Raw genomic sequence first — 115,343 nt, forward strand, 5'->3', positions numbered from 1 at the left:
GGTAAAGGCGTGCTGCAATTCTTTAATCGCCGCTTCGCGCTCTTGTGCATTATTAACGCGGATCATCGCTCGCTTTGCGTCGACCTTGCCGTTTTCATCGGTCACTTCATAGGTAGGTACATGCAATGGTGTCGAGGCCATTTCATTGTCCGAGACCCAAGAGACACTACCATCATCGTGTACGGTAAAAGGTTGCTTACCATTGGCTAAATTTTCAAAGTGTTGAATAACCACCACTTCTTTTTCTTGTTTATGATTTAAGGTTGGAGCGTTGTTACACCATCGTCCGTCTGGGGCGCAGAGACTTTGGCTGGTGGAGACCACACTTTGACCGCCAATAGAGACACCAGCGGCGTCCGCAAGACGTCCAATGGGCTCAGGGTTAGCGCTTTCAATGCCATCCATAAACAGCACATTACCTCCAGCATTGATATAGGTAATTAGCGCGGTAATATCTTCTTGAGAGAGATGCGGTTCATCTAAGTTGGCCGAGTTATTAGAAGGGTTAAGCTTATAGGCTTGCAAAATGAGTATCGGCGTTTCTACGGGATCAAGGGCGTGGTATTCGCCAGAAGCAATAGAATTAACAGCTTCTAAACCGTAACTGTCATGGATAAAGAAGTCATAACGCATCCCTGCGCTGACGTTTGCTTGAGAAAACGCAGCCTGTTTAATATTGCTAGCAACGGTTTTGTTTTCTGCATCAGAGAACCAGTCAAATAAGTTGCTAAAATATTGCTGCATAGCGCCTTGATCTGAACGAGGATCATCGGAGGTGGCCACTGAGGTACAAATCCTTTGGCGACTGTCAATTTTCACTTCGTTAAAACTGTTCGCCCAAAATAGCTCAGGACAAGACAATATGGTGGGATAGACCGAGTTCCCCATAAAAACGACTTTACCTTCGCCAATGAGTCCCGCAACAACAAAAGGCAAGCCATAGGTGACATTACTATCGGCCACTTTAGGGATCGCTTGCATTGCAATGGTGGGATGTTGAGCAATATAAGGTTTGCCGTCTCGTGTCCATGCTTGCGCTTCTCCAAAACGAAGTAAGCGATTATTATCGCTTCTAGGCATCATCACCGGAAAAGCTTGGTTAGAGAGGTTAATTGAGAGGTTGCCTCGAGCGTGACCGGTAGCACCATAGCCCCCTTGATTGTCATGAAAGACATGGAAGCTATCGACGTTTTTAAAGATGGCGTTTAGTGATTGCGTAACATATTGACCGTTATCTAGCGCATGTACTGAAGGGGGGCGGGGGCTAAATAGGGACGTATCTTGCTTTAATTGGGCGTCAATTAATGCGGTTATGCCTAATTCAAATTGACCTTCAAATTCGTCAGGCACTGTCATGCCATCACTGCCGTCAATAAAGCCACCATTGGGTAAGCGAAGATTGATCAGCTCATTAATCACATTTGGGTATTGAGAGAAGACTTTGCTGACCCTGCTATCAATGGCCAGCCCTTGGCTCGTTATTGAACCATAGCGCTCTAGAAGTGATTGAATGTTATCTTTTTCGACACTGCTGTGTGTAACATCAGTGATCTTGAAGCTCAGTTGATTGCCTTTAATAGAGCCTAACTCAAAAGTATCAATACCAAAAGTCAGCTCATCGCCCCATAGAAACTCAAATTCACCGGCAGAGTTGGTGATCCCGGTAGCGTGGGTTGAAAAGTAACTGATCCCTGCAAGGGGGCGTCCTTGCGCATCACTGAGAGTACTTGAGGTTAATACCTGTGCATCACTACTTGGTGTATAGCTGTAGCTTTGCTCGGCATTGGCTGCGACAAAATCCGCATCTAAATTGTTATTCGAACCTGGGGTAACTTCAGGAGCGATTTCAGGATCTACATGAGAGCTAGGGGTTTTGCCCACCTCATCGGTAATGGTTTCTTTTATTGCTGCCAGATAGGCATCAACAGCATTCTGATCATGTAACTGTTGATAAACGTCAGCGATTTCATAAGAGTCGATAGAGTTTAAGCAGATGCTCGTGTCATTTCCACAACGGTCAATACTTTGTAATATCAAGGTTGCATTAGTACCGTGTTGTTGTAAAACATCAAAAGAAACAGGCACTTTTTCACTAGGGTTAGCCACGCTTTCTGCATTAGGGAATGGAGCCGTAAACTGGCCTAACTCGACAGCCTCTAAGGTGCAATTAAATGACACCCCTTGCATGACCTCAAATGATCCATGAATGAGCGATTGGCCATTACAATGCACATCTCCAGAAATGGCTTGTCCAGAGGTTAATAGCGAACCGATATACGTGGTCTGGGGAATAATTTCCACTGGTGGCGTGGAAATAGGCGGTTCAGTTGGAGACTCAGGTTGTGTCGGTGGCGCAGGATCACTAGGGGTGATCGGTTGCGGGTTATCGTCATTACAACCCAGTAATGCCAATGACACTATTGTTGCTAACAATAGTTTATTATTCATTTTATATTGTTCCTTTATGGTTATTAACTGACCGTTATTATCAAAAATTAAAGCTAAAAAAATTCAAACAGATAAACAACAAGTGAAAATATGGACACCCATAGTTAACTCGTTATTGATTGTGTGGGAGTATTGGTGCCACTTTGCCATTTTTGTTGTATAAAAGGTAAGAAGAACAGGTGTTTTACTGCTGTGGAATATATCAAAGTGCAACATTTTTTGAATTCTATTCATCTATTTATGAAGCAGGTGTCACTAATAAAGAATTTTTGGCTCTTTTGACTGGTTGAAATGTAAGCAGTAGACAATATTGACGCTAGGATGTGGGAAGTGTTGTGATGTGATACTTATGAGTTAAATAAGTCTAACTTACTTAATGTATAAGAAAAACAATCACTTAGATGTATAGGTTATTGTGCGATTTTTATGGTGATATGCAGTAAAAATGAATATTTATAGCAATCGTAGTAATTAACTGAACATTCTAGTTTGTAAAAAGCCTTGATGGCGGCGTTGCAAATTTTGAATGTAGAACAACTGCTTATAAAAAAATGGTGCCTTGTGCTCAAGTGTTTTCCTGCGCTATTTCTGATCACTTAATTACTGTGATTGGTATAAAATAAAAGCGTGTAAGAAGTCGCGAGTTAAAATACAAGTAATAATGAGTCGATAATACAGTAAGCGAGTTTTTAATATTCAAGCGAATTATACCGATAATGATGGTAATACACATCTTCTCTAAACTTGTATTTATTGTTAGTGTTAAAATTATTTATTAATAAATTATAATGATAGTGGCAAGAATTAACGGCTTGGGTTTATTATGAATATCCCAGTAATTATCAACAATCAGGCTTCATAGATATCATCTGCGAGTAATGTGCTATATGGATACCATCAGCATGATTTTCATCAAGCATATTAAAAACTAAATATTGCGCCACATATTTGGCTGGTATAGAGCGCAAATTAATAAGAGGCCCGCGCATAATAGGGTGAACGATGCGTAATATCTTTTGCACTATCATTTCATCAAAGCGAGGTGATGCGCGTTTACCTAATAATGGGCCGGGGCGCGCAAAAGTGACTCTGTCAAAGGCGAGTTGTTTGATGTCTCGTTCCATTTCACCCTTACAACGTAAATAATGCGATAAAGACGCGGGATTTGCCCCATAACTGGATACGATACCGATACGTTTCACTCCCATATTTTGCATTTGTCGCGCACAAGCCAGCACTAAATCATGGTCCACATGGTACAAGGCATGTTGGCTGCCAGCTTGCTTTTTGGTCGTGCCTAAACAAATTAAGCCGATGCTCGCCGAAACGCCACTGAACTGGGTGATATCCTCATTGATGATTGGGCTGAGTTTAGTATGGGTAAAGGGCAGAGGCCTTCGTGTCGGCACATACACAGTGCCTAAGGTATGGGTGTGCTCAAGTAAGGTTTCTATAACATGCAGACCAATTAAACCGGTTGCACCAACGATGATAATATTTTCCTTTGTGATGCCCATAATAAATGCCTATGAATATTCTGTAGCTTGCCAATAGATACGATATGATGTTGTGCATATGTTACCGTTAGGTTGTCGGTTTAGGAAGGGAGAATCCATATCGTGCCACTATTTCAAAGCTCATTCTTGCAAGATACACTGCTCCAAGCCCCGTTTTCCCCACGCTCTATAACGTTAGACAATGGCGTAAAAATGAGCTTGGTACAATGTGGTGTATTAACCGTATCACCTGCTAATCATGCAGAAAACAGCAAACATATTGTCATTTCCAGCGCGATTCATGGTAATGAAACGGCACCAATAGAAATCTTAGATGATCTGGTGAGTCAAATAGAGGCGCAACGCATTGTTCCAAAGCAACATTTGTTGCTTATCATTGCGCATCCACAAGCGATACTGGCAAAGAAAAGGTTTATTGAAACCAATCTCAACCGACTTTTTAGCGATGCCAATCAAGTAGACACCCATGAACTGAGTTTAGTTCGAATGTTAAAGTCGTGCGTCAGTCAATTTTGGGAAGGGGTTCCGATGCAGCAGCGCTGGCATTTAGATATGCACTGCTCAATACGAGCCTCTAAACACTATACGTTTGCCATTAGCCCTCAGTCGTCGCACCCAACCAGACAAAAAGAGTTTATTGAGTTTCTTAGCCAAGGCCATATTGAAGCGCTTTTGCTCTCAGAGGAGCCATCTAGCACATTCAGTTGGTTTAGTAGCAGTCAGTTTGGTGCACAAGCGGCGACGCTGGAGTTAGGGCAAGTGGCGGAGTTTGGCCATAACGATCTGGGTAAACTGTCACAATTTAAGCAAGCCTTAATCGCACTTATTATGGCAAAACAAAGCAGTCGTCGTCATTCAATGATTACCTACCAAGTGGCGAGCTCTATTTATCGAAACAGTCAAGATTTTGAGTTTTACTTTGCTCAAGACTTACCTAATTTCTCTACCTTTCATCAAGGAGAGCCGCTAGGGAAAGACGGACAACATATCATTGACATGCCCATTGAGGGAGGAGGGGTGGTATTCCCCAATCCCAATGTGGAGCTTTCCCAACGAGCGGCGTTGATCGTTCAACCTAGTATCACTCATTACAGCAATAATCAGTTGACGGTGAAAGTGGCCTCTTAATGGCGGTTCTTTTTAAGAAAAGCGTTTAATTGCTGCATGTTTTGTTCAAAGTAAGGGTTCCAAGTCATGCGAGCCCTTATATGTTTTTCATCGCCGTCCCCATAGGCCGAAAACCACACTTTATCTGCGGCCGCTGTAGCGCAGTCTTGCCCTTTAGGTTGCTCGTTGAAGCACATTCTAATTTTCCCGTCCCGTTTATACACGGGATTATCAGGAGAGAATATTAAAGAGACATGGGAAGCACTGTGAATGTGCTGTTGCGGTAAGTTCATGGAAAAAGTGTGTATCCGTGGATCAGGGTAGCGAGACTCACCAAACCACAATAATTGGTTGTTTGGGTTAGTAAATGTTTGGCTGAAAGTATCACGGGCAAATGCGGCATCAATGGTTTCATCGGCTTCACTGAGCATAACAAAGGTGGGTTTGTCGTAGTGATGGCTAGCGAGGTCATGTTGAACCGCTTGCGCACTTTTGTAATAAGTCGCAGCGCCGTTCATATGTAAAGAGTTGTATCGCGTGTAATTGTCCTCTTTCTTCTTACTTTCCCAATTGACAAAGTAACTGGCCATAGGTGATAACGCCGCTAAGGGGTTTTTGGGTTTAAAAGCAGGGGAGAACAGCAATAACCCTTTGATGCTGGGGTGCTCATAAGCAAGGGAGGTGACTAAGTTTGCCCCTGTGGAGTAGCCTCCTAGCCATACGCCATCCACTTTGTTATTGAGTAATTGATAGTGATGTTGCACCACCTCTTGCCAATCTTTGAGTTGTACTAGTGACAGATCGGCGGCGCGTGTCCCGTGTCCGGGCAACAAAATAACGCGTACTCGATACCCTTGAGAGACTAAATCTGCTGCAATATCACTATAAGAGAAAGGGGAGTCGCCTAAACCGTGCACCAATAAAATGCCTTGCCCGTTTGGTTGCTTAGGGATCAACTCATAAGGGGCTACGGCGGCCAACTCTGTGCTCTTATCGCCGGTTAAAAACACGCGATGTTGTAGCAACCACTGCCTGCTGTCTTGAATATACGACTGAAAATTGCTTTGCAGGTATGGTGGTAGTTGTTCAGAGGCTTGGTACTGTGGCCCCTCTACACTGCTCACACAACCGGTTAAAAGTAGAGTGATGGAGCTTATTAGTACTGCGTGGCGTGTGAACGTCATTAATAATGTCCTTTATATTAATGTTGAGTCATTTCTAAAGTGGTGACTAATAATTCAAAATCCATTGCAATGATATTGAATTATCACCTGCAAATAATATTGCTTTGTCACTTAAATGTAACCCAAAAATAGGGTAAAGAAAGTAATAGTGTAATAAACCTTGGCTAGCATCAAATGGTTAGCGTACTTTAGTTTATTGATTTAGATCAATAAACTAAAGGGCATCGAAATTGTTTCATTCATGAAATTGATGTTTTGCGGTTATTAATTAGTTTTGGTTTATGTATATTGTTACATTTTGTAGCAACTTAATCACATTACGTGATAGTCATCACAACGTTGTAAATATAAAATTGGAACATGAGTAAGTGTGAATTCAAACCTTATATATTTTATGGAATTAATTTATTCTTACCCGAACTTGGTAAATGAGAGCTTAAAAGGCCGATTACCATGCTTAAATATTTTACATTACTTATATTCGTTCAAGGTTAGAGGCCCCCAAAAATGACTGAACATAATAATAATTACTCGCATTTGTCGAGTAACAAACTTGTGCGCAACACCGTAGCTTTAGTGCTTGCTGGTGGTAAAGGCACTCGTCTTAAAGGTTTAACAAAAGAGATTGCAAAACCTGCGGTTTCTTTTGGCGGAAAATACAAAATTATTGATTTTACCCTTTCAAATTGCATTAACTCAGGTATTCGTCGTGTGGGTGTTTTAACACAGTTTATGGCGCACGACTTAATTGACCATGTGCAAAAGGGCTGGGGCTTCATGACAAACTCAACACTTGATGAAGGTGTGAGCATAATTCCTGCACAACAACGTACTGGTGACTCTTGGTACCGTGGTACAGCCGATGCGGTTTATCAAAACCTAGATTTGATCCGTCGTCGTAAAGTAGAGCAAGTGTTGATCCTTGGCGGTGACCATATTTATAAAATGGATTACTCACGCATGCTTAACTTCCATGCTGAAAGTGGCGCGGATGTTACCGTTGCCTGTATCAAAAAACCGATTGAGCAAGCGTCTTCATTTGGTGTTATGTCACTGGATGCAAACGGACGTATTGTAAGCTTTGATGAGAAGCCAGCCAATCCCACTCCGCACCCTAAAGATCCAAGCCAAGCATTGGTTTCTATGGGTATTTACATCTTTAACGCTGATATTTTAGATAAAGAGTTAAACGATGCATTACTTGACCCTGAATATAACCACGACTTTGGTCATAACATTATCCCTAACTTGCTAGAGCGAGCTAAGGTTAATGGCTATGTATTTACTCAGCGTCATCCAGGTAACAATGGCTACTGGCGCGATGTGGGTGATCTCGATGAGTATTACGTAGCAAATATGGACTTAGTGGCACCAGAGCCGGAACTGGATTTGTATGACCACTCATGGCCAATTATCACTCAGCAGCAACAACGTCCTGGCGCTAAATTCATCTTTAATGACACGGATCGTAAAGGCTTTGCTGTAGATTCAGTGTTGTCAGCAGGGACCATCATTTCGGGTGCAGAAATTAATCACTCGTTAGTGTCGTCTAACTGTCGCATTGAAGAAGCGTCAGTAATTAAAGACAGCATTGTACTTCCTGATGTGGTCATAGGTAAAAACTGCCGCTTAACCAAAGTGATTGTGGGTGAAAACACCATTATCCCTGACGGTACAGTGATTGGTGAAAACCTAGAAGAAGATGCGAAATATTACGAAGTCACCAAAGGTGGTGTAGTATTAGTTACTGAAGCTAACTTCATGTAATGTTTAAGAAATGAAGTGAAATGGAGCCTAATGGCTCCATTTTTTTTGTAAGTACTTTAAGGTTGAACGGTAATTATACCAAGCAAAAATGCCAGCAAACGTATTGCCAATCGCCGCACCAATAAATAAACCTTGTAGCCCATAAAAATAAGCGCCCGCGTACAAACAAGGTAAAAAGAACACAAACAGGCGCAAGCAAGAAACCAGTAATGCCTGCATAGGTTTACCCAGCGCATTAGATACAGAAACCAACAAAATACAAATACCCAGTGGCGCTAAACTAAATGGCACGGTGACTAAATGCATTTTCAGTATCTGTTCTACGCTTTGCTCGCCACTCATTAACATGGCTAAGTGCCCAGAGGCCAATAAAGTGACTAATGCCACCACGATTTGCGAGCCTAAAATATAAACACAGGCGATATTGACTAAGGTATTGATGTTAGCGCCTTGTTTTGCTCCTACAAATCGACCAATCATAGGGGGCATCGACATGGTTAAGGCTAAAACAGAGACAATAGCAAAAAATTCATAGCGACTGGCTAGCGCCCAAGCGGCGATAGCCGCGGTGCCATAGGAGGCCAGCAACTTAGTTGACAGCATTGCCGCAAGAGGGGGCATTAATTGACTGGTCATGGCTGGCATCATGATACTCAACAATGAACGGACACTGTCACTGATACTGAGATCGCTCCAGTCAAAGGTATAGTACTGTTTGTTGCGGATCCGATAGAGCACAAACAGACTGCCCATGCTAAAGGCAACAATAGTTGCCACTGCAGCCCCGTGTATGCCTAAATCAAAATAAAAGATGAATAGGGGATCGAGCAATAAATTGAGCACGCTGGTGATAACCATCATGATCCCGGGTAACAGAGTGTTGCCGTTGGCTCTGCAAACGCTGTATAAAAAATACAGCATAGCGCCCACCCAAGCACTGGCAAGCCAGACAATCCAGTAACTGTCTATAATAGGAAACACATCATCCGTTGCGCCCAGTAAAGACAATAGTGGAGTGCGAATGGCGTATAGAAAAAGGCAAATCCCTCCGCAACCTACGCCGCCGAGCGTTAACACCAATCCGGCCAATTGTCTTGCGTAGTGCCGTTTATTTGCCCCTAAGGCATGGGCAATAACCGAAGTGGTGGCGATACCTAGTCCCACCTGCACACCAATAATTAATTGCCCAATAGGAAGAGTAAACCCTTGAGCGGCCAATGGTAGAACACCTAACTGAGCAATAAATGCAGAATCAATCAGTTGAAAGCTCATCAGCGACAGTACGCCAAAAATCATTGGCCATGTCATTTTAAAAAGCTCGTTACCGAGATGTCGAGTGGTATGTGATGGCATAGTATTCATTCTGCAAGTCAGTGGGAAGTCAGCAAAGGGTGATGGAAGAACGGATTAAAGCGGGGCATTATGCCACAGTCTATAATCAGACCACCATAGGCAATGTTGCACCGCTTTACCCTAACTAATAATCGGGCAATAAATGGTTATTGCTCAGTTTATGAGTGTCATCTTGTTGTTTTGCAAATTCAGCAAGGGCGGGAAAATGCTCTGCTCGCCAAACGGTGAGTTGTGTTATTGACTCAGGAAGGGCGGAGAAACTGCTTTCTTGTTTTGCTGCCACCAAAGTTAGGTAGCCATAGTGTTCCAGTGGTTGCAATGATTTAAGTGACAATGTCACAACTTGATTGTTTTTATTTGCCTCCTCATCACTCCAGTGCGGGGTAATGGTTAAGCGAGGTTGGTAGTCACGAACCTTAACCACCCACTTATTGGGCAGTCTTTTACTGCTGTCCCACCATGTTTTATCTAAACTGTTCATCACCGCTCTAGTCACTTTGGCATCTTGCGCGCCCAGTTCACTCAGTTTTCGGCTAAAAACGGCGCTAAAGGCATGCTCATATTGACCCTGAGTGACCGTAGCGTCTTGCTGTAGAATCTCAATGGCAATTAAAGCTCCTAACATATTAGAGTAGAGATCTTCAGGAGAATACGCTGAGGGGTACTCTTTAAACCCCGCAACGGAAGTATAGCCAAACCACTGCGCGGCTTCATGCCACTGAGCTAAGCGAAACGCGAGCAATGCACTGAGTTCAATTTCTGCAAGGTGTTGCTGTGTATCACTGAGATTGACGGGGACATCCATCATCTCAATGATCCGGCTGCGCAATTCCTCCTCTAATACTATCTGTTGCGCCTTTCCCAATTGCCCTTTGATTTTGCTGTAAATATAGAGGGCGTAATCGGCGGTATCGCGCACATGGGCGGTGTCAATAATCCCGCCAAGGCGTGTATAAATAAGCCCATTGGACTCTTTACCCGTACCCATCAAACTGCTGGTCACCCCTTGCGAGCCATCATTATAAAGGTGCGTGTTGAGATCAGACAGTTCCACAATATTGTTCACTCTGAAAAAAGGCACTGGCACCACCCCTAATTCAGACTTCATATTAATGCCAAAGGCGCAACAAGGGCGCACACCGCTAGGGGCATCTAGCGCATAACTAAAATTCGCAAACAGACCAAGCGCTAACACAAAAAGAGAGGAAAGCTTCATAGAACTCCTTATTTTTTGTTTATAGAGAAACACATTAAAATGCCTCGTGGATATTAAAATAAACGGTGGTTTCGTCACCAAAACCTAAGTCTAAGCGAACATTGACTCTAGGCTTAAACGCGAAACGGTAACCGACACCATAAGTGGGTAACCAAGTGTGTTGAAAAAGTTCGGCAAAGTGAGCGCCGATATTTCCCGCGCCTCCCCATATCACCGCACCATGTCTGGTGGAGAAAGAGTGGCGATACTCCAGTTGCGCCGTCATTTGATAACGATCTCGATAGCGCCCGTAATAATAACCCCGCATTCGGTTGTCACCGCCAAGTTTACTCATTGCAAACCAAGGAAGCTCATCCTCATTACTCAGGCCCTGAACAAAGTAATCAAAGGCAAGAATGTTGTTCTGGTATAACCGATAGTATTCCCGGTAATTAACGGTCAACTCGTTATATTGATAATCAGAGCCTAAAGCATTCAAAAACCAAGTTTGTTCAACGCTTACTAAACGACCCGAGTAGGGGTTTGTTTGATAGTCACGGGTGTCATACTCGATAGCAAGTAGCACACCTAAATTAGTGGCATCTTGTAACTGCTGCGGTTGTAAAGCATTGCCTTGAGATTTTTGACGATATAAAAACGTTGCATCTATGCCCCCTTTAATAAAGTAGTGGTCAATAAATTGATAAGAGAGCGTAGGCTTAATGGCAAAGAATAGACCTTCATGTAGGGTTTTATTATTCGCATCTTCCGCGGCGGCTTTTCCTATTCCCCAATAGTCGCTGGGGGTTTTAGACAGTTTGCCCTCTAGGCCCAATACCCACTGATTTTGATTTAAGAAAGTGGCGTTGTGCACTCCAATGCCATAAGAGCCTTCTGAAGAGGCATAGCCACTGATGGTCAATGTCGACAGTTGGTTGCCACTTTGAATGCCTTGTGGCGAGTAAAGCCCGACCGCTGCGACACCAATGCCAACCCCTTGTTCAGGATTGGCAAAAGGGCCGGGCAGCACCCCCCAATCCATCCCCCCAGAGAGATCCACTTCGTTACTAGACCCAAAAAACTGCAACACATCGCTAAACCAATGAGTACCTTCATCGGTCATGTTATTGTTTTGTCCGTCGCCCATCGCTGTAAAGGGGATAAGCCATATCAGGGCCGAAGGATAAAATACACGTCTCATAGCGCCCCCTTATATGGGGAGAAAATTGCTAGTGGCAACACAATTAAAAACGAGTATCCAGCGCTACAAAGGCACTTTGGCGATCACCAAAGCCAAACTCTCCAACAATATTAAAGGTAGAGTTAATGACATAATTGAAACCAACCACGGTATTCCATTCAGATTCAAGCTCCTGTTGAACGACAAAACCCGCTGTTTCCCCTTCCTCTTCAATCAGTCGGACAAATTCCGCCGGGAAGATGTCTTTTAAATCGCCTTTTAAGGTTTGCTGGATATTTTGATACTGACCCCCCACCCAAACACGTACTGGGTGTCCGTAATTGGTAAAGTCAAAACCTACGCGAGGGGTAATTACAATAGAGTCGATGCCACCATCAATAACGGTTAAATTGGTTTTGGTATAACTGCCGTCAATGATGGTGAACCACTCTTTATATCCGCCCGCAAGCACCATACCACCGCCATACATATTGCCATCTAAATCTAACTTAAAAGGCAATTGCGGTAGGGTGATATTTCGATTATCAGCAACATTGATGTTCACTTTGATGTCAGTTTCGGAGTAGCCGGTAATTTTACCGGCAATGGCATAAAAGTTGAGAAATGGGAATAACCACATATCCGCTCTAACCGTCCAAACATCACTTTCTTGAAAACCGCCGATGGTTTCCACATCGATAGAGTTTATGGGAATGTTTTGTCCTGGAATGTCATCCAGTATAGGGATACAAATGCTGGTATTGGGTATGGGATAGCAGAAGCCAGGAAAGTCAGGGGTATTAATGGAAGACTTAATGCCATTAAGATCTATGGAGTTAACATTAATGCCTTGTTCAACGTGCATATAGCCAACGCTGATGCCAAAGGCTTTAGGAAGAATATAGCCACGCTCTTCGGCTTCAGATTTCCAAATAGGTAACTCAAAGGAAGAGGCATAACTAAAGGGTGAGGTGAACATGGCACCCAATACCGCCACAGTGCTTGAAAAACGCTTAAATTCCATTTACAAACCCAAAATAGATTAAATGTGATTAAGGATAAAATAATTATATACGGTATTTTGAAAAAAGTGAGTAAATACACGTATTTACAGAGACTGTAGTGCATTGGGTGTGCAATGTGTTGATTATTTGTGCGGATATGAGGCTTGTTGAATTATTTTGCTTGTCAATTAAGCGTTAATTGACAAGCGTTAACATTTTTATAAATAGGAGACGCTAGAGAAAAGTGCCTATTATTCGGCTTTGAGTTGCTCAAGAGGAAGCCAGTCAATGTTCACTCCCGCCTGATTAAACATCTCTTCACTGATTTTTATCTTATCGCCCCAGCGAGATAAAAAGTCGGCATTTTGCTCAGGGCAATGCACTGAAGAAATGCCGGTTTGGATAATTTTAGCCGCGCAGTTTGGACAAGGAAAATGCGTCACCCAAATCTCGCAACCATCGAGATCGCGTTTGGCGAACAAAATTGCGTTTTCCTCAGCATGCAGTGTTTTCAGGTACTTCATATCACGGTCATCCGTTTCGGCACTGTCTGCTATGCCGTGTGGATATCCATTAAACCCAACAGAAACGATACGATTATGTTTAGTGATAACAGCGCCCACTTGCGTGGAAGGATCTTTACTCCAAGAGGCGACCAATTCGGACATTTGATAAAAGCGTTTTGCCCATTTTGTTAACATATTTAATTCCTTGAATGACCTAAAAGTACCAGATGAATCGGCTGGGTTTTAGCTTAACTAATTTTATACATAAGCCAAAACACTTTTGTGGTAATAATCCCATTAGTTGCTGATTTATTAAGGATCTTTTCCTGTGTAACCGGCATAAAGTGACGGATGTACGATATAAAGTATGTGATTGTGTGATTTGAGCAGATAAAAAGAGTAATCTGTCTAGCACTTAGGGATCATCTGAGAGAAGATTTTACGGGTGTTAATTATTATTCGAGGATTACCAGGCTCTGGTAAGTCAACGTTAGCTAAAAAGCTACAACAAGAGAGGGCAATGCTGCACCTTGAGGCGGATATGTATTTTATCAATCCGCAGGGCGAATATCAGTTTAATGGGAACAAAATACAGGCCGCTCATGCTTGGTGTTTACAACAAACACGCGCTTGCCTTCAACAGCAAGGCTCGGTAGTGGTCTCTAATACCTTCACTCAATTGTGGGAAATAAGACCCTACCACGCATTAGCGGTAAAAATGGGAGTGGAATTTGCCATCTACCAATGCACAGGGCAATACCCCAATATACATAATGTCCCTGACAGTCACATAAAGAAGATGAGAAAGCGTTGGCATAAGTTGCCACAGGATCTGAAAAAGTACCTAAAATAAAGAGAACTAACAATAATACAGGGAGAGTAATATTGCGACAGTTTATCGAAGGCCTACCTAAGGTTGAGCTTCATCTGCACATTGAAGGAACCTTAGAGCCCGAATTGATGTTTGAACTTGCCAACAGAAACGGTATTGAGATCCCATATTCGAGCCCCCAACAAATTCGACAAGCCTATCAGTTTCACAACTTACAATCTTTTCTTGATATCTATTATCAAGGGGCCAATGTACTGATCACCGAGCAAGATTTCTTTGATCTCACTTGGGCTTATCTACAAAAGTGCCAGCAAGATAATGTGTTGCACACCGAGATATTTTTCGACCCTCAAACCCATACCAACAGAGGCATTGCCTTTGCTACGGTCGTCAATGGTATTCATCGCGCTTTGCAAAAAGGCCAGCAAGAATTGGCGATCAGTAGTCATTTAATCATGTGCTTTTTACGCCACTTATCGCAACAGTCGGCTTTGGAGACATTGCAACAAGCGTTGCCCCACAAAGATAAAATTATAGGGGTGGGGTTAGACTCATCAGAGCTAGGCAATCCGCCACAAAAATTTGCCCAAGTGTTCCAGCAGGCCATCAAAGAAGGGTTTCTTACCGTGGCACATGCGGGAGAAGAAGGCCCTTCAAGTCATATTCAAGACGCCATGACATTATTGGGTGTATCACGTATTGATCACGGGGTGCGCTGTGTGGATGACCCTAAACTGATGCAAATATTACAGGTTTTAAAAATGCCTTTAACTGTCTGCCCGTTATCCAACATTAAACTGAAAGTGTTTGATTCAATGCAAGAGCACAATGTGGTTGAGCTTTTACATCAAGGGCTCTGTGTGACCATCAACTCAGACGATCCGGCCTACTTTGGAGGGTATATGACAGATAACTTCCATCAAATTGCTTTAACGCATCCTATAGAATCAAAAGAGTTAGCTCAATTTACCCGTAATGCCATTGACGCCAGTTTTGCTAGTGACGATCGCAAACAAGATCTGATCCGGCATTTAGAAGGCTATTTAGTGCAGTGTATACAATAGGGCTTACGCCTTTATTGGTTATTGATATTTTAATAAGGCTTGAGTTAAGTTGGCCTTAATTTTCTCTCGAATATGGATGGGTTCAATCACTTCAACCACATTGGCATTTTTCATCAACCACCACTCAAAGCCCAAACTATCACGCACTTTTGCGCTAATAGTGGTGTGTTGAGCGGTGCTGTTAATAGTGGTTTGATTTTTACACAAGCGCGTTTCTTCAATAAGGTGCAAGCCGTCATAGTTATCTATTTTTAGGATCACTTGGGTAAACTCGCCCCCAGAGAAGTGCGGTACATGCTGCTCAATATACTGCTTGGCATTAAAATGCTGCTGACACTTTTGCACGCTAAACCCAAGGCTTAACTTTACAATGCGGTGAATGGCAAAGGTGCGGTATTGCTGGGTATTCTTTTTTACGGCAACTAAATAAAAACTTCGACCATGCAACACAATTCCTAGCGGTTCAATATGATATTGTTGCTCTTTAATGCTACCGCGCTTCTTATACTTCATATTTAAGCTGCGCTTTTCAACAATGCCTTGTTCAATGGTAGCAATGAAGGATTCATCAAATGAGGGTGAGGTGAGTTGAAATTCGATAGGGGCGTAGGTGAAGCGCTCTTTCCATAACTCAATCTTTTGATCCCGTTCGGCTTTCCCTGTGCTAATAAGGTTAGACACCTCTTTGCGCATAGTGGGAGGCAGCATCTCTAATACTTCGTGTTCAATAATTTGCAAAGAGAGCACGCTGCTCATAGCTGCAGGGTTAATGGGGTGTTGCTGGCCTTGTGAAATCTTTATTTGGTGAGGACGCTTGTCGTTATCAATCTCAATGCAATAATAGTCTGCGGCGACTTTGTTGATGATCCTTTGCACGGTTTTCATCTGGCTTTTTTCATCAAGTGCTGGGTTGAGCAAGTCTTTAGACAGCAAAATCTGCCTCAATTCGAGGCTAGTCACATAATCAGGGTGACAGGGGATGTTTTGCAGTACCCGTTGGTAGCGTTCAAACGTTTTTGACATTGCTTTACACCTTTTCATCAGATAACGTGCCTATTTTAGTTTAAGAGACGTTTTTTGTCTCTAACTTCGTCATAATGTGTGACTAAGCAGGTAAGTGAGTAAGCAAAAGACACTTTCCTCGCACACCATTATTTAGGCTATGTAATAAGGAACAAAATTAATGACGTTAACTTATGTGATATTCGGCCTAGTGGTATTGATCACATCGACCGGGGCGTATTGGGTTGGACAGCGCGCAATAACAGAGCTTAAACATAAACTAGAACTGACCGAAGCCGAGTTATCTCATCAAACTGAGTTGGCGACATCAAACGAGCACAAACTACAGCAGATGAGCGAAGATGTCGGCGATCTAGAGGTGCGTTGCGCACAATTAGGCTCCGAATTGCAAGCGGCCCGTGTTGCCGAACATACTTATCGTAAGCAGTGCAATGAAAAAGAGCTGCAATTAAGTCACTGCAATGAGGCTTTAAGCGCGACTAAAGTGGCTGAAAGTTCGGCACTGGCAAAACTGATGGCGAAACAAGAAGCGTGGCAGGTAGAAAGTGAGCGCAGTCAAAGGTTAGATCGTGAGTTACGCCTACTCAATGATAAACACGCCATCGCTATGGGTAAAATAGGCGAACTTAATACAGAAATAGAGACTAAACAGAGCCACTTTGAACAGCAAATCGCTTTGCTAAAAGAGAGTAAACAAGAGCTAAGTAAAGAGTTTGAACGTCTCGCCAATGAAATTTTAGAGCGCAAAGGCCAAGCATTTAAGCAATTAAATAGTGAAAGCATGAGCTCCATTCTTAACCCCATACATCAAGAGTTGCGAGGCTTTAAAAGTAAGGTTGAAGACATTCACAGCAAAGAAAGTGAGCAACGAGTGCAACTGCGCACCGAATTACAAAACTTACAAAAACTCAACCGAGAGATCACCGATCAAGCGGATAAACTGACCACCGCTTTAAAAGGTGAGAAAAAAGTGCAGGGGAACTGGGGGGAGTTGATGCTGGAAAATGTATTGGACAATTCCGGTTTGCGTCTCGGTGTCGATTACAAAAGAGAAGTGAGTATCGAAAGAGAGGATGGACGCTTTAGACCCGATGCCATCGTTTATCTTCCACAGAAAAAGCATTTAGTGATAGATGCGAAAACGTCACTAAATGCCTACACACGTTACGTTAATTCAGAAGATCTCCTTGAGCGTGAAAGTGCATTGCGAGATCACACCCATGCGGTACGCGACCGAATTAATGAGCTTGCCGCCAAAGAGTACAGCAAGTTGCCCGGGATCAACTCTCCTGAGGTGGTGGTTATGTTCATCCCTATTGAGTCGGCGTATGTAGAAGCATTGAAAGCAGACCCTAACTTATTCCAGTCGGCGTTGGAGAAAAACATCTTAGTGGCCACACCCACCACTTTGCTGACCAGCCTCAATATAGTAAGGCAGTTATGGCGCTTTGAAGAGCAAAACAAACATACTGCTGAGCTGGCCAATCGTGCGGAACGTTTTTACTCCAAGCTCAACACCTTTTTAGTCTCTATGGAGGGAGTGGGTAAGCAGCTTGATAAAGCTAAAGACACCTACGACCGTGCCTTAGGCCAATTGCACACAGGAAAGGGCAATTTAATTAAACAAGCCTCCGAATTTAAAGAACTTGGCGTGGCGGTTACCCGAGAGTTACCCGCAGAGCTAGTTGAAAAATCTCATTTAGAATTGGAATACCACACCACGGCACAACACATTACTGTAGTGGATTAAACGGTGTATTCACCCTTAACACCTGAGTCGTAGCGACATCACACGGCTCAGTTAACCATTTAATATCAACGACTCCATTATCAATATGGACATATAAGGAAGCAGCATGGCATCACGCGGTGTGAATAAAGTCATTATTTTAGGCAATTTGGGGACTGATCCCGAGTTACGTCATTTCTCAAACGGTAATGCAGTGGCGAACTTTACGGTAGCCACCTCAGAAACGTGGCAGGATAAATCCACAGGCCAACAAAGAGAAAAAACGGAATGGCATCGCATTTCAGTGATGGGGAAATTAGCTGAAATTGCAGGCAATCACCTGCGTAAAGGTTCGCAAGTCTATATTGAAGGGCAACTGCAAACACGTAAGTGGCAAGACAAATCAGGGCAAGAGCGATACACCACAGAAATTGTCGTGCAAGGCTTTAACGGTACTATGCAAATGCTAGGTGGTCGCCAAACAACCGGGCAGGCACCAGCACAAGCAACACCTCAAGGAAATGCAAACCAATACGATGGTGGATATGCCGCGCAATCTACTCCACAAAACACCCGCACCGGTAATACACGCACCGATCAAGGGACAGGATATACACCAACCCCAGATGATTATGATGATATTCCGTTCTAGGAAACGTATAACTTAAAAGTGTCAGAATAAACGTTTTTAAAAGAAGAATGTCACTCAAACCCAGCAAACATGCTGGTTTTTTTTTATTGTGAATCGAAAAGCCCCTTACTCACGGAACCGTCCGCACTAACTCTCTCGCTTATCAAACCAAATGGTAGATAAATTCATAAAACCTAAGCTGTTGATGTCGGTGCCGCGCAAAGATTGATGGCTTTTGAAAGCGATGGATTTTTTCCATAGTGGCACAATGCGATTTTGCGATAGATAGCGACGCTCTAATTGGATTAAGGTATTTTCAACATTGTCGGATTTTTGCACTTCAGCAAGCCATTGCTGACGTTTGAAAGGGGTGAGCAGTTTTATCGCTGATGCACTTAATAACATCCAATAATAGCGATCTAATACCTCGTCTTGGCCCACTAGGAACTCATTAATCCATAATTCGGCTTTGGCACAATCGTCCACAAAATCCACCTTAATACCCAACTGGTTAAAACGAAACCATAGATGTTGAAAAATGTGTTGGTCTTGTTTAAGGACCTTAATGGAAGAGGGGAGATCCGCTTTGAGTTCCGTATTTGTTGGAGTGGAATACTCCGTATTCTCTGCGGGTTGAAATAGGGTATGGCACAGGAAGTGAGAATCCTGATAGTGGCTTAACAGAACCTGTTGGCACACTCTTGTAATGGCGCTGCGACTGCTGCTGTCTAAACGGTGGCTTAGGCACAAACTTTTAGTGCCCAATTGAGACGTTTGCAGGCCCGGCAATGTATCGACCTTCTTATCCACATCCTTTACTTCAAATAAGTGACCTACAGAGGTTTTATTGGTGCGTAATACGTGCCAAAAGTCCGCTTTTCTGAGTATGCCATGTTGAGAGAAATACTGATTATTTTTTTGTAGGCTCCAGTGGTTTGCTGTGCGGTTACCCCAATAATAGGGCCCAGTACCAAAGGGATAATCCGGCTCACTGGCGTTGTGCATAAATATGGCTGAATGCACATCCGCAACGGCATGTAAGAAAATGGGGTCGTCATAATCTAAAGTAATTTCAACCCATTGTTTATTGACCCGAATATTGTTGATGCAGTTATACAACTCATGGGCCAGTACCCCCTCAGATTTGTGTGCCTCTAATGAGGCTTTGACGTGCTCTGGGGTCAGCAATTCACCGTTATGAAAATAGACGTCAGGGCGAATACGAAAATAGTAAGTCAGCCCCTCTTTATAGAACTGATGAGCCAGATGCGGGGTAAAGGTTTTACTGGATTGATCAAACGTAATTAAAGTATCAAACAGCACACTAACATACATGCCCGCATTGCGATCTTTCATATACATAGGATGACAAGGGGGCAGGGTATAAGGGACTAAAGAGATCAATTCATCAGAGCGCTCTTTACTGCCAGACAGTTCGGCTATCCAATCTGGAAGGTGCTGCTTAAAAACCGTTTGATATTGGAAAATATCCGCATAACGAGAGGCTTCGTTAAGTTCACCTCGCGCGACATACTCTTTGATGACATCACAAAGTACTTCATGAAAAGATCGTTTAACCTGCAGTTGTGTCTTAATACCGCGACCACGTCCCGGGACCCATTCAATCCAACCTAATTCTCGCAAATTTTTCATCGTTTTGGCCACATTACGAGTGGAGCAAGACATCACTTGAGCTAAGGTCTGGCTGTCAACAATGGTGGATTCGGTGCCAAAAAAACGGTCTAACTGTTTGAGACGATTTAAATGAATAGTACTGCTGGTTTTTTCTATCATTTCTTTATCTTTAGATGCGCAAAAAGATGAACTATTACTACAATAGTTCATCTTTATTGTGGGTCAACAACTAATGTTGTTAACGCTTAAATAGCGTGTCCTTCTACAGGTTAATCTGAGAATTAGCTATTTGGATTCCAGTTTAATGCGCTTGCAATACTACCAATGACAACAGTATCACGTTGTGCTGCAGTCAACTCAGGTAGCATTTGGATGCTGATAGCCCCATTTGTTTGAGTTGCAGCCACTTCTTTACCTTCAATAGTAAAGCTGTAACCTAGAGCATCGCCACCTTCAAATGAAGAGCCTTGCGCTTTCTTAACGGCAGTAAGTTCAATCTTGTTACCATTTACTGTAACGAAGCCAGATTGTTTGCTTGCGCCCATTAAGCTGTGTTCTGTTTTAAGCTCGTAGTGACCAACAGATTGACCATCTTGTGTGATATCACACTGGAATGGGTCACCACCTGACATATCAATGCCACCTAGGCTGAAATTAGATTGCTCACCAGTACATTGAATTTTCCAATGTTGGCCTTGAGTGCTATCAAGTTGTGCCACTAGACCACTTTTGCTTGACCCTACAACACCAAACCAGCTTGATTTAGAGGCGTCACGAGTGAAACGACCGCTGTATTGATCAGCAATTTTATAAGCGCCTTCATCACCAAAACCGCCAAGTTTACCGTCAACAGTAACCGCTAGAACGGGTTGAGCAGAAACAGCATCAGACTTAACCATTATTGCTGTAGAAGCACAACCAAACAAACTGGTAGTAACAAGTACACCTAACATTAACTTTTTCATAGTGATCCTAGATATGTTCTTTTGATGGGTGAACTATATGCAAGGTTGCAAGGGAAAAAGAGGAAGAGTATTTTTTAAAGAGTTCCACTTTTATGTGTGGTGAGGACGGAAAAGATGCGTGTAAGCTCGCAATGTAAAGCCGATAAAAAACAAAACATACCAAAAGCAACAGGGGAGTGTTGCTATTTGGTATGTTATAAAAAGTGCAAAAAACCGCAGTCAATTTGAGGTTAACTACGGTTAGAAATTAATCTTTCTTTTGACTCCAGACGTGAAAGGCTGTGCGATGTTGCTTTTGTTGCATTCTTTGTCTGTGTTTACATTGTCTACAGATGCGAGTTCTTCTAGTGTGGTTCAGGCGGTTCATGATACTTACCTAGTGCGTAGATGATTGAACGAGTGAGTCAAATAAAAGTGGAACTGACAAAAAATGACTGTTCCCTTTTTAAGTATGGATGAGATCGTATACTTTTTCCTACTTAATTTGTAGGAGAAATCACAATGAAATATTTTAAGTGGGCGTTTTTAAGTGTAGCTTTGGTTGCAGGTTATGCCAGTGCAGCAGATGCCGACACAGCGACAACTTCTGATGATTCTAGCTTTTTCTCAGGAATCACTCTTGGGGCCGGTTATGCTCAAGACAGAGTGTTTAACGATACTCTAGTGGGTTATAGCGTCTATTCAAAAGCGTATATTGTTCCTTCACTAAAAGATTATTTGTTTACCGATTTTCGTGTTACACACACCACAGATGATGTGGCTAATATTCAACAAGGTAAAACAGGCCCTGTGCAAATTAGCAAGCTAGATCTTGAGCGCTATCAAGCGAGCATTGGTGTAGATTACCCTTTCCAAGTAACAAAAAGCATTCAAATGAAACCGTATTTAACCGGCGGTTGGTCTTGGGATAAATTTGAGTTTGAATCCCGTTCTCGTCATGAAGATGGCTTTATGGGAGCCGTTGGTGTAGAAACTGTGTTCGGGCGTCACGTCTCTACAGATCTGGGCTATTCTGATCAACTGACTGGTGATGTGCAAATACATCAATTTATGTTGGACGTTGGCTATAAATTCTAATCTCACCTCAAACAAGTCCATTTAATCGCTTCTTAGGGTGTGATTAAATAAGCTCTATATTGCAACCCAAGCACTTCGGTGTTTGGGTTTTTGTTTATAGGTGCGGCGACAATATCTAACTTTCTCACGACTTTCATAAAAAGATTGGTGCGCAATGGCACTAATCTGGTAATTTCTTATAAACATAATTGTCTGTGGTAAATTGCACAGTATCGATTGTGTCACCTTACTCATTCACATCCTGCACGCACGTTGGTTTTAATGAAAATACTGCACACCTCTGACTGGCACCTCGGCCAAAATTTCTTTACTAAAAGTCGCCTTAATGAGCATCAACAATTTATTGATTGGTTGCTTGATACCGTTGCCACAGAGCAAGTGGATTGTGTGATTATCGCCGGTGATATATTTGATACCGGTACGCCCCCAAGTTATGCCCGTAAATTGTACAATCGATTTGTGGTGGATATGTACCAGCAGGGGTGCCAATTGATTGTTGTTGGGGGAAATCACGATTCGGTGGCCATGCTCAACGAATCTAAGCAGTTACTTGGACAATTACACACACAAGTGGTGGCCAGTGCCAGTGAGCCACAGGCGATTTTACATATCAATAATCAACTGGGGGAGATCGGTGCGTTGGTGTGCGCAGTGCCGTTTATTCGTCCTAGAGATGTCATCAAAAGTGTTGCCGGTGAATCTGGTACAGATAAGCAAAAAGCCTTGGCAGAGGCGATAAAGGGACATTATGACAGCGTGTTTCAACAGGCGCTGACAGAAAGAGAACAAAAACAGTTACAAGTGCCGATCATTGCCACCGGACACCTTACCGCTTTAGGTGTCAAACAGTCAGAATCGGTACGTGATATTTATATAGGCAGCTTAGAGGGCTTTGCCGCAGACGGTTTTCCCGCAGCAGATTACATCGCACTGGGTCATATTCACCGCCCACAAATGGTGGCCAAAAGAGACCATATTCGCTACAGCGGATCGCCAATCTACTTGAGCTTTGATGAACTTAAATCACAAAAACAAGTGCTGCTGGTGGAGTTTTGTGGAGCAGAGTTACAACAAGTGGTCAGTAAGCCCATTCCTTCTTTCCAGCCAATGTTGTCATTAAAAGGGGATTTGAGCGAAATAGAGCAACAAATTTCAGCCATTGCCATTGCTGAGGGCGAAACGGTTTGGATTTCAGTGGAAGTGTCGGTGCAAGATTATCTAACGGATTTACAACAAGCGGTGCAAAAAATGATAGCGGGGCGTGATATTGAAGTGCTGCAACTGCGCCGTGCTCGGCAGGCGTCAACACGCACATTATCTCAACAGCAGTCAGAGACATTATCTGAGCTGAATCCGCTGGATGTGTTTGAAAAACGCTTAGCCATAGAACAATTTGAAACAGAGCAAGATAAAGCGCGTGCACAGCGTATTACCCAAAAATTCAAACAGATAGTTTTAGATGTAGAAGGGCAACAATAATGAAAATACTACGTCTTACCTTTGAAAATCTGAACTCTTTAAAAGGCAAATGGCACATTGATTTCTCCTCCGAGGCCTTTACTGAAAGTGGTTTATTTGCCATTACCGGCCCCACTGGGGCAGGAAAAACCACCATTTTAGATGCGATTTGTCTGGCCTTATACCATGAAACGCCACGTCTTGGCGGCATTTCAACCTCTAATAATGAAATCATGACTCGTGGCACCGCCAGTTGCAGCGCTGAAGTGGAGTTTGAAGTAAAGGGCAAAGCCTATCGCGCTCACTGGAGCATGCGCCGTTCTCGCAACAAGGCCGATGGTAAGTTACAGCCGGCAACAGTAGAGTTGGCCTACGTTGCTGATGGCAGCATTATTGCCGATAAAGTGAAAAGTAAATTAGATGAGATCAATACCATTACAGGTTTGGATTTTGCGCGTTTCACTAAATCTATGATGCTCTCTCAAGGGCAGTTTGCCGCCTTTTTAAATGCCAATGCCAATGATCGTGCCGAATTGCTTGAAGAGCTAACAGGCACAGAGATCTATGGCTTAATTTCAGAGCGCGTTCATCAGTGCTATAGCCAAGCCAAAATTGAACTCGACCAATTAAATGCTAAGGCCGATGGGGTAGATTTGCTCACTCAAGAGCAGCTGCAACACATACAAGCACAGCAGAGCCAATTAGATGAGCACAGTAAGCAACAAAACGTGCAGTTCACTGTGTATCAAAATCAACTGAGCTGGTGGGAAAAGCAACAGAGCCTACAGCAACAGGTGGGCGAGCAACAACAAGCACTGCAGCAAGCCAATGATGCCTATCAACAAATGCAGCCAAGTAGAGATACCCTCAATCGCAGTGAGCCAGCTGAGCGTATGCGGGCCAGTTTTGAATTATGGGACAAGGCGCGACAACAACAGCAACGTATGCAAGGACAAAGCCAGGCTCACAGAAATCAGCTAAACAGTGAGCAACAGTTATTGGCTCCGTTACAGCAAACGGTCAAACAAGCGGAACTGGAATTACAAGACACCCGCCAGCAACAAACGCAATTACGTCAATTAATCCAACAAAAAGTAGTGCCGTTAGATACTCAGATTGAAAGCCAGCAACAGGGGCTGAGCAGTCAGTTAAAAAAGAGTGCATTAGCCGAGCAAGCCAAGACAACTTTGCAACACCAGCGCACCGAGTTAGAAGGGCAAATGAGCCAAGCTAACACGATGTTACAACAAGGTGAGTGTTATTTAGAACAGCATAAGGCGGATAGCGTTTTACACAGTGTGCTAGGCGTGTGGCAACAAAAACACCGCCAGTGTATGGATGCCAAACAAAAACAACAACAAACAGAGCAGCGATTAACACAACTCAATGCTGATCTTAATCACAAGACTCAAGCATTACAGGCCTCGCAAAATCAGCTACATAGCCTTAATGAACAAAGCCAGTTGCAACAACAGCAATTGAGTACAGCGCAACAGAAGTTGGATCAAGCATTAACGGTTGGCAGTGAAACGGCTTTGTTAGCTAAATTACAAAGCCTGCAGGCCAATTTGCCCCATTACTTAAAGTTAGAGCAAGGCAATCAGCTATTTAAAGAAACGTGCAGCGAAATTGTGCAACTTGAGGAAGAAATAGCAGATAAAAAACAACAAATTGCTGAGCAGCAACAGCAAGTAAATAGCACGACAAAACAAGTCACTCAGCTTGAGCAAAGTGTAAAGGACGTGACTCAACTGCTTGATCAAGAAGGTGAACTGGCGAAATATCGTGCGCAATTGCAAACAGATACCCCTTGCCCTTTGTGCGGTGCATTACAGCATCCTTTACAGGGATCGCTGTTACCAGACAGTGATGACAGCCTTAATGTGGCAACATTAGGACAAAGACTCGCGGATGTGACAGCGCAATGCACGCAACAATCAGCCTTGCTAAAAGAGCTGCAAGCTCAACAAGATAGCTTAAAAAGCCATTTACAGCACGCCCAACAAAGGTTACCTAAACTGCAAGAAAAAAGGCAAAAGCTGCAACAAAGATGGCAACAGTTTACCGATTCTTTGTCCCTCAATATTACCTTAGGTGAGAGTTCGGGCATTGAGCAATTAAAGGCGGACAACACCCGTCATCAACAACAGGTGAACAGCCAATTAAGCACCTTAATGGCGTTACAAAAGACACAAGATAAGCTCAATAGAGACGTGCAACAGCATCAATTAGCCCTTAATGACGCTCAGCAAACACAGAACGCACATAAAACGGCACTGGATGTGTTGCAAAGCCAAATTGTCTCGGCGCAAAACGAGCAACAACAGTGGTCTAACGTGGCAATGGAGGGGGTAAACGAGCTTGTACAGCAGGTGAGTGAGGCTGGATTTGAACTGCCAAATGCCAATGTAGACGCATGGTTTGCGCAAAAACAAGCGGATCTCAAGCAATGGACGGACAGTTGTGAAAAGGTGCAACAAGCACAAAAACGTTGCGATACATTAGGGGTGCAAATTGAAGCCCTTAAACAATCCATAGAGAGTGCCCATCTCAGTGCTCAACAAGAGCAACAGAGTTTACAGCAGATACAGCAGCAACTGACACACAATGAACAGCAACGTAAGGCACTGTTTGGCAATAAGTGCACCGCTCAAGAATCTGAAAAAATGCGCATACACCTAGAAAATAGAGACACCCACTATAAAGAGACGCTCAATAAGTGCCAATTGTGTCAGGAAAACGTCACAAAACTTGCAGGTCAATTAGAAACAATGGACAGTCAATTAGCGCAATGGACTGAGGAGATGCAGGGGCGACGCACAGTATTAGACAATGAACTAGCACAAAGCCCATTTAACAATGTGGATGAGTTTAAACAGGCGTTGCTATCTAAAGAGCAACGGGCGCAACTAGTGGATGCAATAGAGAAAAACAGCCAAGCGCTGCACAAGGCCAAATTGCTGCTTGTAAACACTCAATCTTCACTGGAGCAACATCAACACATCGCGGACCAACAACAGTGGCAGTTAAGCAATGTGCAAGAGACTAAGCAGCAGAAAGCGCTGTTAGCCTCGGAAATTGAAGATACTTTAAAAAGGCAAGGGGAGCTTGCACAGCAACTGACCACAGACGCCAGCAATAGAGAGCGACTCAAAGATCTTATTTTAGAAATAGAACAATTTTCGCAACAGTTTAGTGATATTTCGCACCTAAACTCGCTGGTGGGATCAGCGAAAGGGGATAAATTTAGAAAGTTTGCGCAAGGGTTAACGTTACAAAATTTAGTCTACTTAGCCAATAAACATTTGGCGCGTTTTCATGGCCGTTATGAGTTGCAACGTAAAGCAGACGACGGACTCTCTCTGCTAGTACTAGATACATGGCAAGGGGATGCGCAGCGCGATACCAAAACCCTCTCCGGGGGCGAAAGCTTCTTGGTCAGCTTAGCATTGGCCCTTTCTTTATCCGATTTAGTGAGCCATAAAACCAGTATCGACTCATTATTCCTAGATGAAGGGTTTGGCACTCTGGACGCCGAAACCTTAGATATGGCTTTGGATGCGCTGGATAACTTAAATGCCTCTGGGAAAATGGTCGGCGTCATTAGCCATGTAGAAGCGATGAAAGAGCGTATTCCCCTGCAAATTAAAGTCTCGAAACGCAACGGCCTTGGCGTGAGCGAACTCAGTAAAGAGTACGTGGGATAAGGACAATTGACAGGTGAACCACACAGCCACAGAGTAGGTAAATACTAAGTGGCTGTTTTTTTTAATGAAAACCCTTAGTTGGTGCATGGCCAAGGCCGTCCCCATAGTCCCATGCAATTGAGTAAAAATCCCATTAATGCAATAGGGCACTACTTATTTTGACTATTCATGTCTACACTCCTCTGACCACATTAAATTTGAGCCAATTTGAGGTCAATAATGGCCAATCATCGGCAAAAACCATTCAATACCAATAACACATGGTATGAATAGATACACTCAAGGAGAGAGGTAAATGTATCCATTTTTTCGCCTAGCAAAGGTAAGCTGGCAAGCGAAACAGCAAACACCGTTAACAATCACAGATAAAAGTACCAGTGAATTTTACTGCCACCCTTGGGATCTGGATATTTTCAATGAATTAAATAACGGCCGAGTGCTGACCCTTTATGATTTAGGGCGCACCGTACTAGGTATTCGGTGTGGCTTAATGAAAGCACTCACCAACAATCGCTGGGCATTAGTGGTCGCTGGCAGTTCAGTACGCTACCGTAAACGCGTGCATATGTTCAACAAAATCACCATGCACACCCAGTGCGTAGGCTTTGATGATAAATGGCTGTACGTAGAACAATCCATGTGGGTAAAAGGCCAGCCTTGCTCTTCCGTACTCATCCGCGCCGGCGTCACCTCAAAACAAGGGTTAGTCCTACCCACAACGGTCCTTAACGCCATGGGAGAAACCAGCCAATTTGGCGACCTGCCTTCTTGGGTTATCCAATGGATAGACTCAGAGCAACACCGCCCCTGGCCTCCATTGGGGGATGGGGAGACCCATGCTTCCACACAACAGGTGAGCGTTAAGTAGTTAAAGTATGCCTATTACCCTGCAGTGAGACTTTTTAGCTATTTAAAACCATCAATACCCATAGCGATAGGAGGGGGGCATCTCATTGCAAGCTCAGGTAATAATAGTGCTCTAAAATGATTTTTATGACACTAGCTTTGTCTAAGCTAAGTTATAATGTGCGCAGTTTTCAACGATACCGAACACGGCAAACAATGAAGAACATCCTATTATCTACCACTGGAGCTAGCCCTCAAGTACTCACCGAAACGCTGTATTCAATAGCGCACAGTGGTAGGCCATTTCCTGACGAAATTTACGTGATTACAACACAAAGCACCAAAGACACACTACTCAATGGATTGTTTAGAGACGGTCATTTGGCTAAATTACTGCAGGAATATCATCTGCCGACACCAAAGTTTGATGCAGAGCATATATTGCTGATCGAAGACCATGATGGTAATGCAATTAAAGATGCAAAAACGGTTGAGGATCAGACCTATATGGCAGACTTTATTACCAAAACAGTAAGAGAGTTTACCTGTGAGGCTAATACCGCTATTCATGCTTCATTAGCCGGTGGCCGCAAAACTATGGCGTTTTATTTTGGTTATGCCATGTCTTTATATGGTCGGCAACAAGATACACTGAGTCATGTGTTTGTGGATGACAATTTTGAATTTGTGCGTGACTTTTGGTTCCCAACCAAAGAGTCTCATTGGGTGACAGGAAAAAATGGACAGGGAGAGGTCGATATTAGCCAAGCATCGGTAACACTAGCAGAGATCCCATTTGTGAGAATGAGATCTTCATTAGATCCATCGATTATTGAATCTATGGCGAATCTATCATTTAGCCAGACAGTAGGCATGCTCAATGCCAGTCACAAGCAAGAAGATGTGCAGGTAACCATAAATAGTTCTGCAAAATTGATTTCGACATTGGGTGTCGACATTAAATTAACAGCGAAAGAAATCGCCTTTTATCTTTGGTTATATCATAAAGGCGAGAATGGGTTACTCGTGGATAGGTATTTTGAAGAAGATAAGCAAAATAGTATTGAATTTCTAAAACACTATAGCAAGATTGCAAAGGATCCAAGAGTGTTCGAGTCATTTGATACCACACCTGAAGAGTTCAATGACGAAAGCTACGACTCAATCCGTGGAATGGAAAAATCCTTTTTGCAGCCTATTTGCTCGAACATTAATCGAAAGTTGAGAAAAGCGTTACCCGCACAGTCAGCGGAGAAGATTGAAATTTCTTCCCTATCAAAGGAGCATGTTCAAAGATACACCTGCAAATTAGCTTGCTCTGCTTTTAAAGTCATAATTTGAACATATAAACTCAAGCGTTTCATTGAGAATGATTGCAAGCTTATCAACTCATACAACAGATAAATCACCGTTATTATTGCTGCATCAAATAAATGTTAGCAGTAACGGTGACTATTATGGAAACAAAATTACTATCGGTTCAGGATTTAGGATACAAGCGACACAATAGAATTCATGCTCTCCGTCATCGTCAAATAAGAGGAAAATCAAGCTACACTATAGCAAGGGAATTTTCTCAAAACTTACAATTAATGGAGCATGATATACTCAAGTTTTTTGGCCTGCTAACCCGAAGTAAAAAAGAGAGGATATTAAGATATAGAGCGACTAATGGCACAATTAAGTATCAAGAGATAGATTTCATAGCAGAAAGCGACAACGGTTTGAAATTTTGTGAATTAAAGCTTAAAAGCCAATTTAAGCAGAAGATGAACAATAAAGAATCAGGTAGATACCAACTGCATAGCACCACTCAAGCAGCCCAGCCTAAGTACATGATAAATGGAGCATTATCCATTTGTGTTGATATGGAGTACCTCTATGAAGGAACAAACTCTAATCAAAATACCCACTACAGCAGCATAAGTGAATTGAAAGATCACCTAGAGAAGAGGAATGTTGAAGAACTCATTTGGCTCAATATTAAAGATATTTTAGATATCGGTTTAAGCAACGGCTGGTTATCAAAATATAGAATTTGTGAGTTACGAGAAAGTCATCAAATAATGCACAACCCTATGTTGGATATGCCTCCAGCACATATCATCCCGCAAAATACACCATTTGCACTGCTGCGGCAAAATATGCTTAGCATGTAAATCCCATTTTAAATTCAAATACTTCTTTTTATCGTCATACCATCACACTAAGTCAGTGCTCAGAAATAGCGCAGGAAAAATTCTAACGCCGTTATCGAGTATTTTAACAAGCTAGAATGCCCCGTTATTTAGCACGATTGGTATCAATATAAAGAGTTACTTTCATAAGCTTATCAAACTTTATATTTGGCTTGAAATGGCCAAAGATATATCCCAATTACCAATAAGGAATATAACATGTGCAAGCAAAGCGGTTTCAGCAGATATCAAAAACGCGTCATTAAATTTTTGTCTGACTACTTAGGTGTAAATATCCCTTTCAGTTATGAACGAACGCAAACAAACCATTTAAAAGTGCTTATAGAGGGTGTGCCTAAACCCATGTATACGGGGGCGACGCCTTCAGATAGAAAGTCTTTCAACAACTTTGTGGCTGATGTGAAGCGAGAAATTAAAGCACTGAATAACAGTGAAACATCTACAACAAGTGCTAAAAATGTAAAAACCGTCATTGCCCATACAGACAAGTATGACAGAGTGATCAAAAGCAGTGTTAAAGGACTTCGCGGAAGAATTGATACCCTAAAAACGCGTGAGGAAGAGCAAGTGCTAGACAGCAGATCCATAGAGTGTGTGAACACGTTTCGTAGCGATACAGTAAAACAGGCTGTATCTATGGCGATACAAGCAAGAAAACAAGTTAACTACCTAAAAGCTAAGGACATAAAGGAAGTAGAAGATAAAGCTCGAACACACCTGGATTTTATGATGCCAACCATGGCCTGCTATGCCAACTTACTTAATAACAAAACGAAGTATGCATTAGGCAAAGAGCCTCATCTAGTGGCGGTTAATGATGATCGAGTCGCAGAGGATAACACTCATAAATCAAGAGAAATCACGGAATCAGAGGTAGCCATACCGCAAATTAACAGCCAATTGCTGAGCGTTCCTGCCAACGACTTGGTAAAAATGAGTTCAACTGAGCGAATAAAGCAATTGCGTAACTTGTCCAAAGCTGAAGCACTTTCATTAATAGAAGATATTAAACAGGCCATAGCCCTTAACCGAGAAGAAGATATTCAATCCGTAGTCTCAATAATCCTAGAAAAAGAGTTACCCATTGAAGCGATCATTTCACGAATTGAAGCCGCTTGATAAAGAGTTAAAGGGACGATAAAAATGAATGTATTTTCTGTACCGATCAGCCAAGTTGGATTTTGCTATAACTTGGAATTTGAAAATTGGCATAATGGCTTGGTTGGCTATCGTGTGTTTGAAGATGGAAAACGAGAATTACTTGAAGGGGGGCTAGGATTTGGCTTAGACATGCTGCAGACTTTTGAAGGCGCAGAACAATGGAAGGCCCAGATCCCCACCTCAGTTTATGACATAACATGCCTTTATCCTGAGTATCAATATCAAATGTTGCACTTGGCTTCGTGCTGCTCCAATGCCATCGATTTACTCAATAGTCGGCCTATTTTATTAGCTCTTATATGTGACAAGTACAGTGTTGATAATTCGCAGGCAATGAGATTAATAGGGCTAGGGCAAAGGCAAATTTTGGCTGAGCTCGGGTTAGACTCAACAAAAAGCGCCTTAAAATTTCTCGATAAAGTGATAAAAGACAACAGATTATCAACAAGCTTGAACCTAGTTAGAAGTTTGCTACACCCGGTAAGTAAACGTTACCTACGCTTTAAACACTATACCGAAGTATTCCACTCTACTGTGATATTGGATCAATCATATCCATTTATGACGGGGACAGCATTAGGTATGGCTATAGCGAATGCACGCACTAATCCAGAAATAAATATCTCTACTTACTTTACCGATACATTACGCCTAGGAGAAGCCATTGGTGTTAATGATCCTATTGCTGTTATTCAACGCTTGCCTTCTTTAGAGAGGCTGAGGGACCTCCACGACCGTTGGAGTGAACAAAGAATGCAGCAACGTTTTCAGTTACGCAGACCCCAAAATACGGACGTGCCTTATGTGAATGATTTCACACTAACTGATGACATGCAGCACATAGCCAATTATCAACAGCTGTGCGATGAAGCCATAGAGATGAAACATTGTATCTCGATATACCATAATAGAATAGTCAGTGGACAGTACAGTGCATTTCGCCTGCTCAGTCCAGAGCGTATGACTGTTGGGATCAAACACGTGAGCACTAAGACATTTCCATATGAAATTGATCAGATCTGTGGGGTGCGAAACGCATCGCCAACCGAAGCAACTAGACAGGTTGTTTATGATTGGTTTGAACGTAATCGAAAGTCATATAGTTCAAGTAATGTTGTTGCAACGTCAAATAGAGCTATTAATGCCAACTAGTAAGTTGCTAGCTGTTGTGGGTTCTTTACAATTACTTGAGCTCGGCCTTTATAGGAAGTAATGCCACCAGTAACACATACGTTCTGGTTTGAGTAAGTGGTATAGAGGGAGCGACCTTGAGCCACATGATTAAAGTCTGATTTCCAAATAACCACGGAAAATTGTGTTTGTGGAAAGGTGTGGTCAAAATTTAAATAGCTGCCTTTTGCAAAGTCAGTGATTTGCACAACCTTTCCACATACTGTCGCATTTGTATCAACAAAGCGTAGAGCATTGTTGGCTGTGATGGCTGATTCGGGTGAACTTTTTAAACGAGTGACACTTGCGTTAGGAGCGTCATTAGTTAATGATTGATAGGCAAGCATACCGCCAATCACAGCACATACGACAATTAAAACCGCACTGATCCCTTTCCAAAATCCACCGTATTCTTTAGGCTTTGAAGCCCCATGATTAGAGGCATTATTGACTGTTACTTGGGTGAGACGTACTTCATGCAGCAAATCTTTAATCTCGTTTTTTTGCTGTAAATTGGTCACTTCCATTTCAAGCTTCTGATTTCTTAGCTCGAGCTCATGAATACGTGACTGTGCATCCATCACTGCTTTACTGGCATTTTGTTGGATACGACTCACTTCACGTGACGATTTATTTTCCGATAGGGCAAGTACTAGATCTGCATGGGAATTTAGCTGTTTGTCTTGGTAGCGAGGATGAAAGTTCAGCAGTTCTTGGGTAGTCAAAGCCCCCGATTTTCTGAGCATCTTCATCACAGCGGATAGATAATATTCAGTATCGATGTCGTTTCTCCACGCAGTAATCAGCACGTTACTACTGTTGTTATCGGCAACGACAAAGGTCCCATAGAATCGCTCATCCGTTTCAGGGTGGATTAATACACCGTCATACACTGAACGATCTTCATATCTATGGTCTTGTCTTGCCTGAGATTCTAGTAATAAAGTACATTCCATATCTTCATCAAAGGTAAAGCCAAAACGAAGAGGGAATGAATCTATGTTGCAGTGTTCTTGATGCTTAACTAAAACACTGATTTGAGAGCGTGACATTTGAAAAACCAACTGAAAAAAACGGACATACAAATTCTATTGATTTCTGAGCTTATGTCTACACTCCTCATACCGTTTAAATAACAGAATTAATTATTTATTTGTGATAAACATTATTTCGATTTGAACCAATATATTGCTTTATATTCAACTTGAGTTTTTTATAAGCTTATAAACCCCTAGTTATATCCAGTCTAATTCATAATCGTCTCATATTAAGAATGATTGAGAGGTAATAATTATGAATCACAATATTACATCACGAACATTAGTTGTTTTAGCTAACTCAGTTAAACATCATCAATGTTGCGTAGCAGGAAAATGTTTAGACACTAAAGAGTGGATACGTCCTGTTGCCAATGCACACGGTGCAGAGCTTACGCAACAACAGGCAAGCGTAACGAACCCTTATGGTGTTTACCAAGTAAAGCCACTGCAAAAGGTTAAGATGGGTTTTGAGCAAGCTGTGCCTCTCAAAAATCAGCCGGAAAATTATTTGATCAATAATGTACGGTGGACACAACAATATAAAATTTCTCCGGCTGATCTACATCAGTTTTTAGATACACCTGCTTCTTTATGGGGCGTAGGGGATCGAGTGGACTATCAAGCCATTGTGCGCGGCCAGATAACCATAGGTAACTCTTTACAGTTAATTAAAGTGGAAGATCTATTGCTATACATTGATGACTATGAAAGGCGCAGAGCATCATTTTCATACAATGGTATTGAATATAATTTGGCAGTAACGGATCCAAGTTTTAATCGTTACGTCAATGATCAAAGTGACCTCATTGGCATTTTGTGCATTAGCCTTGGTGAAGAGTTTCATGGTAATTGCTACAAACTTGTAGCCGCAATTTATTAGGAGATTAGAGTGAATATTTATACTATCGGCTTTACTAAAAAAGGGGCAGAGCGCTTTTTTACACTATTGAAGCGAAACGGTGTCAAAACCTTGATTGATGTTCGCTTAAACAATGCATCACAACTAGCAGGCTTTGCTAAGAAAAATGACCTTGCCTACTTTTTAAAGGAACTGTGCAATATAGATTATATTCATATGCCTAAACTGTCACCTTCAGAAGAAATCCTTAAAGGTTATAAAGCAAAAACGTTATCTTGGGCAGAATATGAGATAAGATTTAATGCTTTACTACAGCAAAGAAAAGCGGAAACGTTGCTGAGTGATGATACTCTATCAGACGCTTGTTTTTTGTGCAGTGAACATGAGGCGGATCAGTGTCATCGACGTTTAGTTGCCGAATACATTGCAAATCACTCCCCGACAGACGTAAAAATTAAGCACCTAAAATAATGAATAAGTTACTGGTTTTATACCCGAAAGAATTTAACTGCTTTTCTAAACTAAAGCGCAAGCTCGATAGAATCATATCTAATATGGATGATGTTGGATTGCTTACTACTCAAGACGGTCATGAACTATTAAGGCGCTACGCTAACAGCATCAACGCTACCTTTGAGAACCATAATGCTCCATTAGATACGTTAAATTTTACACATGCTGTTGTTTTTGATGACGGTGAAGCGTTTACGCGAGAATTGGAGCAGATCACAGTACAAAGCATACCTATTCGTGTCATTAAAATTGCAGTTACACGAGTGATCAATATAAAGAACGAGATAGATTATGCCGATAAAAAAAGTACAGCAGATTACGAGTACATTGGTAGAGGCTCCTATTGGGGCAATCCTCACTCCATGTATGAGACGATGGAAGACAGTGATGAAGACCCAAGAGAAGCTGTCATTAGAATGTACAAATACGACTTTGATTACGATAAATTCTTAAACATCGATAAAACTAGGGTATTTGAATTGGCAGGTAAACGACTCGGTTGTTTCTGCAAACCACAGTTATGCCATGGTGATGTGCTCGCTGATTATCTCAATCAATGGGATGATGGGAAATAGTTACTTTATTCTAACCTAAGTTTTGTGCAAACAAGGCGAAAACCTTTATTCGCACTTGAACTGGAAAGGTTTAACGTGGCCACAAGTCGTTCATCTGGGCGCTTGATTTTTGTTTCATCTCACTATCGTTTCTTATCAGTCCCAGAGCGAGTAAAAGCGTTTTTTATCAAATACGTAGAAAGTTTAATTTGTTCATAAGCTTATAAAAGGTACGCGGATGCCCAGTTAAAGATATTCTATCTATATACCAAATATGAACATATCTATTTGATGGGGTTGTTATCCACAAAGTTGAATAAAGCTTCTAATTGGTAACGAAATTTAAAGAGTACGATATCCCGCCGTACTGTTTGTGATGATGCGATATTGAAGAATAAGAGATGGAAAAGATGTTGAAAGAATTACTGTGCAGTGAAATGAATGTGACTCGAGCCTTTGATAGTGCAATTAATGAGTGCTTTGGTTCGGGGCATACGTGTTTTCCGGGGGAAATTCGACAGGCAAAAGCCAATAGAAAACAGTTCATTAAACAGGTTCAAAAACAACTGTCACACCTTGAACAATATCAGCCCCAATATGGCTTTTACTATACGATGCCGAAAACGGACTTAGTGGACAGACAATTGGTTCACTTGCCACTGCAAGAGTTGGTGATGTTTCATTGCTTCTTGCAAGTGATAGGGGACCGATTGGATAGTCAGTTACAGGAAAATTGTTTTGCCAATCGCATTGAACGAGACCTATCATTAAACATATTGGGTGAAGACTTTGCGCAGAAGGCATGGCCTAATTATTGTGCATGGCAACAAGATCAAGGTGAGAAACACTCTTTGATGATCAAAACGGATCTCTCTAGTTTTTTTGATAATGTCAATATAGATATTCTTATCAATAAGTTAGCTGTAAAGACCAGCACTAGTAAGAGCAGTCCGTTTTTTGAGTATTTTAGAAAATTGCTGACGAATCCTGCTCACCATTATGCTATTAGCAAACCCCAAGTTAATTCTCTTTACTTTAGGGTTCAGGGCCTCATCACAGGTCCTAAGTGCATGGGGGTTCTTGCAAATTATTACCTGATGGATATCGATAATTTAATGTCGCAATTCCCAGATGTGGAATATGGTCGTTATGTTGATGATATTAAGTTATTTAGTAATGATAAAGCGGCTTTAATCGAGTCTTATAAGCAACTACAAAACTCTTTGTATCAATTGGGTTTGAGTATTAACAACTCTAAAACGAAGCTGATTAATAATAATGAAGAAGTGCTTAGTGTACTCAAAGAAGAGTTGATTTCAGTCAATCACTATGGCGCTGAAGAGACTACCGAAAGAACGATTGCGACTCACACACAAGAAGCAATGGAAATGGATATTGATGAGAGTTTTGAGGATCGTGATAACTCTTATGATCTAGATAATGGCATTAATTCAGTTTCTGATGCGAAGAAGTATTGCTTCTATCTTAGCAATCTTGACCTTAAAGAGTGGGACGTGAAACACCTGACCCATTTAGCTCTTATTTTTAAGTGTTACCCTTCATCACTCAAACACGCATGTTGGCTTATGGTACTAGCTTGGACAAAGGGAACGGGAAAAATTCAAGACATTGCGTTTAAGTTTATATCCAAGGATTTGTGGTTAGATGATTCGATACATCAATACGGTAAATCGAGAATTTTGCATCATTTAGTTAAAGAGAGACGCAATGGGTTTAGTTATTTGCAAAGCAATCAAGCTGAGTTAAAAGAAACTAATTTTGTTGATGCATTGGTCGATATTATGGTTTCTCAACGACAAGACATTACACTACTTCGTTGTTACGCTATTGAGGCATATAGCCAAATGAAACCAGACGTCAGTCAGCCTGATATTCTCAAAGCATTCCGTACGGAAAATACCCAACTCAATAGTTCAGAGAGTCACGTATTAGAACTAGTATTCTCCAATGACGAGGTGTTTGAATTATGAAAAATGTGCTCGTAGCGGTGACAGGCGCTAGCCCCCAAGTGTTGACTGAAACAATTTATGCATTGGACCAACAGGGTAAGCCTCTACCAGAAGAAGTGTTTGTCATTACGACGAAAACATCCGAGCAAACCCTAGTGAATGGCTTGTTTAAAGACGGCTATTGGCAGAAGCTTTTAGATGAATATGAGTTAGGTAATATTTCATTTAGCCAGTCAAATATCTGGTGTATTGCGGATGATAATGGGACGTTGGTTGATGATGCTAAGTCGGAAGAAGACCAATCCATTATGGCTAATTACATTACTCGTAAGGTAGCCGAGCTAACGGCCCAAGAAGACATTGCCATTCATGCCTCTATTGCTGGTGGGCGTAAAACAATGGCGTTTTATATGGGCTACGCCATGTCTTTATATGGTCGAGAGCAAGACGTATTAAGCCATGTTTTTGTGAATGATGAATTTGAATTTGTTAGAGATTTTTTCTTTCCCACAAAAGATGATAATTGGATTTCTGGGAAAAATGGCCAAGGTAAGCTCAATACCAAACTTGCCAACGTTACATTGGCTGAAATCCCGTTTGTACGTATGCGCAAACAATTTGAATCCAAATTATTAGAACAAATTGAAGAGCAAACATTCTCAAAAACTGTCGCTATCATGAATAATGCAGCAACAGAGAAAGTCGAGGTAAGAGTTAATACTAAGAACCGATCTATTTCAGTATTAGGGATAGACATTAAAGTTTCAGCAAAGTTATTGGCATTGTACCTGCTGATTTTAAAGCAACCACATCGCACAATAAAAACGGGCTCTAGATTTGTTAAGGAAGTAGACTACAGTAAGCAATATTTACATGAGTTCTATGCTATGAAGGGTGATGCGCGAGTATATAGCACGTTCGGCCTGGAAGATGTGATTGATTGGCAGCAAGGTAACTTAGGAAACCTGAAAGCGATGCAAGCAAAATTTGTGCAAGAGGTACTTAGTCAGTTTCATTCAAAGCTTTGCAAGAATTTACCAGCGGAAGCATTGGATAAAATCAAAGTCCATTCAGATGGCGCTAAAGGTGGGGCTACTTACCATATTGATAGTGCGTTAGATGTCACTGTTGAAGGGGCTCTAAGTATTATCTGATACTACTCAACCGCATGTGTAGTAGCTCAGACTTGGTGTGACAGCTACCTATTTTTGATGGTGTCTGTCAGTTTAAATTTGAGCTAAATTCTTTTCGGCCCGAACCCGTTTCCCGTCAAGTAATGTTTCAAGTGCTGAGAATGATACCATCGGTAGCAACTTTGTCTTCGATTGCTTTATGTCACATCTTGAGGTTTTCCGAGTCGATTCTTAGCTAAATTGAACGAACACCACTACCAGATGCAAACACGCCATTTTACATAATTCATTGCTTATACAAACATTTGCTAATGTAATCTCTTTCATCATAAAGAAAATTTAAGCTATTTGCAGTGACAGAAGTCTTCACTGCAGCTATCTTCGCGTTATCATAGCTAAACCTGCAATAGGCAGAGCCGCAAGTAGACCAAAACTCATCACAGCCCCGAGCCATGCTGCCCAATGCATGATGAAGCTCTCAATATGTGTCATATAAAGCACACCTGCTAACATCAAAAAATAGACGAGACACCCAACATAAAGAGATCCTTTGAGTGCCCCCTTAATGTCGGTGGAAGAAGGTAACATGTGCAATGTGATACTTGCTAGAGCAAATAAAACCACCAGATCAATGATTGTCGCTTGCTGAATGAGTGAATAAATTGCAGTGGGGTAATTGATTATTGATTGATGTTGTATGGTGTGAGTCAATTGATTTATAAAGCTTAAATTAGATGATAGAGCTAGGCATAGGGATCCCAGTATCAAAGGGGCAACAGAAACCAATACATGTCCTACAGCACCAAAAATTGAATTTGGCCTGGTAAATGCCACATAACCCATGGTTGGGTTAGTTCTAGTTGGCATTTGAAAAAGACGTACCTCAGTAACGTGAAACCCACAGACTTTAGCCATTAAATAGTGGCTCAGTTCGTGAACCGTTACACCAATCAATCCTGTACAAAAGATGATAGGCGTTTTTAAGCGACTTGCTTGTATAAGGTAATGGATTAGGTAAATACCTAACGAAGATAGAATAAACGTCATTTGGGATCACTAGTGTGCATGTTGTGTGAAACTTTAACACAATGTTCATAATAGGGGGTAGGGTGGGATTATTGCTTTTGTATGGGGTCACCATAACTAGCGAGCGGTGTGAAATGCTGTAATTCAATACGAAATACTTGAATCACAAATCGATGCACCTCGACATGGCTCAGGGAGTGTCGAGAGTGCGATAAAGATACAAGAGTACAGTAAGGCGTGCATAGATGGAGAAATGAAGGCACCTAGATATTATAAGCCATTTCCAATTTGTGCAGACCACAACAGATTCCGTGTAACTGCAAACACACAGTAAATTCGTTTTCGAATAGAATCATAAAGCGCTTTAGATCTTATCTAATAGCTGCTTGATTGATATCAACAACTACAAATCCCACCTTTATTTGACAGTCATTGTGTACTTATAATACACTGCAGCTGTCAAATAAAGGTGGCTATATGAAAGAGTACACGATGCAGCAGTTGTCCGAGTTAACGGATCTGCCAGTTAGAACCATCAGGTTTTACATACAAAAGGGACTTGTTGATAGGCCTATTGGCGAACGAAAAGGTGCGAAATATAACGAAGACCATGTTGCGCAGTGTTTAAAAATTAAGAAGTGGACGGCGGCGGGGTTATCCCTTGATAAAGTAGCGCAAGCCCTTGTTGAACCACCATTAGAACTCCCTACACCACCAAAGAAAACCGGTGATGTATCGATGAAAACATGCATACATCTCGCAGAGGGAGTTGAGTTAATAATCGATTCGGATATCGCACAGTTGTCAGCCAGTGACATTAGAAGCTTGGCAAATACCATTATCAGTCAGTTGGGAAATAAATAATGAATGTAACGACTTCTTCTCCTTTGCAAGGTGCTTCAATTTTAGTTGATGTCAATCTGCCGTGTGCGTCAACGCGTTTAACTCAAACTTTTATTAATGACAGTGATAGTGTCATTGAAGCGGTGTATCAATTTCCTGTTCCTCGTAATGCAGTGCTTGGTAATGTAAATGTTGTGATTGCAGGTAAAGCATATAAAGGTCAAGTTTTAGCAAAACATAGAGCAGAACAATCCTACGAGCAGGGAGTCTCAGAAGGCAAGCGCGCCGTGCTTATTTCTGATGTTGGTGATGGTCTTTATGAAGTTAATCTGGGAAATCTTGGTTGTAATGAGAGTGCTGAAATAGAGCTCTACATACATCAAATGCTGACTTTTGATAATGCTCAAGCGAAATACTATTTACCTACAGTGATTGCCCCTAAGTACGGCAGTAGCCAGTTAAGCGTTGAACACCAACCAAAGAGCAATGCATTGGTTGAGTATGCGTTTACAGGCCAAATTAATATGCCAAGAGGCTCGAAGCTGATTTCAGGCTCTCATAAATTAGATATTCAAAATGAAGTTGGATTTTTTTGCGGATTCCTAGATCAAGATATTAGCTTTAGTTTTGATGCCGCTTCAATGACAAGTTCAGCTATTAGTGTCGAGCATGATGGTGGCTATTCGCTGATGGGCTGTGTTGCAGCTCCGAATGTTTCTGTCGATTCTTCTGCCGAACGCGCCGTTCAGCTATTGGTTGACTGCTCTGGTTCTATGGGGGGAGTGTCAATGGACCATTTAAAAAATGGTCTTGAAGAAGCTCTCTTAGATATACCTTTAAGTCGTAAACTCAACATTATTAAGTATGGCTCTTGTCATGAAAGCTTGTTCAATGAGCCTCGCGAGTTTAACGGAATATTCAAAGAGACTATTGAGCAATGTGTTACAGGGCTACAAGCAAATATGGGGGGTACTGAAATCTACAGCGCTTTGGAAACGGCGTTGTCTCAGGTTGCCAAATCTGGAATGCCCTCTGACATAATACTAATAACCGACGGTCAAGTATGGGAACAAGACAATAGGCTTGAAAAGCTGTTCGCTCAAGCTCAACAATTAGGTGTACGTATATTTTGTATAGGGGTGGGGTATGCTATCTCTGAGAGTATTTTACAAAAAATGTCACAGAGAACCGATGGCACTCTCAGTCTAGTTAATCCTCATGAGAATATGGCGAATGCTATTTGTGATGTAATGGCCAAGTCTCAATTTGGTGGAATGCAAATAGACGTTAATATAGCCGCCGATCACACCGCTTTTGTCGAACACACGAAGTTTATCTACGGTCGTCAGATGGTGCCATTTTTTGCAAGAAGTTTATGTCAACCTTATACGGTCAATGTCAGTATGGGGAATCGAACTGAGCAAATTAAGGTACTTGCTGCTACCGATCCCAGCGTGAAAGCTGTAAAGCAATTGGTCGCGAACCGCTATATTCAGAATTTAGAAGAATTAGAAGCGACTCAATATGCTGTATTGCAAGGGATAGTAACCCAACATACCAGTTATGTTATGGTAAGCGCTGAAGTGGTAGAAAATGCAGATGGAATGCCAGAACTGCATCAGGTATCGCAGATGCAAAAAAGAAGCTCGCCAATTAATAATAAAATACAAACATGTGCCAGTATGTTATATATGAAAGCACAATTGTGTGATGATTTTAGACACCGAGACGTCGAAGTTGACTGTGAAATTTCAATGTCAATGAGCTGTGAGCCCATTATCGAATATGATTTTGATTTGAAGGAAATAGAACAATACTTAGACAGAAGACATCCGAATGCGATGCCTGTAAAATCTGTGTTATTGGTGTCGTTCCTAACTTCAAAAGGATTTGATGTAGAGGCAGTGCACAGCGATCTAGATGAGGCGCAGTATTGTGCCACATTCTTGCTGGAACTTGCAGACAAGGAAAGCTTTGTTTTCTCGACAAGGGTACAAGCACTGCTTGAGTCTATAAGGCAATCAGCCGTCGTTTAAGCCAAAAAAGTGTCAAGAGCATGGCTCTTGGCACTTTTTGTTTGCCAAATTCATTGGGTGTGCAAGGGGATCTTGTAATAGATGATGGTTACAATGGCAAGGAATAACCACGCAGACACTTCCCTGTATTTAGCGGATTTCTCAAAGTGAAAAGTAGACGAGTTATAGCGGTGAGATCGAAAATAGTTAAATGTATTGTTGGTATCATCTTGTGCTTGTTACTACCAGCTTTGATTGGTGCAGATATGTGGCTTACATTACTCATATCTCTCATCTTGTATTGCATTAAGTTCTGGTTAACGGGGAGAGCACTTACTTTTGTTCGTGCAGGAAGTGTTTATTTCGTTTGGGTATTAATGCTGACAGAGTACTCTGCGAAAGCGGAAGAACTTCATTGCCGAGTAGCCGATGTTTTTAATTATTCTCATTTAGAAAAAGAGTGCAGTAATAAAAAGCCCTATGTCTTAGAGCAAAATAAACCCATTTTCACCTCTCTTGAGCAGTACGCGGTACACACTCTGAACTATTCCATGGCTTTTATAGGTTATATTGCCGGATATAAAGAGGTCGCGTTTGAAACCGCGATGCTCAGTTGGCTTTCATCTGATATTGGACCAAAGTCTAGTAATAGACAAAGAGTTCAACAATGTGATTTGGCTAATGCTCATTATACCCACACGATCAATTCGTTAGGTTCTGCCGATTTCTTTTTAAGTGCATCATATTTACGTAAAGCCATTGCTAACGTAGATAAAAATTCTAGGGTGGAAATTCAAGGAATTACAGCAAAAGAGGCAAGAGGAGGGGTTAACAATGACGTATATTCCCACTTTCTTAAATACAATAATCTGCGAGTTCCGCTAGCACTCTACGTCAATTCCGACACTATGGTGATAGAACGAAAAATCGATGAGACCGATGTTATTTGGCAAGGACCTATTCTATATCCTTCAAAATCTGCCTTTAAGATACCTTCCCAAGCCTTTGGCCTCTCTCCATTGAGTAAGATTTTTCCTATACCCGAATATATCCCCTTATATGAAAGTGTCTTTTGCGGTATGCAAATGGACGGCGCAATGACCCCATATATTCAATTGTGGAAGGCTAGCATCAATCCTGCGGATGAACGCCTTTCGCACAAGGCAGTTGAGGATTCTGAACGTACTTGGTTTTCGAATATAATGCTACTGATACTAAAGTGGGTTTAAGCTCTGAGAAGTGATAGGAGTAAATTGATCTTTGTGTAACTAGAGTAAAGTAGCAATGGATAAACAGCAGCGTAAACAAAGTAGAATTGCCTAAAGGACTCTATTCAACCTGGGAACCCACAACAAAATGCGTATATCGAAAGATTTAATCGAACCGTAAGGTTTAGCTTGGTGAGTAAGTACCTGTTCGACAGCTTAGAAGAGGTTCAAGATCAAGCAACTCAGTGGCTATGGTTCTACAATCACCAGCGTCCACATTTAGCTAATGGAGGGTACCCACCACTACAAGTTGCAGCATAGATTCTACGATTGAATGCAATTATTAATGGGAGGATTACCTGGTAACGTCAGTTATAGAGCAATTCACTCAGGGTATTGCTCGCTCTCTTCCCCAAAAGCTGAAATGTTTTAAGGATGTGCTACTGCAAGATGGCAGATCTTTCCGTGTTCATGATGGGGTGGGAGATGTTTTTCCAAGTCGTTTCAAGCGAACTCCGGCCGCTATTGAGTGCCATATGACGATGTCATTATCTGATTTATCACCAAAAACCATGACAATAACAGCGGACACCGCTTCGGAAAGGGCATATTTACCTAAAGTAGAAACGCTCAATAATAAACTGTTGTTGGCTGACGCTGGTTATGTGGACTTCGACTATTTTGATCGGATTCACCAGCATGGTGGCTCTTTCCTTGTTCGTGGGACAAAGTCACTGAACCTAATCATTATAGAAGCCCGAAATAGTAACGGTCGGCTCCTTCCCAAACTCGTTGGGAAAAAGCTAAAAGAGATCTGTCGTAAAACTAATCGTTCCAGCGCCTTAGACTGAATAGTACGCAGAGGAAAGCAAGAGTTCCGCATTGTAAGGCGTTGGTTTAAAGAAGAAAAACGCTATTGTATCTGGCTAACGAATTTATCAAGAGAGGCATATACAGCCGCTGATATCATGGCAATTTATCGTTGTCGCTGGCAAGTCGAGTTGCTATTTAAAGAGCTGAAATCTGATACAAATTGGCGACGTTTTGCAACGGCTCAAAAGTGTATTGTCGAAGGGTTGGTATGGGCAAGCCTTCTTGCATTGATACTCAGACGGGGAATAGCCCTTAGAAGTAAGGCTAATATAGCAGTGTATAAAGCGGCGAAAAATGTCGACGTATGGCTACTTCCGATCCTGACAGATTATGCACAACAAGCTTCGTCAGAAATAGAAGAACACTTAGAATGGGCGCTTCGATATATAACGAAGAATGCGACTAAATCTCAGCAGAGAAAGTCTAAGAAAGACAGGACCTTAGATGGAGTTTATGAAAACCTCAATGCTTAAGGTCCAGTCTATGAGTAATTTCTAGTTATAATTATCTATGAAATAGAAGTAGACAAGACTGGTAAATTAACTTTGAGTTAGAGTGATAAACTCGAAGTTAATCTGCCAAAAATTAGGGAAATAAGTTGCTCTCAAAAAGCGCAGATGCAAGGCATACAGAGTCAAGATGCAAGAGTCATTTGCTAGGTCCATAAGTACTGCTAACGCCTCACGCTACTTGATGGAGAGGATCGTTATATTAATAAGGTATCCTTTTCTACACAGATGATCTCTATATGATGTGCATTAGTAAACACTTATGTAAGTGTAGAGTCAAAAATGGAAGGTGACATGCTCTATTTTATATAGTGACATTCACCCCCTTTAATATGTGTTATTTGATTAGATGGATATAATCAATATTATATTTTTTTGACCAGTCATCTGAACCTTTTAATTTTATACGATAGTACATATCAAAATCCTCGTTAAAAAAGAAACGCATGGCATCAATTGATGAGTATGGCCCCCTAGTAACTTTTGGTTGCTCAAGTGTGATATAAAAATCTTGCCCTTTCAGATCACTTGATGGGTACGTTAATTTAAATTTAAAATCTCTTTTTGGAGTGCGAAGAATAATACTCCCATCAGATTTGAATATTACCTCTCTAAACAAGTTCCCTCTCGTCTTATAAATGATTTTTTTGGGATCAGATAATAAAGTACCTACATCAGAAATAGGAGTAGCAAATAAAAGTTTATTATTTGTAATTTTTGAATTTACAGATAACCTATATGAACCTTTATATTCTGGCGATTGATATTTTTTATATAAATTAATGTCTAATGAATTTACACGCTTACCTTTTTCTGAAATACAATCAGGAAATTTAGTGTTTATGTTAAAGCCATGCTTTGTTTTGGTTAAAAAATCAGATAAAGAACTTTGTTCATCTAAGCTGCATTCAATTTTGTCATTTGGTAATTGTATTGATACCATGAACTTATATTCATCAAAATCATCCTTACCATAAAAAAAGACGATTTTGTTGTTCTTACTATCGATTGATATATAGCCTCCGGATTCGCCGATCACAATATTTGCTTTTTTATTCTTATTAAAATAATCCTTTCTTATTGAAACTTCGTTAGTATGGACTAATGAGGAACGCTGGATATTAACCGGTTTATTAACTGTCGGTGTGATTGGATTTTTTTTTATCTGATACTTAAAATCAATATCACATTTATCTTTTATTAGACTAAATAGGTTGTTTGTATTGGTATTGTCACCATGAATAAAAGATAAAAAGGAATGCATAGTATCCACCATGCAACTAATAGGTGTACCTTTGTTGAAGTTCAATGCATATGGGGCAAGTGCGAGTGAACCCATAAAAAATAAGGCAAATATGAGGATTTTATTCTTTTTCATTAATTATCCGAACTGTTGTTTTTATAAATTAACATTAATGGTAACATAGATTGCATGCGTTATTTTTGAAAACTAAGGTTTCGAAAGTGATAACGAAAGGCAATCGGCTAGTGAACGTATATGAGATAACATATCCATACAAAATATTTATGGATGAGTCATTAATGAAGATGTTTTTTTTGTTGGCTATTATTATCATGTTTAATTCAGGTGATTTATATGCAGCTAACTTATGGTTAGATCATGATGGCGTATATCCAACTATTTTAAGAATTGAAGGTGAAATAGTCCCTAGTGACTATGTGAGTTTTAAAAAAATCATTAAACAAGAACGGAAAAAAGTATTTCCATTACATGTAATTCAACTGTCTTCTCCTGGTGGAGATTTAGAAACGGCCATTAAAATCGCCTCGTATGTGTCAAAGCAATCCCCATTTACAACCATTATTGGTAGTAATGATAAGTGTGTGAGTGCATGTGCTATAATATTTTTTTCCGCAAAATATCCTATTAGTATTGATAATAATGCTGTCGGACTTCATCAGCCATATAGTGTTGTTAATGGTAAATTAGTCCCTGCAAAAAAAACTTACTGGTACAAACGTATAATTACAGTATTAACACCTAGTCAAGGTAAGGAAAATGCAAGATCTCTAGCAGATTTAATGTGGTCTATATCACCGGAAAATATTGCATGGGTGAACAAAAACGCAGGCAATGGATATTCTATAATGGATAAAAATCGCATATATTGATTATGAAAACAGTCTAACTAGCTTTTTGCTTGTTTAGGTATGCTTTATAGATATGTCATGATCCAGTTTTTTTGGAGACTTACTAAGCCGTTTTTTGTTTTTCTGGCACATCTCTTGGGGCATCGAGTTCAAAGCTACCTGAAGGATGTTTGATTGTTTTTGATGTTTTACCATTCTTGCGGTTAGGAATGGGATCGTTATCAAGACGCAGATCTAACTCAGCAGTCAGAGCAGCTTCAGTAAGTTGCTTGATAAGTTGGCCAAGTACACTGTCTTTAGCCGTAAGGCTTTTTCCAGCTTGAAGTGCTTTAAGCGCTTGGTCAAAATCAAATGGTTGGGTCATGTGTCACTCCTGTTTTGGATATTCTACTGGAAATGACACAGAACTTTGAATGCTACCCCCGAAACAATGCTAAGAAAGACAATTTAATAGCATGCAGTCTGACTAGTTTCTCCATCTTTTGTGAGCTTAATTGTGTCTGATAAGATAACATTTTCGGTTCAACTGGGATTTTTTGTTCGTAGATTCTAGTGATTAACTTAAATTTAAATGAGCTTATTATGCGTTTGGATTTGGCATCAAATACTCTGTTTTCAAGCAACGGGACAGTGGTTAAGACTTTCTCGTGTCCGTTACGAAAGAAGTGGAGTGAGTTGTCTTGGACTGCTAGCGAGCTTAGTCGGTTTTGTAGCGCTTGTGAAAAACAAGTCATCAATCTGACTTACTTTAATGAAGATCAAATCATTGCTTTATTTCAAGTAAACCCCGAAGCATGTGCTTATGTTGGCTTTCATAATGCAAAGATACAGTACCAGTTTACAAATAACAGTAATGATTACGATGAAGACGACCTCACCGGATGCATAGGTCGAAATACCGAACATTTAGTCGTGATTAATACCGCCAGAGATATGTGCGCGATTAATAGAGCAGAAAAAGAAGGTTATCAGGTGTTAATCAAGCCAACTGACTCTGAAGAGGCTCTATCATCTAAAGTGCGACTGATAAAAGAGAATGGTGTTTATTCGTACAGCGGTTATGATTGTCGATCAGTTGTGCATTTTGACAGTACAACTTCTAGTACAAAAGAGAATCTAAATACATCACCTTTTGCCGCTTACCTAATTCCTAAGAACTTACCCACCGGCACGAAAGTTTTTGTCACTGACATTATTTTCGAATATCTATTGGAATCTGAAATTTAGGGTAACCACAGAAGAAGCGAACTTGTTCTTCAACGTCATCGCTAAACGATACGAGAAAGGCAGCATTATCGTGACCAGTAACTTGCCGTTCACTCAATGGTCAAATGCGTTCGCCGACGATACGACACTGACGGCGGCATTACTGGATAGGCTTCTTCATCACTCGCACATCATACAAATCAGTGGAGAAAGCTATCGATTACGTGGATGGATCAGTTTTACTACGGCGATAACGTCGATAAGTGGGTCAATTTTAAACTGGCGTTGACACAGGCATTCGTATTTTGTAATGGAGTGGGGAATCCGTTGGATATGCGTAATGTACGAGAGCGTGTTTGGAAACCGGCCTTAGAAGCTATGGGGATGAGTTATCGACGTCCTTACGAGACACGGCACACAGCTGCTACTTTATGGCTTGCAGCTGGTGAGGCTCCGGAATGGATTGCTCGCCAAATGGGTCATACAACCACAAAAATGTTATTTGCAGTTTATAGCCGATTTGTACCAAATCTAACACGTCAAGATGGTAGCGCGTTCGAAAAGTTACTTGCAAAAAGCCGATTAGAAGGAGAGCAACTATGAGTTACTCATCTCTTGCGGTGCATTGTACCAGTCTGTGCTGCGATATCATGCAGGATGCAAATTTTCCATCACTTACACATGATGAAATTAACCGATTTTATGATGACATCTATGGTTTAGTTCGTGAGAGGACAGGGCTTTGGTCTGACAAATATGCTAATGAGCATGAGTTTATCTGCTCTGTAACCCTAGGCATTATCAAGGCCCAGCATATTTGCAAAAACTCAACTGAAGCGAGGGATCCAAGTTGGTTGCTTGCTGCGATGCAATCCCGAATCCATTCAACGTGTAAGCGTATATCTAAGACGGCTAAACGTTCCACTTAGTAACTTAGAATTAATTCTGCATAAGAAACGAATTCAATCAAATTGATCTTCATTTATGGAAGGGCTTTTTTGATTTTTATTCATCAGGACGAATAATCATGCGTCGCTCCAGAGGTGCAAGCTTATGAGTCATTTCTGGAAATACAGAGAAAATTTTGACTAGATAAATAGCAACCACTTTCGTGTCCTCCCAGATTAGTGTTGATAATTGTTCAATGAGAATCTTCGTGACAACGATATTCTAAAACAGAAATACCGAAAAATAACGTTGGTAAAAATCTCTAACTTTGCCACCAAACAAAATTAATTTGGTCACAAAAATGGTCACACGATGGTCACAACGCTCTTCTTAGCTGTGTTATTGAATTTTCATTATGAATAACTATGAATATTTATGTGTACATTAAAATGAGGGGAGTGAGGGGGACTCGAAAATATTGTGTGTAATTTTGAGAAGGCTAGAAACAAGAAAACCAAGCTAAATGCTTGGTTTTCTTGTTAAATATGGTGGATCCGGGCGAACTCGAATCGCCGACCCCCGCCATGTCAAGGCGGTACTCTAACCAACTGAGCTACGGATCCAAATTGTTCAAATTTGCATGTTAATGCAAAAGAGGATGGTGGGTCCGGGCGAATTCGAATCGCCGACCCCCGCCATGTCAAGGCGATACTCTAACCAACTGAGCTACGGACCCATCTTCTTGAACGAGACTGATGTTATCCATAAGCGGGCAAGGGTTCAAGTAGAAATCTTAGGTTTGTGAACTGTTTGCCGTTTTTATAATCGAGATGGGTGTTTTTTGATTGTTTTGACAGCAGTTTCAGGGTTGGTAGGCCAATTATTATAAGGGGAGGTTGAAGTGCACTGAGAAAAAACCTGAGATTGAAGAGGGATAGACGCACTAGGCGCGGATAAGAAAAAAATTTGTGCGAGTCTGCCATCATAACTGTGAACTTAAACGATTGAATAGGTTGAATTACTGCGGTTTTTTGCCATTGTTTTTATAGTAAAGAAGCGATGGTCTGTGTGGACGGGAGGTTGGGTGCAATCTATCGATTTGGTGAAAGTAGAAGATGTGAGGTTTTTTGTTGATTTACTGATGCAGGTGGATAGTGACGCTTACGCTGTGTTGCGGCAAGCCACTATCCCAAATGATATTCGTGGTGCACAAAGTTATGACTACTTACCGGAAAGTGCCTTAAGAAATGCTCTTGAGGTGTTGGGTGAACATTATTCCACACCGCAATTGGTGTTGATTTTTTGGCAGAGTATTCGTGACAACTATATGTCTGATTTTACAGCGCAATTGTCGCCATCTATCCCCGTGTTGGATGCGTGTCATGAGTTAACTCTGTTGGTTAAGCGGGCATCCCTTGGCGCTAAAGTGTATCCCTCTTATATTGCGGGTTCGTGGTGGTTAGTTCGTGAAAAACAAGGTCAACATGAGCTTTGGTATGAATATGGGGAAATCTTCTCGGTTTTGTTTTTGCTTGAGTTTATTCGTTCAATTACCCATTTAACTTGGAAGCCCAAGCAAATTTCATTGGTAAGCGCGACAAGTGACGCCTATCAAGGCTTACCGACTATGGATAACATTACCTTTATTACTCAAAGGTCGATGACCGGAATTAAAATCTGCGATGAGGTTATGCGGCAACAAGTGACCTCTGGCATTGTCAGGGCGTCGAAGGTGACTTTGCCAAAAGCGGTGACGTATGTACAACCTACGTTTATCGCAACCTTCAAAATGGCCATCTTTCCATATTTGTCTACGGGTAAGTTGCCCATCACTGTGGCCGCAGAGATCTTAAGAATGAATGTGCGCACTTTGCAACGGCGTTTAGCGGAACATCAATTGATTTATAAAACGTTAATTGAAGAGATGACATTTGAATTGGTCTTGGCAGCGCTCAAGGAAGAGAGATGTTCTGTAACTTGCATAGCGACACGTTTTGGCTATTCTGATGGGGCTCATTTTTCGCGCGCGTTTAAACGTCGTATGGGGATGACTCCTCGTCAATATAGGTTGAGTTAACACTATTTAGTATAAAAGGTCTCTTTCTCAATGCGTGTCACCTAATGGCAATTAGTTTTGTGGATTTTCCTTAAGATCACTTCTAAGTTATTGAATGTGAACTTCTAAAGGAAACTATGATGAAAAAAACGCTGACACTTTCAACCATCGCCATTTGTTGCTCTTTTGCATTTGCCGCTCATGCACAAACCACGATATTTAAGAATGTGGATGTGTTTAACGGCACAGAAGATAAGTTGTATGAAGATCATCATGTGTTGGTTGTGGATAATACAATCGCTCAAATATCCTCTAGTGAAATTACGGCCAAGGATGCCACCATTATCGATGGGCAAGGGAAAACCCTGATGCCGGGCTTAATTGATGGTCATGCGCACATTATGATCAACTACAATTTTAACGATATTGAGTCCAACAAAGATATCACGGACATATCCATTCATGCGGTACAAGTTGTAGAGCGTTATCTTAACGATGGCTTTACGACGGTGCGTGATATGGGTGGACCTGCATTTGGGCTTACTCGTGAAATCGAAGCGGGCAATGTGGATGGGCCGAGGCTTTATCCCTCTGGTGCGTTTATTTCACAAACCTCCGGTCATGGTGATTTTCGCGATCGAAATGATGCTGGATTTTCACCGAAAACCGCCGGCGATCTATCAAACTTTGAGCGTATGGGCATTGGTGCCGTTGCCGATGGAGTGCCAGAAGTTATGACGGCCACTCGCGTTAACCTGCGTAATGGCGCAACCCAAATTAAGATTATGGCCGGTGGCGGAGGTTCGTCACGCTTTGATCCTATTGATACCGTCCAATACTCGGTGGAGGAAACCTGCGCTATTGTTGAGGCCGCAAAAGATTGGAACACCTATGTGGCCGCTCATACCTTTAATGATCGCTCCGTTAACCGTCTATTAGATTGTGGTGTGAAAACCTTTGAGCACGGTTTCTTTATTAATGATGACACCATGAAACGCATCGCAAAAGAAGGGGGATACGTAGTGCCACAAATGTGGGGATTGTCTCCTGATTTAGCGAAAAACCCATTGATGCCGGCAGAAAAACTGCCCATGGTGGCCAAACTTCAAGAGCAGTATGGTGATTATGGTCAACGTCTGTTAAAAAATAACGTTAAGGTGGTATTTGCATCAGATTACGTGGGTGCCGATGCCGATGCCGAGCGTGCGAGACGTTATGAAATATACTGGCGCACCCAAGCATTTGGCAGCAACTTTGAAGTGCTCAAACAAATGACCTCCACCGCCGGTGAAATGCTGGCGTTGTCTGGGCCTCGCGGTACAACTCAAGGGAAATTAGGGGTGATAGAAAAAGGGGCGGTGGCTGACATTATTTTAGTAGAAGGCAACCCATTGCAAGATATGTCGGTGATTGGTGCAACCCAAAAGTGGTTTGATGCCGACCCAGAATATAAAGAAATAGAGACAATCAAACTCGTAATGAAAGACGGCAAAATTTACCGCAATACATTGTAGTTGCCCCTTTGTTGCGCTTGCAAGGGCTGTCGTTTTTCGGCTCAGTAGGCTTGCGTGTTTGATTCGCTTAATTAAGGCAGGGGAATCCCTGCCTATTTCTTTAAAGAAGGTAAATATGAAGGTTTTACAACGCATGGTGCTTGGATGCACATTATTATTCGCCATCCCTGTCACCGCTGAAGAGCTTAAACCGACTTATTGGCAAGATCTTGTACCTCAGTTAACGACGGTTGAAGACCCATTTTCAGCCCTTGATAATAATCAGCTTTATGATTTAGGTACCATTGCGCGTTTTAGAGACGCTCAAAAAATTAAAGGGTTTACCCCATCCAAGCAATCCATCGCTGAAATTGAGGCTTTGCAAGGGGGGTTAGAGAGGGCGGGGATTGATGTTACCGCGCTGTTTTTGCAGCGAGAGTTAATTACCGAGCAACGTCAAAAAATGGCGACGTTGCCGAATCAAAAGATACTCAATAAAACCCATCGTTTAGCCGGGTTTATCACGCCCATTGAAATGCAAGGCAATAAGGTGACTCAATTCTTCCTTGTGCCTACTGCGGGAGCGTGCATTCATACGCCACCGCCACAACCAAACCAAATAGTGCTAGTGGATTACCCTCAAGGTATTGAATTGGTAAGTTTACAAACACCCGTTTGGGTAGAAGGCGGCTTGTATAATCAAAATGTGACGGCGGATGTCAACTACAGTGATGGTGCAAGCAAGGTGGACGCGGTGTATCAAATGTCAGCAGAAAATGTGGAAAACTATCAAGCGAACTCAATGGAATAAAGAGATAGAGAAAGGGGTTGCTAGTAAAAATAGGCGGATTTTTAGCCTTAGATGTTATTTTATACAGAAAGTGAACACAGTAACAACAAAACCATAAATGGTGGATTTTTCTAGGCAAAAAGTCGCTTATTTTTGCAAACTGATTTGGTGTGAAAATAGGTTGCTGAAACTTAGTTTTGGTTATTGAATAGGGCTATTATGGCTCATGTACAATGATAAGGTTTTGTCACACTAAAAAAGCGTATTTGACTAAGGTGTGTGGCACAAGACAACAGCGAAGATTTCATTTTGGCCGAAAATTTACCGCGTAACATCAGCAGTAAGTTCGCCTTTTGCCTTTTTATTTATCGCTTTTACTTGTCAAAACAAAACCGCTACTCACTCTTTATTGGTCCATCTAGGACAGGTAAGAGTAACGATTCAACAAGTGTGTTAAGTATCGTTCATGAGCTTTATATTTGAACGATTGTAGGACTCTAACTCAACGCTCGAATATTACCAATTATTGCATTCAATTTATGAGAGATAGATATGATAAATATTGCCTTTTTTAGTACCAAGTCATACGACCAGCGCTCTTTTGAGCAAGCAAAAGTAGACAGTGATGTTGAGTATCATTTTTATGATTTTTTATTGACTGAACAAACTGCGAAAATGGCAAAAGGTTGTGAAGTGGTATGCGCGTTCGTTAACGATGACTTATCTCGACCTGTATTAGAGCAATTAGCCCTACGTGGTGTGAAAATGATCGCCATGCGCTGCGCTGGGTTTAATAATGTGGATTTGGATGCAGCCAAAGAGTTGAACATTCAAGTAGCCCGCGTTCCAGCGTACTCCCCTGAATCCATTGCCGAACATGCTGTGGGCCTAATGATGACCTTAAACCGTCGTTTTCATAAGGCGTATCAGCGCACCAGAGATGCTAACTTCTCATTAGAAGGTTTGGTTGGTTTTAACTTTCATGGACGCACTGCGGGTGTGATTGGTACCGGTAAAATTGGTCTGGCTACAATTCGTATCCTTAGAGGCTTAGGGATGAATGTACTCTGTTTTGACCCATACCCAAATGACAAAGTTATTGAATTGGGTGGAGAGTACTGCGATCTGGATACTTTAATTAAGCAATCTGATGTGATCTCTTTGCATTGCCCTATGACCGCTGAAAACTATCATTTATTGGATGCCGACGCGTTTAACAAAATGAAAGATGGCGTGATGATCATTAACACCAGCCGTGGTGAATTAGTGGACTCTAGCGCGGCCATCGACGCACTAAAACAAGGGCGTATTGGCGCTTTAGGCTTAGATGTTTACGAAAGTGAGAAAGAGTTGTTCTTCCATGACAAATCTAATGATGTGATTGTGGATGATGTGTTCCGCCGTCTCTCTTCTTGTCACAACGTGATCTTCACTGGGCACCAAGCGTTTCTAACTATCGATGCCCTAGAAAGTATTGCGAAAACAACACTGCAAAACGTGGAAAACTATCAGCAAAACACCGTTGATAATAACTTCCTATAATGCAATCAAATAGGTTATTGACTTAAAGAGCGTGTGGTCAGGATGGGGTCTTGACCACACTTTTTGCTATTTTTGCAATAATTTAGCGATCATCTGCGGCGTAATATCGGCCAATGAATGGCACTTCTTATCGGCAATGGCCCACTCATCGCGCAAATAATGCGTGGCCTCAGGCACCACAATAGCTTTCATGGTGGCAGATTTCGCGGCCAGTAACCCAGGTAATGAATCTTCCACGGCCAAACATTCATTCGGTTTGAGATTTAAGGCTTTCGCCGTATTTATATACACAGCTGGGTGTGGCTTGCCGTAGGGTAACGATTCCGCAGAAAGCACCGCATCAAAGGTATCGGTTAACTCAAGTGCGCTAAGCGCTGCATTAATTAGCTTCATGGGTGACGATGAGGCCACCGCAAGTTTAATATCTAATTGAGTTAATTGCTCCAGTAAAGGGATTAAACCTGGTAGGGCAGGTTTATGTTCGCTGACTAATTGGATAACCCGATCACAAATCTCATCCGCTACCTGTTGTTGGCTTACTCCTTGCCAAGGAGACTGCTGATAATACATATCCACAATATTATCAATTCGAACCCCAGTTGTGGCAATGCAGTCTTCAAGGGTCAGTTGAATGCCGTAGTTGGGGAATATATCCAACTGTGCCTGACGCCAATAGGGTTCTGAGTCGATCATAAGACCGTCCATATCAAAGATAATTGCTTTTAACATTGTATGTCCTTATAGGCGTAGGAAGTAAGTGTGACAGTGTCACATGAGCACTGGCGTAAATGAGATTTCATCTATCTTATCGTGCTATCTCGCAAAATGCTTGATGAAAGGGGGCATTTTAGCAAATGGTGACAATAGTGTTGTCCTAAGAGTTTGTTTCAAAGGGGAGGCACTATGGGGCACAGTAAGGGGTTGTCGATAATGTTACTTGCATGCACGCCGCTAGTCGCGTGTGAAGTACACAGTCAAAGTAAGATGCCACACAACTTGATGTTAGCGAATGTCTTTCAAGGGCAACGACTGACCTCGGATCATTGGGTGAGTGAAAAGCTCGATGGTATTCGTGCGGTTTGGAATGGTAAGCAGTTAATGACTCGAAATGGCACCGTGATTCATGCTCCTATTGGTTTTACAGAGCAGCTGCCGGACTTTTCAGTAGAAGGAGAATTATGGGTAGGCCGAGGCCGATATGTGCAGGTGCAACAAACCGTATTGGATCACACGCCCAATGAACGGGCTTGGGCGGATATTCATTATGTTCTATTTTCCCGAATTGATACGCTAGGCAGTTATGAGCAAGGTTACCATGCCTTGTTACAATGGAAGGCACAGCAAGGTGAAAATAGCCCACAAGTTACGGTGATTAAGCAAAGGCCATTTCAATCTTACAGGCAATTAAATAAAGAATTAAATCAAGTGGTTGCCAGCGGAGGGGAAGGGTTGATGGTACGCCATCGTCACGGAGTGTATATCGAAGGTCGCAGTGATAATCTATTAAAAATTAAGCCCCATCAAGATGCTGAGGCGCGCGTAGTGGGTTATAAACAGGGAAAAAAACCAGCACAAATAGGCTCGCTTTGGGTTGAGACTGCGCAGGGAGTGCGTTTTTATATTGGTAGCGGATTAAGTGACCAGCAACGAAAAAATCCACCAGCGATTGGTACTGTCATTACCTATCGTTATAATGGGACCACCCACAATGGCGTGCCAAAGTTTGCACGCTTTATGAGAGAGCGTCCCGTGTTTTAAGCCATTGTCGGGTGATTAACGAGATGCAAATTCGAGCTGTACGTTTTCTGGTTGGCGATGCATCCATTTTATACGCAGAGCCAACAAGATAGCAGCAGTGGTTAAACCGACGATAAACCCATACCAGTAACCGTGCGCGCCCATAGGTTCTCCCAACCAATGACTAGAGCCTAAAATATATCCTGTAGGTAAACCAACCACCCAGTAAGAGATAAAAGTGCGGCTAAAAATGGACTTCATATCTTTATAACCGCGCAAGGCACCGGCGGCGACCACTTGCACGGTATCACTAAATTGATAAATGGCAGCCAGTAGCAATAATTGCACTGATATTGTGGTTACGGCGCGATTATCTGTGTACAGATCGGCAATATTTTCTCTAAATAACACCGTGAGGATAGCGGTGATCACAGCCAAAGACAGACCCAGTATAATGGCAACATGGCTGGCAATACGCGCCCCTTCGGTGTCTTCTTCGCCAAGTTTATGCCCTACACGTATGCTGACTGCTCCGCCAATACTCATAGGGATCATAAAGACCATGCTTGAAACGTTAATAGCGATTTGATGGGCCGCTACCACAATAGGGCCTAAAGGCGAAACCAGTAGCGCTACCACAGCAAATAACGTCACCTCAAAGAAAATCGCTAAGGCCACGGGTAAGCCTAACTTAAACAAACGAAATTGCGCTTTGAGTTTAGGCTTATGCCAAGTGTCAAAAAGGCCAATGCTTTTCAGACGTTTTGACGTCATGGTATAGAACAGCAGCATAGCAAACATGATCCAATAGACAATGGTTGTGGCTACACCACAGCCGATCCCACCTAATTCCGGAATGCCTAGCTTGCCATACACAAAAATGTAATTGAGAGGGATGTTAATCAACAAACCGGCAAAGCCAATAATCATGGCCGGTTTGGTTAGAGACATGCCATCGGTAAAACTGCGTAATGTTTGAAAAAAGAGAAAAGCGGGTACGGCGGGTAACATAGCGTGCATGTAACCTGTGGTAATACGCGCCATCGTGGCATCTACGTCCATTAGGTGCAAAATGGAACTGGTTTGTAGCAACACTATCGCAATAGGAAAGCCTATCAACACGGCAAGACTTGCCCCTTGCTGGATTTCGTTGGCAATTTTATGTTGATGACCGCGCCCGTTCAGCTGCGCCACAATTGGGATTAGCGCCATTAAAATGCCAATGCCAAATAAAATCGACGGTAACCAAATACTTGAAGCAATGGCCACGGCGGCCATATCCGTTGCGCTCACGCCCCCTGCCATAATGGTATCGACTACGCCCATGCCCGTTTGAGCAATAGAGGCAATGAGAATGGGAGTGGCAAGTTTAATGAGGTTTTTTGCTTCTTTTTGGTAACGATGCACAGCCAGTTTCCTATGTTGAGAGGGGGGCATAGTAATACCAAAAGTCTGACTAAGCTATATTTTTCATCGTTATGTTTTGTCTTTATTAACCTGCCAAGAGATGGATTTGCCATGATATACTGAGCGACGTTTTTCACAAAGTCTGAGAGTGTCTCATTTATGTTTACAGGTATTGTTCAAGGAATGGCTCAAGTGATCTCTATTGAGCAGAAACAAGATTTTCACAGTCATGTGATTGAATTGCCCAGTGAATTAAGTCATAACATAACCTTAGGGGCGTCTATTGCCCATAATGGATGCTGCTTGACGGTCACGCAAGTGACCGGGCGCAAAGTGCGTTTTGATTTAATGAAAGCGACACTCGATTTGACTAACCTCGGTTTACTCCAGTTAGGGGATTGGGTCAATGTAGAAAGAGCCGCTCGATTTGGCGACGAGATAGGCGGACATAATATGTCTGGGCACATTAGTGGTGTGGTGACGGTTCAGCAAATGATATCGAGTCCCAACAACCAAACCATTTGGTTTGAGTGCTCACCAAGCAGCATGCGCTATATTTTACCTAAAGGATATATCGGCTTGGATGGCTGTTCGTTAACCATTGCAGAAGTCCAAGAGGATCGCTTCAGCGTGAATTTGATCCCGGAAACACTGACTCGCACTTTGTTTGGGCAACGTAAAGTGGGTGATAAAATTAACTTAGAGGTCGACCCGCAAACACAAGCCATTGTTGACACCGTTGAGCGCGTGTTAGCGGAGAAAAATCGTTAGAAAATTTGCTCATCGTCAGCATCTATTTGCAACTGGACCTTATCTCTGACTTCATCCAATTGCATGTTGAGATGAATTGAATGGCAACACACGGGACAATCATCATAAAATTCTTGATTGCCCTGTGTCGTATCTAAAGACACTGTAATATGCTGCCCGCAATGGGGACAGGCTATTTGTCGTTGTGTAAATTCTTTCATCGTTTACCTCTTATACCGTCTTGCTATTACGCATATTGTTTGAGCAATTGGTCTATTCGCTGTTGTGCGTCGTTTAAGTAGTGACCACCAAATAGGTTGCAGTGATTGAGGATAGGGTAAAGGTTGTAAATATCTTTACGCTCATCGTAGCCATCTAACAGTGGCTTAATGCTGTTATAGCCAAGATAGAATGCGTTAGGAAAGGAGCCAAATAGCTCGGTCATAGCAATATCACACTCTCTGTCCCCCCAGTAACTGGCAGGATCGTAGCAAATGGGGCCAAAAGGGGATTCTGCGCAGTTGCCGTGCCAAAGGTTACCGTGTAACAGTGCGGGTTTGGGGTGATGGTTGGATAACGCAAACTTTATGGTAGAGACCACGTCTTGCACATTGGCAAAATCAATGCCTTTCTCTTTGAGTAGTTGTAATTGCCAGCCAATCCTTTGCTCGGCAAAAAATTGGCACCATTTCTTTTGCCAACGATTCGGCTGCAGTGTTGTACCGAGATAGTTGTCATTGTCGTTGCCGTACTCTTGTTGCTCTTGCCATGAGTGTAAACGGGCGATGTCCTGACCAAATTGGTAGCTCGCTTCATGATTAGCCAGCGGATGTGTAGGTAAGTAGTTTAAAATTAAAAAAGAGGCATCTTTAGTGGAACCTAAATGCACGATTTCTGGGGTGGTAACCGTGTTGGAGCGAGTTAACTGACTTAAACTGTCTACTTCGGCACTAAAATGGTTTAAAAAAGATTTGCTGTTTACTTTAACAAAGTAACGCTGTTCACCGTCGCTAATCATGTAGCTTTCACTGATGTCACCGCAGGTGATGCGGCTCTTTTCTTCAATTTTAAACTCAAACATTAAAACGTCTGAGAGTTGTTGTGTAATCGCCTGCCACATGCTTAATGCCTCAACCTATACTTATGGGGTAAGTTTAGGCTAAATTTCGTACAATCAAGTTGGAAAAGTGCAATTATATGCCAAGGATCACCTTGTCTGCTGTCAGCAAACCATCAGAGGGTATTGAGTGATACGCCTTTAGTTAGCGCACGCGACGGATTTGCCAGAAAGCATCGGCCCAGTAGGGGGAGTCGAGCCGTGAAATAATGACTCCGCGGGAGGATGAGGCGTGCATAAAGCTATTGTCTTCAATATAAATACCTACATGTTGAGTCATGAAACCGGTTTTAAAGAACACCAAATCCCCAAAGCGGCGCTCTTCATAGTCTATTTCTACGCCGCGCTCACTTTGTTGCTCTGTGGTGCGTGGCAATGAATAGCCAAACAGTTGAGCAAAGGCTATTTGAGTAAAAGCAGAGCAATCCACCCCCCGTTTAGAAGAACCGCCAAATTGATAAGGGGTTTGATGCCATATTTCATAAAAGCGAAATAACGCCTGGCTCTCTTGTGCTGAAAACTTATGGTCAATTTGCTGATCAATATGTTGCGTGTTGACCTTAGCTCTTGGGTTGGTCTCAGGTCCTGATGCACAACCACTGAGCACAATGACAAGGACGATGTTGAGCACTATTGAGTGGGCAAAGGTCATTATTTATTCCTAAAAGGTTGAGTGAGCATTTTGTCTAATCTTTGCTCTTGTGGATCACGGAAGCGAGATATGCCGATGTGCATTTTTTGATGGCCCAGTGCCGGTTGGCTGATGTAACTGTTAAATATGCGATCCCAAATGGATAAGCAGAAACCAAAATTAGAATCCGTTTCACTGCGTTGTGTAGAGTGATGCACGCGGTGCATATCAGGAGTCACCAGCAGTTTTCTTAAAGGCTTATCGATGTAAGCGGGCAAGTTTATATTACTATGGTTAAACATGGCCGTTGCGTTTAGCAGCACCTCAAAAATAATAACAGCTAACGGTGAAATGCCAAGGGCGATCACTAAGGTGATTTTAATCCACATAGATAACCAAATTTCAATGGGATGAAAACGGGCTCCAGAGGTAACATCAAGATCTTGATCTGCGTGATGGACCTTGTGCAAATGCCACAGTATTGACCATGAATGAAATAGGCGATGCTGCCAATAGATAGCGCAGTCTAAGGCGATAACGGTGAGCACCAGAGAAACAGGCATAGGCAAACCGAGCCAATAGGTGAGTCCAAACTGATGCTGTTGTACCCATAATGCTGCTTCAATTGCCAACAGTGGCATGGTGCAATAGAGAACAAGTGCATTGACGCTAGTAAGACCTAAGTTATTTAGCCAACGAAACGCTTTTGGCTGGCTTAAAGGGCGCTGCGGTCGATAATGTTCAGTAATGGCACAAATGAGCAACACTGAGATAAAGACAGTGAATCTGATGGTGGACGCGTCCATGAATATATTTTCCTCTATAGGGTGACAAGGTTGCCCCCCTTGATTATTCTTAGTCTCTTTTACGCACAAGGGCGAGTAATGCGTGTTCATGCAGTTCATCAATTAGTGGCAAATCGATTACAACAATCCACTAAACCGTTTAGCGCAAGAGGCTCAAAAGTAGAGCGTTGTTCATATTGCCGTATCGCCAGTAAGTATTGCATTTGTCTTCATCAACCCAAGCCATTCACAGGGTTTGCCACTTTGTTGATCTATTCAGAAAACGAAGTGCTAAAACCGAGCAACACCGGGCGATTGATTGCCGATGTGTGCGCTGATGTTCACGCTTATCAGTGGAGTCGCACGGAGCCTGAGGCCAACATGTTGGCGCTATTATCTGACGCTAAGTATCAACCGATCCTGATTTTTCCTGAAAATTACTTGTTTGAGACCAATCACCTTTTAGAACGTGATAAGCAGCAGCAAGTGCAAAATAAAATACCACTGTTTATTTTTCTCGACGCCAGTTGGCGCGAAGCGCGTAGGATATACAGAAAATCAGAATATTTACACCATTTACCTGTAGTGTCTATCCAACCGAATAAAATATCGGAATATGTGATGCGAAAATCCGATCAAGAACAACATTTGGCGACCTGTGAAGTGGCGTCATTGGTGTTAGATGAATTTCACCTTAATCAGGCCAGTGAGCAACTCCAATCTTGGTTTGCGGTGTTCAAAGAGAGTTACATGTTGAGCAAAACCCGAGAAAAACGGGACTTTACTCGACCGGTATTAACGCAATACTTGTCTAATAATTAAAGATAAGCATGTGATTTTGTTCATAGTTTTAATTAAATGAATAGTAGAGCACCTGTCTACTGTATAGCTTTACCGTTACAATACGCGACAAAGAACCAATGAAATCAGTTGTATAGGTTGTAGGTGCTATGAGTAACGGAAACGATGGTCCTGAGTTAGGGTTACATAATGGCCGCCCAACCATTGCGGTATTAGTGGGCTCGATGGCTTCTCATTATCAAGAAGGTATTATGAGAGGGGTGGCTTACGTTGCAGAACAAAATAATTGTAACGTAATTGGTTTTTGTGGCGGGGTGATTAATTCTTCTAGTGGAACGGCTTTAGCTCGAGATAAGGTATTTGATCTTATAGATAAAGATCTTATTTCTGGTGTTATTAGCCCGTTCAGTTCACATATGCGCTTTCTTACCAAGGACCAACGCGGCCAATTTATTGAGCAGTTTAATTCTGTGCCAGTGGTGAATATAGGCAGTCATATTGACTCTCATACCAATATTACCGCTGATTATGAGACGGGATTTACGCAACTGTTTGAGCATTTTTATCAAAAACATGGTTATAGAAAAATACTGTTATTAAGAGGGCCTGAGCATCATGCTTCCTCCGAGCAAAGAATGCATATATATAAGAAACTGCTCGAGAAATATCAGCTACCTTTTGACGAAAAATTAGTTATTTATAGCGATCTAAAAAAGAGTTATGCCAAGAAAGCGATACAAGCGTTTTTCGCAGAGAATACACATTCTGTGGATGCCATTATTACCATCAGTGACAACCAAGCCTTTGGTGTTATTGAAGCCTGTCAAGAGGCTGGCATTCGGGTGCCTGAAGATATTGCAGTGGTGGGTTCTTTGGATACCCTTGAAGGGGCATTTTTACAACCGTCTTTAACCAGTATCCGTGAGCCTTTGTTTGAGTTAGGTCATGCCGCAGCCATAGAGTTGTTGGCACAGATCAAAGGTGAAACACCACGCAGCAAAGTTAAGATCCCAACATCGTTAATTGTTAGAGAGTCTTGCGGCTGTCGAATTATTGAGCAAGATTCAGATGAAAGGTTTCTTAGTCAAAGTTATGAACCCCTGTTTGATGAAATCAAAGCTCATGTGACTAAAACCATTGAACAGCATCGCGGCATCGTTAATAAAAGCAAAGTGCAAATGGTCATAGAACAATACCAATATGCTCTTGAGCATAATGACTACGCTCAATTGCTTATCATGGTACAGCGGTGTCTAGAAGATGCACTAGAATCGGAAGAGATTCTTATTTGGTTAGACGTGGTCTCTCAATTTCAAATTAGTGCCTTGCAGTATTTAAATGTCTCTTCACAACCTAAAAAATTAACTACCTTCATTGCTGAATTGACTCTATTAAAAAATAAAATGGAATTAACAGCGATTAAGTTTCAAGGGTATGAAACTGAATACTATTTGAACTACTTTCGTGTCATCGTCAATAACCTGAATGCGTCATTTGATCTCTCTACCATAAAAAAATATGCGGTAGATATTTTAAAACTCTCAGAGCTTTATATTTCTATTTTTCATGATGTTAATGCAGATAGGCTCACAGCGACAAATATTGTCTCGGTGCGTGATAAAAAATTTACTCCCACCGATAAGCATGCCTTTGTTGCCAATAAACTGATCCCAAATAATGTCGCGCCTCATCAGCAACGTTATTCATTGATGGTGTTTCCGTTATCGTTTGCTAATAAACCCATCGGCTTTATGGTGACCGATTTAAGTAAACGCAAAGGCACAGCATTTGAGAACTTAAGAGCCATTATCAGCTCTGCATTGAAAAACGAAATGTTGATTCAGGACTTAAAAAAGGCTGAAGAGCGTTTTAGTGATATTGCGCATAGCACCTCTAACTGGTTGTGGGAAACCGATACAGAGCATTGCTTTACCTATAGCTCGAGCTCTTCATCGGACATTATTGGTTATGAACCTGATTATTTGTTAGGTAGGCCAATTAATGAGCTGAACATTAACGATGGGGACAGCTATCAAAAAGCGATGCAAAGGCATCAGGATTTGGTGGATTATGAATGTTGGTTTCAGCATCAAGATGGGCGCATTATGTGTCTGCTGGTGTCGGCAAAACCTATTCGGAAAAACGGCATGTTTAGTGGTTATCGTGGTGTATTTGAAGATATTACCGAACAGCGATTGCAAGAGGATAAGATAAAGCACCTTGCCTATTCTGATGTATTAACGGGCTTACCTAATCGCACTTTGTTCCAAGATAAACTGGATGAAGCGATACGCTTTTCCACCCAAGATAACAAAAGTTTTGCCGTGATGTTTATCGACTTAGATCACTTCAAATACATTAATGATTCTATGGGGCATGCGGCCGGCGACCAACTATTAATCAAACTGTCTAAGCGCCTGAAACGTTGTTTACGTGCTCGTGATATTTTGGCTCGGTTAGGAGGCGATGAATTCGTTATTATCCTTCCCGACATTCACAACGAGCAGGATGTCATTGATGTTACACAACGTATTTTTGATAGCTTAAAAGATGAGTTTATCATTAATTCTAAGTCTATTTTTGCTACTTTAAGCCTTGGTATTAGCATGTTTCCCATTGATGGTGATAATGCCGAAACCTTGTTGATGCATGGTGACAGTGCCATGTATCAAGCTAAGTCACAAGGAAGAAATGGTTACGCTTTTTACAATAAGTTGTTAGAGAAAAAAAATAAATTACGTAATACTCATGAAGTCATTTTACGTGAAGCAATTACTACACACAGTTTTATTCTCCATTACCAACCACAAGTATCCGTTGACACAGGAAATATTATTGGCTTTGAAGTCTTGGTGCGTATTAAAAACGACGAGTTTGGCATTATAGCACCGAATAACTTTATTCCACTGGCTGAAGAGCTAGGGCTTGTCAATCAGATTGATGAGTGGGTGTTTGAAAATGCGTGTGCTCAGTACCACAGTTGGCAGGAGAAAGGGTTACAAGATGTGCGATTGTCTATCAATTTATCGTCAATGCAATTAAGAAACAAACAAGTTTTATCTAAATACATTGAGATAATGGAATCCCATAATATTAATCCTAGTTACATTCAATTTGAAATTACCGAGAATGCACTGATTGAATATGAAGATGTAGCTTTAGAGATTTTGCAAGGGTTTAAAGAGTATGGGGTTAGCATTGCTCTTGGTGATTTTGGCTCTGGGTATTCGTCTTTGAGCTGTATTAACACATATCCTATTGATACGGTAAAAATTGATCGCGCTTTCATTTCCGGTGCTATTAACAACAAAAAGAATCAAGCGATTATTAAGGGCACGAAGATGATTGCTGATCAACTTAACTTGAATATTGTTGCTGAAGGTGTGGAAACGCAATCTCAATTTAACACGATCTCTCAATTAGGCTGTCATGAAATTCAAGGGTACTACTTTTATAAACCTGTGACTTCACTCGTTGCTATGGAGTTATTAACCCAGCAAAATGCAGACACTCGGTTAATAAGTGTTGCAAATCATGAGTGCGTAGAGGCATAAAAAAACGGATAACGTAATATCAAGGGTACAAAAAAATAGCGTCAGTCACTGTAGTAGAGCGTTCGACTGCCATAGTGATTAACGTGGCGGATAGCTCACGATAAATAAAGTAGTCAACTATGCAAAAAAAGGTGTTCTTGCTGTGCTTATTAAGCCTAATAGGCTGTACACACAATCAATCGAAAACATTGAACGTAAACACTTCCGCGGTGAATATCTACCCGCAATACATGTCAAATATGCAATTGTGCGATACCTTGTACTTTGCCCGTCCGAGCAATCAGACTTTAGCTGCCATTGGCAGTGAGTTTAATCGTCGGGGATTATCAAAGTCTTGGTGCTATGAACAAGCCAATGCGTTATATCTTTCTAAATTGGCTAAGTGGGTTGCACAGAATGCATCAAATAATGAAGAGGTTGCTAGCACACTGCCAGCAATGTGAGCAGAACAAGTAAATGCCGATGGTGCATATGATATTGTATGAAAGTGGTCACGGTATGCGTGAACTCTATTATTAGATAATATTCAGTTATTCATATTTATTCGCACAAATTGCGCAGGGGAGATGCACAATGTTTTATGGCTTTGATGTCGGTGGTACTAAGATAGAATTTGCGGCTTTCAATCACAATTTGCAGCGCGTTGCTTCCGAGCGAGTTGCTACCCCCACTCATGATTACGCAAAGCTGGTGGAGACATTGGCCGGCTTAGTGGACAAATACGATGCGCAGTTTGCAGAGCAAGGCCAAATAGGCTTTGGGTTACCTGGCATGGAAAACGCCACAGATAATACCATTTTAACGGTGAATGTTCCTGCAGCTAAGGGCAAACCCTTACGTGCGGATCTGGAAGCTCGTATTGGCCGCAGTGTTAAAATTGAAAACGATGCCAACTGTTTTGCTCTTTCAGAAGCGTGGGATGACGATCTTAAAGATGAAACATCGGTCATGGGGCTGATTTTAGGCACCGGATTTGGTGGTGGAATCATACATGAAGGCAAGGTGTTTTCGGGGCGAAATCATGTTGCAGGTGAAGTAGGGCATACGCGTTTACCGATTGATGCTTGGTTTCATTTGGGCGAGAACGCGCCGTTATTAGATTGCGGCTGTGGCAAAAAAGGCTGTTTGGATAGTTACTTATCCGGTCGTGGATTTGAGCTTATCTATGCCCATTACTTTAATGAAACGAAGAAGGCTCAGGATATCATTGCCGCTTTCTATGAGGGTGAAGAGAAAGCCACCCAACATGTGGAGCGCTTTATGGAGCTACTTGCCATTTGTTTAGCCAATCTTTTCACGGCCTACGATCCACATGTAGTGGCGTTGGGCGGAGGCTTATCCAACTTTGCTTTGATTTATGAAGAAATGCCCAAACGTATTCCAAAGTACTTACTGCCCGTTGCGCAGTGTCCGAAAATCATAAAAGCGAAACACGGTGACTCTGGAGGCGTACGTGGTGCGGCCTTTCTTAATCTCGCTTAATCCGTTTAATAGGAATCAGTGGCACATGGTGTGCCACTCTTTTTTTATTAATACCTAACTTTGCAAGTACCATCATTTCACTTCTTGTTTACCTGCGCTCATTATTTCAATCCATCGCCTTAAATTTATTGAGTTATCTTTCTTGGATTCTTGGTGAAAATTCACAGGAAAATACGCTCATTTACTTTATTAACCTTGTTGCATTTAAACAAAGTAAATGAATAAGGGAGACGAAAATGGTTTTACTTATAAGTGAGTTAATTTTTATTGGCTAATTTGTTGGTTTGAGGCGTTTATTTGTGACCTGGATGTAATATTGGGCTTAATATCGGTAAAAACATACAAATTGTTAGTGTATTTTGCTATAAATCACGCTTCAAATTTTCATGCCTGCTAAGACGCAGTGAACAGGGGAATCATTAAATGAGACTTGCACATAAACGTAAAGTGCAGATGAAATTGCAAAAGCGTAGCAAAGTAAACGTGAGCAATACTTTATCTAGTCAAGAGTCAACTCAAGCAAAAGAGACGCAAGTAGTTGCGGCTGCGGCTGTTGAAGTGAAAGTAGAGAAGGCAGCTGAAGCCACAGTTTCAACCGTTGCATTGACACCTAAGCAACAACAGGTACTTGATATTGTTTTAGCTAATGTTGAAGGCATTAACTCTAAAAGCATCGGTCTTGCCGCAGGTCAAGATGAATCCAAAGCCGCTTCATGGGCAACGGGGGCTCTTAAGAAATTACTTACTGAGTCGCTTGTGCAAAAAGAGCAGCTTTCAGGAAACAAAGTGATCTATAAGCCTGTTTAATAGGCAGTCATAGCCTAATTATACGAAGTGCTAAATCAAATAATGCCCCGTTCAGCGGGGCATTATTGTTGGTAAAGGATGATAAACTTGCCGCTACTGTTTATTTATACAGTGGGTCGTGTTTAGGCAATAAAAAAGGACCTAAAGGCCCTTTTGCTACGTTTTAGAGACTACTTTTTGCCAATGGGTCTATTTTCTTTGGCTTTTAAAGTGATCTTACCAAAACCGAGCTTTTTGAAATAATTATCTCGATAGTCACGAGCGGCTTTAGTGTCCGAAACCGCCTCAATTTGTTGTTCCATTTTCAAAAACTCTTTAATGTCTAACCCTTCTGCGTCCGCCACTGCTTCATGAATGGTGCGGTATTGCTGATAGGAAAACAGCAGTTCTTTTTGTTCAGTTTTGTATACGTATAGTATTGTTCTAGCCATTATATTCTCTGTGTGTGTCCTTGCTGTCGCAAGAATTAAATCATTTGTGTATTGACCGCTATGCGTGGTGGTGTGATGCCATTCTTTTTAAATTCTTTCATCACTCGCAGGGTAATGTCTGTTTCAAACAGTTTCTCATATCCTGTGTCTACAACATAGGCTTTACAGGTTAATTGTATCGCAAGATAGTTGTCTGTAATGGTTTGTTTTACCAAAACCACCACAGGTTTTGGCAGGTGAATGTAACGGCTAGAAGAGGCCGCTTCTTGAATTAAGTTACGCGCTAAATCAATGTCTTGATCCATGCCCACAAAGAAGGGGATCACCACTTGCATATCCAGTGCCCCATAGTTGCCACTGACGGTCACCTCATTCAAAAATTTGTTATTAGGGATAGTAATAATGTCATCGTTTAAGGTGCGCATGCGCACTGAGCGTAAACCGATAGTGATGATATCCCCGTAGTTGCCTTCAAACGTGACGCGGTCACCAACCTGAAACGGCCGGTCAATCATGACCGTAAGGCCGGCAATAAAGGATGCCGCCAAATCTTTTAATGCGAAACCCACAGATACCGCCAGTGTACCGCCAATAAGTGCTAGGATATGGTCATTGATACGAAAGCTGATCATAAACACCACAATACCGGAGGTAATGTAGATGAAGAATTGCAAAAAGGATTGTGCTTTTTGCAGGATCATTCGGTACTGCACAAACTGAGTACTGACGCTGGCTACAATGGAGTCAATAAAGCGCAGCAACAGCCATGTACAGGCGATGATCAGCAAGGAGAACAGCACGCCCCCCCAGCGAACAAGGCTGGCAAAGTCTTGAATAGCGGCCACATCTGGCACTTCCTCAATAGCAAAAGAGAAACTACTAAAGCACAGGGTTGAAACAAGTAATAAAATTCTTAGCATATTATTTTACCAGTAGGTGCTGACGGTGAAGTACATTGGTCACGTGTCGATACCAGTGATCAGAGATTTTTGCTTTATCTTCATTCCAGTCGATGTAACCACGACTTTGGAAGTAGCGCAGGGTGCCCAATACTTCGGCATGGCTGAGTTGGGTACATTCTGAAAGGGCTTCTTGGCTTGCCACTTCTAATTGCACGATAGAGCGCAGTACGGCTAACATAGGTTTGGGCATTTTCTCTAACTCTTCTGACTCAGGCGCTCTAAACAGACGCACCACCACACTGTCATCCTCTTTGTTACGACGTAACGACAAGCGGAAGAAACGCAATGCCACCGTTGGATTACCATCAGCATAGTGCCACAGGATGCGATAGAAACCGTTTTTAGCGCGGTCTTCTTCACTAATGGCGTCGTGATCCCATTGTTTGGGAACCACTAAGCCTTCAAAAGAGACGTGATATTCAGGGCTTTGGTTAATGCGAGACTCTAACAATTGCGCCACTTGAGATTCGTTCCAGTTTGGTAAAAATGAGACCCAATCAAACAGTAAACGTTCGCCACGAGCTCTATCTACAAAGCGCCAGCTGGATTTTTCTATGGCCAATACCGCTCGGTGATTCTTTTTAGAGCGGCGCAAAAGGTTGGTGAATTTTAATAGACCACTTAACCCGCCGACCATAGGTTTTACTAGGCGCTGTCCGTTATCAAGCGCAATGAGGTAGTTCACATTACTTTTTCTTAGTAAATTGAGGATCTGAATTTCCCCAGCGTGACGCTCCAAGCCTAACTGCTGGGCAAACTCTTCAATTAACTCAGGGTAACCGGCATAAGGGCAGTTCAAGTAGATAGGCGTGGCATTTTTTACTTTAAACAGTAACTGTTTTAAAAAGGTAGTGGTCCCAATACCGCGCTCACCCGATATAACACACACCGCTGGGCTGTTGGTTAAAACGTAGCGTGATATCTGCTTAAACTCATTATTGGCATAGTTGATTAAGGTACTATCTTCATGACCTGGCGTGATGTACTTAAAGGCTTGATCCCCTTTGACTCTCACAAAATTTTGCGACAATAATTCGTTCTCATTTTGTTTTGCCACTTCGATTTTAAATAGATAAGCCAGCCCCTGACTGAAGAAAGTATATTGGGATAATTTATTCACTATGATGGACTGAATGGTGGCGGTAATTATCCATACAATGCCTAACACGGTCGCTAAGATATTAAATATAAAGGTGTGTTGGTTTTTCTCAGCCCAAGTTACCCACAGTGGTTTGTCTGGGATTGAGGCGATACGACGAAACACCAAAGGACGCCATTTGCGCAATATCTTTAAGGTGATCAACACAAACCAGAAGAACACCACACTAGAAATCCAATAATAAATGGTGCCTTTACCCACCATGCGCTGTGAAATTTGTAAGATCACGCCAACAAAAATAAAGCTCCACACATACCAACGAATGGTGGATAAACGCAGTGCAATGATCTCTTTGCCCGACGCTCGACTGTTACGATAGGCAAACTCTAAAATAAAGCTAATGGCAATAGAGCCACCGAGAATCCACCATGTAAATATTTCCAATACAATAAGTTGGCTAAGACTTGGAATGGAAGAGAGCACTTGCAGTGAGAGCGTTATCGCAATTAAAACGGCTATGGCTCTATTGGCCCGGCTGATGTACCAAATGAGGCGAATCCATAATGGCGGTCGAGTGTTGCTCTCCAGTTGGGCTTTTTTGAATCCCTCAATAAAGCGTTTGCTATTGGCTAGCCACCAAGTGAGCGCTAAATAGATAAATAACACCTTACATACTGCCCATATAAGAGGCACGGGGGAAATAAAGATGTCTTTGATTAAGGATTTAAAGCTGCGGATCTGTAAGTGAACTAAGAATTCGCCATTGAGGCGGGTAATATACCACTCTTGTTGAAACTGAATCACGCCAGATGGACCAAACCCTGTCACCAATTCACTGGTAGAACGACTGGCGAGTTTAATGAGATCTTCTTTGCTTTTACCCAAACTTCTCAAGGTTAACCAACTGCGCTCAGCGCTGTTCCAGTTATCATCACTGCTGTCATGGCGATAACTGTCTATTTCTTTGGCAAACTGATCGGCGTGTTGACGCTGCTCATTGATGACAGCTTGAAGCAGTTGATTGACTTTTTCTTTGTCGCTACGATCCATAAATAACGCTTCGGGAAGCGTATTAATCTCGGTAGCGATTTTGATAGCAACCTCGTCTATTTGAGGTTCATCAGACAGTTTATATTCCCAATTGGCATAGGCGCTGAAAGAAAATAGCGCCAATAGAAGGGGAAGGAAAAAGAGTTTAGCTCTCATGATGCTCACTTGTTGGTTTGATTCCTTGCAAAGTTTAGTGCAGACGCGCCGTTAAACGAAATTTTTTTGATGAAAAACATTGAATTAGATGCAATATATTTAAATTAGAGATGTGAGCTATATCTCTTTATTTGTCCGGTGTATGGGTGCTAATCTCTATTAACAATTCTTTAGCAATTGCAGTAGGCATCTTGATGACATTTTCATATAACAACATAGTCATATTAACAGGCGCGGGTATTTCCGCAGAATCCGGTATCCAAACGTTTCGTGCACAAGATGGTTTGTGGGAAAATCATCGTATTGAAGATGTGGCCACTCCTGAGGGATTTGCTAAAGATCCTGCCTTAGTACAGACGTTCTACAATCAACGCCGACAAAACCTGCAGTCAGAGTCCATTCGGCCCAATGCCGCGCATATTGCCTTGGCTCGCTTAGAGGCGGAACTTGCGGGGAGCGTGACGGTAGTGACACAAAACATAGATAATCTGCATGAGCGCGGAGGCAGTCACAATATTGTGCACATGCATGGTGAGTTGCTTAAATCGAGATGCAGTGAATCCGGCCAAGTGATTGAACAGTTGACGGACTTACAGGTGGGGGAATTGTGCCATTGTTGCCAAATGCCACAGCCCTTACGTCCACACATTGTTTGGTTTGGGGAAATGCCACTGCAAATGGATAAAATCTATTCGGCCATTGAACAAGCGGATTTGTTTATTTCCATAGGCACATCAGGTGTCGTTTATCCCGCAGCAGGCTTTGTGCATGATGCTCGATTGCATGGGGCACATACCATAGAGATTAATTTACAACCTAGCGCCGTGCAGAGTGAGTTTGCGGAAAAACGCTATGGACCAGCCAGCATTGAAGTGCCTAAATTGGTCGATGAATTACTGGCTTGATAGCGATTAAAGCGTTAAGGGCTACTCTTTAATCTTTTGTATTACTTGGCAATAATTGGATTAAGCCTTGGCTTTTGACCAAATAGCTCTCCATTTCGACCTTTAATTTCTACCGCAAACGCTTCTGAGCTGCTATTAACCAAAACATACTGATACTCTAAGTGATCATGTATGTATGACTTAGTTAATGAGTCGAGCTTCAGTTCGCCATTAGCAAACAGCGGAAAATCCGTTGTTTTAAGCGATGGGATAACCAGTCTATTAGCAACGTACACACAAAATAGGTCGCCACTTAATCTCCCTGTAGCATGGCTATGGAGGCGAGTAATGAGACCGTATTTTTTTTTGTGTAGATTTTTCTCTATTTCTCTGCCAGACATACCACAATAAAACAGCTCATCTCCATTCCATATGGCGTAAATGCCAGCGGCGACTTTAGGGATAGTATTATTGGGCCAATCTGAAAATTTATATCTCTCTGAAAATTGCATATTTGATTTAATCTTTAATGGTTTCATGGGCATTATATGACTAGAGCATCCTTCTGACCTCATAGACACACTTATTGTGCATCATAAACACAGTGGATCATAAAGGTTTGGTTCAAAATAAAGACATATTTTTACTTGGATCTACTGCGCACTTATTAACAACTATTGTTGTATCTCATCGAGGATGCGTTGCTGTTTAAGGCGAGTGGCGGGTGAGTTTAACTTAAAATGGCCACCAGCAATCACTTCACTGGGTAATCGCTGTAGAAAGGGGCTTTGTGTGCTCTGGCCGACCGTGGAAGGTGTCAGTCCGGTGGTTAATGCTAAGCTTGTTTGAATTGGCGCACTGAGTAAGTAATTAATGAGTTGTAATGCCGCTTGCTGAGAATGACTGTGCTGCATGATAGATAAGGCAAACAGATCAAGTACTGCGCCTTCCATTGGCCACACTAAAGTGATGTCCGCATTTTCTAAATTTCCCCGATAAACCCTATCATTACTTAAGGTACCGACGACCACTTGTCCTGATAAAAAGTGCGTTTCCGGTTGTGACTTGGAAAAGAAAGCGACATTGGTCTTTTTATCGAGTAACCACTGCTTTGCTTTCTGCAATTGTTGTGAGTTGGCATTGTTTACAGGGTAGCCCAGTTCAATTAATGCGATGCTCACCAGAGTTTGAGCATCATCCATAATCAGCAGTTGCCCGGTCCATTGTTCATCATGTAGATCAGACCAGTGAGAAAATAAGGATGGGGAGAGCATTTTGGAGTTAGTGGCGATACCTATCCCTTGGATAAGTAAAGGCACTGAGTTGTTGATATATGGGCGTAACTCAGCAGTGTCTAGCACAGGGTTAATGCGTTCAATGTTGGGCAATTTGGTCGTGTCTATAGGTTTGAAATGGTCATTTAAGGCTGAGGTATCCGGGTATTGACTGTAGGGAAGTAACGCTATATCCACATCTTTAGGCTGAGTAAAGCCCTCATTGGTCAGGGCACTCATTGGGTAGGTATGCGTTGTGACGACAACGCCTGTTTGTTGGGTAAATTGCTGTAACACGGCATCGGAGATCGTATTGCTCGGTAAATAAATACTGAGGTTTTGCACAGGCTTTGTGGCGCTGGGCACGGGATGTTTTGCTATCACACTTACAGAGCAAAATGTAATGAAGACAATGAAACCGAGCTGCATGAAACTAAAAAATGGGCGCATATTCGTCTAATGTTAGAGTTATCTAAAATACCGAAGCGTAAAAGTATACCAGAGGTGCAATGGATTGCACTTAAACGCGGCGCTTAAATGAAAAGAGCCAGAAGAGTTGCTTGAAAATCCAACAAGTTTGCATGTGTAGAGCACAATTTTCAAATGGCTACTCTCTTTAGTGATATTAAGCACTGGGTTTAGACTATGCCAATACGGTCTTTTGCAGGTATACTTGCGCCAGATCATTTTCTATTAAAGGCAAGGACCTAGAGAATCAATGAGTAACCCGAAAGAGAAAAACTTTAACTTAGGTGGCAGTATTGAAAAGGCCTTAACTGGTGACTTTGAACTGAAACCTGTCAGTGTCATTCGTGAAGCGTGGCAACTGACTTTACGCCATTTTCTCTCTTTTTCTCCGGCTGTGATTGTATTAATTGCCATTCAAGTGGTCATTTTTTTGCTAGCGTTAAAATTTCAAGTGGGTGACATCACTTCTATTTTAGCTATGTTCCAACAGCCAGATAAGTTAGACCCTGCCATTTTCCAGTCGATATTTGTGGCCAATTTTAGCTATGAAGTGGTTGCTGCGCCCATTTATGCTGGTGTGGCGTTGATGGCAATGTGTCATGCTGCTGGCTTGAACACTCAAACTAATCAAATTACCAAAGGGTTACCTTTTATGGTGCCTATTATTTTGGTGACTATGCTTAATTTGGTCTCACAAGCGTTTGCGGGGGCGATTTTTCCGCTATTGTCCATTTACTTATCTTTAGCATTCAGTAATGCGCTGTTGCTAGTGTGTGAGAAACGCTTAACCCCAATCAATGCGCTGTGGACTTCGCTGCGTGCGGTCAACAAACGTCTTTTCTCTATCGCAATAGTGTATCTAGTTACTATGCTGGCCTTTGTGGCAGGAATGATGATGTATGGCATTGGCTTGGTGATTGCGGTTCCATTTTTCTTTCATGCTAAAGGGATCATTTATCGCAACATGTTTGGCGTACGCTTGCAGGTGGTAGGCGGTCCTTCATCCTCTAATGAGGAACCAAGCGGTGATGAGCAAAACCGTGATGACTCCGAGCATCCTCGTCCGCCCACCTCTGGTGGTTCTAACACCTTTGATGCATAGGATGGCTTATATGAGACGTGGCATGATGGCTAGCGCATTGTTGCTGATGGGGTTATGTAGCTCTGTTTATGCTCAAGAGTATCGCTTTACTTACAGTAAATTGTACCCACCGTTAAAGCACAACTTAGACGCTGAGCATAGTGATGTTAAGGTAGGCTTGTTCTTTACTAATTTTGCCACAAAGCAACCTTGTGCTATTGACAAAGCATGGATGGAAAAAGAACAACATTTTGAAAACTTATCCATTAGTGATAACGGTGAAGTGAATATTCCATTAGATAGCAATTTAAGAAGTGCTAACCCTTTGCTGTATGTTCACACTCAACAAGATGCCCGTTGTGACTATTCATTGGTTGTACTGACGAAAAACCCGTTACAGGGTACTGTAGATTATGCCGAAATAGAGCAGGTGACTGAGCAAATGACCACTATGTTAGGGCAATTAGGTGGGATGTTTTCCAGTTGGTTTGCCCCTGATGTTATTGGCGTGACTTTGGAGTTTAAAGGCAATCAAGTTAGCCACATTCCGTTGTCGGATGGACGTTTTATTTCTGTCAATAAGCAAGGTAAAGCGTTGCTCAAGCTATCTGATTTATCTCAGGGTGTGACCGCGCAATTAGATGTGCCAACACAACGCGTGATGCCTTATATTCAAAAATAAAGACAATGCTTGTGATTCACCCCATAGACAGAGTTTATACCGCTAAACTCTGTCTTATTATTTGTTGGTAAACTTATTTATCCCTTCTACATCAAAGCAAAGCTCGTTTAACCGTAAACTTATCATACAAATATTTAATCAAACGCAAAAAGCCCGTATAATCCTCGCCCCTAACTGCTAAGTTAAAATTACGTTGTTACGATAAGTACTGTGAGCAAGCAATGAGTCAAACTGATACAAGAAAAGAGATACTTGAGCTGAATAAGCTTCAAAAACGCCTAAGAAGAAATGTAGGAAATGCCATTATTGATTACAACATGATCGAAGACGGTGATGTGGTCATGGCGTGCATCAGTGGCGGCAAAGATTCTTTTGCTATGCTGGATATCCTATTGCAATTACAAAAAGCGGCGCCAATTAAGTTTGACGTTGTGGCCGTTAACTTAGATCAAAAACAGCCAGGCTTTCCAGAGCATATATTGCCAGAGTACTTTCAAACATTACAGATACCGTATTATATCGTCGATAAAGATACCTATTCGGTTGTAAAAGAAAAAATCCCAGAAGGCAAAACCACTTGCGGTTTGTGTTCACGCTTGCGTCGTGGCACTTTGTATTCTTTTGCTGAAAAAATTGGTGCCACTAAAATCGCGTTAGGGCATCATATGGACGACATAGTAGAAACCCTGTTCTTAAACATGTTCCATGGCGCACGTTTAAAAGCCATGCCACCAAAGTTGCGCTCAGATGATGGACGTAATGTGGTGATCCGACCGCTAACCTATTGCCGTGAAAAAGATCTCATCACTTATGCTGAGCATAAGGAATTTCCGATTATTCCGTGCAACTTGTGTGGATCTCAAGAAAAGCTGGAAAGGAAATCCATTAAATCCATGTTGATTGAATGGGATAAAAAGACCCCAGGCCGAGTTGAGCGTGTGTTTAAATCCATACAAAACGTTAGCCCAAGTCAGCTGGCGGATAAAGAGATATTTGACTTTGTTCACTTACCTTTAGATAGAGAGGGCGAGAGAGAAGAGTATCAATTTAATGAAGCGACGGTATCTTCAACAAACATTGCAGATAATATTGATGAGTCACTGTTTATCGACGTAACGCACGTTTAAACAGAGCGATAACTGACCTAGGCACCAATCACATCAATGTGAGTGACCAGAAGTAGTGCCTAGGTGATGAAGCTAACCTTGATGCTGAGCCATCAAGATAGGGTCAAATTGTATTTTACTAAATGGTCCATCCACTTTACCGGATAACTCTAACCCTTGTTCAGGAAAGGTTCCGGCCGCTTGTGGTTGATAAGTGGTGACCAAATCGTTTCTTACCCCAAATACCGTATCTTGATCTAAGTAAGGATCATCATCAGGGAACACTTCGGTCACTAGAGAGCGAAAACCTTCTGCAGAGACAATGTAATGTAAATGAGAAGGTCTCCAAGGGTGGCGTCCTGTGGCATTAAGCAACTTGCCTACTGGGCCATCACTGGGAACGGTATAACAAACCGGTCGTACTGTTGTAAATGCATAGCGACCTTGTTGGTCAGTAGTAAATACCCCATGAAAGCTATTAATATCTTGTTGTTCGTCTTGGGATGAATACAAGCCATTGGGCGCAGTTTGCCAAATGTCGACACTGGCCAATGGGATGGGGTTGCCTGATGTATCACGAACCACACCTTCAACTAACACCACTTCACCGCTGAAGTCGCCCTTGAAATCAGCGCCAAAAGCTCTAGGTGGTGCGTTGGAAATGTGAAAAGGACCTAGCACACTGGAGCTGGTGGCTTCGGGGGTTGAATGGATCATATCGACCAATGAAGAGACACCCAAAACGTCAGAAAGCAGCACAAATTCATTTCTTTCCTCTGTGGTAATATCTCCGGTCCATTGCAACATCTTTAGTGCATATTGCCATTCATCATGAGTGAGTTTGGTCTCTTTGACAAAACTGTGTAGATGATGAGCAAGGCTGCTCATCAACTGCTTAACACGCGGGTCCGTGTCATCACCAAAGTAACCGGTGAAGGTCTCAGTAATATTTTCTGCTGTAACATTACGCATATGACATCCTTTTAGTTCAAAATTCCGATGCTAAGAGAGGGATAGCAAATCAATAAAATCAGTACCATGAGCATCACGCCAGCAAAGGGCAGTGCGCCCATAAACACGTCTTTAAGTGCGATTCTGTCGTCATCAATACTGGACTTAATGACAAAGCAACTGATGCCCAGTGGCGGGGTCAATAAGCCGATTTCCGCACCTACCACAGTAACAATGCCAAACCATACAAGACTCATTCCCATAGGCTCGATTAAGGGTAAAAACAACGGCACAACGATAAGAATGATGGATGCGGTGTCTAGTAAGGTACCTAAAAACAGCATTAGGGCGACATAAATCACCATAGTGATCACCAGCCCTAATTGGTTTTGTTCGAGTATCTGCGCTAATTCGTTAGGTAAGCCTGCAATTCCCAACATGCGGCTATAAATGGAGGCGGCGGTAATTAAAAATAAGATTGAAGCGGTGATGTGGCCCGTTTCAATTAACGCTTCCCAGAAAATTTTGAGGGTCATGCGTTTGCGGGCAAAGGCAATGAGCAAACCGCACGCGGCACCCGCAGCGCCGGCTTCTACTGGTGTTAACCAACCGCTGTAAATTCCCCCTAGCACAATTAAGATTAAGCCCAGTAAAGGGGCCGTTTTGTCAAACACTTGCTTAAATGGCATCCATTCATATTCGTCGGCGGGTCTGCCACCGACATAATCACTGGCAAAGCGTCCCATAAACCAGATAGAACCAATATAGGCAAAAGTGAGTAAGATCCCCGGGACAACACCGGCTAAAAACATATCACCTACCGATTGCTCGGCAACAAAGGAGTAGATAATTAACATAGCTGACGGAGGGATAATCATCCCTAACACGGACGATCCAGCCACTACACCAACAGCAAACCTTGGGTTATAGCCGTACTTTAGCATTTGAGGCACAGAGACTTTAGAAAACACCGATGCCGAAGCGATGGAAGAGCCGGTAACAGCAGCAAAGACCCCATTAGCCCCAACGGTGGCCATGCCTATGCCGCCTTTTACGTTTCTAAACCCTGAGCTCATCACTTGGTAAATGTCGGCGCCCATTCCGGCTTTGGCCACCACCAGTCCCATAAAGGTAAATAGTGGCACAGTGGCAAAGGTGTATTCCATAACACTGTCGGAAATGGCCACTTTTAATAGGTTAATGGAGAGCTCGAAGTTATCACGCAGTAACCAAATGGAAATGATGGAGACCATACTTAATGCAACAGGGATATAGATACCTATGTAGACACAAACAATAATCGCGACAACAGAGATGGATCCAATTTCTATGGGGCTCATGTTTCCTCACTGGACTTGTTGGTTGATGAGTGAGGCTTAGAGGACGGCCCCATTTTGTGCGAAAGGTGCCAGTCATGACCTAACACCACTTTAAAAAGCAGTACCGACACACACAAAACCGAGCTGAGTAAAATGATCAGCTTTATTGGCCACCATGGGGCAGTAAAGACACCAGGAACGCCGAAGTAGTCTTGTGTTTCATGCATTTCAAGAAATTCAGGCCAAATGGCATAGGCAATTAAGGCCATTAATATGGCGGAGATAATATCAATGACTTTTCTTAGAGTGACAGCCACTTTAGGGTGGTGTTTGTCTAAATAGAGTAGGAAGCCATCGGAGCGAGTCAGTCTATTCACTCGCATCACATCCGGCAGTTGCAAAAAGACGATTAACACCATAGAAAATTGCACCACTTCAACCGCCCCCATAAAGGGGCGATTAAATACCCCTCTTGCAATTACGTCATAATCCACCACAAGCACCAAAGCGAGAACGACTAAGGTCCCTATGCTATTAGCTAAAACGGCAACCCAATTAGTGACACAAGCCATGGGTCTGATCAGACGGATAAAAAAGTGAGACATTAACTAAGCTCCAAGTAGCGAAGTAGACGGATTGCTTTGGTTGTACCAGTCGTACTAAATAACTGTTCATTCTAGCGGGTTAAAATACTCGATAACTGGGTTATCATTTTTGATTGTAGGATAACTACTTATCGAAAAATTTCGCCTTGTGTTCGAGCATTTTTCCTGCGCTATTTCTAACAGTTACTTAGTGTGATGGGGTTTATTTTGTCCAATCTCGTACAGGGGTGGCACCACTGGCCTTGAGTTTATCAATATAGGCTTGCAGCATTTCACTACCGGGTTCACCTCGGCTATTTAATGTTTTTGCCCATTCTTTAGCTATATTAGGCATGAGTTCTGCCCACTCTTTTCGCGCTTCAGGGCTGATAGTTATGATGGTGCCGCCCGCTTCAACAAATTGTTGGCGACTGGCTTCAGCCCGCTGCATAGCAATGGTTGCCACATGATCTCTATATTCAATAGCCACGTCACTAAGGGCCGTTTTGACCTCATCGGGTAAGGATTTCCAGTATCTTTGATTTACGGTTACCGTCTTAGTATTCACTGCACCAAAGTTTATTTCTGCCATATAGGGAGCCACTTCAACCACTTTGAAAGTACTGGCTGCCTCGGGCCATAACATGGCGTGATCCACTAAACCTGTATTGAGCATGTTATAAAAATCCGTTAATCCACCACGCACGCCAGCAGCCCCGTCAATGCCTTCTATGTACCTTAAATTGGTTCCGGCCCCCGCAATTTTAGTGCCTTGTAAGTCACTGGCTTTGTGTACCGGTTTCTTGCTGTAAAGTTGGTAGGTGTTGAGTACCACTCCTGTGGCTAAATACACTTGCTTCTGTTTAGCAAACTCCTTTTGCATGCTTGGGTATTCTTTGGCGATTTCGTCTACCGCTTTTGCCACCACACGTGCATCATTGGATATAAAAGGGGTAGCAGCAGATAACGATTGACTCGGTAGCTTAGAATTATGAAAAATGGTCGTCACTATACCAATGTCTCCCAAGCCTAACTTAATGCCTTCTAATACGCCTTTGGGTTTAACAATGGATCCGCCATAGGATTGTTGCCAATCCATTTTGTAGTTCCCAGTTTTAGCCAGACGTTTATCCACCTCAGGAATAAAAAATTCAGAAAATTCATGTACCCACATAGCTTTTGCAGGGTAGCCATCAATCACAACCGCTTTGATGGTTTGTGTGGCAAAGACAGGCATTGATAGCAAGCTAGCTAATGTGAATCCCACACTGTGTTGGACGAATTTTTTAGTCAGTAACATGTCAATGATCCCTATAGGTAAGTACATACGTCAGAAAATTCAAATCTAGGTAGCTTTTGAAACAGAGCACTTTCATCGGCGTAACCTAAATTGCATAAAAAATTAGAGCGTAATGTGGTGCCTGCAAAAAATGTTTGGTCCACGATGTCATTAGAAAAGCCAGACATAGGACCCACATCCAAACCGAGTGCTCTCGCCGCGATCATTAAGTACGCCCCTTGCAATGTGCCATTAAGAAAGGCAGTACGTTCTATGTAGGCGGGCTTATCTTGAAAAAGGGGACGTCGGTCTTCATGAGGGAACAAAAAAGGCAGTTGTTTCCAAAAATCTAAATCATGAGCAATGATCACAGTGACTGGCGCTGCGAGCATTTTGTCGATATTTTTTTCTTTTAGGGATAACGCCAGTTGCTGTTTGGCTTGCTCTGAAGTCACAAAATAAAATCGAGCAGGGCAGCAATTCATGCTGGTGGCACCATTGGCAACAATTTGGTACATCTCTTCTAATAGAGTCGCAGGGACGGCTTTATCCTGCCAAGCATAATGGGAACGAGCATCGTTAAGAATTAAGTCGATAGAGTCTTTATCGAGGCGGGATTTACGTTGGCGTAGTGCTGTAACCCTTTGCTGCGCATCCAACCTTACCTTGTCTAAGTTCATAGTTATTAATCCATGTGATGTTGTGCCGTGAGGTTTATTTGCGTCAATAATTTAACACTTGCATAACTTTTAGCGATGACTTACGGTTATGTCAAATAATATCGATATTTTATTTTAACAATTTATTTACATTGCGAGGGCGGCGAATGATCAAGTGGAATGATTACAAAGCACAGGCAAAGGACAGAGGTTCTCTTGCTATGGAGGTGTATATGATTGAAAGCACCGTCATTGCCAGTCCCAGTGAAGTGGGACGACATCTGCCAGATCATTTAGCCTATCAAGCCAAGCTTGAACAAGCGGGAATATTAATGTTTGCTGGTCCACTGAGTGACGAAACAGGGGAAATGATGACAGGTTCTGGTTTAATTATTTATCGTACACGCAGCCTTGAATCCGCAAAGGCCTTGGCTGAAGAAGATCCTATGCATAAGAAGGGAGTAAGAGCGTTTCGTATTCGTCGCTGGCTAATTAATGAAGGGAGCCTACAACTCAATGTGAAGTTGTCCGCACAGCAAGTAGATTTTGACCCGACCAATCAAAGTGATTGAGGTGCGAAATGGCTAACTGGATGAATGTGATTGAAGATTGGGTGTCTCGGGTGACAGATATTGGTGGCACTTTAATTGCACATAACACGCAATTAACCTTAATTGATAAGTGTCACCGCTTATTAGAAAACTCAGGAGAAGCCACCAGTTTGGCTCTTTCACGAGAAATCCTCCAAGACTTTACACAATTGACAATGGCCGAAAAGAAAGCTTTTTTCGAATCACTGATTGAGGAATTTAGTATTGATCCTGAGGCGTTGAATGGCGCCATCGCTCACTGGCAATCCGCCCCTTCTATTGAGCAAGGTCGCGCTCTGCACTTTGCTATTGAACCTAAATCTCAAGAATTAATTAGGCAATTAAACCGTGCTCCAGGTGGAACGGCAGCATTAGTCGCCATGCGTGAAGATCTACTCATACTAAGCCGTGAACATGCTCACTTAAGGTGTTTAGATAACGATCTTAAACACTTATTTCACTCTTGGTTTAACCGCGGCTTTCTACGCTTAGAGGTGATTAACTGGTCAACCTCAGCTCGGGTACTGGAAAAAATTATTGCCTATGAAGCGGTACATGAAATCCAAGGTTGGGATGACTTACGTCGCCGTGTGGCCGAAAAAGATCGCCGTTTATACGCCTTTTTTCACCCCTCATTACCCTCAGATCCTTTAATTTTTGTGGAAGTCGCCCTTACCGCAGCTACTCCAGAAACAATTGAGTCTATTTTGCAAGATAATCGTCAGCCACTGGAAGCGAACCAGGTGACCACGGCGGTTTTTTATTCTATTTCGAATTGCCAAGCCGGTTTGCGAGGTATCTCTTTTGGCAATTTTTTGATCAAACAAGTGGTGGAGGAATTAAGCCGTGAGATGCCGAATTTACGGCGATTTATCACAATGTCTCCCATCCCAGGTATGCGGCGTTGGTTAGAAGCGCAGCGAAATTTAACAGCCGAACAACAAAACATAATGCAACAGTCCAGTGTCGATCAGGGCAATTTAACCGAGGCGGTTAAAAAACAAAATAGCCAAGGTTTGTATAGGTTAGCCATCCATTATTTATTGGAGGCTAAGGGGAAAGACGGTGGGCCCGTTGATCCCGTATCTCGCTTTCATTTAGGCAATGGTGCCCACCTAGAAAAGGTGCATTTATGGGCAAATAGCTCAACTCGGGGCGTCAATGACTCTTATGGAGTGATGGTCAACTATGAATACGACTTGCCCTCCATTGAGCGAAATCATGAGGAATTCTTGTCACAAGGGACAATTAAAACCTCGTCGTTAATAAAAAAAGTTCATAAAAAAACGCATAGGAAATGACATATGTACGATGACAATTACTTAGCTAATGTGTTACGCCAAGGAAGCTATGGCCATGATAGTGATGTTTTTGCTTACCAAGTCGATTCAGGTGTTAACACCAATTATGCACAACTGTTTAACCAAGCTGAACGACTAGCAGCAGTTTTACAACAGCAAGGGGTGGTTTCAGGGGATAGAGTAGCGGTACAGGTAGCAAAGTCTGTGACCACAGTGCAGCTCTATTTAGCCACCATTTTAGTTGGAGGTGTGTTTTTGCCCCTTAATACCGATTACACGGCCAATGAGGTGGAATACTTTTTATGCGACGCCACCCCTAAAGTGTTGGTATGCGATCCTAACTTATTCGATGATTTGACCTCAGTGGCTAACAAGGCGAAGGTGACAGCGGTTCTCACCCTTTCTGAGGATGGAGGCAGTGGCTCGCTGGTGGATTTAATGCATACCGTCACAGGCAATTGCGATGTTGTGCCACGACAAGCTTCCGATCTGGCGGCCATTTTATACACATCTGGAACCACAGGACGCTCGAAAGGAGCCATGCTTTCTCATGGCGCTCTTGCCTCTAATGCCACCACGTTAGCCGATGTTTGGCAATTTTCTAGGCAAGACTGCTTAATTCATGCCTTACCTATTTTTCATATTCACGGACTGTTTGTGGCCATAAATATCACCCTTTGTGTGGGAGCGAGTCTACAGTTTCTCACTAAGTTTGATCCTGAAAAAGTTGCCACTCTGATGCCGAATTCGACGGTACTCATGGGGGTGCCAACATTTTATGTACGTCTATTAAAAACGGACATCTTAAACAAACAGCTCACTAGCAATATGCGCTTATTTGTCTCAGGATCTGCACCATTGTTAACGGAGACCCACCATCAATGGCAAGCCGTAACCGGTCATGCCATTTTGGAACGATACGGCATGACAGAAACAAACATGAACACATCGAATCCTTATCATGGGGAGAGAAAAGCAGGCACTGTTGGGTTAGCTTTACCTGGAGTGGATGTGAAAATTTGTCACCCGATCAGCGGAGAAGAGTTGCCTGCGGGGGATATTGGGCAAATTGAAGTTAAAGGGCCTAATGTCTTTAGTGGTTACTGGAATATGCCACAAAAAACCGCAGCAGAGCTTCGAACAACAGGCTGGTTTTTAACTGGAGATATGGGCGTATGCGATGAGCAGGGGTATATCTCCATTGTAGGCCGTTCTAAAGATTTGATAATTTCGGGAGGGTACAACGTTTATCCTAAAGAAATAGAAGGGGTTATTGATGATGTGCAGGGCGTGGTAGAAAGCGCAGTGATTGGCGCTCCTCACCCTGATTTTGGTGAAGCTGTAGTGGCGGTCGTAGTGGCAAGTAAGGGGAGAGAACAACAGCAGTTACAACGAAGTATCCGCGAGAAAATGGGGCTGACATTGGCCAAATTTAAACAACCTAAGCAGATGTTTTTTATTGATGAGTTACCACGTAACACAATGGGTAAAGTACAAAAGGCGCAATTAAGAGCGCAATACCAGCAGCTATTTATGAGTTAGATAGTTCATGGGGGCATAGATAAACCCCTTTATTTACAGGTGGTTACATAGATAACAATATTTTTTAGTAACGGCTTGACTGTTAAGTGCGTGACAAAAAATAGACGACAGTACTCAAATACACATCATAAAATATGCTTAGGGTAAGCCAATGAAGATTGATATAGATGAGAACAGTAGCAAAACGGCGATTAACCGAGTCTATCATCAGTTAAGAACGAAAATCCTTAAATGTGAGCTCATACCGGGAGAAAAACTCAAAATAGAATCCTTGAAAACCTTGCTCAATATTGGGGCTTCACCCATACGTGAAGCATTGAGTTTACTCACCTCAGATGGCTTGGTTGATAGAATGGAGCAACGGGGTTTTAGAGTTTCTTTAATGAGTAAAGATAATTTTAATGAAATACTCATGCTTAGGCGTGAATTAGATGTACTTGCCTTACGTAAAAGCATTGAGTTAGGTGATGAAGAGTGGGAAGAACGGTTAGTTATCCTCCATCATCGACTGTTGCGTGCCGACAGCACCGATTTTCATTCGTGGGAACCACACCATAAAGCTTTTCATATGGCCTTAATTGGCCAGTGCCAATGTCCTATTTTACTTGGTTACTGTAATCAATTGTATGATCAGAATATACGCTACCGATTCTTAGCGGATAAAGCCATAGGTTACCGCTCTAGAAATGTGTCAGACGAGCATACGCAAATTTTCAATGCCACGATAGAGAAAGATGCGCCGCGCGCCACACAATTGTTGGTGCAACACTACACATCCACCGGTGGTTACTTAGCTGAGTTGTTAGAAAAGAAACACCTACAAAACTGAGTGAGTCAGCCATTGAGACGGATAATTCTTATTAATAAAGACGATGTGATGGTTCATGTGCAAATAAAAACGATATTATTAATATAATATGGAAATTATCTATTTTATGACTTAGATTGAGCTTGTAACAAAAAATTAACTTAAAGGCGAAGGGAACTCATGAGAATCATTTCATTTGAACATGCAGCACAACAGCGTATTGGGCTTAAGGTGGGCAGCCAAGTCATCGATCTGAGTGTGGCTGATCCAACGTTGCCTCAAGACTTAGTGTCTTTATTGCAATCAGAACAAGATCTGCAGAGCCGATTGGCCAATATTGTCGATAATGCACCCGAGCAAGCTTATCTGCAACTCAGTGATATTCAATTTCGGCCACTAATAACGCGCCCGGGAAAGATCATTTGTATCGGTCGAAATTACGCCGCCCATGCGGTTGAAGGGGGAGCGAAGCCTCCATCATATCCAGAAATATTTATGCGCGGCGCCGAATCATTAGTGGCACACCAAGCAAATATAATTAGACCTACATGCTCTGATAAACTGGACTACGAGGGGGAAATTGCGGCCATAATCGGCAAGAAAGCTCGTCATGTAAAAGCCGAGCAGGGTTTGAATTATATTGCTGGTTACTCTCTATTTAATGATGCAACGGTACGTGATTACCAAAGAAAGAGCTCGCAATGGACCATAGGTAAAAATTTTGATGATACGGGAGCCTTTGGGCCTGAGTTTGTTTCTGCTGATGAATTGCCTTTAGGCGTTAGCGGTATTCAATTACAAACCCGATTAAATGGGCAGGTAATGCAAGACGCCAATACCTCCGATTTTATCTTTCCTATGGCAAGCTTAATTGAGATATTAAGTGAATGTATGACGCTATTACCCGGTGATGTCATTATCACAGGCACCCCGGCGGGAGTCGGCTATGTAAGAACGCCACCGGTATTTATGAAACCGGGCGATGTCATTGAGATTGAAGCGCAGGGGCTAGGTATATTAAGTAATACCGTTGTGGATGAAGATCACCCACTGCAGTAACTCTTATCGTCTCATAAAAAAACGGTGTTCAATGAACACCGTTTCTTCTGTAAGTGAGCTCTGCTGGGCCTAACTACCCTTAACCGGATCAAGAGGGCTAATATAACCACTAGGTTTAAGGGCAAGGACGTCACAGTTAATGTGGTCGATGATATTTTCTGCGGTGTTGCCTAAGAAAACGGCGGATAAACCGGTTCTACCTGATGTGCCAAGGACCACGAGTCCAGCGCCTAATTGTTTGACGGCCTCTGGAATAACATCTTGCGGTAAACCTTGTTCAACAATAGTGTGTTGTTCATCGATACCATACTCTTGGCGCAAGGCTTTCATGGATGTTAAGTGGTGACCACGTACTGAATCGGTATAGATGGTAGGGTCAAACTCAGGCAGTTCCACCGTAATATTAGGTGGCGTTACAGGGTAGGAGTTAACTAAGTGTAACGTCGCGTCAAGGCGCCCAGCAATATCCATCGCTTGTTCAACCATAATGTGGTTGAGCTCAAGGTGGGCTTCAACTTCAGAGCCTACATGCACTGACACCACCACATGCCCATTTTCAGGCCAATCATGACTTTTAACGAGCAGTACAGCACATGGGCATTTGCGCATTAAGTGCCAATCTGTAGGGGTAAATAACACCGATTCTAATAGATCATGTTGGCGTGTTGTTTTCACAACCAATTCAAAGTCATTGGCAAACACTTCACTAATAATGGCTTCATAGGGGCGATTATGCCATACCACTTTAATGGCCAGTTCTATGTTGTCATCGTCACGATAAGGTTTCGCTATTTCATTCATCCACAGCTCTCGCTGATGAATGACTCCGGCACGCATGGCATCGCGTTCATCAGGGGATAGCATCGAAGTCATTTCATAAGAGAAATCATAGATAGCTAGAAAAAAGGTAATCTTACTCGGGGATTTACTTTTTTTTCCAATTTGCATGGCACGAGCCAAAGCAGGTTGTTGCTCTGTATCGATATTGGCAACAACCAAGATGTTGTTGTAAATACTCATAGACCATCCTTTCACTTTATTAATGATTAAATACAATATAACTGTGTTGTAAGGAAAAGAGTTAGATAGTCATCAAAGATTAGGACAAAAACAGAGGAATTATGAGGGCGTGAAACGAATAAATAGATAAATATGAAGTGGCTACTGTGCTAACCACTTCATATTTAAAGGGTATTAACTACGACAAGCACCCGCCAGTTTAGCTAAAGCGTCATGGTCATTAATGGTAATGTATTTTCCTTTTACCGCTAAAATATCCGCTTTTTGGAAGCGACCTAACAAGCGACTGATGGTTTCTACAGTAAGGCCCAAATAATTACCAATGTCTCCACGGGTCATCGTTAGACGAAATTCACGAGGGCTAAAGCCACGTTGTGAGAAACGCTCGGATAGATTGTATAAAAATGCGGCTAGGCGTTCTTCGGCGTTTTTCTTAGAAAGGAGTAGGATCATATCCTGATCTCCTTTAATTTCGCTGCTCATTAAACGCATTATTTGTTGACGCAATTTCGGCATTTTGCCAGACAGGTCATCAAGTATTTCATACGGAATTTCACAGACCATAGAGGTTTCAAGTGCTTGAGCAAAACTCGGGTGGCTTTGAGTATTAATCGCATCGAAACCAACTAAATCACCGGCTAAGTGGAAGGCAGTGATTTGCTCGTCACCTTGCTCTGTAATGGTGTAACTCTTGATAGTACCTGAACGAATTGCATACAAAGACTTCAATTCATCACCGGCTTTAAACAGCTCTTGGTTTTTTTGAATTGGCTTTTTACGCTCGATGATCTGATCAAGCTGATCAAGTTCTGTATCATTAAGCGTAAACGGTATACACAGTTGTGAGATGCTGCAGTCTTGGCAGTGAATAGCACAACCGCCGGACTGTATACGTTTTGTTGCTGGTTTTTCAGTATTAATAATCATACTTTTAACACATATAAAATTGACATACATCAATATATTAGCACTATAGGGCACAAATGGATAGCAGTATAATGACTCGATATCTCAACTATTACTCTCATTTTTGACCTAAATAACAAAGCTGAGTAGTGAATAGATAGCGTAAACAATCATTAAGCAGGCAATTGTGCGACGAATGAGTAATTGACTTATAAATTTAGAAAACCGGGCTGCGCTGGTTCCGATCAGTAACATTGCAGGTAAGGTACCTAAACCAAAACACCCCATAATAAGCAGTCCATTCACCGCGCTACCAGACACGGCGGCCCAACTTAGCATGGAGTAGACCATACCGCAGGGAATCCAACCCCATACAACCCCCACAGGATAGGCATACCATACTGAGCGCAGTGGTAACATGCGCGAGGCGATGGGAGATAATTGTTTCCAGATGCTTTGGCCGAGCTTTTCAATTTTGAGTAAGCCATTCCACCACTGACCTAAGTAAAGGCCTAAGATAAGGATCATTAAGGCCGCCATCACGCGCAATGCCCCAAGAAAATCGGTGGATTGAAATAGAGTCGCACTATTGGCGACAGTGCCACCAATGAGCGCGCCTACCAATAGATAGGAGGAGATGCGCCCTAAGTTGTACAGCAAAGTCACATAAAAAGCGTTGTGCCGACCATTGAGGGCAACAGCGCTGGCGATACCGCCACACATTCCCATACAGTGCCCAGCCCCTGCAATACCGATTAAAAAAGCCCCAATCCAGTCAATATTTGCCATCATGGTTGCTTTTTATTGTCGTTCTTGTTGGGCATTTCGTCTTCCTCAAACAAAATATTATGACCTTGCCGATCTAAGTCTTCAAATTGCTCGGTCTTAACTGCCCATAGAAACACGGCCACGGCGATGGCGACCAGTAGGATTGCTATGGGGATCAGAATGTATAGACTTTCCATTTTTATTTAGTAATCTCAGTGAGTTAGTGACTACGATGATAGAGCTGGCAGACATGCCTACTACCGCAATGTAGGGGGCAACGAGTCCGCAGACCGCCAAAGGTAAAATCAACAGGTTATAGCCTAAGGACCAAGCTAAGTTTTCTCGAATAATTTTTCGGGTTTTAATGGCAAGGGTACGTGCTTCGATTAATTTATCTAATCTATCCCCAAGTAACACCATATCGGCGGAAGATTTAGCCACATCGGTACCGCCCCCCATAGCCACAGATAAATGTGCCCCGGCAAGTGTTGGTGCATCGTTAATCCCATCGCCGATCATCAAAGTAATGTTAGATTGAGGCAGACTGTGTAAATAATTGAGCTTACCTTCTGGAGTCACACCAGAAACCAAGGTGTCTATAGCCAATTGCTGTGCCACTGGCTTAGCATTGATGTGATTATCACCGGTGAGCAATGTGGTGCTAATGCCCAGTTGCTTGAGGGAGGCGATAAAATCTTGGCTACTATGACGCATGGGATCGCGATAAGTAAAAGCGGCTGCTAGTGTGCCATCGATAGACAAGTACACGGTATGGGGCTGGGCTAAAACCGTCGAATCACACACAAAGGCATGACTGCCAATCTTACACTGCAATCCATTGATAACACCGCTAAGCCCTAAACCAATATGATTTTCAATGGCTTCGGCTGTGGTTGACTCATCTAAATAGGGACGAAAGGCGGCCGCTATCGGGTGATTTGCATGGGATTCAAGGCGGGCGGCCATGGCTAATACTTGTGGCGTTGTCCATGTTGCAAAAGTATCGGTTTTGGCCAAACAGACTTTGCCTTCCGTTAACGTCCCCGTTTTATCCACGATCACATGGTTGACTTTACATAAGGTTTCGATGGCGTGCGCTTTACGCAACAAAATCCCCAGTTCGCCCATTCGCGAGGTAGAGCAGGTGATGGCGGTTGGCGTCGCCAGAGAGAGGGCGCAAGGACAGGTGGCAACCAGTACAGCGAGCATAATCCAAAAAGCATCTTGCGGTTGATTTTGTTGCCAGTAAAAGTAGGTACAAGCGGCAATAATGAGAATGACTGCCACAAAATAACGGGCTACAACATCAGCAATTTCAGCAATTTTAGGCTTGGTGGTTTGCGCTTCATCTTGCAAACGAACAATGTTGGCGATCATGCTCTCTTGTTTGGTACAAGCCACCTGCAAAGTGAAGGTCTGTTCGCCATTGATGGTTCCTGCATATACGTTATCCCCAGCATTTTTCTTTACATGTAAGGACTCACCGGTGAGCATAGACTCGTCCACATATACCTCTTTGTCTAGGACGGTGCCATCGGCAGGGACATGTTCACCGGCTAACACGCGAACGTTATCGCCAATGTTTAGGGTTTTAACCGGAATTTGCTTACCATCTTCTAATGTGGCCATAGCGGGAACCAATTTAAGTAGGTTAGCACTGGCCGCGGCCGCTTTTCTACGTGCGCGCATTTCTAAAAAACGTCCCAGTAGTAAGAAAAAGGTGAACATAGAAATGGATTCAAAAAACACCTCACCACTTTGGGTGAAAGTGGCGATTAAGCTGGCTACATAAGCAAAGATAAGGGCGATAGACACGGGGACATCCATACCCAATGTGCGCGCTTTTAAACTGCGCCATGCATTGGTATAAAAAGGCAAGGCGGAGTAGAGCAATACCGGGGTGGCAAAGATTAAGCTCACCACACGAAAGTAGTGTTTAAACTCAGGTTCTAAGTGACCGAAAACCTCTAGATATAAAGCCACAGCTAACATCATAACTTGCATAGTGGCAAGGCCTGCAATACCCAGTTTATATAGGTATTGTTTCATGGCGCGGTAATAACTTTCTTCTTGTTTATCGGCTTCGAAAGGGGCGGCTTTATAGCCTAACTTATGAATGACATTGAGCAGTTCGCTGAGTTTAGTTTGAGTGGTATCCCAAGCCAATAAAGCGCGATGAGTGGCGGTATTGACGCGAATTTGCACCACTCCTTGGCGAGCATTCATCTGTTTTTCGATAAGCCAAGCACAAGCGGCGCAGGATACCCCTTCGAGTGACAGTGTCACCTCGGAGATGTGTTGTTTATTGCGCACAAACTCTGCCTGAACGTGTTCATTATCGTAATGTATTAACGATTGCAGTTGTTCAGGAACCAGATCAACCCGTTCGGCTTTTTCTGTTCGGTATTGATAATACGAGCTCAAACCACTGTCAACGATGGTTTGCGCGACAGATTCACAGCCAGGACAACACATTGCTCTTGAAGCATCAAGAATAGTGACGCAATAGTTGGTGTTTTCTGGTACATCTTCACCGCAGTGGTAACACGATTTATCCATCATAATGAGTTCGTCAAAGGGGCTGGGGTGGTGCTAGGGAAAGTCATGCGACCTTGGATCAACCAATGTTTATCATGGGGTCTTAGTTCCATAAACCAGGGGCCTTGTAAAGGCGCATCAAGATGCACTTTATAGGTGCCAGATGGGGTGGCAGTGGCCAGGTAATGAAAGTCTCTATCTGGTAATGTACGGTGCGAAAACTCGATACCAATTGCAGGGAAAGTGGCTAATTGACCTTTATCAAATTCAATAATAATGTCGTTATTTGCCGAATACACTACCGCTGAAAGATTGAGATCATTGGCGACAGTGACTTTAGATAAGTCGATATTGATCCCTTTTCCTTTTTTATAGTAATCCTCGGAAACTAAAGAAACCGTATGTTGTGACAATATGTAGACCCTAAGTAGGGTGCCAAATATGGTCGTTAGGATAATAAGTAAAATAAACCAAGCCCAAAACTGCTTATACCAAGGCTTTACCATAAAAAAGTTCTCTAATTAAATAGGTGAGTATAAAGAAGTGCAGCCCCTATGACAGCAGGGGCTGTGATTAGATTGTTACTCTTTGCTAGGGGCGCTAAGACTCCAAACATAGGCAGAAACCAATTGGACTTTTTCTTCGCCCAAAATATCTTTCCATGCAGGCATGACACCCAAACGACCATTGGCTACGGTTTCGGTGACAGCGGCGCGGGAGTCACCATACAACCAATTATTGTCGGTGAGATCAGGGGCGCCAAGTGCGGGGTTACCTTTACCATCGGTGCCATGACAAGCCGCACACACTACGAATCGAGACTTTCCTGCTGCCGCTTCCCGAGCATTCACTTTACGACCCGACAGGGAGAGCGTATAGGTGACGACTTCTTTCACGCCGTCCTCTCCTAATACGTCTATCCATGGTGGCATCTCGCCGATACGTCCATCCATGACGGTGCTAACAATGGCGTCCGGCTCACCGCCGTATAACCAAGCGTTATCGGTTAGGTTAGGGAAGCCTAGTTGGCCACGAGCATCCGAGCCGTGGCATTGAGAGCAGTTTTGTAAGAACAAACGTTGTCCCACTTTTACCGCTTCGTCATTGTTTGCAATGTCAGGAATTGAGCGCAATGCTTGGCCGTCATCGGTTTTAGCCATTTTACTAAATGCCTCACCAAAATGGCTATCGGCATCACCGAGCTCCTTCGCGTATTGGTCAAGTTGTTTATTCTGCTGGGCACGAGCAATAGAGGCTTTAGATTCCTCAAGACTGGTGACGGTTTGATCAGAACTTTGCCAACCCAGCAATCCTTTGTAATTACCAAGCCCTGGGTAAAGGGCAAGGTAGACCACAGAAAAAACGATGGTTGCAATGAATAAGTAGGTCCACCATTTAGGTAGATCATTGTTATTCTCACGAATACCATCGTATTCATGGCCCATATCTTCACCTGCAGGGACGCCCATGCGGTCTTTCACACACCAGCGAAGAATAACGGCAACACCAATCAAGGTTCCGATGGTGATGATGGTTATCCAAAGACTCCAGAATGTACTCATTATTTAGTCTCTCCTTGCTGCTCTTTTTTGGGGCTGCGTTCGTCCGCAAAAATGAGATTTGCGTCTTCTTCAAAGCGTGCTTTACGGCTTTTACCGAAAGCCCACCACACAACACCGGCAAAACAGACAAATAGTAGAATTGTCCAAATGCTGTGAATCACACTGATATCCATATCTGCTCCTTACTTCATTGCATGGCCGAGAGACTGAAGATAAGCAATTAGAGCTTCCATTTCTGTTTTGCCGGCTACATCTTGTTGTGCTGATGCAACTTGCTCGTCAGTGTAGGGAACACCAAATTGATTCTTGAATATCTCAAGTTTCTTTTGGGTTAACTTGCCGTCCAGTACATTTTCTTCTAGCCAAGGAAAGCCGGGCATGTTCGACTCAGGAACCAGCTCCCTAGGGTTGATTAAATGAACACGGTGCCACTCATCTGAATAACGACCGCCAACACGGGCTAAATCAGGGCCAGTACGTTTAGAACCCCATAAAAATGGGTGCTCCCAGACACTTTCACCGGCAACGGAGTAGTGGCCATAACGTTCTGTTTCAGAGCGAAAAGGACGGATCATTTGGCTGTGACATACACTACAGCCTTCACGAATGTAAATATCACGTCCTTCCATTTCCAAGGCCGAGTAAACCCGTAGATTTTTTACCGGCTCTGTAGTTTGTTTTTGGAAAATCAAAGGGGTGATTTCTACCAAGGCCCCTAAGCTGATTGCAAAAACAATCAATATAGCCATCAAACCAACGTTTTTCTCAACGAGCTCGTGGCGATTTTTTGAATTGTTAGCCATATCAAAATCTCCTATTGTGCCGGTTGAGGCACAGCTTTAAGGCTGTCCTTTGGGGCTTTGATGGTCTTATAGGTGTTGTAGGCCATTAAGAACATTCCTGATAAGAATATGGCGCCGCCAATAAAGCGAACCGTGTAGTAGGGGTAAGAGGCTTGCACGGACTCAACAAAGCTGTAAGTTAATGTGCCATCAGCGTTCACGCTACGCCACATAAGACCTTGCATTACCCCTGAGATCCACATTGCGACTATGTACAATACGGTACCCACAGTAGCTAACCAGAAGTGCACGTTAATCAGACCAACAGAGTACATACGCTCTTGTCCAAACAACTTCGGCACTAAGTGATAAACAGAACCAATGGAGACCATAGCTACCCAGCCTAATGCGCCTGAGTGTACGTGGCCGATAGTCCAGTCGGTGTAGTGTGAAAGAGCGTTGACGGTTTTGATTGCCATCATTGGGCCTTCAAAGGTAGACATTCCATAGAAAGACAAGGACACAATCAAGAAGCGTAAAATAGGATCATAACGCAGCTTATGCCAAGCACCAGATAGGGTCATAATACCGTTGATCATGCCACCCCATGAAGGAGCAAACAGCACCAAAGACATCACCATACCCAGAGACTGAGTCCAGTCAGGAAGTGCGGTGTAATGAAGATGGTGGGGGCCTGCCCATATGTACAGTGACACTAGAGCCCAAAAGTGAACAATTGAAAGACGGTATGAATAAACGGGGCGTTCAGCTTGTTTAGGGACAAAATAGTACATCATACCGAGGAAGCCTGCGGTAAGAAGGAAACCCACAGCATTATGGCCGTACCACCACTGCACCATGGCATCCACAGCACCGGAGTACACCGAGTAGGATTTCATGCCAGAGACGGGAATGGCGAGGCTATTGACAATATGCAGTACCGCAACGGTCAATATAAAGGCACCAAAGAACCAGTTAGCCACATAAATATGCGATGTTTTCCGCTTGATGAGAGTACCAAAGAAGACGACGGCATACGCCACCCAAACGATAGTGATTGCGATATCGATTGGCCACTCTAGTTCCGCATACTCTTTACCTGAGGTAAAACCTAAAGGCAATGAAATGGCGGCGGATAAAATGATCGCCTGCCAACCCCAGAAGGTGAATGCCACTAGTGGGCCACCAAACAGACGAGCTTGACAGGTACGTTGAACCACATAATAAGATGTGGCGAATAGGGCGCTTGTACCAAACGCAAAAATAACCGCGTTTGTATGAAGCGGTCGTAGACGAGAGTAGGTTAACCACGGCGTATCAAAGTTGAGCTGTGGCCAAACCAACTGAGCGGCAATCAAAACACCCACACCCATGCCGACAATACCCCAGAGAATGGTCACTAAGGTAAATTGACGTACAACGGTGTAGTTGTAGTTTTGTTCAAGCTGCTGTTCTTGGCTCATTTGCATGCTTCCAATTATTAATAACTACACTTTTCCAACACAACGCCAACAAGTTGACGCAACGACAAATATCACCAAAAACAATAGAAAATGAGTTAAAGTGGCTCAAATTCATAAAAACCATTTTAATAGCGATATTAACAGTAAGAATTATACGGATTTAACATTTGAATGACAGAGACTTAACGAACTGAATCCATAGAGTTTTACTATTTAATGTAAAAAGTTTGAAGTTTGTTACAAAGGAAGAAATTTATGGCTGCGGAAAAAATCACCAAAGGGCGTTTAATTCAGATTGTTGTGACTTTATCGGTGCTTATCGCTGTTTTTAGTTGGCGAACAATTCAACACTCATCGACAAATGCGACTCATTACCAACAATGTTGGACGCAACAACCGTGTGAGATACGATTAGGTGAGACTCTGTACCGTTTAAGGTTAAGTGAAAGTAACACTGAATTTAGTGTGATAACAGATCAAATAGGAGGAAATAAGGCTTTAATCCACTATTATGGTGCAAGCTATCAAATCTCAACACTTATCCCTATAGATAGTGACAAACCTTTACAGTTTACTATGGATAATGAAGAGAATAGTGTACGTGTGGTTGTTAATAAAAAGTAAATAAACAGGGCGAGGGCAATGTGTTCATTCCCAGTGTCATCGCCGATGTATTATGAACTTACGCTGTGCATGCGCCAAGCAACCAACATTTGTGCCTCATCCAAGTAATAGCTAACCATTTACAATGTAGCATTGTTAGTGAGTGAGGTTGTGTCCATACTATTGCTTACGATATAACTTATAAGACTTAAACTAAACAAAAAAAAGGCCGGAGAAAACTCCGACCATATAGATTAAGCGATCAACCGTTAGAATAGATCAGATTTAACATTATCAAAGTATGCTAGGTTTGTATCACCTTTAGTATCACCGGTGTAAAGTCCCAACTCTGTTGGAACTGTATCACCATATCCAGTAGCAGTTTGATCCGCATCTTTAACAATGTCGCTGCCATCTAAGTTGATAGTATATTTATTAGATTCCGTCCAAGAAATTTTAAACGTATGCCAAGTATCAAGAGTCAGATGATCCTCAATAACCTCATCATTTACACTTTTTGTATGGGCAATAACTAATTTTTCAGCTTCTTGTTTAATTTCAATGTATCTATCTTTATTATTAGAACTCTTACCTATTTTAATATAAGTGAAGTTTTCGTTAGCTGCTGGGAAAAAAGCATCAAGCGACACAGCCCCACTAGTCGCATCAGATTTGAATGGTAACGCGACATATGGTTTATCCGTTGTACTATTATCTTTTAATAGTAATGATTTTTCACTTCCACTCGCCACTTGGTCTTTAGAAATAATAGCGGTTAGTCCAATTTTACTGGCATCAGGAACTTTCCAGTCACCACCAACCGTATCACCAACGGCATAGGATTCAAAATCATCTCCACTTGCGGATGCGTGTGTTGATGGAGATACCGCTGGTTGAGTAGGTGATGGTGCTTTAGTTTTAGGTGCTACAACTTTAACAGGTTTAGTTTTAGGTGCTTTAGTTTTAGGTGTTTCAACTTTCGTAGGATGAGTAGGTGCGGTTACTGGTGTAGGTTGCGCACTTCCATCAAGGTTGAATGCGACATGGTCAATATAAACCTTATTACCCGTACCCGCTTCTGAACCTGTTGTAATAAGCAATTGCGATGGTTCTACTCTTCTAACAAACTGGTCAATAGTGAAAATCATAACCGTTGTCGCATTTTCGCCATCGACAGATGTAGTATACACTCCGGTCTTATAATCCCATTTCATTGAAATGGTATGCCATTCATCACGCGAAACATGCCCAACGAGCTTACTACCATGATTTCCTTCAAGATAGAGATCTTCATCCTTTAAGTGAAGCGTATAAACCCCAGGGTTAGTGGTATCACTTAAAACAAAATAGGTGTCATCATCATTAGAACTTGGTATTAACGTATCAAACGTTACTGTACCATTCTCAACCTGTTGGTCTTTAAATAGTAATGCAACATGCGTCTCTTCTGTTGAACTACTGTCTTTGATCAATAATGACTGAGTGCTATTAGTGCCTTTAGCTGGAGTTAGATTCATTGCATCAAAGCCACCAGTGTACTTCACCCAACTTTCACTAATTGTGGATGATTCTAGATCATCACCCAGTGTGCCATGAATTACAGGTTTCTGTGCTGCAACTTTAACAGGTTCAGTTTTAGGTGCTTTAGTTTTAGGTGCTACAACTTTAACAGGTTTAGTTTTAGGTGCTTTAGTTTTAGGTGTTTCAACTTTCGTAGGTTGAGTAGGTGCGGTTACTGGTGCAGGTTGCGCACTTCCATCAAGGTTGAATGCGACATTATCAATGTAAACCTTATTACCCGTACCCGTTTCTGAACCTGTTGTAATAAGCAATTGTGATGGTTTTATTCTGTTAACAAACTGGTCAATAGTGAAAATCATAACCGTTGTCTCATTTGCGCCATCCACAGATGTAGTATAGTTTCCGCTATGACGATCCCATTTCATTGAAATGGTATGCCATTGATCACACGAAACATGCCCAACGAGCTTACTACCATGATTTCCTTCCAGATAGAGATCTTCATCCTTTAAGTGAAGCGTATAAAACCCAGGGTTAGTGGTATCACTTAAAACAAAATAGGTGTCATCATCATTAGAACTTGGTATTAACGTATCAAAGGTGACGGTACCATTCTCAACATTTTGGTCTTTAAATAGTAATGCAACATGCGTCTCTTCTATTGAACTACTGTCTTTTATCAATAATGACTGAGTGCTATTAGTGCCTTTAGCTGGAGTTAGATTCATTGCATCAAAGCCACCAGTGTACTTCACCCAACTTTCACTAATTGTGGATGATTCTAGATCATCACCCAGTGTGCCATGAATTACAGGTTTCTGTGCTGCAACTTTAACAGGTTCAGTTTTAGGTGCTTTAGTTTTAGGTGCTACAACTTTAACAGGTTTAGTTTTAGGTGCTTTAGTTTTAGGTGTTTTAACTTTCGTAGGTTGAGTAGGTGCGGTTACTGGTGTAGGTTGCGCACTTCCATCAAGGTTGAATGCGACATTATCAATGTAAACCTTATTACCCGTACCCGTTTCTGAACCTGTTGTAATAAGCAATTGTGATGGTTTTATTCTGTTAACAAACTGGTCAATAGTGAAAATCATAACCGTTGTCTCATTTGCGCCATCCACAGATGTAGTATAGTTTCCGCTATGACGATCCCATTTCATTGAAATGGTATGCCATTGATCACACGAAACATGCCCAACGAGCTTACTACCATGATTCCCTTCCAGATAGAGAGCTTCATCCTTTAAGTGAAGCGTATAAAACCCAGAGTTAGTGGTATCACTTAAAACAAAATAGGTGTCATCATCATTAGAACTTGCTATTAACGTATCAAAGGTGACGGTACCATTCTCAACCTTTTGGTCTTTAAATAGTAATGCAACATGCGTCTCTTCTATTGAACTACTGTCTTTTATCAATAATGACTGAGTGCTATTAGTGCCTTTAGCTGAAGTAAGCCTCATTGCATCAGAGCTACCAGTGTACTTCACCCAACTTTCACTAATTGTGGATGATTCTAGATCATCACCCAGTGTGCCATGAATTACAGGTTTCTGTGCTGCAACTTTAACAGGTTCAGTTTTAGGTGCTTTAGTTTTAGGTGTTTTAACTTTCGTAGGTTGAGTAGGTGCGGTTACTGGTGTAGGTTGCGCACTTCCATCAAGGTTGAATGCGACATTATCAATGTAAACGTTATTACCCGTACCCGTTTCTGAACCTGTTGTAATAAGCAATTGTGATGGTTTTATTCTGTTAACAAACTGGTCAATAGTGAAAATCATAACCGTTGTCTCATTTGCGCCATCGACAGACGTAGTATAGTTTCCGCTATAACGATCCCATTTCATTGAAATGGTATGCCATTTATCACGCGAAACATGCCCAACGAGCTTACTACTATAATTCCCTTCCAGATAGAGATCTTCATCCTTTAAGTGAAGCGTATAAAATCCAGAGTTAGTGGTATCACTTAAAACAAAATAGGTGTCATCATCATTAGAACTTGGTATTAACGTATCAAAGGTGACGGTACCATTCTCAACATTTTGGTCTTTAAATAGTAATGCAACATGCGTCTCTTCTATTGAACTACTGTCTTTTATCAATAATGACTGAGTACCACCGTTAGCTTTATCAGTAGTTAAACCCATTGCATCAGAACCACCAGAGTATTTCACCCAACTTTCACTCAGTGTAGATGACTCTAAATCATCACTCAGTGTGCCATGAATTACAGGTTTCTGTGCTGCAACTTTAACAGGTTCAGTTTTAGGTGCTTTAGTTTTAGGTGTTTCAACTTTCGTTGGTTGAGTCACTGGGGATTTAGCTTCTGGTGCCTTGGTTTCAGGTGCTTTAGTTTTAGGTGTTTCAACTTTCGTTGGTTGAGTCACTGGGGTTTTAACTTCTGGTGCCTTAGTTTCAGGTGCTTCTGTTTTAGGTGTTTCAACTTTCGTTGGTTGAGTCGCAGGGGGTTTAACTTTTGGTGCCTTGGTTTCAGGTGCTTTAGTTTTAGGTGTTTCAACTTTCGTTAGTTGAGTCGCAGGGTTTTTAACTTCTGGTGCCTTGGTTTCAGGAGTTTTAGTTTTATGTGTTTTAACTTTCGTTGGTTGAGTCGCAGGGGGTTTAACTTTTGGTGCCTTGGTTTCAGGTGATTTAGTTTTAGGTGCTACAACTTTAACAGGTTTAGTTTTAGGTGCTTTAGTTTTAGGTGTTTCAACTTTCGTTGGTTGAGTCACTGGGGATTTAGCTTCTGGTGCCTTGGTTTCAGGTGCTTTAGTTTTAGGTGTTTCAACTTTCGTTGGTTGAGTCACTGGGGTTTTAACTTCTGGTGCCTTAGTTTCAGGTGCTTCTGTTTTAGGTGTTTCAACTTTCGTTGGTTGAGTCGCTGGGGGTTTAACTTTTGGTGCCTTGGTTTCAGGTGCTTTAGTTTTAGGTGTTTCAACTTTCGTTAGTTGAGTCGCAGGGTTTTTAACTTCTGGTGCCTTGGTTTCAGGAGTTTTAGTTTTATGTGTTTTAACTTTCGTTAGTTGAGTCGCAGGGGTTTTAACTTTTGGTGTCTTGGTTTCAGGAGTTTTAGTTTTATGTGTTTTAACTTTCGTTGGTTGAGTCGCAGGGGTTTTAACTTTTGGTGCCTTGGTTTCAGGTGCTTTAGTTTCAGCAGTGTTAACTACAGGTGTCTTAACTTCTGAGGTCTTAACTAAGGGAGTATTAACTATGGGTGTCTTAATTGCTTTATTATTAGTTTCAGGAGCTTTAGTTTTAGGTGTTTCAACTTTCGTTGGTTGAGTCACTGGGGTTTTAACTTCTGGTGCCTTGGTTTCAGGTGCTTTAGTTTCAGCAGTGTTAACTACAGGTGTCTTAACTTCTGAGGTCTTAACTAAGGGAGTATTAACTATGGGTGTCTTAATTGCTTTATTATTAGTTTCAGGAGCTTTAGTTTTAGGTGTTTCAACTTTCGTTGGTTGAGTCACTGGGGTTTTAACTTCTGGTGCCTTGGTTTCAGGTGCTTTAGTTTCAGCAGTGTTAACTACAGGTGTCTTAACTTCTGAGGTCTTAACTAAGGGAGTATTAACTATGGGTGTCTTAATTGCTTTATTATTAGTTTCAGGAGCTTTAGTTTTAGGTGTTTCAACTTTCGTTGGTTGAGTCACTGGGGTTTTAGCTTCTGGTGCCTTGGTTTCAGGTGCTTTAGTTTCAGCAGTGTTAACTACAGGTGTCTTAACTTCTGAGGTCTTAACTAAGGGAGTATTAACTATGGGTGTCTTAATTGCTTTATTATTAGTTTCAGGAGCTTTAGTTTTAGGTGTTTCAACTTTCGTTGGTTGAGTCGCAGGGGGTTTAGCTTCTGATGCCTTGGTTTCAGGTGCTTTAATTTCAGCAGTGTTAACTACAGGTGTTAGTTGCGTTGTAGAAGTCGTTGAATGTCCTTCATTAGAATTACATGCTGTTAATACAGCCAAAGCTAAAGGTATCATCAAAAATTTTGATTTCATAATATATCCATTATATTAGATAGAGAATATCCCCTTACACTTTTATTACTTTGATAAAAACAGAGATAACTTTATATTATTACTATACGCTTCTCGTCGTTCAACCTTAAATCTCATCATATATATCGTGCGGTCAAGCAGATATATAAATATGATGCTAAATCTATGCTTCCATTTTTAGGTTGTATAATTAAAAAACCTAAAAATAAAAAGGCCGGAGAAACCTCCGGCCATATCAAATAAATTATCAAACGATTCATAGACCAGGGCAAACGCACAACCGAAGCGGGTTGCTCTGCACTTAATTTCTTTGAACTGATGTAATATCGATATTAAGCCTACTGATTTACCTTTTTCATATCGAAAGTTCTCGATCATCACTAACGCTTTGAGGTTTTCCCAGCGAGTAAAGTCTCCGTTAAGTCGCTTATTATCAAATACATAGCATTTTCTTGATTCAACTCGACCATAACTTCTCTCTTTATCATGCGTTGCTAATGAAGTAATACGTCATATTTAACTACTAAAAGATGGTATGTGTCGGGTGGACGACACTTGTTACCAAGTGCCGTCTCCCTAAGAACCGTACGTGCAACTTTCACTGCATACGGCTCAAGCCTCCACTAAGGCATCATTGATACCCAGCAACTTATAACGCAGTCGGGACAGGCTCTTTCCAAGAGTTACGAGCTAGCCTTTTGGGTTTTCTCTTAGCCAAGTATTCTTGGTACTGAGGGTCAAAAGGGGTCGCTGCATTCCTGATTTTTACGTGTCGCTCTATAGGCACTTTAGCTATTTGGAACAAATTTAAGTGACAGTCCATGTTCATAATTTTCTGCCAACCGTGAAATTGCCACTGGCCTTTACGATTAAGAAAATACTTATGAACAACCCAGTCTTTGGACTTGGTTGGATGACGCCTAACTGCCCAGTGCCATAGCGCTTGGAATAGTTTGTGGCCGACATACCCGAATACTTGTTTAGCAACACAATGGCGATAGTAGTTCGCCCATCCTCTAAGTTTCGGATTTATCAACTTGATAAGATCGTTAACAGGGATGGTTGCGTGCTTTTTAATAAGTTCACGTAGATTTCTCAAGAATAACAGCGTGTTGGATTTGCTCGGTTTAATGAGTAATTTCCCTTTGTACTTCCTGTGATTGAAGCCCAGAAAGTCAAAGCCATCATCAATATGAGTGATCTTCGTTTTCTCTTCGGAGAGGGTTAACCCTCTTTCTGCCAAAAAGTCAGCAATCAACGGTTTGATGTCGTTCACTAGCACTTCCTTTGAAGAGCAAGTGACCACGAAATCATCCGCGTAACCGATAAAGTTGGCTCTAGCCCCCTGTTTCAGGGCTGTAGATTTTATTTGTTGTTCTATCCCCGCGAGAGTCATTAGCATCAAGGTTGGAGAAATTATTCCACCTTGAGGTGTACCTTCATCGGTATCGTAGAACAGTCCCTTATCCACATAGCCAGATTTTAACCATTGCTCTAACATACGTTTATCTACCGTGATATTGTTCATAAGCCATTGATGCCCGATTTTGTCGAAGCAAGCTTTAATATCTCCCTCAAGGACCCATTTCGCTGATTGCTTTAGAGCCAAACATTTGAAGCACTGACTGACGGCGTCAGCCGTGCTGCGATTTGGCCTAAAACCATAGCTATTGAGGTCGGCAAACGTTTCGGACACAGGCTCTAGTGCTAGAAGGTGGAGGGCTTGTTGCGCTCTATCAATCATGCATGGAATACCCAATGGCCTGAGCTTGCCGTTCTTTTTGGGAATGTAGATACGTTTGAGTGGTTTTGCAGAGTAAGCCTTGCGACTCAGTTGATTGACTGCTTTCATACGGCGTGCATCTGTGTTCCAGGTGACACCGTCTATTCCAGGCGTTTTACTGCCTTTATTCTGAGAGACTCGCTTAACCGCAACAAGTTTGGCTGAGCGAGAATGAGTCAAGAGCCACTGTAAGGACTTCACCTTACCGTATTTCTTTTCTCTCGTTGCTTTTGCGATACGCATTTGAAGCTTCAATACGTGTGCTTCAACGGATTTCCAATCGATGGACTGCCATTGAGCGCCGTCAGAAGATGCACTAATCTCTTTCGAGATCATCATTTGCTTTTCTCCTTGAATAAAGTTCTTCAAATTATCTCGCAATGGGAGACCAGTCGGAAGTGGGCTCACTTTTGTGATCAGACACAGGTCTGTATCTACATCATTACAATGTAGCTTTCGCTTTTTCCGACCTCCTATACCTGCATCACTATCGGCCACAAAGGCTTTCCCAAAGGGAGTGATTCAGGCTTACCCTGTTCCGTATGTTACGTAAAATGTCAGTTTAGATGCCCACTATAGTGCGGAGAGTACAGCGACCACGAAAGAGTACTGTCCAACCTCTTTCCAACTCTCATTGCCTTTTGGCCACAGCGTATTAACCACTTCCGCTGCTTCATCACATAACGCACCTTGAATGGATTCACATACGTTCATCATACTGACTACCTAGCACTTACCCGAATTGTGGTTTTCAGGAGGAACGTCCTCTTACGATTCTTTTCCCACTCGGCCAGACGGCCAAGTTTCGTTACATTGTCCGAGCCGCTGCTTTATTCAGGCTCGTAGGTTCATCTGGTGATACAGACGGTTCACTCATAAAGCGGTGAACAACGCTTCATACGACTTCAGGTCGCACAGACAAAATAGAGTTATTCTGTTGATAAGGCATCCTTATGCTTTAACAAGCTAGAATGACCAGTTAATTACTACGGTTAATGGAAATAACGGCTCACTAGCGTTCTCGGGCGGCTAATGCACCGAACAGCGCACATAAAACCGCTATGAACATTACGCAAAGTAATGGCAGAAACCACGAGTGACTCAATTGGTAAAGATAACCAAGAAGAGGTGGGCCTAAAGTGGCAATGGCGTAACCTATGCTTTGTGACATGGCAGAAAGTGCGGCAGCTTGTGAGGCTGAGTGTGTACGTAACCCCACCAACGAGATAGCAACAACAAAGGTAGAGCAGTTGCAAAAGCCAAACAATACCGTCCAAAAAGCAGCAAATTGTGGGGCGATTATTAAGCCTAGCACCGCCAATACCACACCCAGGGATGTGGTAATAAAGACCCTCTGAGTGTTTTTTACTCTAGAGAGTATTGGGATAAGCACGATACCAGGAAGCATTGTTGATAATTGCAGTAACCCATACACATAGCCCGCTTGTATTTCATTCATGCCATGATCGAGCAATAGCTTGGGTAGCCAAGCTGCAAAGGAATAAAAAGTAAATGAGTTAAAACCTAACGCAAGTGTTACCTGCCATGCCACTGTACTTTTTAATAAACTTTTTATACTGATTAATTGTTGGCGATTGTGTTGGTCATTAGTGTTGTCAGTGGCGAACCAAATAACTAATGCGGCAAGCGCAAAGACTAAGTTGAATAGTAAGGCCAACTGCCACCCAGAGAGCGATAGAAAGGTTTGATGAGATAACGGCACCATTACAGTGGAAGCTATGGTTGAACCTATGCCCATTGTAAAGACATACAAAGAGGTAACAACGGTAATGCGCGTTGGAAAACTGGCCTTAACCGCAACGGGCAACAACACGTTGCCCACCGCAATACCAGCTCCAATCAAGATTGTACCTATATACAAATAGCTTGCAGAGCCGGCTGAACGAAGGCAAATCCCAAGTAAAATTGCAAACAGTGCGCTACAGATGCTGCCCTTTAAGCCCCATTTATTTAATACCGTTAAGGCAACAGGAGAAATTAAGGCAAAGGAAAGCAAGGGCAGAGACGATAGCACACCTAGCATGGTTGAGCTTAGGTGCAGCTGAGTCATTATTTGGTCTAAAACAGGAGCGAGACTGGTAAATGGGCCTCGTAAATTTGCAGAGAGCAATAAAATGGCGGTTAGAGCAAGCAGGTGTTTTCGTGAAATGGCCACGGGTTATCCAAAAAATGAAGGAGGCAGGAGTATAAAGCAGTTAAGCTTATTTGTTGAGTAACAAAACAGTGATGATTGCGAATATTTTGTGTTGTGACGCAATAAAATCATTCATCAATGGTGTTATGGTTTGGCATTATTGTGCAAGTTTAGGAACTAAAATGTTGAGATGTGTGTTTCCTCTAAGTCTTATTTTTGTATTAAATGGCTGTGTGACTCATCATCAAGATCCAGTGAATACAAAAAGTTATGAGCAAATTAAAGGCTATACGTTAGTCAGTAAAGCTCAATTGGATTCTGATGGTGCAGCAGGTGTTGATACCTATTCGTTAATACGGGATGCATTTGGGCCTCGTTCAATAGAAGCACCTGACTTATATGGCAAAGCAAACCATCAAGGGGCGCGTCATATTACGGAATTGACCGATCCTGACATTGGCAACTACTTTAAATTTGTGATCCATAGAGACTTTGACCATGACAGAGATGTACTGGCTAAGAGTGATCGTCAGCGAAATGAAATAAAGGTTTATGGTCGTTCCGACTCGTCACTTAAAGGTTATCTAGGTAAAACCTTTGAGTATCGCTGGAAATTTAGAATTGGTAATGATCTTAAAGTCACTAAGCATTTTACACACCTTTTCCAACTGAAAGCGGTGAAGAAGTCGGGGAGTGATGCGCTAGTTAACTCACCCATATTAACCCTGACGGCGAATGTTAGGCATGGTCGAAGTGGCTTAGAAGTGAGACACGTTGGTTATAATGCGGATCACAGTGGCACGATTAATCACACCTTGTATCACTCGACCCAACATAACATTGATTGGCAAAAAGATATAACCGGTCGTTGGTTTGAGGTGTTTGTCAGAGCCAATTATGCCGAGCATGGCAGTCTCACAATGACTGTGACTCCTGTTGGTGAGAAGACCCCATTAATTGAGGTGCATGAGAGCAATATCGAATTATGGCGCTCTGGCACAGATGCCGACCATGGCAATTTTGTCCGTCCTAAATGGGGTATTTACCGTTCATTGAAAGCCAAGCAGCAATTAAATGCCGGTGAAGATGAGGTGGATTTTGCTAACTTTGAAGTAAAAGAAGTGAAGCCTGTGTACTAAACGAGAATAAGGAATAATAGATTGCTAGCTATTATTCCTTAACTTTTTTTCTTTAATCTAGTGCACTATAACTATGTTGTAGTAACAATATCAACGCTCAATAGAGTTCAATATTCAAAGTAAGCCCAATAAGTTAAAAGCATTCAATAGATCCGTAGAAATGGTGAACGGTGGGAGTTACCTGTCTGATAAATTGCAATAAAGGCAATAATGACAGTTGTTCAATAATCTGCAGCAACCGCCACAGATTGAAATGTAGTGCAGTACAACCATTAAAGAGCCAATCAACCCGGATAATGAGTGAACCTAAGCTTATCCATGCAAGTTGAGATGGGCAAATTGATAATCTAGCGGCAAGTTATCATCTTTCAATTAAGCACACAGTGAAGTCATCACCATAGAAATACAATCCAGTTAAGGTGCGCCTGGTTAGACAATGACGAAGACAGGGGCGTTATTATGAAAAACTCAGATAGATAAACATCCGTGTTTACCCGTTACAGTCAACCAGCAACATGACCTGTAATTGCAGAGCGATAAATTAATGCGGTATTGTTATGTTGATTGTGTCTATATGACAATGTCTTTGTTTTGTGCGTGTTGTGATAATCAGATAATCTACAACAGATGTGGGTAGCAAGACTTAAACAATAGAGGGGATAAATAAAGAAGCAGTTTAAGATCAAATAAACCCTATTTAACATAATATACATAATACGTACTTAAATAGTAAGGGGCTATTTAAGTAAAATGAGCATGTTTAGTACTGCGTTACTTATCTTTGAGTCTTGCTCTGCTTAATTTGGAGTTTGTCGTCTGCTGTGTTTGAGCTTGCTGTTGTGGTCTGTAATAAAATTGCTGCGTATAAACTATTGCGCCTACAAACGGTTCGTGTATTTAGGCGCAATAGTTTAAAAGAAATATTTTAAAAGAAACGTCACCTCTAGCGTTAACGCTTCTTAGCGTGTGGTTTGCCACCAGTTAGCGCGCTACGTAAAATGTGACGTGTTTTATTGGGAATACCCTTGGAGAATTTCATTCTGTATTGTTTTCTTGAACGGTACACTTTTACTGTGCCATCAAATGGATTTCCTTTAACGATGCTTTTACATTGATGCAGAAAATCTTTGTCTACGTGCCCCGAATAAGCACTCACGTCACCTTGTTTGAATTGAATTTTCATAAACGGCTTATCGTATAGCACGATGGCAAAGATAAGAATGGCGGCTAATAATATGACGTATAGCATGGGCACCTCGATGACGATTGAGAGTTAGTCGGATAAGAGTTTGTTGAGATCTTCTTTTAGTAAGTTTACCTTTAGACTGGCTTTTTCACTGCGCTGCGCTTCACTTAATAGATACTCAATAGCATCGGATAATGTACAACCCAATTCGTTGGCACGTAACGACAGTTTTTCCCATACTCGGTAGTCTAAATCGATGGATTTTTTCCTAGTATGAACTTGCTCAGCATTAAAATGACGTTTACGTTTTGCCCGAATCGCTTGTTTTAACTTGTTATCAAGCTCAAAAGACATGTGATTATCAATCCATTCCAGTACTTGCACAGGTTCATGCTCAATAGCTCTAAGAAGTTCAACTGCGGTGGCATCCACACTACTGTCTAAATGACGGGTAATGGTTTCTCCTTCCTTCCATTTTTTTATCAGGTAGTTCCATTTCCAGCCACACTCTAGGTTCTCTAACTGTTGATATTTCATGGTTTGAAATCTTAATCCGTTAAATTAAAAGGCAACACAGTGACAGCGTAACCCTTGAGATGGCCTTTGACAATGTTATGCATGGTGTTATTTGGCTTTGTGCACAAAATCAAAGCACGTCACAGATAACCTTTGGCAATTACATAGGTTAAATGACTATTTTTCGGGTTATCTGTCATTACCTTAGGTATACTAAGCCACAGTGTATATTTTAGTAATTATTTATGAAATCCATTGACTGGCGACTCGCTACTCCACAACATTCACACGTTATAGACTCTAGCCGAGCTTTATCTCAATACCCTGAATTTTCATTTAATTCTTTGCAACCAAGACTTGAGGCGACCTTAAAACGTTATCTTGCATTAGGTGCAAGCGCTCCGTTATTGGCAATTAATAGTTCCGATACCGTTACTGCACGTAAAGAGATTGCATCGCTACTGAGTTCTTTGACTGATTTCCAAGTTGAGCACACCGAATCCATAGCAGATAAAGAGCTGCTTGGAAGTTACGCGGTAACAAACTCCGGCGATTGCCAAACGTATACTGGTTTGCTTGAAAAGCTCAATAACGGTTACTTAATTATTTCTGCTAATGCATTGTTAGCTAAGCCAACTACCCTGCTGGCTATTCGTGCTTTACTGTCAGGGGAAGCGGTTTCCAGAGTTGCCACTGGAGATAATGCTTTTTCTCCAGTGCAAAACTTTACCAGTAGCGTCAAAGTTATTGTGGTGGGCGATCGCAATCAATTAGCCGATTTAGATTATTTAGATCCTGCATTTTCATCTTCTTATACCATGTTTACCGAAGTAGAGATGGACGTGCGCTTAGACTCAGTTACGGCACCTCTTTATCTAGGCTATGTGGCAAGTCTGGTACGCCAAGCGCAACTACCTGATTTAACCTCTGATGCTATCTATAGCTTTTTAACCGCAGGGGCTCGTGTATGTGAAGAACAACACTTTGTGCCCTTATCCTCCTCTTGGATTTGCTCGTTATTAACTGAAGCTGCCTTAGAGTCACAGTCACAGCCGATTGAAGCCAAACATATCGATGGTGCGCTGGAAGCCCGTTATTATCGTGAGTCTTATTTGCCAAACCGAGCATTGGATGACATTCTGGATGGTCAGGTATTGATTCAGACCGAAGGCAAGCAAGTGGGCCAAGTGAACGGATTAACCGTGATAGATGTTCCAGGCCATCCAGTGTGTTACGGTGAGCCTGCTAGAATATCGTGTGTAATCCATTTTGGTGATGGTGATGTGTCTGATGTAGAGCGCAAAGCCGAACTGGGTGGCAATTTACATGCAAAAGGCATGATGATCATGCAAGCATTTCTCAGTAGCGCCCTCGATCTTGATGAACCATTGCCATACTCAGCTTCTATTGTATTTGAACAATCCTACAGTGAAGTGGATGGCGATAGCGCATCGTTAGCGGAGTTATGTGCCTTTGTTAGTGCCTTATCGGGCTATGAAATTAAACAAAGCATTGCGGTAACGGGCGCTGTAGATCAGTTTGGTCGAGTGCAAGCCGTTGGTGGATTAAACGAAAAGATTGAAGGTTTTTTCTATGTGTGCGCGCATCAAGGATTAACGGGAGAGCAAGGGGTTGTCATGCCCGCCTCTAACCTTCGACATCTTTCTTTACATAATGATGTGATAGATGCCATCAAACAAGGACAGTTCCATATCTGGAGTGTCGAAGATGTGGATCAAGCTTTACGTATTATCACCGGACAGCAGTTCTGTGGTGACAGTGACGATACCATCTTAAATAAAATAGCCGAACGTATCGATAGGCTTAATCAACAAGAACTGGGCGAAAATTTAATTAAACGCCTAAAAAGAATGCTGTTTAAGGACTGATCGGAGTTGTAAGCACCATAGTGCATCACATAAGATGCATGTTCAAAATATCTGGAGACTCAAAACAATGCAACAAAAACCTTGCGATATCGCAAACTCATATGATCGTGAAGACCTATTAGCATCAAGCCGTGGCGAGCTATTTGGCCCTCAAGGTCCTCAACTGCCCGCTCCTAATATGTTGATGATGGACCGTGTGACTAAAATGTCACAGACTGAAGGTGAGTTTGGCAAAGGTCTTATTACTGCAGAGCTAGATATTACTCCTGATCTATGGTTCTTTGACTGCCACTTCCCTGGTGACCCAGTGATGCCTGGCTGCCTAGGTCTTGATGCAATGTGGCAACTGGTTGGTTTCTTCCTTGGCTGGATTGGTGGCGAAGGTAAAGGTCGTGCGCTAGGTGTTGGCGAAGTGAAGTTTACTGGCCAAATCTTACCTACAGCGAAAAAAGTGACTTATGAAATCCAAATGAAACGTGTCGTTAACCGTAAATTGGTGATGGGCATGGCAGATGGTCGCGTTCTCGTTGACGGTAAAGAAATTTACGTAGCAAAAGATCTTAAAGTGGGCTTGTTCCAAGATACATCTAAGTTCTAAAACCTATCCCCGTCAGTAAATAAGCACAGTAATAGTTAATGAAAAGACAAAGCCACTCATTAAACCTGTGCTTAATAATATAAGCAATGGCCTAGGTCATTGCTTTGTCCTCCCTACCCTAAAGAATGGTTTTTATGCAGTGATACTTAATTGCGCTGATTCTTCCTTAATAACATATTAGTTATAGTGCGTTAGGTAATTTAAAATAAGGCCCCAAAATGGAGCCATAATAGAAGGAAGGTTATTTATAAAGACCGGACTCTACATCACCTTTTGCGTCTCGCCAACCTCCTAGCCACTGAGATTTAGCATCGGTTTGTTGGTATGGGCAAGTATCGCTAGAACGACCATTTAGACCCGCTTTATAACCTTGGGACTGTGCTCTCTCAAGACGGTCGCGTTTTTGTCTCTTCATAGTTAATCCTCTAACCTTTTATTTAAGCAACTTAGGGCTATAACTCGCTACTTTCAACATAAATGTTGTTGATAACACTTGGCAACAGATGATCTTAACAATCCTTATGAATACAATTAAGTCCTAGCAATTCCCATTGAGTGGCCATAGTTAATCAATGCCTCCCTATCAATGTCTTTGCTACGCTTCATCGATTCATTTGCAGTGCATGATATTCAACGCCCTGTATAAGATTCGTCCAAAAACACGATTTTCTCAAGTATAAAAAAAGGACAAGCTCATAAATTGTGAGTTTGTCCTAATTTAACGTAATGGCTATTGAGCAAAGATAACTAGCGTTTGTATTTTCTGCGAACACCCGCTAAAGCTAATAAAAGCAAAGACCATGGTCCCAAACTGCCCGCTTGACGACTGATCGCTTCTTGTTCAACACTGCGAGGTATGATGGTCACAGTTGCGTCAGGATCATCAAGATCAACCGTTGGCTCCAGTTTAACGGCCACCACTTTCTCAATGTCAGTACCGCCACCACAGTAGGCATTATGTCCGGTGTTATCATAACCACTGGCACAATATAATGCAGTCGCCGCGATTTCACCTTTATCATTAATGTCTGATGCGGCAATGATACGGTAATGGTTATTAGTGCCTGACACGTTTTCGTCATTGGTTAAATCATCTAACCACCAAGCTTTGTTTTCAAATAAGGCGCGACGATGAGCATGAGTGCCCGTAAAGTCATAAGGGTTAATAAAGCCTCTATGTCTACGTTGCTTACCATTATATTCTCGCGCCGTTTCAGCATCTATGGTACCCACAATTTCATTGTAGTTATTCACAGAAGCGGCAATACCACCTGAACCAACAAAGAAGATAGACTCACTCGTTTCAGACAAATAGGTGGCCTTCGGCGTGTCAGCATTAGCATCAGCAACAAAAATACGGCTGGCTGCTGCACCATTTTCAGGGTAATAACCACTACGTTTTGACTCGCCAATGACTAACAAGTTGTTGTTAATGTCTGTGGCTCGAGAGTTGGAGTAAATATAATGATCACCATGTTCCACTTCTGCGCCAGAGATATAGGTGGATTGCCACTGGTTATCTTGGGTTAAATCTAGGCTATCTTTGTCAATCGGTCTAAATACAGCCGCTTGCATTAGCAAGTTATTGCTGTCACGGCGGGTATTATAACCAACTAATATTGGTTGGCCTTCGTAATCTCTGGCATCAGGGTAAATAGGAGCAGAATCCGTTGAACCTTCACTAGCAATTAACTCATGATTAGGAACAATAGCGCCACGAATACTGGACATATACGACTTTTCAGAGCGGTTAGACTCTGTATCATTGCCATGGCCATCCGTATTCCAAACCGCCACTGACACACCACTGGTACCCGACTTATTCCACACAAACCCTTTGGTCGAAAAAGCAAAGTTTTGGCAATTAGGCGATGCACCCGGATCATCTATAGCCACATCATTACTGAAACAGCGGCCAACATCACGACCGTCATAATCCTTTGAGCTGTCTCTGTAATCAAATGGCGTAACAGAGGCACTACCAACGATAAAGGTTTCACCGGTATCGTCTGCTGGGTATTTGAAAGAATCAAATGCCATAGTGCGACCCATTTTTGTGACAATGTCACTTACCGCTTTGCCATTAAAGGTGGTGGGTGGAGGCAAAATAACATCGCCCACAAACCCACGCTCACGATAAGCGAGGCCATATTGACTATTTCCTAATTCATAATAACCACTGCTGGTTAAGCCAATGATGTCATCATCGACACTAAATGCATTGACCACTACGTTATTAGAATCTGCCACTAAGCTACTAGAGCCACCTGGCTTATAATCCGACGTTGGGTTTTGCATCAACTTCTGACCGGAATTATCGAAACCATGAGCATTGGCTGTATAGCCTTGATAAAAGGCTTCACGCTCTCGCTCTAAGCCACCCGCTCCGTTAATACCATGCCATTGGCGTTCAGACCAGTTTTCACAACTGTTGTAACCGAGTTGACGATAACAATAGCTTTCAAGATCATACCAATCTAAATAAGTGAACGTATTGTCCATGCCAAAAGGGGCTTCATCACGAAACGGGATGCCATCGGTACCATCTCGGGTGTCACCGGCGATATTCCCCTTACTATCAATGGCACTGCCGTATGACTCATTACCCAAACTGGTGTTAATTGGAACAATTTTATAAAGACTAGTATTGGCACTGGCGCCAAACGAGGCCAAGATTAAACCGGCCACGGCTGATAATTTAAAGATACAACTGCGATTCAAAATATCTTATTCCTGCTGCATTGCTTCGAGCTCTTCCCAACGCTCAAATGCGATTTCTAATTCCTGTTCCTTAGACGCTAATTGTTCAAGTACAGGCTGTGTTTCTTCTACAGGAAGGGCAAAAAATGCCACGTCATTAACTCTTTCCTGTAGGTTATCAATTTGTTGTTCGAGATCTTCTAAAAGTTGCGGTAATGATTCTAACTCACGTTGCAACTTATACGACAACTTTTTGCTGGTATTGCGACTTGGTTTGCTGGCTGGTTTAGGATTAACCACTACCTCACTGCTGCTTGCGACAAATTCTTTGCGAGAAGCAAGAACCTGTTTCCGCTGCTGCTGTGCATCATGATAACCACCAACAAACTCTTCAATGCGCCCATTACCTTCAAAAATCCAACTGGCCATGACAGTGTTGTCCACAAATTCACGGTCGTGACTGACTAAAAGTAATGTCCCCT

Annotated in this window: 98 protein-coding genes, 2 tRNA genes and 6 pseudogenes (2 of these 106 cut by a window edge); 53 read left to right on the forward strand and 53 right to left on the reverse strand. The window is 42.2% G+C overall.

Features of this window, described 5'->3' with window-relative positions; all coding sequences use genetic code 11:
- Together OCU56_RS06020 and OCU56_RS06025 are read right to left on the reverse strand one after the other, a co-directional pair.
- Window positions 1–2,448, reverse strand: partial view of an SslE/AcfD family lipoprotein zinc metalloprotease gene (locus tag OCU56_RS06020; protein WP_261874616.1) — the 5' portion only. The gene continues 1,935 nt to the left of window position 1, outside the view; the window shows 2,448 of its 4,383 coding nt (coding positions 1–2,448); it begins with the start codon at window positions 2,446–2,448; the stop codon falls past the left edge of the window.
- Between the two features lie 842 nt (window positions 2,449–3,290).
- Window positions 3,291–3,965: an NAD(P)H-binding protein gene (locus OCU56_RS06025; RefSeq protein WP_261874617.1), complete on the reverse strand. Its 675-nt coding sequence runs from the start codon at window positions 3,963–3,965 to the stop codon at window positions 3,291–3,293.
- A 102-nt stretch (window positions 3,966–4,067) separates the two neighbouring features.
- Here OCU56_RS06025 and OCU56_RS06030 point away from each other — a divergent pair, with 102 nt between their 5' ends.
- A complete protein-coding gene (locus OCU56_RS06030; RefSeq protein ID WP_261874618.1) occupies window positions 4,068–5,093 on the forward strand; it encodes a succinylglutamate desuccinylase in 1,026 nt (341 codons plus the stop codon).
- Here the strand turns inward: OCU56_RS06030 and OCU56_RS06035 are convergent.
- A complete protein-coding gene (locus OCU56_RS06035) occupies window positions 5,090–6,256 on the reverse strand; it encodes an alpha/beta hydrolase (protein WP_261874619.1) in 1,167 nt (388 codons plus the stop codon). The genes OCU56_RS06030 and OCU56_RS06035 overlap by 4 nt on opposite strands.
- A gap of 507 nt (window positions 6,257–6,763) precedes the next feature.
- Between OCU56_RS06035 and glgC the strand changes: the two genes are divergently transcribed.
- On the forward strand, window positions 6,764–8,023 hold the full coding sequence (gene glgC / locus OCU56_RS06040) for a glucose-1-phosphate adenylyltransferase (RefSeq protein ID WP_261874620.1): 1,260 nt from the start codon (window positions 6,764–6,766) through the stop codon (window positions 8,021–8,023).
- Window positions 8,024–8,050: 27 nt separating this feature from the next.
- On the opposite strand, the gene OCU56_RS06045 is transcribed toward glgC, so the two are convergent.
- The 5 genes from OCU56_RS06045 to OCU56_RS06065 form a co-directional block, all read right to left on the reverse strand.
- Window positions 8,051–9,376, reverse strand: coding sequence for an MATE family efflux transporter (locus OCU56_RS06045; protein ID WP_261874621.1), 1,326 nt, complete (start codon window positions 9,374–9,376; stop codon window positions 8,051–8,053).
- Between the two features lie 124 nt (window positions 9,377–9,500).
- Window positions 9,501–10,592 carry a DUF4056 domain-containing protein gene (locus OCU56_RS06050; RefSeq protein WP_261874622.1) on the reverse strand — a complete coding sequence of 364 codons (1,092 nt, stop codon included), beginning with the start codon at window positions 10,590–10,592 and terminating at the stop codon, window positions 9,501–9,503.
- A gap of 34 nt (window positions 10,593–10,626) precedes the next feature.
- Window positions 10,627–11,772 (reverse strand): BamA/TamA family outer membrane protein, encoded by a 1,146-nt coding sequence (locus tag OCU56_RS06055; protein WP_261874623.1) that lies wholly within the window; start codon window positions 11,770–11,772, stop codon window positions 10,627–10,629.
- Window positions 11,773–11,815: 43 nt separating this feature from the next.
- Window positions 11,816–12,775 carry a hypothetical protein gene (locus OCU56_RS06060; RefSeq protein ID WP_261874624.1) on the reverse strand — a complete coding sequence of 320 codons (960 nt, stop codon included), beginning with the start codon at window positions 12,773–12,775 and terminating at the stop codon, window positions 11,816–11,818.
- Window positions 12,776–13,006: 231 nt separating this feature from the next.
- Window positions 13,007–13,456, reverse strand: coding sequence for a dCMP deaminase family protein (locus tag OCU56_RS06065; RefSeq protein ID WP_261874625.1), 450 nt, complete (start codon window positions 13,454–13,456; stop codon window positions 13,007–13,009).
- Between the two features lie 250 nt (window positions 13,457–13,706).
- Between OCU56_RS06065 and OCU56_RS06070 the strand changes: the two genes are divergently transcribed.
- Window positions 13,707–14,114, forward strand: a complete 408-nt coding sequence (locus OCU56_RS06070; protein ID WP_261874626.1) for an ATP-binding protein — start codon at window positions 13,707–13,709, stop codon at window positions 14,112–14,114.
- 32 nt (window positions 14,115–14,146) lie between these two features.
- Window positions 14,147–15,157 (forward strand): adenosine deaminase, encoded by a 1,011-nt coding sequence (locus tag OCU56_RS06075; RefSeq protein WP_261874627.1) that lies wholly within the window; start codon window positions 14,147–14,149, stop codon window positions 15,155–15,157.
- A gap of 18 nt (window positions 15,158–15,175) precedes the next feature.
- On the opposite strand, the gene OCU56_RS06080 is transcribed toward OCU56_RS06075, so the two are convergent.
- Window positions 15,176–16,180, reverse strand: a complete 1,005-nt coding sequence (locus OCU56_RS06080; RefSeq protein ID WP_261874628.1) for a helix-turn-helix transcriptional regulator — start codon at window positions 16,178–16,180, stop codon at window positions 15,176–15,178.
- A 160-nt stretch (window positions 16,181–16,340) separates the two neighbouring features.
- Here OCU56_RS06080 and rmuC point away from each other — a divergent pair, with 160 nt between their 5' ends.
- Both rmuC and ssb read left to right on the forward strand, forming a co-directional pair.
- Window positions 16,341–17,930 carry a DNA recombination protein RmuC gene (gene rmuC / locus OCU56_RS06085; RefSeq protein ID WP_261874629.1) on the forward strand — a complete coding sequence of 530 codons (1,590 nt, stop codon included), beginning with the start codon at window positions 16,341–16,343 and terminating at the stop codon, window positions 17,928–17,930.
- 106 nt (window positions 17,931–18,036) lie between these two features.
- A complete protein-coding gene (gene ssb / locus OCU56_RS06090) occupies window positions 18,037–18,561 on the forward strand; it encodes a single-stranded DNA-binding protein (RefSeq protein WP_261874630.1) in 525 nt (174 codons plus the stop codon).
- Between the two features lie 126 nt (window positions 18,562–18,687).
- Here ssb and OCU56_RS06095 read toward each other — a convergent pair whose 3' ends face one another.
- Together OCU56_RS06095 and OCU56_RS06100 are read right to left on the reverse strand one after the other, a co-directional pair.
- Complete coding sequence (locus tag OCU56_RS06095; protein ID WP_261874631.1) at window positions 18,688–20,334, reverse strand: SgrR family transcriptional regulator; 1,647 nt, start codon at window positions 20,332–20,334, stop codon at window positions 18,688–18,690.
- Between the two features lie 122 nt (window positions 20,335–20,456).
- The gene (locus OCU56_RS06100; RefSeq protein WP_261874632.1) at window positions 20,457–21,140 is read right to left on the reverse strand and encodes a VV20781 family protein; all 684 of its coding nucleotides are present in this window, start codon (window positions 21,138–21,140) and stop codon (window positions 20,457–20,459) included.
- A 501-nt stretch (window positions 21,141–21,641) separates the two neighbouring features.
- Between OCU56_RS06100 and OCU56_RS06105 the strand changes: the two genes are divergently transcribed.
- The 8 genes from OCU56_RS06105 (at window position 21,642) to OCU56_RS06140 (ending at window position 32,739) form a co-directional block, all read left to right on the forward strand.
- Window positions 21,642–22,217, forward strand: coding sequence for an outer membrane protein (locus tag OCU56_RS06105; RefSeq protein ID WP_261874633.1), 576 nt, complete (start codon window positions 21,642–21,644; stop codon window positions 22,215–22,217).
- Window positions 22,218–22,478: 261 nt separating this feature from the next.
- A complete protein-coding gene (gene sbcD / locus OCU56_RS06110; protein WP_261874634.1) occupies window positions 22,479–23,696 on the forward strand; it encodes an exonuclease subunit SbcD in 1,218 nt (405 codons plus the stop codon).
- Window positions 23,696–27,382 (forward strand): AAA family ATPase, encoded by a 3,687-nt coding sequence (locus OCU56_RS06115; RefSeq protein ID WP_261874635.1) that lies wholly within the window; start codon window positions 23,696–23,698, stop codon window positions 27,380–27,382. Before sbcD ends, OCU56_RS06115 begins: the two co-directional genes overlap by 1 nt.
- A gap of 295 nt (window positions 27,383–27,677) precedes the next feature.
- On the forward strand, window positions 27,678–28,250 hold the full coding sequence (locus OCU56_RS06120) for an acyl-CoA thioesterase (RefSeq protein ID WP_261874636.1): 573 nt from the start codon (window positions 27,678–27,680) through the stop codon (window positions 28,248–28,250).
- A 194-nt stretch (window positions 28,251–28,444) separates the two neighbouring features.
- Window positions 28,445–29,569: a CRISPR-associated ring nuclease Csm6 gene (gene csm6 / locus OCU56_RS06125; RefSeq protein ID WP_261874637.1), complete on the forward strand. Its 1,125-nt coding sequence runs from the start codon at window positions 28,445–28,447 to the stop codon at window positions 29,567–29,569.
- Between the two features lie 116 nt (window positions 29,570–29,685).
- The gene (locus OCU56_RS06130; protein WP_261874638.1) at window positions 29,686–30,387 is read left to right on the forward strand and encodes a hypothetical protein; all 702 of its coding nucleotides are present in this window, start codon (window positions 29,686–29,688) and stop codon (window positions 30,385–30,387) included.
- Between the two features lie 237 nt (window positions 30,388–30,624).
- Entirely contained in the window at window positions 30,625–31,545 is a 921-nt protein-coding gene (locus tag OCU56_RS06135) for a hypothetical protein (protein ID WP_261874639.1), read from the forward strand.
- 24 nt (window positions 31,546–31,569) lie between these two features.
- Window positions 31,570–32,739 (forward strand): PcfJ domain-containing protein, encoded by a 1,170-nt coding sequence (locus OCU56_RS06140; protein ID WP_261874640.1) that lies wholly within the window; start codon window positions 31,570–31,572, stop codon window positions 32,737–32,739.
- Here the strand turns inward: OCU56_RS06140 and OCU56_RS06145 are convergent.
- A complete protein-coding gene (locus OCU56_RS06145; RefSeq protein ID WP_261874641.1) occupies window positions 32,736–33,809 on the reverse strand; it encodes a sulfatase in 1,074 nt (357 codons plus the stop codon). The genes OCU56_RS06140 and OCU56_RS06145 overlap by 4 nt on opposite strands.
- Before the next feature lie 241 nt (window positions 33,810–34,050).
- On the opposite strand from OCU56_RS06145, the gene OCU56_RS06150 reads away from it, so the two are divergent.
- From OCU56_RS06150 to csm6 (OCU56_RS06170), 5 genes are all read left to right on the forward strand, one after another.
- A complete protein-coding gene (locus tag OCU56_RS06150) occupies window positions 34,051–34,677 on the forward strand; it encodes a dual OB domain-containing protein (RefSeq protein WP_261874642.1) in 627 nt (208 codons plus the stop codon).
- A gap of 9 nt (window positions 34,678–34,686) precedes the next feature.
- The gene (locus OCU56_RS06155) at window positions 34,687–35,127 is read left to right on the forward strand and encodes a DUF488 domain-containing protein (protein ID WP_261874643.1); all 441 of its coding nucleotides are present in this window, start codon (window positions 34,687–34,689) and stop codon (window positions 35,125–35,127) included.
- Window positions 35,127–35,744: a DUF4326 domain-containing protein gene (locus OCU56_RS06160; protein ID WP_261874644.1), complete on the forward strand. Its 618-nt coding sequence runs from the start codon at window positions 35,127–35,129 to the stop codon at window positions 35,742–35,744. The genes OCU56_RS06155 and OCU56_RS06160 overlap by 1 nt, the downstream gene beginning before the upstream one ends.
- 380 nt (window positions 35,745–36,124) lie before the next feature.
- Window positions 36,125–37,714 carry an RNA-directed DNA polymerase gene (locus OCU56_RS06165; protein WP_261874645.1) on the forward strand — a complete coding sequence of 530 codons (1,590 nt, stop codon included), beginning with the start codon at window positions 36,125–36,127 and terminating at the stop codon, window positions 37,712–37,714.
- Window positions 37,711–38,847, forward strand: coding sequence for a CRISPR-associated ring nuclease Csm6 (gene csm6, locus OCU56_RS06170; protein WP_261874646.1), 1,137 nt, complete (start codon window positions 37,711–37,713; stop codon window positions 38,845–38,847). Before OCU56_RS06165 ends, csm6 (OCU56_RS06170) begins: the two co-directional genes overlap by 4 nt.
- Window positions 38,848–39,201: 354 nt before the next feature.
- On the opposite strand, the gene OCU56_RS06175 is transcribed toward csm6 (OCU56_RS06170), so the two are convergent.
- Entirely contained in the window at window positions 39,202–39,873 is a 672-nt protein-coding gene (locus OCU56_RS06175; RefSeq protein ID WP_261874647.1) for a hypothetical protein, read from the reverse strand.
- A gap of 456 nt (window positions 39,874–40,329) precedes the next feature.
- Between OCU56_RS06175 and OCU56_RS06180 the strand changes: the two genes are divergently transcribed.
- From OCU56_RS06180 to OCU56_RS06200, 5 genes and pseudogenes are all read left to right on the forward strand, one after another.
- Window positions 40,330–40,716, forward strand: a complete 387-nt coding sequence (locus tag OCU56_RS06180) for a helix-turn-helix domain-containing protein (RefSeq protein ID WP_261874648.1) — start codon at window positions 40,330–40,332, stop codon at window positions 40,714–40,716.
- Window positions 40,716–42,731, forward strand: a complete 2,016-nt coding sequence (locus tag OCU56_RS06185; RefSeq protein ID WP_261874649.1) for a VIT and vWA domain-containing protein — start codon at window positions 40,716–40,718, stop codon at window positions 42,729–42,731. Before OCU56_RS06180 ends, OCU56_RS06185 begins: the two co-directional genes overlap by 1 nt.
- Window positions 42,732–42,976: 245 nt before the next feature.
- Window positions 42,977–43,939 (forward strand): hypothetical protein, encoded by a 963-nt coding sequence (locus tag OCU56_RS06190; RefSeq protein WP_261874650.1) that lies wholly within the window; start codon window positions 42,977–42,979, stop codon window positions 43,937–43,939.
- Window positions 43,940–44,041: 102 nt separating this feature from the next.
- A pseudogene (locus tag OCU56_RS06195) lies at window positions 44,042–44,239 on the forward strand (integrase core domain-containing protein); the annotation flags it as partial.
- Window positions 44,240–44,277: 38 nt separating this feature from the next.
- Window positions 44,278–45,264, forward strand: a pseudogene (locus OCU56_RS06200) (IS4 family transposase); the annotation flags it as partial.
- Window positions 45,265–45,637: 373 nt separating this feature from the next.
- On the opposite strand, the gene OCU56_RS06205 reads toward OCU56_RS06200, so the two are convergent.
- A complete protein-coding gene (locus OCU56_RS06205) occupies window positions 45,638–46,678 on the reverse strand; it encodes a hypothetical protein (RefSeq protein WP_261874651.1) in 1,041 nt (346 codons plus the stop codon).
- 164 nt (window positions 46,679–46,842) lie between these two features.
- On the opposite strand from OCU56_RS06205, the gene OCU56_RS06210 reads away from it, so the two are divergent.
- Window positions 46,843–47,433, forward strand: a complete 591-nt coding sequence (locus tag OCU56_RS06210) for a hypothetical protein (RefSeq protein ID WP_261874652.1) — start codon at window positions 46,843–46,845, stop codon at window positions 47,431–47,433.
- Window positions 47,434–47,542: 109 nt separating this feature from the next.
- Here the strand turns inward: OCU56_RS06210 and OCU56_RS06215 are convergent.
- Window positions 47,543–47,776: pseudogene (locus OCU56_RS06215) on the reverse strand (IS256 family transposase); the annotation flags it as partial.
- Window positions 47,777–47,994: 218 nt separating this feature from the next.
- On the opposite strand from OCU56_RS06215, the gene OCU56_RS06220 reads away from it, so the two are divergent.
- The 4 genes and pseudogenes from OCU56_RS06220 (at window position 47,995) to OCU56_RS06235 (ending at window position 49,547) form a co-directional block, all read left to right on the forward strand.
- Window positions 47,995–48,639, forward strand: coding sequence for a hypothetical protein (locus OCU56_RS06220; protein WP_261874653.1), 645 nt, complete (start codon window positions 47,995–47,997; stop codon window positions 48,637–48,639).
- A 10-nt stretch (window positions 48,640–48,649) separates the two neighbouring features.
- Window positions 48,650–48,907 (forward strand): annotated as a pseudogene (locus OCU56_RS06225) (ATP-binding protein); the annotation flags it as partial.
- Window positions 48,908–48,912: 5 nt separating this feature from the next.
- Window positions 48,913–49,221: pseudogene (locus tag OCU56_RS06230) on the forward strand (site-specific integrase); the annotation flags it as partial.
- Window positions 49,218–49,547, forward strand: a complete 330-nt coding sequence (locus OCU56_RS06235; RefSeq protein WP_261874655.1) for a hypothetical protein — start codon at window positions 49,218–49,220, stop codon at window positions 49,545–49,547. The pseudogene OCU56_RS06230 and the gene OCU56_RS06235, both read left to right, overlap by 4 nt.
- A 505-nt stretch (window positions 49,548–50,052) precedes the next feature.
- On the opposite strand, the gene OCU56_RS06240 is transcribed toward OCU56_RS06235, so the two are convergent.
- Both OCU56_RS06240 and OCU56_RS06245 read right to left on the reverse strand, forming a co-directional pair.
- Window positions 50,053–50,129: transfer RNA gene (locus OCU56_RS06240), tRNA-Val, on the reverse strand.
- Between the two features lie 36 nt (window positions 50,130–50,165).
- A tRNA-Val gene (locus OCU56_RS06245) sits at window positions 50,166–50,242 on the reverse strand.
- 348 nt (window positions 50,243–50,590) lie between these two features.
- Here OCU56_RS06245 and OCU56_RS06250 point away from each other — a divergent pair.
- The 4 genes from OCU56_RS06250 to OCU56_RS06265 all read left to right on the forward strand — a co-directional run bounded on the left by OCU56_RS06250 (window position 50,591) and on the right by OCU56_RS06265 (window position 55,387).
- On the forward strand, window positions 50,591–51,583 hold the full coding sequence (locus OCU56_RS06250; RefSeq protein ID WP_261874656.1) for a helix-turn-helix domain-containing protein: 993 nt from the start codon (window positions 50,591–50,593) through the stop codon (window positions 51,581–51,583).
- Between the two features lie 116 nt (window positions 51,584–51,699).
- Window positions 51,700–53,076: an amidohydrolase family protein gene (locus OCU56_RS06255; protein ID WP_261874657.1), complete on the forward strand. Its 1,377-nt coding sequence runs from the start codon at window positions 51,700–51,702 to the stop codon at window positions 53,074–53,076.
- Window positions 53,077–53,191: 115 nt separating this feature from the next.
- Window positions 53,192–53,866, forward strand: a complete 675-nt coding sequence (locus OCU56_RS06260; protein WP_261874658.1) for a DUF3299 domain-containing protein — start codon at window positions 53,192–53,194, stop codon at window positions 53,864–53,866.
- Between the two features lie 531 nt (window positions 53,867–54,397).
- Window positions 54,398–55,387, forward strand: coding sequence for a 2-hydroxyacid dehydrogenase (locus OCU56_RS06265; RefSeq protein ID WP_261874659.1), 990 nt, complete (start codon window positions 54,398–54,400; stop codon window positions 55,385–55,387).
- A gap of 66 nt (window positions 55,388–55,453) precedes the next feature.
- Here the strand turns inward: OCU56_RS06265 and hxpB are convergent, their stop codons facing one another.
- On the reverse strand, window positions 55,454–56,116 hold the full coding sequence (hxpB, locus tag OCU56_RS06270) for a hexitol phosphatase HxpB (RefSeq protein ID WP_261874660.1): 663 nt from the start codon (window positions 56,114–56,116) through the stop codon (window positions 55,454–55,456).
- A gap of 201 nt (window positions 56,117–56,317) precedes the next feature.
- Here hxpB and OCU56_RS06275 point away from each other — a divergent pair, with 201 nt between their 5' ends.
- Entirely contained in the window at window positions 56,318–57,145 is an 828-nt protein-coding gene (locus tag OCU56_RS06275; protein ID WP_261874661.1) for a DNA ligase, read from the forward strand.
- A 15-nt stretch (window positions 57,146–57,160) separates the two neighbouring features.
- On the opposite strand, the gene OCU56_RS06280 is transcribed toward OCU56_RS06275, so the two are convergent.
- On the reverse strand, window positions 57,161–58,531 hold the full coding sequence (locus OCU56_RS06280) for an MATE family efflux transporter (RefSeq protein WP_261874782.1): 1,371 nt from the start codon (window positions 58,529–58,531) through the stop codon (window positions 57,161–57,163).
- 159 nt (window positions 58,532–58,690) lie between these two features.
- Between OCU56_RS06280 and OCU56_RS06285 the strand changes: the two genes are divergently transcribed.
- Window positions 58,691–59,302 (forward strand): riboflavin synthase subunit alpha, encoded by a 612-nt coding sequence (locus tag OCU56_RS06285; protein ID WP_261874662.1) that lies wholly within the window; start codon window positions 58,691–58,693, stop codon window positions 59,300–59,302.
- Here the strand turns inward: OCU56_RS06285 and OCU56_RS06290 are convergent.
- The 4 genes from OCU56_RS06290 to OCU56_RS06305 form a co-directional block, all read right to left on the reverse strand.
- Window positions 59,299–59,502 (reverse strand): CPXCG motif-containing cysteine-rich protein, encoded by a 204-nt coding sequence (locus OCU56_RS06290; protein ID WP_261874663.1) that lies wholly within the window; start codon window positions 59,500–59,502, stop codon window positions 59,299–59,301. The genes OCU56_RS06285 and OCU56_RS06290 overlap by 4 nt on opposite strands.
- Window positions 59,503–59,528: 26 nt before the next feature.
- Entirely contained in the window at window positions 59,529–60,401 is an 873-nt protein-coding gene (locus OCU56_RS06295) for a fructosamine kinase family protein (protein WP_261874664.1), read from the reverse strand.
- Window positions 60,402–60,543: 142 nt separating this feature from the next.
- Window positions 60,544–61,050: a C40 family peptidase gene (locus OCU56_RS06300; protein ID WP_261874665.1), complete on the reverse strand. Its 507-nt coding sequence runs from the start codon at window positions 61,048–61,050 to the stop codon at window positions 60,544–60,546.
- Window positions 61,050–61,835, reverse strand: a complete 786-nt coding sequence (locus OCU56_RS06305; RefSeq protein WP_261874666.1) for a sterol desaturase family protein — start codon at window positions 61,833–61,835, stop codon at window positions 61,050–61,052. Before OCU56_RS06305 ends, OCU56_RS06300 begins: the two co-directional genes overlap by 1 nt.
- 78 nt (window positions 61,836–61,913) lie before the next feature.
- On the opposite strand from OCU56_RS06305, the gene OCU56_RS06310 reads away from it, so the two are divergent.
- The 5 genes from OCU56_RS06310 to OCU56_RS06330 all read left to right on the forward strand — a co-directional run bounded on the left by OCU56_RS06310 (window position 61,914) and on the right by OCU56_RS06330 (window position 68,458).
- Window positions 61,914–62,636, forward strand: coding sequence for a tRNA-uridine aminocarboxypropyltransferase (locus OCU56_RS06310; RefSeq protein WP_261874667.1), 723 nt, complete (start codon window positions 61,914–61,916; stop codon window positions 62,634–62,636).
- 128 nt (window positions 62,637–62,764) lie between these two features.
- Complete coding sequence (locus OCU56_RS06315; protein ID WP_261874668.1) at window positions 62,765–66,169, forward strand: EAL domain-containing protein; 3,405 nt, start codon at window positions 62,765–62,767, stop codon at window positions 66,167–66,169.
- Between the two features lie 119 nt (window positions 66,170–66,288).
- Window positions 66,289–66,612, forward strand: coding sequence for a hypothetical protein (locus tag OCU56_RS06320; RefSeq protein WP_261874669.1), 324 nt, complete (start codon window positions 66,289–66,291; stop codon window positions 66,610–66,612).
- Between the two features lie 130 nt (window positions 66,613–66,742).
- A complete protein-coding gene (nagK, locus tag OCU56_RS06325) occupies window positions 66,743–67,651 on the forward strand; it encodes an N-acetylglucosamine kinase (RefSeq protein WP_261874670.1) in 909 nt (302 codons plus the stop codon).
- Between the two features lie 423 nt (window positions 67,652–68,074).
- Window positions 68,075–68,458, forward strand: a complete 384-nt coding sequence (locus OCU56_RS06330; protein WP_261874671.1) for a MarR family transcriptional regulator — start codon at window positions 68,075–68,077, stop codon at window positions 68,456–68,458.
- Between the two features lie 170 nt (window positions 68,459–68,628).
- On the opposite strand, the gene OCU56_RS06335 is transcribed toward OCU56_RS06330, so the two are convergent.
- Genes OCU56_RS06335 through OCU56_RS06345 form a run of 3 tightly spaced genes read right to left on the reverse strand, consistent with a single transcriptional unit; the run spans window position 68,629 to window position 72,156 of the window.
- Window positions 68,629–68,889, reverse strand: coding sequence for a DUF2960 domain-containing protein (locus OCU56_RS06335; RefSeq protein WP_261874672.1), 261 nt, complete (start codon window positions 68,887–68,889; stop codon window positions 68,629–68,631).
- A 35-nt stretch (window positions 68,890–68,924) separates the two neighbouring features.
- Window positions 68,925–69,809: a mechanosensitive ion channel family protein gene (locus OCU56_RS06340; RefSeq protein WP_261874673.1), complete on the reverse strand. Its 885-nt coding sequence runs from the start codon at window positions 69,807–69,809 to the stop codon at window positions 68,925–68,927.
- A gap of 1 nt (window position 69,810) precedes the next feature.
- Window positions 69,811–72,156 (reverse strand): ATP-binding protein, encoded by a 2,346-nt coding sequence (locus OCU56_RS06345; protein ID WP_261874674.1) that lies wholly within the window; start codon window positions 72,154–72,156, stop codon window positions 69,811–69,813.
- Window positions 72,157–72,350: 194 nt separating this feature from the next.
- On the opposite strand from OCU56_RS06345, the gene cobB reads away from it, so the two are divergent.
- The gene (gene cobB, locus OCU56_RS06350) at window positions 72,351–73,061 is read left to right on the forward strand and encodes a Sir2 family NAD+-dependent deacetylase (protein WP_261874675.1); all 711 of its coding nucleotides are present in this window, start codon (window positions 72,351–72,353) and stop codon (window positions 73,059–73,061) included.
- Between the two features lie 41 nt (window positions 73,062–73,102).
- Here the strand turns inward: cobB and OCU56_RS06355 are convergent, their stop codons facing one another.
- A complete protein-coding gene (locus OCU56_RS06355; RefSeq protein WP_261874676.1) occupies window positions 73,103–73,552 on the reverse strand; it encodes a hypothetical protein in 450 nt (149 codons plus the stop codon).
- 162 nt (window positions 73,553–73,714) lie between these two features.
- Window positions 73,715–74,680 carry an ABC transporter substrate-binding protein gene (locus tag OCU56_RS06360; protein WP_261874677.1) on the reverse strand — a complete coding sequence of 322 codons (966 nt, stop codon included), beginning with the start codon at window positions 74,678–74,680 and terminating at the stop codon, window positions 73,715–73,717.
- A gap of 352 nt (window positions 74,681–75,032) precedes the next feature.
- Between OCU56_RS06360 and OCU56_RS06365 the strand changes: the two genes are divergently transcribed.
- The 3 genes from OCU56_RS06365 (at window position 75,033) to ttcA (ending at window position 77,672) form a co-directional block, all read left to right on the forward strand.
- Entirely contained in the window at window positions 75,033–75,884 is an 852-nt protein-coding gene (locus OCU56_RS06365) for a DUF2189 domain-containing protein (RefSeq protein ID WP_261874678.1), read from the forward strand.
- A 10-nt stretch (window positions 75,885–75,894) separates the two neighbouring features.
- On the forward strand, window positions 75,895–76,545 hold the full coding sequence (locus OCU56_RS06370; RefSeq protein ID WP_261874679.1) for a DUF2987 domain-containing protein: 651 nt from the start codon (window positions 75,895–75,897) through the stop codon (window positions 76,543–76,545).
- Between the two features lie 221 nt (window positions 76,546–76,766).
- A complete protein-coding gene (gene ttcA, locus OCU56_RS06375) occupies window positions 76,767–77,672 on the forward strand; it encodes a tRNA 2-thiocytidine(32) synthetase TtcA (RefSeq protein WP_261874680.1) in 906 nt (301 codons plus the stop codon).
- Between the two features lie 72 nt (window positions 77,673–77,744).
- Here the strand turns inward: ttcA and OCU56_RS06380 are convergent, their stop codons facing one another.
- From OCU56_RS06380 to OCU56_RS06400, 5 genes are all read right to left on the reverse strand, one after another.
- Window positions 77,745–78,623 (reverse strand): dioxygenase family protein, encoded by an 879-nt coding sequence (locus tag OCU56_RS06380; RefSeq protein ID WP_261874681.1) that lies wholly within the window; start codon window positions 78,621–78,623, stop codon window positions 77,745–77,747.
- Window positions 78,624–78,634: 11 nt separating this feature from the next.
- A complete protein-coding gene (locus OCU56_RS06385; RefSeq protein ID WP_261874682.1) occupies window positions 78,635–79,942 on the reverse strand; it encodes a TRAP transporter large permease in 1,308 nt (435 codons plus the stop codon).
- Window positions 79,939–80,526, reverse strand: coding sequence for a TRAP transporter small permease subunit (locus OCU56_RS06390; RefSeq protein ID WP_261874683.1), 588 nt, complete (start codon window positions 80,524–80,526; stop codon window positions 79,939–79,941). The genes OCU56_RS06385 and OCU56_RS06390 overlap by 4 nt, the downstream gene beginning before the upstream one ends.
- 202 nt (window positions 80,527–80,728) lie before the next feature.
- Window positions 80,729–81,805, reverse strand: coding sequence for a C4-dicarboxylate TRAP transporter substrate-binding protein (locus tag OCU56_RS06395; RefSeq protein WP_261874684.1), 1,077 nt, complete (start codon window positions 81,803–81,805; stop codon window positions 80,729–80,731).
- 11 nt (window positions 81,806–81,816) lie between these two features.
- Complete coding sequence (locus OCU56_RS06400; RefSeq protein WP_261874685.1) at window positions 81,817–82,464, reverse strand: malonic semialdehyde reductase; 648 nt, start codon at window positions 82,462–82,464, stop codon at window positions 81,817–81,819.
- A 146-nt stretch (window positions 82,465–82,610) separates the two neighbouring features.
- Between OCU56_RS06400 and OCU56_RS06405 the strand changes: the two genes are divergently transcribed.
- From OCU56_RS06405 to OCU56_RS06425, 5 genes are all read left to right on the forward strand, one after another.
- Window positions 82,611–83,015 (forward strand): YciI family protein, encoded by a 405-nt coding sequence (locus OCU56_RS06405; RefSeq protein ID WP_261874686.1) that lies wholly within the window; start codon window positions 82,611–82,613, stop codon window positions 83,013–83,015.
- 8 nt (window positions 83,016–83,023) lie between these two features.
- Complete coding sequence (locus tag OCU56_RS06410) at window positions 83,024–84,334, forward strand: malonyl-CoA decarboxylase (RefSeq protein ID WP_261874687.1); 1,311 nt, start codon at window positions 83,024–83,026, stop codon at window positions 84,332–84,334.
- Between the two features lie 3 nt (window positions 84,335–84,337).
- The gene (locus OCU56_RS06415; protein WP_261874688.1) at window positions 84,338–85,876 is read left to right on the forward strand and encodes an AMP-binding protein; all 1,539 of its coding nucleotides are present in this window, start codon (window positions 84,338–84,340) and stop codon (window positions 85,874–85,876) included.
- Window positions 85,877–86,027: 151 nt separating this feature from the next.
- Complete coding sequence (locus OCU56_RS06420; RefSeq protein ID WP_261874689.1) at window positions 86,028–86,705, forward strand: GntR family transcriptional regulator; 678 nt, start codon at window positions 86,028–86,030, stop codon at window positions 86,703–86,705.
- A 159-nt stretch (window positions 86,706–86,864) separates the two neighbouring features.
- Window positions 86,865–87,743, forward strand: coding sequence for a fumarylacetoacetate hydrolase family protein (locus OCU56_RS06425; protein ID WP_261874690.1), 879 nt, complete (start codon window positions 86,865–86,867; stop codon window positions 87,741–87,743).
- Window positions 87,744–87,812: 69 nt separating this feature from the next.
- Here the strand turns inward: OCU56_RS06425 and uspE are convergent, their stop codons facing one another.
- From uspE to ccoN, 10 genes are all read right to left on the reverse strand, one after another.
- Complete coding sequence (uspE, locus tag OCU56_RS06430) at window positions 87,813–88,763, reverse strand: universal stress protein UspE (protein ID WP_261874691.1); 951 nt, start codon at window positions 88,761–88,763, stop codon at window positions 87,813–87,815.
- Window positions 88,764–88,937: 174 nt separating this feature from the next.
- Window positions 88,938–89,690, reverse strand: a complete 753-nt coding sequence (locus tag OCU56_RS06435; protein ID WP_261874692.1) for an FNR family transcription factor — start codon at window positions 89,688–89,690, stop codon at window positions 88,938–88,940.
- A gap of 108 nt (window positions 89,691–89,798) precedes the next feature.
- Window positions 89,799–90,458, reverse strand: coding sequence for a sulfite exporter TauE/SafE family protein (locus OCU56_RS06440; protein ID WP_390904862.1), 660 nt, complete (start codon window positions 90,456–90,458; stop codon window positions 89,799–89,801).
- Window positions 90,458–90,634, reverse strand: coding sequence for a cbb3-type cytochrome oxidase assembly protein CcoS (gene ccoS, locus OCU56_RS06445; protein ID WP_261874694.1), 177 nt, complete (start codon window positions 90,632–90,634; stop codon window positions 90,458–90,460). The genes OCU56_RS06440 and ccoS overlap by 1 nt, the downstream gene beginning before the upstream one ends.
- Entirely contained in the window at window positions 90,555–92,996 is a 2,442-nt protein-coding gene (locus tag OCU56_RS06450) for a heavy metal translocating P-type ATPase (protein WP_261874783.1), read from the reverse strand. The genes ccoS and OCU56_RS06450 overlap by 80 nt, the downstream gene beginning before the upstream one ends.
- Complete coding sequence (locus tag OCU56_RS06455; protein WP_261874695.1) at window positions 92,996–93,481, reverse strand: FixH family protein; 486 nt, start codon at window positions 93,479–93,481, stop codon at window positions 92,996–92,998. The genes OCU56_RS06450 and OCU56_RS06455 overlap by 1 nt, the downstream gene beginning before the upstream one ends.
- Window positions 93,482–93,556: 75 nt before the next feature.
- Window positions 93,557–94,537, reverse strand: a complete 981-nt coding sequence (gene ccoP / locus OCU56_RS06460; protein ID WP_261874696.1) for a cytochrome-c oxidase, cbb3-type subunit III — start codon at window positions 94,535–94,537, stop codon at window positions 93,557–93,559.
- Window positions 94,537–94,710, reverse strand: coding sequence for a cbb3-type cytochrome oxidase subunit 3 (locus OCU56_RS06465; protein ID WP_261874697.1), 174 nt, complete (start codon window positions 94,708–94,710; stop codon window positions 94,537–94,539). The genes ccoP and OCU56_RS06465 overlap by 1 nt, the downstream gene beginning before the upstream one ends.
- A 9-nt stretch (window positions 94,711–94,719) precedes the next feature.
- The gene (gene ccoO / locus OCU56_RS06470) at window positions 94,720–95,340 is read right to left on the reverse strand and encodes a cytochrome-c oxidase, cbb3-type subunit II (RefSeq protein WP_261874698.1); all 621 of its coding nucleotides are present in this window, start codon (window positions 95,338–95,340) and stop codon (window positions 94,720–94,722) included.
- Between the two features lie 11 nt (window positions 95,341–95,351).
- Window positions 95,352–96,788: a cytochrome-c oxidase, cbb3-type subunit I gene (ccoN, locus tag OCU56_RS06475; protein ID WP_261874699.1), complete on the reverse strand. Its 1,437-nt coding sequence runs from the start codon at window positions 96,786–96,788 to the stop codon at window positions 95,352–95,354.
- Window positions 96,789–97,037: 249 nt separating this feature from the next.
- Between ccoN and OCU56_RS06480 the strand changes: the two genes are divergently transcribed.
- Window positions 97,038–97,406, forward strand: coding sequence for a hypothetical protein (locus OCU56_RS06480; RefSeq protein ID WP_261874700.1), 369 nt, complete (start codon window positions 97,038–97,040; stop codon window positions 97,404–97,406).
- A gap of 248 nt (window positions 97,407–97,654) precedes the next feature.
- Here the strand turns inward: OCU56_RS06480 and OCU56_RS06485 are convergent, their stop codons facing one another.
- The 5 genes and pseudogenes from OCU56_RS06485 to OCU56_RS06505 all read right to left on the reverse strand — a co-directional run bounded on the left by OCU56_RS06485 (window position 97,655) and on the right by OCU56_RS06505 (window position 106,854).
- On the reverse strand, window positions 97,655–102,895 hold the full coding sequence (locus OCU56_RS06485; RefSeq protein ID WP_261874701.1) for a hypothetical protein: 5,241 nt from the start codon (window positions 102,893–102,895) through the stop codon (window positions 97,655–97,657).
- Window positions 102,896–103,143: 248 nt separating this feature from the next.
- A pseudogene (locus OCU56_RS06490) lies at window positions 103,144–103,375 on the reverse strand (ISAs1 family transposase); the annotation flags it as partial.
- A gap of 169 nt (window positions 103,376–103,544) precedes the next feature.
- Window positions 103,545–105,017 carry a group II intron reverse transcriptase/maturase gene (gene ltrA, locus OCU56_RS06495; RefSeq protein WP_261873931.1) on the reverse strand — a complete coding sequence of 491 codons (1,473 nt, stop codon included), beginning with the start codon at window positions 105,015–105,017 and terminating at the stop codon, window positions 103,545–103,547.
- 234 nt (window positions 105,018–105,251) lie between these two features.
- Window positions 105,252–105,395, reverse strand: a complete 144-nt coding sequence (locus tag OCU56_RS06500) for a hypothetical protein (protein ID WP_261873930.1) — start codon at window positions 105,393–105,395, stop codon at window positions 105,252–105,254.
- Window positions 105,396–105,690: 295 nt separating this feature from the next.
- Window positions 105,691–106,854, reverse strand: a complete 1,164-nt coding sequence (locus OCU56_RS06505; RefSeq protein WP_261874702.1) for an MFS transporter — start codon at window positions 106,852–106,854, stop codon at window positions 105,691–105,693.
- Between the two features lie 161 nt (window positions 106,855–107,015).
- Between OCU56_RS06505 and OCU56_RS06510 the strand changes: the two genes are divergently transcribed.
- Complete coding sequence (locus OCU56_RS06510) at window positions 107,016–107,972, forward strand: hypothetical protein (RefSeq protein WP_261874703.1); 957 nt, start codon at window positions 107,016–107,018, stop codon at window positions 107,970–107,972.
- Window positions 107,973–108,921: 949 nt separating this feature from the next.
- On the opposite strand, the gene OCU56_RS06515 is transcribed toward OCU56_RS06510, so the two are convergent.
- Window positions 108,922–109,221 (reverse strand): DUF3634 family protein, encoded by a 300-nt coding sequence (locus tag OCU56_RS06515; RefSeq protein ID WP_261874704.1) that lies wholly within the window; start codon window positions 109,219–109,221, stop codon window positions 108,922–108,924.
- Between the two features lie 24 nt (window positions 109,222–109,245).
- A complete protein-coding gene (gene matP / locus OCU56_RS06520) occupies window positions 109,246–109,695 on the reverse strand; it encodes a macrodomain Ter protein MatP (protein ID WP_261874705.1) in 450 nt (149 codons plus the stop codon).
- Window positions 109,696–109,919: 224 nt separating this feature from the next.
- On the opposite strand from matP, the gene OCU56_RS06525 reads away from it, so the two are divergent.
- Both OCU56_RS06525 and fabA read left to right on the forward strand, forming a co-directional pair.
- Complete coding sequence (locus tag OCU56_RS06525; RefSeq protein ID WP_261874706.1) at window positions 109,920–111,563, forward strand: Lon protease family protein; 1,644 nt, start codon at window positions 109,920–109,922, stop codon at window positions 111,561–111,563.
- A 67-nt stretch (window positions 111,564–111,630) separates the two neighbouring features.
- A complete protein-coding gene (fabA, locus tag OCU56_RS06530; RefSeq protein ID WP_261874707.1) occupies window positions 111,631–112,161 on the forward strand; it encodes a bifunctional 3-hydroxydecanoyl-ACP dehydratase/trans-2-decenoyl-ACP isomerase in 531 nt (176 codons plus the stop codon).
- 241 nt (window positions 112,162–112,402) lie between these two features.
- Here the strand turns inward: fabA and rmf are convergent, their stop codons facing one another.
- The 3 genes from rmf to OCU56_RS06545 form a co-directional block, all read right to left on the reverse strand.
- Window positions 112,403–112,576 (reverse strand): ribosome modulation factor, encoded by a 174-nt coding sequence (gene rmf, locus OCU56_RS06535; protein WP_021715088.1) that lies wholly within the window; start codon window positions 112,574–112,576, stop codon window positions 112,403–112,405.
- A 332-nt stretch (window positions 112,577–112,908) separates the two neighbouring features.
- Complete coding sequence (locus OCU56_RS06540) at window positions 112,909–114,882, reverse strand: DUF3466 family protein (RefSeq protein ID WP_261874708.1); 1,974 nt, start codon at window positions 114,880–114,882, stop codon at window positions 112,909–112,911.
- A 6-nt stretch (window positions 114,883–114,888) separates the two neighbouring features.
- Window positions 114,889–115,343, reverse strand: the 3' end of a protein-coding gene (locus tag OCU56_RS06545; RefSeq protein ID WP_261874709.1) for an ABC transporter ATP-binding protein. 1,459 nt of this gene lie beyond the right edge of the window; 455 of the gene's 1,914 nt are visible here — the last part of the coding sequence; its start codon lies beyond the right edge, outside the window; the stop codon is at window positions 114,889–114,891.

The organism is Vibrio rarus, from assembly GCF_024347075.1.
GTDB classification, from domain to species: Bacteria; Pseudomonadota; Gammaproteobacteria; order Enterobacterales; family Vibrionaceae; genus Vibrio; species Vibrio rarus.

Coding starts and splice junctions, on each gene's coding strand:
- OCU56_RS06025 (WP_261874617.1), bottom strand. CDS start 3,965: ATGGGCATCACAAAGGAAAATATTATCATCGTTGGTGCAACCGGTTTA.
- OCU56_RS06035 (WP_261874619.1), bottom strand. CDS start 6,256: ATGACGTTCACACGCCACGCAGTACTAATAAGCTCCATCACTCTACTT.
- glgC (WP_261874620.1), top strand. CDS start 6,764: ATGACTGAACATAATAATAATTACTCGCATTTGTCGAGTAACAAACTT.
- OCU56_RS06045 (WP_261874621.1), bottom strand. CDS start 9,376: ATGCCATCACATACCACTCGACATCTCGGTAACGAGCTTTTTAAAATG.
- OCU56_RS06050 (WP_261874622.1), bottom strand. CDS start 10,592: ATGAAGCTTTCCTCTCTTTTTGTGTTAGCGCTTGGTCTGTTTGCGAAT.
- OCU56_RS06055 (WP_261874623.1), bottom strand. CDS start 11,772: ATGAGACGTGTATTTTATCCTTCGGCCCTGATATGGCTTATCCCCTTT.
- OCU56_RS06060 (WP_261874624.1), bottom strand. CDS start 12,775: ATGGAATTTAAGCGTTTTTCAAGCACTGTGGCGGTATTGGGTGCCATG.
- OCU56_RS06065 (WP_261874625.1), bottom strand. CDS start 13,456: ATGTTAACAAAATGGGCAAAACGCTTTTATCAAATGTCCGAATTGGTC.
- OCU56_RS06080 (WP_261874628.1), bottom strand. CDS start 16,180: ATGTCAAAAACGTTTGAACGCTACCAACGGGTACTGCAAAACATCCCC.
- rmuC (WP_261874629.1), top strand. CDS start 16,341: ATGACGTTAACTTATGTGATATTCGGCCTAGTGGTATTGATCACATCG.
- ssb (WP_261874630.1), top strand. CDS start 18,037: ATGGCATCACGCGGTGTGAATAAAGTCATTATTTTAGGCAATTTGGGG.
- OCU56_RS06095 (WP_261874631.1), bottom strand. CDS start 20,334: ATGATAGAAAAAACCAGCAGTACTATTCATTTAAATCGTCTCAAACAG.
- OCU56_RS06100 (WP_261874632.1), bottom strand. CDS start 21,140: ATGAAAAAGTTAATGTTAGGTGTACTTGTTACTACCAGTTTGTTTGGT.
- OCU56_RS06105 (WP_261874633.1), top strand. CDS start 21,642: ATGAAATATTTTAAGTGGGCGTTTTTAAGTGTAGCTTTGGTTGCAGGT.
- sbcD (WP_261874634.1), top strand. CDS start 22,479: ATGAAAATACTGCACACCTCTGACTGGCACCTCGGCCAAAATTTCTTT.
- OCU56_RS06115 (WP_261874635.1), top strand. CDS start 23,696: ATGAAAATACTACGTCTTACCTTTGAAAATCTGAACTCTTTAAAAGGC.
- OCU56_RS06120 (WP_261874636.1), top strand. CDS start 27,678: ATGTATCCATTTTTTCGCCTAGCAAAGGTAAGCTGGCAAGCGAAACAG.
- csm6 (WP_261874637.1), top strand. CDS start 28,445: ATGAAGAACATCCTATTATCTACCACTGGAGCTAGCCCTCAAGTACTC.
- OCU56_RS06130 (WP_261874638.1), top strand. CDS start 29,686: ATGGAAACAAAATTACTATCGGTTCAGGATTTAGGATACAAGCGACAC.
- OCU56_RS06135 (WP_261874639.1), top strand. CDS start 30,625: ATGTGCAAGCAAAGCGGTTTCAGCAGATATCAAAAACGCGTCATTAAA.
- OCU56_RS06140 (WP_261874640.1), top strand. CDS start 31,570: ATGAATGTATTTTCTGTACCGATCAGCCAAGTTGGATTTTGCTATAAC.
- OCU56_RS06145 (WP_261874641.1), bottom strand. CDS start 33,809: ATGTCACGCTCTCAAATCAGTGTTTTAGTTAAGCATCAAGAACACTGC.
- OCU56_RS06150 (WP_261874642.1), top strand. CDS start 34,051: ATGAATCACAATATTACATCACGAACATTAGTTGTTTTAGCTAACTCA.
- OCU56_RS06160 (WP_261874644.1), top strand. CDS start 35,127: ATGAATAAGTTACTGGTTTTATACCCGAAAGAATTTAACTGCTTTTCT.
- OCU56_RS06165 (WP_261874645.1), top strand. CDS start 36,125: ATGGAAAAGATGTTGAAAGAATTACTGTGCAGTGAAATGAATGTGACT.
- csm6 (WP_261874646.1), top strand. CDS start 37,711: ATGAAAAATGTGCTCGTAGCGGTGACAGGCGCTAGCCCCCAAGTGTTG.
- OCU56_RS06175 (WP_261874647.1), bottom strand. CDS start 39,873: ATGACGTTTATTCTATCTTCGTTAGGTATTTACCTAATCCATTACCTT.
- OCU56_RS06180 (WP_261874648.1), top strand. CDS start 40,330: ATGAAAGAGTACACGATGCAGCAGTTGTCCGAGTTAACGGATCTGCCA.
- OCU56_RS06185 (WP_261874649.1), top strand. CDS start 40,716: ATGAATGTAACGACTTCTTCTCCTTTGCAAGGTGCTTCAATTTTAGTT.
- OCU56_RS06190 (WP_261874650.1), top strand. CDS start 42,977: ATGTGGCTTACATTACTCATATCTCTCATCTTGTATTGCATTAAGTTC.
- OCU56_RS06205 (WP_261874651.1), bottom strand. CDS start 46,678: ATGAAAAAGAATAAAATCCTCATATTTGCCTTATTTTTTATGGGTTCA.
- OCU56_RS06210 (WP_261874652.1), top strand. CDS start 46,843: ATGAAGATGTTTTTTTTGTTGGCTATTATTATCATGTTTAATTCAGGT.
- OCU56_RS06220 (WP_261874653.1), top strand. CDS start 47,995: ATGCGTTTGGATTTGGCATCAAATACTCTGTTTTCAAGCAACGGGACA.
- OCU56_RS06235 (WP_261874655.1), top strand. CDS start 49,218: ATGAGTTACTCATCTCTTGCGGTGCATTGTACCAGTCTGTGCTGCGAT.
- OCU56_RS06255 (WP_261874657.1), top strand. CDS start 51,700: ATGATGAAAAAAACGCTGACACTTTCAACCATCGCCATTTGTTGCTCT.
- OCU56_RS06260 (WP_261874658.1), top strand. CDS start 53,192: ATGAAGGTTTTACAACGCATGGTGCTTGGATGCACATTATTATTCGCC.
- OCU56_RS06265 (WP_261874659.1), top strand. CDS start 54,398: ATGATAAATATTGCCTTTTTTAGTACCAAGTCATACGACCAGCGCTCT.
- hxpB (WP_261874660.1), bottom strand. CDS start 56,116: ATGTTAAAAGCAATTATCTTTGATATGGACGGTCTTATGATCGACTCA.
- OCU56_RS06275 (WP_261874661.1), top strand. CDS start 56,318: ATGTTACTTGCATGCACGCCGCTAGTCGCGTGTGAAGTACACAGTCAA.
- OCU56_RS06285 (WP_261874662.1), top strand. CDS start 58,691: ATGTTTACAGGTATTGTTCAAGGAATGGCTCAAGTGATCTCTATTGAG.
- OCU56_RS06290 (WP_261874663.1), bottom strand. CDS start 59,502: ATGAAAGAATTTACACAACGACAAATAGCCTGTCCCCATTGCGGGCAG.
- OCU56_RS06295 (WP_261874664.1), bottom strand. CDS start 60,401: ATGTGGCAGGCGATTACACAACAACTCTCAGACGTTTTAATGTTTGAG.
- OCU56_RS06300 (WP_261874665.1), bottom strand. CDS start 61,050: ATGACCTTTGCCCACTCAATAGTGCTCAACATCGTCCTTGTCATTGTG.
- OCU56_RS06305 (WP_261874666.1), bottom strand. CDS start 61,835: ATGGACGCGTCCACCATCAGATTCACTGTCTTTATCTCAGTGTTGCTC.
- OCU56_RS06310 (WP_261874667.1), top strand. CDS start 61,914: ATGCGTGTTCATGCAGTTCATCAATTAGTGGCAAATCGATTACAACAA.
- OCU56_RS06315 (WP_261874668.1), top strand. CDS start 62,765: ATGAGTAACGGAAACGATGGTCCTGAGTTAGGGTTACATAATGGCCGC.
- OCU56_RS06320 (WP_261874669.1), top strand. CDS start 66,289: ATGCAAAAAAAGGTGTTCTTGCTGTGCTTATTAAGCCTAATAGGCTGT.
- nagK (WP_261874670.1), top strand. CDS start 66,743: ATGTTTTATGGCTTTGATGTCGGTGGTACTAAGATAGAATTTGCGGCT.
- OCU56_RS06330 (WP_261874671.1), top strand. CDS start 68,075: ATGAGACTTGCACATAAACGTAAAGTGCAGATGAAATTGCAAAAGCGT.
- OCU56_RS06335 (WP_261874672.1), bottom strand. CDS start 68,889: ATGGCTAGAACAATACTATACGTATACAAAACTGAACAAAAAGAACTG.
- OCU56_RS06340 (WP_261874673.1), bottom strand. CDS start 69,809: ATGCTAAGAATTTTATTACTTGTTTCAACCCTGTGCTTTAGTAGTTTC.
- OCU56_RS06345 (WP_261874674.1), bottom strand. CDS start 72,156: ATGAGAGCTAAACTCTTTTTCCTTCCCCTTCTATTGGCGCTATTTTCT.
- cobB (WP_261874675.1), top strand. CDS start 72,351: ATGACATTTTCATATAACAACATAGTCATATTAACAGGCGCGGGTATT.
- OCU56_RS06355 (WP_261874676.1), bottom strand. CDS start 73,552: ATGCAATTTTCAGAGAGATATAAATTTTCAGATTGGCCCAATAATACT.
- OCU56_RS06365 (WP_261874678.1), top strand. CDS start 75,033: ATGAGTAACCCGAAAGAGAAAAACTTTAACTTAGGTGGCAGTATTGAA.
- OCU56_RS06370 (WP_261874679.1), top strand. CDS start 75,895: ATGAGACGTGGCATGATGGCTAGCGCATTGTTGCTGATGGGGTTATGT.
- ttcA (WP_261874680.1), top strand. CDS start 76,767: ATGAGTCAAACTGATACAAGAAAAGAGATACTTGAGCTGAATAAGCTT.
- OCU56_RS06380 (WP_261874681.1), bottom strand. CDS start 78,623: ATGCGTAATGTTACAGCAGAAAATATTACTGAGACCTTCACCGGTTAC.
- OCU56_RS06385 (WP_261874682.1), bottom strand. CDS start 79,942: ATGAGCCCCATAGAAATTGGATCCATCTCTGTTGTCGCGATTATTGTT.
- OCU56_RS06390 (WP_261874683.1), bottom strand. CDS start 80,526: ATGTCTCACTTTTTTATCCGTCTGATCAGACCCATGGCTTGTGTCACT.
- OCU56_RS06395 (WP_261874684.1), bottom strand. CDS start 81,805: ATGTTACTGACTAAAAAATTCGTCCAACACAGTGTGGGATTCACATTA.
- OCU56_RS06400 (WP_261874685.1), bottom strand. CDS start 82,464: ATGAACTTAGACAAGGTAAGGTTGGATGCGCAGCAAAGGGTTACAGCA.
- OCU56_RS06405 (WP_261874686.1), top strand. CDS start 82,611: ATGATCAAGTGGAATGATTACAAAGCACAGGCAAAGGACAGAGGTTCT.
- OCU56_RS06410 (WP_261874687.1), top strand. CDS start 83,024: ATGGCTAACTGGATGAATGTGATTGAAGATTGGGTGTCTCGGGTGACA.
- OCU56_RS06415 (WP_261874688.1), top strand. CDS start 84,338: ATGTACGATGACAATTACTTAGCTAATGTGTTACGCCAAGGAAGCTAT.
- OCU56_RS06420 (WP_261874689.1), top strand. CDS start 86,028: ATGAAGATTGATATAGATGAGAACAGTAGCAAAACGGCGATTAACCGA.
- OCU56_RS06425 (WP_261874690.1), top strand. CDS start 86,865: ATGAGAATCATTTCATTTGAACATGCAGCACAACAGCGTATTGGGCTT.
- uspE (WP_261874691.1), bottom strand. CDS start 88,763: ATGAGTATTTACAACAACATCTTGGTTGTTGCCAATATCGATACAGAG.
- OCU56_RS06435 (WP_261874692.1), bottom strand. CDS start 89,690: ATGATTATTAATACTGAAAAACCAGCAACAAAACGTATACAGTCCGGC.
- OCU56_RS06440 (WP_390904862.1), bottom strand. CDS start 90,458: ATGGCAAATATTGACTGGATTGGGGCTTTTTTAATCGGTATTGCAGGG.
- ccoS (WP_261874694.1), bottom strand. CDS start 90,634: ATGGAAAGTCTATACATTCTGATCCCCATAGCAATCCTACTGGTCGCC.
- OCU56_RS06450 (WP_261874783.1), bottom strand. CDS start 92,996: ATGGATAAATCGTGTTACCACTGCGGTGAAGATGTACCAGAAAACACC.
- OCU56_RS06455 (WP_261874695.1), bottom strand. CDS start 93,481: ATGGTAAAGCCTTGGTATAAGCAGTTTTGGGCTTGGTTTATTTTACTT.
- ccoP (WP_261874696.1), bottom strand. CDS start 94,537: ATGAGTACATTCTGGAGTCTTTGGATAACCATCATCACCATCGGAACC.
- OCU56_RS06465 (WP_261874697.1), bottom strand. CDS start 94,710: ATGGATATCAGTGTGATTCACAGCATTTGGACAATTCTACTATTTGTC.
- ccoO (WP_261874698.1), bottom strand. CDS start 95,340: ATGGCTAACAATTCAAAAAATCGCCACGAGCTCGTTGAGAAAAACGTT.
- ccoN (WP_261874699.1), bottom strand. CDS start 96,788: ATGCAAATGAGCCAAGAACAGCAGCTTGAACAAAACTACAACTACACC.
- OCU56_RS06480 (WP_261874700.1), top strand. CDS start 97,038: ATGGCTGCGGAAAAAATCACCAAAGGGCGTTTAATTCAGATTGTTGTG.
- OCU56_RS06485 (WP_261874701.1), bottom strand. CDS start 102,895: ATGAAATCAAAATTTTTGATGATACCTTTAGCTTTGGCTGTATTAACA.
- ltrA (WP_261873931.1), bottom strand. CDS start 105,017: ATGATGATCTCGAAAGAGATTAGTGCATCTTCTGACGGCGCTCAATGG.
- OCU56_RS06500 (WP_261873930.1), bottom strand. CDS start 105,395: ATGATGAACGTATGTGAATCCATTCAAGGTGCGTTATGTGATGAAGCA.
- OCU56_RS06510 (WP_261874703.1), top strand. CDS start 107,016: ATGTTGAGATGTGTGTTTCCTCTAAGTCTTATTTTTGTATTAAATGGC.
- OCU56_RS06515 (WP_261874704.1), bottom strand. CDS start 109,221: ATGCTATACGTCATATTATTAGCCGCCATTCTTATCTTTGCCATCGTG.
- matP (WP_261874705.1), bottom strand. CDS start 109,695: ATGAAATATCAACAGTTAGAGAACCTAGAGTGTGGCTGGAAATGGAAC.
- OCU56_RS06525 (WP_261874706.1), top strand. CDS start 109,920: ATGAAATCCATTGACTGGCGACTCGCTACTCCACAACATTCACACGTT.
- fabA (WP_261874707.1), top strand. CDS start 111,631: ATGCAACAAAAACCTTGCGATATCGCAAACTCATATGATCGTGAAGAC.
- rmf (WP_021715088.1), bottom strand. CDS start 112,576: ATGAAGAGACAAAAACGCGACCGTCTTGAGAGAGCACAGTCCCAAGGT.